This window comes from Citrobacter sp. 506, assembly GCF_050434985.1.
Lineage (GTDB): Bacteria > Pseudomonadota > Gammaproteobacteria > Enterobacterales > Enterobacteriaceae > Citrobacter > Citrobacter braakii.
This window is the reverse complement of sequence record NZ_JBNDJN010000008.1, coordinates 1-115,343: the sequence shown is the minus strand read 5'-3', so window position 1 is coordinate 115,343 and position 115,343 is coordinate 1. Positions and strand designations below refer to the sequence as shown.

General features: G+C 52.7%; 101 protein-coding genes and 1 pseudogene (1 of these 102 running past the window's edge). 49 read left to right on the top strand and 53 right to left on the bottom strand.

Annotated features, from left to right (window positions below):
• The 4 genes from xylE to malE all read right to left on the bottom strand — a co-directional run.
• Window positions 1-563, bottom strand: the 5' end (the start) of a protein-coding gene (gene xylE, locus ABIE10_RS22380; protein WP_047499539.1) for a D-xylose transporter XylE. The gene continues 913 nt to the left of window position 1, outside the view; the window shows 563 of its 1,476 coding nt (coding positions 1-563); the start codon lies at window positions 561-563; its stop codon lies beyond the left edge, outside the window.
• Window positions 564-887: 324 nt separating this feature from the next.
• Entirely contained in the window at window positions 888-1,778 is an 891-nt protein-coding gene (malG, locus tag ABIE10_RS22375; RefSeq protein ID WP_016155340.1) for a maltose ABC transporter permease MalG, read from the bottom strand.
• Window positions 1,779-1,792: 14 nt separating this feature from the next.
• Window positions 1,793-3,337, bottom strand: a complete 1,545-nt coding sequence (gene malF, locus ABIE10_RS22370; protein WP_429157091.1) for a maltose ABC transporter permease MalF — start codon at window positions 3,335-3,337, stop codon at window positions 1,793-1,795.
• 187 nt (window positions 3,338-3,524) lie between these two features.
• Window positions 3,525-4,715: a maltose/maltodextrin ABC transporter substrate-binding protein MalE gene (gene malE, locus ABIE10_RS22365; protein ID WP_016155342.1), complete on the bottom strand. Its 1,191-nt coding sequence runs from the start codon at window positions 4,713-4,715 to the stop codon at window positions 3,525-3,527.
• A gap of 359 nt (window positions 4,716-5,074) precedes the next feature.
• On the opposite strand from malE, the gene malK reads away from it, so the two are divergent.
• From malK to ubiA, 5 genes are all read left to right on the top strand, one after another.
• Window positions 5,075-6,184, top strand: a complete 1,110-nt coding sequence (malK, locus tag ABIE10_RS22360) for a maltose/maltodextrin ABC transporter ATP-binding protein MalK (protein ID WP_016155343.1) — start codon at window positions 5,075-5,077, stop codon at window positions 6,182-6,184.
• A 176-nt stretch (window positions 6,185-6,360) separates the two neighbouring features.
• The gene (locus ABIE10_RS22355; RefSeq protein ID WP_047499541.1) at window positions 6,361-7,719 is read left to right on the top strand and encodes a maltoporin; all 1,359 of its coding nucleotides are present in this window, start codon (window positions 6,361-6,363) and stop codon (window positions 7,717-7,719) included.
• A gap of 113 nt (window positions 7,720-7,832) precedes the next feature.
• Complete coding sequence (malM, locus tag ABIE10_RS22350) at window positions 7,833-8,780, top strand: maltose operon protein MalM (RefSeq protein WP_016155345.1); 948 nt, start codon at window positions 7,833-7,835, stop codon at window positions 8,778-8,780.
• A gap of 180 nt (window positions 8,781-8,960) precedes the next feature.
• Entirely contained in the window at window positions 8,961-9,458 is a 498-nt protein-coding gene (gene ubiC / locus ABIE10_RS22345; RefSeq protein ID WP_016155346.1) for a chorismate lyase, read from the top strand.
• A 13-nt stretch (window positions 9,459-9,471) separates the two neighbouring features.
• Complete coding sequence (ubiA, locus tag ABIE10_RS22340) at window positions 9,472-10,344, top strand: 4-hydroxybenzoate octaprenyltransferase (RefSeq protein WP_003826589.1); 873 nt, start codon at window positions 9,472-9,474, stop codon at window positions 10,342-10,344.
• 60 nt (window positions 10,345-10,404) lie between these two features.
• Here the strand turns inward: ubiA and plsB are convergent, their stop codons facing one another.
• A complete protein-coding gene (plsB, locus tag ABIE10_RS22335) occupies window positions 10,405-12,825 on the bottom strand; it encodes a glycerol-3-phosphate 1-O-acyltransferase PlsB (protein WP_047499542.1) in 2,421 nt (806 codons plus the stop codon).
• A 171-nt stretch (window positions 12,826-12,996) separates the two neighbouring features.
• On the opposite strand from plsB, the gene ABIE10_RS22330 reads away from it, so the two are divergent.
• From ABIE10_RS22330 to ABIE10_RS22315, 4 genes are all read left to right on the top strand, one after another.
• Window positions 12,997-13,365, top strand: coding sequence for a diacylglycerol kinase (locus ABIE10_RS22330; RefSeq protein ID WP_003826594.1), 369 nt, complete (start codon window positions 12,997-12,999; stop codon window positions 13,363-13,365).
• Between the two features lie 109 nt (window positions 13,366-13,474).
• Window positions 13,475-14,083: a transcriptional repressor LexA gene (gene lexA / locus ABIE10_RS22325; RefSeq protein ID WP_279265364.1), complete on the top strand. Its 609-nt coding sequence runs from the start codon at window positions 13,475-13,477 to the stop codon at window positions 14,081-14,083.
• 134 nt (window positions 14,084-14,217) lie between these two features.
• The gene (gene dinF / locus ABIE10_RS22320; protein ID WP_279265363.1) at window positions 14,218-15,537 is read left to right on the top strand and encodes an MATE family efflux transporter DinF; all 1,320 of its coding nucleotides are present in this window, start codon (window positions 14,218-14,220) and stop codon (window positions 15,535-15,537) included.
• Window positions 15,538-15,672: 135 nt separating this feature from the next.
• Window positions 15,673-15,882, top strand: coding sequence for a CsbD family protein (locus ABIE10_RS22315; protein WP_019077869.1), 210 nt, complete (start codon window positions 15,673-15,675; stop codon window positions 15,880-15,882).
• Window positions 15,883-15,930: 48 nt separating this feature from the next.
• Here ABIE10_RS22315 and zur read toward each other — a convergent pair whose 3' ends face one another.
• On the bottom strand, window positions 15,931-16,449 hold the full coding sequence (gene zur / locus ABIE10_RS22310; protein WP_046275041.1) for a zinc uptake transcriptional repressor Zur: 519 nt from the start codon (window positions 16,447-16,449) through the stop codon (window positions 15,931-15,933).
• Between the two features lie 115 nt (window positions 16,450-16,564).
• On the opposite strand from zur, the gene ABIE10_RS22305 reads away from it, so the two are divergent.
• From ABIE10_RS22305 to pspG, 3 genes are all read left to right on the top strand, one after another.
• Window positions 16,565-17,053, top strand: coding sequence for a cupin domain-containing protein (locus ABIE10_RS22305; protein WP_016155350.1), 489 nt, complete (start codon window positions 16,565-16,567; stop codon window positions 17,051-17,053).
• 107 nt (window positions 17,054-17,160) lie between these two features.
• Entirely contained in the window at window positions 17,161-18,159 is a 999-nt protein-coding gene (gene dusA, locus ABIE10_RS22300) for a tRNA dihydrouridine(20/20a) synthase DusA (protein WP_047499544.1), read from the top strand.
• 133 nt (window positions 18,160-18,292) lie between these two features.
• A complete protein-coding gene (gene pspG, locus ABIE10_RS22295) occupies window positions 18,293-18,535 on the top strand; it encodes an envelope stress response protein PspG (protein ID WP_016155352.1) in 243 nt (80 codons plus the stop codon).
• A gap of 232 nt (window positions 18,536-18,767) precedes the next feature.
• On the opposite strand, the gene ABIE10_RS22290 is transcribed toward pspG, so the two are convergent.
• On the bottom strand, window positions 18,768-19,751 hold the full coding sequence (locus ABIE10_RS22290; RefSeq protein WP_016155445.1) for a quinone oxidoreductase: 984 nt from the start codon (window positions 19,749-19,751) through the stop codon (window positions 18,768-18,770).
• 64 nt (window positions 19,752-19,815) lie between these two features.
• Between ABIE10_RS22290 and dnaB the strand changes: the two genes are divergently transcribed.
• The 5 genes from dnaB to ABIE10_RS22265 all read left to right on the top strand — a co-directional run bounded on the left by dnaB (window position 19,816) and on the right by ABIE10_RS22265 (window position 25,127).
• Entirely contained in the window at window positions 19,816-21,231 is a 1,416-nt protein-coding gene (gene dnaB / locus ABIE10_RS22285) for a replicative DNA helicase (protein ID WP_003826610.1), read from the top strand.
• Between the two features lie 47 nt (window positions 21,232-21,278).
• Complete coding sequence (gene alr, locus ABIE10_RS22280; protein WP_047357731.1) at window positions 21,279-22,358, top strand: alanine racemase; 1,080 nt, start codon at window positions 21,279-21,281, stop codon at window positions 22,356-22,358.
• Window positions 22,359-22,487: 129 nt separating this feature from the next.
• Window positions 22,488-23,681: an aromatic amino acid transaminase gene (gene tyrB / locus ABIE10_RS22275; protein WP_410399166.1), complete on the top strand. Its 1,194-nt coding sequence runs from the start codon at window positions 22,488-22,490 to the stop codon at window positions 23,679-23,681.
• 249 nt (window positions 23,682-23,930) lie between these two features.
• Window positions 23,931-24,644 carry an acid phosphatase AphA gene (gene aphA / locus ABIE10_RS22270; protein WP_003826615.1) on the top strand — a complete coding sequence of 238 codons (714 nt, stop codon included), beginning with the start codon at window positions 23,931-23,933 and terminating at the stop codon, window positions 24,642-24,644.
• 126 nt (window positions 24,645-24,770) lie between these two features.
• Entirely contained in the window at window positions 24,771-25,127 is a 357-nt protein-coding gene (locus ABIE10_RS22265; protein WP_016155357.1) for an MmcQ/YjbR family DNA-binding protein, read from the top strand.
• Between the two features lie 94 nt (window positions 25,128-25,221).
• On the opposite strand, the gene uvrA is transcribed toward ABIE10_RS22265, so the two are convergent.
• On the bottom strand, window positions 25,222-28,044 hold the full coding sequence (gene uvrA / locus ABIE10_RS22260; protein ID WP_016155358.1) for an excinuclease ABC subunit UvrA: 2,823 nt from the start codon (window positions 28,042-28,044) through the stop codon (window positions 25,222-25,224).
• Between the two features lie 251 nt (window positions 28,045-28,295).
• Here uvrA and ssb1 point away from each other — a divergent pair, with 251 nt between their 5' ends.
• Complete coding sequence (ssb1, locus tag ABIE10_RS22255) at window positions 28,296-28,820, top strand: single-stranded DNA-binding protein SSB1 (protein ID WP_003826621.1); 525 nt, start codon at window positions 28,296-28,298, stop codon at window positions 28,818-28,820.
• 66 nt (window positions 28,821-28,886) lie between these two features.
• Here ssb1 and ABIE10_RS22250 read toward each other — a convergent pair whose 3' ends face one another.
• Complete coding sequence (locus ABIE10_RS22250; RefSeq protein WP_016155360.1) at window positions 28,887-29,168, bottom strand: YjcB family protein; 282 nt, start codon at window positions 29,166-29,168, stop codon at window positions 28,887-28,889.
• 551 nt (window positions 29,169-29,719) lie between these two features.
• Here ABIE10_RS22250 and ABIE10_RS22245 point away from each other — a divergent pair.
• Window positions 29,720-31,306, top strand: coding sequence for an EAL domain-containing protein (locus ABIE10_RS22245; RefSeq protein ID WP_200084404.1), 1,587 nt, complete (start codon window positions 29,720-29,722; stop codon window positions 31,304-31,306).
• A gap of 2 nt (window positions 31,307-31,308) precedes the next feature.
• On the opposite strand, the gene soxS is transcribed toward ABIE10_RS22245, so the two are convergent.
• Window positions 31,309-31,632, bottom strand: a complete 324-nt coding sequence (soxS, locus tag ABIE10_RS22240; RefSeq protein ID WP_016155362.1) for a superoxide response transcriptional regulator SoxS — start codon at window positions 31,630-31,632, stop codon at window positions 31,309-31,311.
• A gap of 86 nt (window positions 31,633-31,718) precedes the next feature.
• Here soxS and soxR point away from each other — a divergent pair, with 86 nt between their 5' ends.
• The 3 genes from soxR to ABIE10_RS22225 all read left to right on the top strand — a co-directional run bounded on the left by soxR (window position 31,719) and on the right by ABIE10_RS22225 (window position 35,935).
• The gene (gene soxR, locus ABIE10_RS22235) at window positions 31,719-32,177 is read left to right on the top strand and encodes a redox-sensitive transcriptional activator SoxR (RefSeq protein ID WP_016155363.1); all 459 of its coding nucleotides are present in this window, start codon (window positions 31,719-31,721) and stop codon (window positions 32,175-32,177) included.
• A gap of 604 nt (window positions 32,178-32,781) precedes the next feature.
• Window positions 32,782-34,131, top strand: a complete 1,350-nt coding sequence (gene ghxP / locus ABIE10_RS22230) for a guanine/hypoxanthine transporter GhxP (RefSeq protein WP_016155449.1) — start codon at window positions 32,782-32,784, stop codon at window positions 34,129-34,131.
• A gap of 157 nt (window positions 34,132-34,288) precedes the next feature.
• Complete coding sequence (locus tag ABIE10_RS22225) at window positions 34,289-35,935, top strand: Na+/H+ antiporter (RefSeq protein WP_016155450.1); 1,647 nt, start codon at window positions 34,289-34,291, stop codon at window positions 35,933-35,935.
• 84 nt (window positions 35,936-36,019) lie between these two features.
• On the opposite strand, the gene ABIE10_RS22220 is transcribed toward ABIE10_RS22225, so the two are convergent.
• Window positions 36,020-36,910, bottom strand: a complete 891-nt coding sequence (locus tag ABIE10_RS22220; protein WP_016155366.1) for a LysR family transcriptional regulator — start codon at window positions 36,908-36,910, stop codon at window positions 36,020-36,022.
• A gap of 101 nt (window positions 36,911-37,011) precedes the next feature.
• On the opposite strand from ABIE10_RS22220, the gene ABIE10_RS22215 reads away from it, so the two are divergent.
• Window positions 37,012-37,422: a CidA/LrgA family protein gene (locus ABIE10_RS22215; RefSeq protein ID WP_016155367.1), complete on the top strand. Its 411-nt coding sequence runs from the start codon at window positions 37,012-37,014 to the stop codon at window positions 37,420-37,422.
• Window positions 37,415-38,104: an LrgB family protein gene (locus ABIE10_RS22210; RefSeq protein WP_049282883.1), complete on the top strand. Its 690-nt coding sequence runs from the start codon at window positions 37,415-37,417 to the stop codon at window positions 38,102-38,104. Before ABIE10_RS22215 ends, ABIE10_RS22210 begins: the two co-directional genes overlap by 8 nt.
• Before the next feature lie 14 nt (window positions 38,105-38,118).
• Here the strand turns inward: ABIE10_RS22210 and ABIE10_RS22205 are convergent, their stop codons facing one another.
• Complete coding sequence (locus ABIE10_RS22205; protein ID WP_279265360.1) at window positions 38,119-39,408, bottom strand: Gfo/Idh/MocA family protein; 1,290 nt, start codon at window positions 39,406-39,408, stop codon at window positions 38,119-38,121.
• Between the two features lie 243 nt (window positions 39,409-39,651).
• Between ABIE10_RS22205 and ABIE10_RS22200 the strand changes: the two genes are divergently transcribed.
• Window positions 39,652-40,599, top strand: coding sequence for a DUF4431 domain-containing protein (locus tag ABIE10_RS22200; RefSeq protein ID WP_172976633.1), 948 nt, complete (start codon window positions 39,652-39,654; stop codon window positions 40,597-40,599).
• A gap of 244 nt (window positions 40,600-40,843) precedes the next feature.
• Here ABIE10_RS22200 and actP read toward each other — a convergent pair whose 3' ends face one another.
• The 3 genes from actP to acs form a co-directional block, all read right to left on the bottom strand.
• Window positions 40,844-42,493, bottom strand: coding sequence for a cation/acetate symporter ActP (gene actP, locus ABIE10_RS22195; RefSeq protein WP_016155369.1), 1,650 nt, complete (start codon window positions 42,491-42,493; stop codon window positions 40,844-40,846).
• Window positions 42,490-42,804, bottom strand: a complete 315-nt coding sequence (locus tag ABIE10_RS22190; RefSeq protein ID WP_016155370.1) for a DUF485 domain-containing protein — start codon at window positions 42,802-42,804, stop codon at window positions 42,490-42,492. Before ABIE10_RS22190 ends, actP begins: the two co-directional genes overlap by 4 nt.
• Before the next feature lie 236 nt (window positions 42,805-43,040).
• Window positions 43,041-44,999, bottom strand: coding sequence for an acetate--CoA ligase (gene acs, locus ABIE10_RS22185; protein WP_016155371.1), 1,959 nt, complete (start codon window positions 44,997-44,999; stop codon window positions 43,041-43,043).
• 434 nt (window positions 45,000-45,433) lie between these two features.
• Here acs and nrfA point away from each other — a divergent pair, with 434 nt between their 5' ends.
• The 7 genes and pseudogenes from nrfA (at window position 45,434) to gltP (ending at window position 53,597) form a co-directional block, all read left to right on the top strand.
• A complete protein-coding gene (nrfA, locus tag ABIE10_RS22180) occupies window positions 45,434-46,870 on the top strand; it encodes an ammonia-forming nitrite reductase cytochrome c552 subunit (protein WP_131405512.1) in 1,437 nt (478 codons plus the stop codon).
• A gap of 44 nt (window positions 46,871-46,914) precedes the next feature.
• On the top strand, window positions 46,915-47,481 hold the full coding sequence (gene nrfB / locus ABIE10_RS22175) for a cytochrome c nitrite reductase pentaheme subunit (protein ID WP_005132587.1): 567 nt from the start codon (window positions 46,915-46,917) through the stop codon (window positions 47,479-47,481).
• Window positions 47,478-48,149 carry a cytochrome c nitrite reductase Fe-S protein gene (gene nrfC / locus ABIE10_RS22170; protein ID WP_016155373.1) on the top strand — a complete coding sequence of 224 codons (672 nt, stop codon included), beginning with the start codon at window positions 47,478-47,480 and terminating at the stop codon, window positions 48,147-48,149. The genes nrfB and nrfC overlap by 4 nt, the downstream gene beginning before the upstream one ends.
• Window positions 48,146-49,102 (top strand): cytochrome c nitrite reductase subunit NrfD, encoded by a 957-nt coding sequence (nrfD, locus tag ABIE10_RS22165; RefSeq protein WP_047357726.1) that lies wholly within the window; start codon window positions 48,146-48,148, stop codon window positions 49,100-49,102. Before nrfC ends, nrfD begins: the two co-directional genes overlap by 4 nt.
• 8 nt (window positions 49,103-49,110) lie before the next feature.
• Window positions 49,111-51,322, top strand: a pseudogene (nrfF, locus tag ABIE10_RS22160) (heme lyase NrfEFG subunit NrfF).
• Complete coding sequence (nrfG, locus tag ABIE10_RS22155) at window positions 51,319-51,939, top strand: heme lyase NrfEFG subunit NrfG (protein ID WP_131405514.1); 621 nt, start codon at window positions 51,319-51,321, stop codon at window positions 51,937-51,939. Before nrfF ends, nrfG begins: the two are co-directional and overlap by 4 nt.
• A 344-nt stretch (window positions 51,940-52,283) precedes the next feature.
• Window positions 52,284-53,597: a glutamate/aspartate:proton symporter GltP gene (gltP, locus tag ABIE10_RS22150; RefSeq protein ID WP_016155456.1), complete on the top strand. Its 1,314-nt coding sequence runs from the start codon at window positions 52,284-52,286 to the stop codon at window positions 53,595-53,597.
• A gap of 50 nt (window positions 53,598-53,647) precedes the next feature.
• Here gltP and yjcO read toward each other — a convergent pair whose 3' ends face one another.
• Window positions 53,648-54,337: a Sel1 family TPR-like repeat protein YjcO gene (gene yjcO / locus ABIE10_RS22145; protein ID WP_016155379.1), complete on the bottom strand. Its 690-nt coding sequence runs from the start codon at window positions 54,335-54,337 to the stop codon at window positions 53,648-53,650.
• A gap of 103 nt (window positions 54,338-54,440) precedes the next feature.
• A complete protein-coding gene (fdhF, locus tag ABIE10_RS22140; RefSeq protein ID WP_077625710.1) occupies window positions 54,441-56,588 on the bottom strand; it encodes a formate dehydrogenase subunit alpha in 2,148 nt (715 codons plus the stop codon).
• A 288-nt stretch (window positions 56,589-56,876) separates the two neighbouring features.
• On the opposite strand from fdhF, the gene ABIE10_RS22135 reads away from it, so the two are divergent.
• Window positions 56,877-57,608 (top strand): response regulator, encoded by a 732-nt coding sequence (locus tag ABIE10_RS22135; protein ID WP_429157070.1) that lies wholly within the window; start codon window positions 56,877-56,879, stop codon window positions 57,606-57,608.
• Window positions 57,609-57,622: 14 nt separating this feature from the next.
• On the opposite strand, the gene ABIE10_RS22130 is transcribed toward ABIE10_RS22135, so the two are convergent.
• From ABIE10_RS22130 to ABIE10_RS22120, 3 genes are read right to left on the bottom strand one after another with little or no spacing between them, the layout of a single operon-like run.
• Window positions 57,623-58,627 carry a carbohydrate kinase family protein gene (locus ABIE10_RS22130; RefSeq protein WP_153689813.1) on the bottom strand — a complete coding sequence of 335 codons (1,005 nt, stop codon included), beginning with the start codon at window positions 58,625-58,627 and terminating at the stop codon, window positions 57,623-57,625.
• A complete protein-coding gene (locus tag ABIE10_RS22125) occupies window positions 58,624-59,484 on the bottom strand; it encodes a ketose 1,6-bisphosphate aldolase (RefSeq protein WP_016155383.1) in 861 nt (286 codons plus the stop codon). The genes ABIE10_RS22130 and ABIE10_RS22125 overlap by 4 nt, the downstream gene beginning before the upstream one ends.
• 14 nt (window positions 59,485-59,498) lie before the next feature.
• On the bottom strand, window positions 59,499-60,182 hold the full coding sequence (locus tag ABIE10_RS22120; RefSeq protein WP_080860334.1) for a D-lyxose/D-mannose family sugar isomerase: 684 nt from the start codon (window positions 60,180-60,182) through the stop codon (window positions 59,499-59,501).
• Between the two features lie 549 nt (window positions 60,183-60,731).
• Here ABIE10_RS22120 and ABIE10_RS22115 point away from each other — a divergent pair.
• The 7 genes from ABIE10_RS22115 to ABIE10_RS22085 are packed head-to-tail and all read left to right on the top strand — an operon-like array spanning window position 60,732 to window position 69,452.
• A complete protein-coding gene (locus ABIE10_RS22115) occupies window positions 60,732-63,272 on the top strand; it encodes a type VI secretion system Vgr family protein (RefSeq protein WP_235117450.1) in 2,541 nt (846 codons plus the stop codon).
• Window positions 63,265-65,361, top strand: a complete 2,097-nt coding sequence (locus ABIE10_RS22110; RefSeq protein ID WP_137379677.1) for a T6SS effector phospholipase Tle3 domain-containing protein — start codon at window positions 63,265-63,267, stop codon at window positions 65,359-65,361. Before ABIE10_RS22115 ends, ABIE10_RS22110 begins: the two co-directional genes overlap by 8 nt.
• 24 nt (window positions 65,362-65,385) lie before the next feature.
• Window positions 65,386-66,147, top strand: a complete 762-nt coding sequence (locus ABIE10_RS22105) for a T6SS immunity protein Tli3 family protein (protein ID WP_407056505.1) — start codon at window positions 65,386-65,388, stop codon at window positions 66,145-66,147.
• Between the two features lie 46 nt (window positions 66,148-66,193).
• Window positions 66,194-66,970: a T6SS immunity protein Tli3 family protein gene (locus tag ABIE10_RS22100; RefSeq protein ID WP_429157113.1), complete on the top strand. Its 777-nt coding sequence runs from the start codon at window positions 66,194-66,196 to the stop codon at window positions 66,968-66,970.
• Window positions 66,971-67,016: 46 nt separating this feature from the next.
• The gene (locus tag ABIE10_RS22095) at window positions 67,017-67,787 is read left to right on the top strand and encodes a T6SS immunity protein Tli3 family protein (protein ID WP_235117448.1); all 771 of its coding nucleotides are present in this window, start codon (window positions 67,017-67,019) and stop codon (window positions 67,785-67,787) included.
• Window position 67,788: 1 nt separating this feature from the next.
• On the top strand, window positions 67,789-68,049 hold the full coding sequence (locus ABIE10_RS22090; protein WP_016155465.1) for a PAAR domain-containing protein: 261 nt from the start codon (window positions 67,789-67,791) through the stop codon (window positions 68,047-68,049).
• A complete protein-coding gene (locus ABIE10_RS22085) occupies window positions 68,046-69,452 on the top strand; it encodes a hypothetical protein (protein ID WP_429157067.1) in 1,407 nt (468 codons plus the stop codon). The genes ABIE10_RS22090 and ABIE10_RS22085 overlap by 4 nt, the downstream gene beginning before the upstream one ends.
• Window positions 69,453-69,525: 73 nt before the next feature.
• Here the strand turns inward: ABIE10_RS22085 and ABIE10_RS22080 are convergent, their stop codons facing one another.
• From ABIE10_RS22080 to ABIE10_RS22070, 3 genes are read right to left on the bottom strand one after another with little or no spacing between them, the layout of a single operon-like run.
• Window positions 69,526-70,467 carry an ABC transporter substrate-binding protein gene (locus ABIE10_RS22080; RefSeq protein WP_019077849.1) on the bottom strand — a complete coding sequence of 314 codons (942 nt, stop codon included), beginning with the start codon at window positions 70,465-70,467 and terminating at the stop codon, window positions 69,526-69,528.
• A 29-nt stretch (window positions 70,468-70,496) separates the two neighbouring features.
• Window positions 70,497-71,492 carry an ABC transporter permease subunit gene (locus ABIE10_RS22075; protein WP_016155386.1) on the bottom strand — a complete coding sequence of 332 codons (996 nt, stop codon included), beginning with the start codon at window positions 71,490-71,492 and terminating at the stop codon, window positions 70,497-70,499.
• Window positions 71,485-73,008, bottom strand: a complete 1,524-nt coding sequence (locus tag ABIE10_RS22070; protein WP_016155468.1) for a sugar ABC transporter ATP-binding protein — start codon at window positions 73,006-73,008, stop codon at window positions 71,485-71,487. The genes ABIE10_RS22075 and ABIE10_RS22070 overlap by 8 nt, the downstream gene beginning before the upstream one ends.
• Window positions 73,009-73,122: 114 nt before the next feature.
• On the opposite strand from ABIE10_RS22070, the gene ABIE10_RS22065 reads away from it, so the two are divergent.
• Window positions 73,123-75,387, top strand: coding sequence for a hybrid sensor histidine kinase/response regulator (locus ABIE10_RS22065; RefSeq protein ID WP_016155388.1), 2,265 nt, complete (start codon window positions 73,123-73,125; stop codon window positions 75,385-75,387).
• Between the two features lie 69 nt (window positions 75,388-75,456).
• Window positions 75,457-75,786: a DDRRRQL repeat protein YjdP gene (gene yjdP, locus ABIE10_RS22060; protein ID WP_016155470.1), complete on the top strand. Its 330-nt coding sequence runs from the start codon at window positions 75,457-75,459 to the stop codon at window positions 75,784-75,786.
• A 69-nt stretch (window positions 75,787-75,855) separates the two neighbouring features.
• Here yjdP and phnP read toward each other — a convergent pair whose 3' ends face one another.
• The 16 genes from phnP to ABIE10_RS21980 form a co-directional block, all read right to left on the bottom strand.
• The gene (gene phnP, locus ABIE10_RS22055; RefSeq protein WP_109018328.1) at window positions 75,856-76,614 is read right to left on the bottom strand and encodes a phosphonate metabolism protein PhnP; all 759 of its coding nucleotides are present in this window, start codon (window positions 76,612-76,614) and stop codon (window positions 75,856-75,858) included.
• Window positions 76,615-76,622: 8 nt separating this feature from the next.
• Window positions 76,623-77,057: an aminoalkylphosphonate N-acetyltransferase gene (gene phnO / locus ABIE10_RS22050; RefSeq protein ID WP_016155472.1), complete on the bottom strand. Its 435-nt coding sequence runs from the start codon at window positions 77,055-77,057 to the stop codon at window positions 76,623-76,625.
• On the bottom strand, window positions 77,044-77,598 hold the full coding sequence (gene phnN / locus ABIE10_RS22045) for a ribose 1,5-bisphosphokinase (RefSeq protein WP_016155392.1): 555 nt from the start codon (window positions 77,596-77,598) through the stop codon (window positions 77,044-77,046). Before phnN ends, phnO begins: the two co-directional genes overlap by 14 nt.
• Before the next feature lie 2 nt (window positions 77,599-77,600).
• A complete protein-coding gene (gene phnM / locus ABIE10_RS22040; RefSeq protein ID WP_016155393.1) occupies window positions 77,601-78,737 on the bottom strand; it encodes an alpha-D-ribose 1-methylphosphonate 5-triphosphate diphosphatase in 1,137 nt (378 codons plus the stop codon).
• Window positions 78,734-79,420, bottom strand: coding sequence for a phosphonate C-P lyase system protein PhnL (gene phnL / locus ABIE10_RS22035; protein ID WP_047499592.1), 687 nt, complete (start codon window positions 79,418-79,420; stop codon window positions 78,734-78,736). Before phnL ends, phnM begins: the two co-directional genes overlap by 4 nt.
• A 116-nt stretch (window positions 79,421-79,536) precedes the next feature.
• Window positions 79,537-80,295 (bottom strand): phosphonate C-P lyase system protein PhnK, encoded by a 759-nt coding sequence (gene phnK, locus ABIE10_RS22030; RefSeq protein WP_003844769.1) that lies wholly within the window; start codon window positions 80,293-80,295, stop codon window positions 79,537-79,539.
• Window positions 80,292-81,083, bottom strand: coding sequence for an alpha-D-ribose 1-methylphosphonate 5-phosphate C-P-lyase PhnJ (phnJ, locus tag ABIE10_RS22025; RefSeq protein WP_049259807.1), 792 nt, complete (start codon window positions 81,081-81,083; stop codon window positions 80,292-80,294). Before phnJ ends, phnK begins: the two co-directional genes overlap by 4 nt.
• Window positions 81,084-81,129: 46 nt before the next feature.
• A complete protein-coding gene (locus ABIE10_RS22020; RefSeq protein ID WP_047416024.1) occupies window positions 81,130-82,197 on the bottom strand; it encodes a carbon-phosphorus lyase complex subunit PhnI in 1,068 nt (355 codons plus the stop codon).
• Window positions 82,197-82,781, bottom strand: a complete 585-nt coding sequence (phnH, locus tag ABIE10_RS22015; protein WP_003031824.1) for a phosphonate C-P lyase system protein PhnH — start codon at window positions 82,779-82,781, stop codon at window positions 82,197-82,199. The genes ABIE10_RS22020 and phnH overlap by 1 nt, the downstream gene beginning before the upstream one ends.
• Window positions 82,778-83,230, bottom strand: coding sequence for a phosphonate C-P lyase system protein PhnG (gene phnG, locus ABIE10_RS22010; protein WP_326978780.1), 453 nt, complete (start codon window positions 83,228-83,230; stop codon window positions 82,778-82,780). The genes phnH and phnG overlap by 4 nt, the downstream gene beginning before the upstream one ends.
• On the bottom strand, window positions 83,231-83,956 hold the full coding sequence (gene phnF / locus ABIE10_RS22005; protein ID WP_016155397.1) for a phosphonate metabolism transcriptional regulator PhnF: 726 nt from the start codon (window positions 83,954-83,956) through the stop codon (window positions 83,231-83,233).
• Window positions 83,957-83,976: 20 nt separating this feature from the next.
• On the bottom strand, window positions 83,977-84,756 hold the full coding sequence (phnE, locus tag ABIE10_RS22000; protein WP_016155398.1) for a phosphonate ABC transporter, permease protein PhnE: 780 nt from the start codon (window positions 84,754-84,756) through the stop codon (window positions 83,977-83,979).
• Window positions 84,757-84,861: 105 nt separating this feature from the next.
• Window positions 84,862-85,878: a phosphonate ABC transporter substrate-binding protein gene (gene phnD, locus ABIE10_RS21995; RefSeq protein WP_016155399.1), complete on the bottom strand. Its 1,017-nt coding sequence runs from the start codon at window positions 85,876-85,878 to the stop codon at window positions 84,862-84,864.
• An 80-nt stretch (window positions 85,879-85,958) separates the two neighbouring features.
• The gene (phnC, locus tag ABIE10_RS21990) at window positions 85,959-86,747 is read right to left on the bottom strand and encodes a phosphonate ABC transporter ATP-binding protein (protein ID WP_016155400.1); all 789 of its coding nucleotides are present in this window, start codon (window positions 86,745-86,747) and stop codon (window positions 85,959-85,961) included.
• Window positions 86,748-86,879: 132 nt separating this feature from the next.
• Entirely contained in the window at window positions 86,880-87,326 is a 447-nt protein-coding gene (yjdN, locus tag ABIE10_RS21985; RefSeq protein WP_016155401.1) for a VOC family metalloprotein YjdN, read from the bottom strand.
• A 139-nt stretch (window positions 87,327-87,465) separates the two neighbouring features.
• Window positions 87,466-87,801: a zinc ribbon domain-containing protein YjdM gene (locus tag ABIE10_RS21980; protein WP_003031835.1), complete on the bottom strand. Its 336-nt coding sequence runs from the start codon at window positions 87,799-87,801 to the stop codon at window positions 87,466-87,468.
• Window positions 87,802-88,340: 539 nt separating this feature from the next.
• On the opposite strand from ABIE10_RS21980, the gene crfC reads away from it, so the two are divergent.
• Both crfC and ABIE10_RS21970 read left to right on the top strand, forming a co-directional pair.
• A complete protein-coding gene (gene crfC, locus ABIE10_RS21975; protein WP_094169361.1) occupies window positions 88,341-90,698 on the top strand; it encodes a clamp-binding protein CrfC in 2,358 nt (785 codons plus the stop codon).
• On the top strand, window positions 90,695-91,588 hold the full coding sequence (locus ABIE10_RS21970) for a diguanylate cyclase regulator RdcB family protein (protein ID WP_049282262.1): 894 nt from the start codon (window positions 90,695-90,697) through the stop codon (window positions 91,586-91,588). Before crfC ends, ABIE10_RS21970 begins: the two co-directional genes overlap by 4 nt.
• Before the next feature lie 29 nt (window positions 91,589-91,617).
• On the opposite strand, the gene kdgT is transcribed toward ABIE10_RS21970, so the two are convergent.
• Complete coding sequence (gene kdgT, locus ABIE10_RS21965) at window positions 91,618-92,616, bottom strand: 2-keto-3-deoxygluconate transporter (protein ID WP_047357715.1); 999 nt, start codon at window positions 92,614-92,616, stop codon at window positions 91,618-91,620.
• Window positions 92,617-93,315: 699 nt separating this feature from the next.
• Here kdgT and proP point away from each other — a divergent pair.
• Window positions 93,316-94,818: a glycine betaine/L-proline transporter ProP gene (proP, locus tag ABIE10_RS21960; RefSeq protein ID WP_016155405.1), complete on the top strand. Its 1,503-nt coding sequence runs from the start codon at window positions 93,316-93,318 to the stop codon at window positions 94,816-94,818.
• Between the two features lie 82 nt (window positions 94,819-94,900).
• Window positions 94,901-94,990 carry an LpxT activity modulator PmrR gene (pmrR, locus tag ABIE10_RS21955; RefSeq protein ID WP_016155406.1) on the top strand — a complete coding sequence of 30 codons (90 nt, stop codon included), beginning with the start codon at window positions 94,901-94,903 and terminating at the stop codon, window positions 94,988-94,990.
• Here pmrR and pmrB read toward each other — a convergent pair.
• The 7 genes from pmrB to melR all read right to left on the bottom strand — a co-directional run bounded on the left by pmrB (window position 94,984) and on the right by melR (window position 104,543).
• Window positions 94,984-96,066: a two-component system sensor histidine kinase PmrB gene (gene pmrB / locus ABIE10_RS21950; protein ID WP_204552586.1), complete on the bottom strand. Its 1,083-nt coding sequence runs from the start codon at window positions 96,064-96,066 to the stop codon at window positions 94,984-94,986. The genes pmrR and pmrB overlap by 7 nt on opposite strands.
• Window positions 96,067-96,735 (bottom strand): two-component system response regulator PmrA, encoded by a 669-nt coding sequence (gene pmrA / locus ABIE10_RS21945; protein ID WP_016155408.1) that lies wholly within the window; start codon window positions 96,733-96,735, stop codon window positions 96,067-96,069.
• Between the two features lie 4 nt (window positions 96,736-96,739).
• Window positions 96,740-98,377 carry a phosphoethanolamine transferase EptA gene (eptA, locus tag ABIE10_RS21940; RefSeq protein WP_429157057.1) on the bottom strand — a complete coding sequence of 546 codons (1,638 nt, stop codon included), beginning with the start codon at window positions 98,375-98,377 and terminating at the stop codon, window positions 96,740-96,742.
• Between the two features lie 146 nt (window positions 98,378-98,523).
• Window positions 98,524-99,861, bottom strand: coding sequence for an arginine/agmatine antiporter (gene adiC, locus ABIE10_RS21935; protein ID WP_016155410.1), 1,338 nt, complete (start codon window positions 99,859-99,861; stop codon window positions 98,524-98,526).
• 127 nt (window positions 99,862-99,988) lie between these two features.
• Window positions 99,989-100,750, bottom strand: coding sequence for an AraC family transcriptional regulator (locus ABIE10_RS21930; RefSeq protein WP_016155411.1), 762 nt, complete (start codon window positions 100,748-100,750; stop codon window positions 99,989-99,991).
• Between the two features lie 315 nt (window positions 100,751-101,065).
• Window positions 101,066-103,333 carry an arginine decarboxylase gene (adiA, locus tag ABIE10_RS21925; RefSeq protein ID WP_016155412.1) on the bottom strand — a complete coding sequence of 756 codons (2,268 nt, stop codon included), beginning with the start codon at window positions 103,331-103,333 and terminating at the stop codon, window positions 101,066-101,068.
• A gap of 277 nt (window positions 103,334-103,610) precedes the next feature.
• The gene (gene melR, locus ABIE10_RS21920; RefSeq protein ID WP_141876121.1) at window positions 103,611-104,543 is read right to left on the bottom strand and encodes a transcriptional regulator MelR; all 933 of its coding nucleotides are present in this window, start codon (window positions 104,541-104,543) and stop codon (window positions 103,611-103,613) included.
• Window positions 104,544-104,812: 269 nt separating this feature from the next.
• On the opposite strand from melR, the gene melA reads away from it, so the two are divergent.
• The 3 genes from melA to ABIE10_RS21905 all read left to right on the top strand — a co-directional run bounded on the left by melA (window position 104,813) and on the right by ABIE10_RS21905 (window position 107,948).
• Window positions 104,813-106,168: an alpha-galactosidase gene (melA, locus tag ABIE10_RS21915; RefSeq protein ID WP_049259806.1), complete on the top strand. Its 1,356-nt coding sequence runs from the start codon at window positions 104,813-104,815 to the stop codon at window positions 106,166-106,168.
• Window positions 106,169-106,260: 92 nt separating this feature from the next.
• The gene (gene melB, locus ABIE10_RS21910) at window positions 106,261-107,691 is read left to right on the top strand and encodes a melibiose:sodium transporter MelB (RefSeq protein WP_047416009.1); all 1,431 of its coding nucleotides are present in this window, start codon (window positions 106,261-106,263) and stop codon (window positions 107,689-107,691) included.
• A 2-nt stretch (window positions 107,692-107,693) separates the two neighbouring features.
• Window positions 107,694-107,948, top strand: a complete 255-nt coding sequence (locus ABIE10_RS21905; protein ID WP_016155416.1) for a SemiSWEET transporter — start codon at window positions 107,694-107,696, stop codon at window positions 107,946-107,948.
• Between the two features lie 26 nt (window positions 107,949-107,974).
• Here ABIE10_RS21905 and ABIE10_RS21900 read toward each other — a convergent pair whose 3' ends face one another.
• From ABIE10_RS21900 to ABIE10_RS21875, 6 genes are all read right to left on the bottom strand, one after another.
• On the bottom strand, window positions 107,975-108,592 hold the full coding sequence (locus tag ABIE10_RS21900; RefSeq protein ID WP_019077832.1) for a DUF2238 domain-containing protein: 618 nt from the start codon (window positions 108,590-108,592) through the stop codon (window positions 107,975-107,977).
• A 147-nt stretch (window positions 108,593-108,739) separates the two neighbouring features.
• Window positions 108,740-110,386, bottom strand: coding sequence for a class I fumarate hydratase FumA (gene fumA / locus ABIE10_RS21895; protein ID WP_016155418.1), 1,647 nt, complete (start codon window positions 110,384-110,386; stop codon window positions 108,740-108,742).
• Window positions 110,387-110,482: 96 nt separating this feature from the next.
• Entirely contained in the window at window positions 110,483-111,823 is a 1,341-nt protein-coding gene (gene dcuB / locus ABIE10_RS21890) for an anaerobic C4-dicarboxylate transporter DcuB (RefSeq protein ID WP_003031873.1), read from the bottom strand.
• Window positions 111,824-111,941: 118 nt separating this feature from the next.
• Window positions 111,942-112,244 carry a hypothetical protein gene (locus ABIE10_RS21885; RefSeq protein ID WP_429157053.1) on the bottom strand — a complete coding sequence of 101 codons (303 nt, stop codon included), beginning with the start codon at window positions 112,242-112,244 and terminating at the stop codon, window positions 111,942-111,944.
• Between the two features lie 297 nt (window positions 112,245-112,541).
• Entirely contained in the window at window positions 112,542-113,261 is a 720-nt protein-coding gene (gene dcuR / locus ABIE10_RS21880) for a two-component system response regulator DcuR (RefSeq protein ID WP_016155419.1), read from the bottom strand.
• Entirely contained in the window at window positions 113,258-114,889 is a 1,632-nt protein-coding gene (locus ABIE10_RS21875; RefSeq protein WP_016155492.1) for a sensor histidine kinase, read from the bottom strand. The genes dcuR and ABIE10_RS21875 overlap by 4 nt, the downstream gene beginning before the upstream one ends.
• Between the last annotated feature and the right edge of the window lie 454 nt (window positions 114,890-115,343).

Genomic DNA, 115,343 nt, shown 5'->3' with positions numbered 1-115,343 from the left:
GAACGAGCGATAAAATAGTTAACGCAATACACCAATAGTTGACCAAAAATAATGGCGAACTGGTTAAATGACACCAGTTTCCCACGAATATGTGCGGGTGCCAGTTCAGCAATATACATTGGTGAGAGCATTGAGGCTAAACCTACCCCAATACCACCAATGATGCGATAAATAACAAATTCGGGAACGTATCCGGCTAAATAAACAGGTACCGCGTTATCTGGATTAATCGTCGTAAAGCCTAATTCTGGCCAGGCGGATCCAATGCCGGAAATAAAGAACAGCAGGGCGGCGATTTTCAGCGAGTCCCGACGACCAAACCGGTTACTGCAATAGCCGCCCAGCGCGCCGCCGATGATGCAACCAATCAACGCACTGGCGACGCAAAAACCTAACAGCGAGTTGGCGGCGGATTCACTTAAGTGTTGTGGGGCGACAAATACGGTATTTAAGGATTCTACCGTTCCGGAAATGACAGCCGTGTCATAGCCGAATAATAGCCCTCCTAATGTTGCGACTAATGTAATCGAAAAAATATAACTGGAATTATATTGAGTGTTCATTCAGACCTGCCTTAAAGGGTACAGCTCTTTTGATCAGTGCGGTGATGGTGAATTTAACAGGCAGGGAAGACAATTATCATTTTTTACATTGCAATTATGTTTTGTCTTTTCTGTGATCTTAATTCTGTTTAATTTGTCGAGTTTCAGGCGAAAAATTGATTTGCAGTGATGGGGGGCACGAAAGGAAATAATCGTAAGCGTAATGCAAAATAACATAAAAAAAGGGCGCTCCGGAGAGCGCCGAATAACAGTCACAGGTTGGGATAACATAAGTTGAGGGTTGCAGTGGCATTGCCCGTTGCCGGGCAGTTACTTCGGTAAAACTTAACCTTTCACACCACCCGCCGTCAGTCCGTTGACCAACCAGCGCTGTGCCAGCAGGAACACCAGAGTGATCGGAATGGCTGAAAGTACAGCTGCGGCGGCAAAGTCGCCCCACAAATAGTTCTGTGGATTGAGGTACTGCTGCATACCTACCGCAAGGGTATAGCTGTTCACATCACGCAGCAGCAGTGATGCGACCGGTACTTCGGTAATCGCGGCAATGAAAGACAGAATAAACACGACCGCCAGAATCGGAACGGAAAGCGGCAGCAACACCAGGCGGAATGCCTGCCATGGCGTTGCGCCATCCAGCGCGGCTGCTTCTTCCAGCGAACCGTCGATGGTTTCGAAATAGCCCTTAATCGTCCACACATGCAGCGCAATACCGCCGAGATAGGCGAAGATCACGCCACCGTGAGTGTTCAGACCAATAAACGGAATGTACTGGCCCAGGCGGTCAAACAAAGCATACAACGCGACCAGAGACAGCACCGCCGGGAACATCTGGAATATCAGCATCCCTTTCAGCAGGGTTGCTTTGCCCGGGAAGCGCATACGGGCAAAGGCGTAAGCGCAGGTGGTGGAAAGCGTCACGATACCGATCGCGGTAATGGTGGCTACTTTCACCGAGTTCCACAGCCATAACAGCACCGGGAACGGCGGCGGCGTCACGCGGCCATCCGCATGCTCAACGCTAAAGCCCAGCGCCAGTTTCCAGTGTTCCCAGGAGATGTTTTCCGGGATCAGGCTGCCGGTGGCAAAGTTACCTTCACGCAACGAGATAGCGATAACCATCAGCAGCGGGAACATGATCGCTGCAATGAAAATCAGCAGCAGCAAGTGCGTTGTTAAGAGACGCAGTTTCTGAGATTTGGGTTGTACCATAGCCATGTTCGTTGTCTCCCTTAATCAAACTTCATACGCGTGGCTTTCAGGTTCACGATGGCCAGCGCACCGACCAGCAGGAAGATCAGCGTGGCAATCGCCGCCGCCAGACCGAAGTCCTGACCTCCGCCGCCTTCGAAGGCGATACGGTAGGTGTAGCTCACGAGCAGGTCGGTATAGCCTGCTGGCGTGGTGGTACCAAGACGGTCTGGACCACCGTTGGTCAACAGTTGAATCAGCACGAAGTTGTTAAAGTTAAAGGCGAAGCTGGCGATCATCAGCGGCGTCAGCGGCTTAATCAGCAGCGGCAACGTAATCTTAAAGAAGTTCTGGAACGGACCTGCACCATCCATCGCCGACGCTTCATACAGGTCGTCAGGGATCGCTTTAAGCAGACCCATGCACAGGATCATCATGTACGGGTAACCAAGCCAGGTGTTGACGATAATAATCATCGAACGCGCGGTGGTTGGGTCGCTGAACCAGGCCGGTTTGATGCCAAACAGCGCGCTCAGCATCATGTTGATTTCACCGAAGCTCTGGTTGAACAGCCCTTTGAAAATCAGAATCGAAATAAACGACGGTACGGCATACGGCAGAATCAGCAGGACACGGTAAATCGCTTTGCCTTTGAGAGACTCCCACTGTACGAGACAGGCCAGTACCATCCCCACGGCCACGGTGAGGATCACGGTCAGAACGGAGAAGACCACCGTCCAGACAAAGATGGCGAAGAACGGTTTCTGAATGCCTTCGTCGGTAAATACGCGGGCGAAGTTGTCCCAACCGATGGCAACGGTATAGCCTGGGCTGAGTTTTTCGTTACCCCAGCTACCGTCAGCGTTAATTGCCTGATAATAACCAATATCGTTGTTGGCGCGGTATTTTACGCCGCTTTGGCTGTTGGTGAGCGTGCCGTCATCAGCGAGCGTATAGAGTGGCTGCGTGCCGGAAAACTGGCGCAGTGAACTCATAATCACTTTGCTTTCATCTGGCAGGATGGCGGTGAGTTGGGTTAACGCCTGGCGATTTTGCGTGATGACACGCAGCGTCGCACGTTCGCCCGCTGGCAGCGCCTCGGCTTCTTTCAACTGCAGTTTCTGTTCGCCGCCAAATTTAAAGGCGTCGGAGAGATAATTCTTGCCAGTTACACCGTCGGTGAGGGCCAGTTGCCACTCCGTACCCGCCGGATACAGGCCGAAGTTGTAGGTTTTCCCCGCCTGATAAGAACGGTCCATCAGGACTTCCTGAGCACGTTCAAAGGTCAGTTGGTTGGTGCTGCTGTAGTTGGTAAAGGCAATTGCGATAGTACAAATTAGCGGAAACAGGACAAACAGCCCCATCCCTGCAACGCCTGGGTAAACATAGCGCCAGGCGTAGGCTTTACGGTTAGCAAAAATATACAGGCCAGCAGAGCTTAAAATCAGCGTCATGATGGCAAACAGGTACTCCCCCTGAGCATACATCAAAACAACAAGGTAACCGACCAGCAGCCCAAGCAGACCCATCACTGACCATTTCAGCCGGTCGCTTTGCCACCAGTGTTTCTTTTTAATGACATCCATGGGGATCAATCCTCTTTACGCTTTATCCTTCGCACTACCTCTTTGTTGGCTGCGGAAGCTCACCCCAGTCACTTACTTATGTAAGCTCCTGGGGATTTGCCTCCTTGCCGCCTCGATGTAGCGCGAATGATTTCGCGTAACAACGTATTCAATAAACCTGATTCCCTAAGAAATAAGGGAAACCGTATTACTTGGTGATACGACCTTGTGCATCTTTCAGCGCGGCATCGACGGTCTGACGGCCGCTGGCAGCGTTGATCACTGCGGTACGAACGGCATACCAGAATGCGGACATCTGCGGGATGTTCGGCATGATCTCGCCTTTCTGGGCGTTATCCATGGTGGCCGCGATACGCGGGTCTTTCGCTAACTGATCCTGGAAGGATTTCAGCGCAACCGCGCCCAGCGGTTTGTCCTTATTCACTTCATCCAGACCCTGATCGGTCAGCAGGTAGTTTTCGAGGAACTCTTTTGCCAGTTCTTTGTTCGGGCTGGCAGCGTTGATACCTGCGCTCAGAACGCCCACGAACGGTTTGGACGGTTTACCCTTGAAGGTTGGCAGCAGGGCAACGCCGTAATTCACCTTGCTCTTATCGATGTTGGACCACGCCCACGGACCGTTGATGGTCATCGCGGTGTCACCTTTGTTAAAGGCCGCTTCGGCGATGGAGTAATCGGTATCCGCGTTCATGTGTTTGTTCTTGATCAGATCAACCAGGAAGGTCAGACCCGCTTTTGCGCCCGCGTTGTCCACGCCCACGTCTTTCACGTCGTACTTGCCGTTTTCAAACTTGAACGCGTAACCGCCGTCGGCGGCAATCAGCGGCCAGGTGAAGTACGGTTCTTGCAGGTTGAACATCAGCGCGGATTTCCCTTTCGCCTTCAGTTCTTTATCCAGCGCAGGAATTTCTTCCCAGGTTTTTGGCGGGTTCGGAACGAGGTCTTTGTTGTAAATCAGCGACAGCGCTTCAACCGCAATTGGGTAGGCAATCAGTTTGCCGTTATAGCGTACGGCATCCCAGGTGAACGGATAGAGTTTGTCCTGGAACGCTTTATCTGGGGTGATTTCAGCCAGCAGGCCAGACTGAGCGTAGCCGCCAAAACGGTCATGTGCCCAGAAGATGATGTCCGGGCCGTCGCCAGTCGCGGCAACCTGTGGGAACTTCTCTTCCAGTTTGTCCGGGTGCTCAATGGTGACTTTGATACCGGTGTCTTTCTCGAATTTTTTGCCCACTTCAGCGAGGCCGTTATAGCCTTTGTCGCCGTTAATCCAGATAACCAGCTTACCTTCTTCAATCTTGGCGAGAGCCGAGGCGGAAAACATCATCGTCGTTAATGCAGACAATGCGAGGATGCGTGCGCCAGTTTTGATTTTCATAGTTCCCATCCTGTTTGGTGATTTTGCAGAGGTGGCTTAACGGTTACTAGTTTCTTTATACGACAACCTCTTTCCATCCTCCTTACCCCTACGCCCCACCCGCTCTTTATGTGATCTGTGTTACATAAATGTGAGTATTGCGTACTGGCGCACATAAAAACCCACTGATTTTTGCAGGCTGCATCACGAAATTCCTCCGCGGCGTACGGCCCGGGTCTCAGACGCTGTTCTCTCATCCTCCCGCCTCCTCCCCCATAAAAAAGCTGGGGGTGGAGGATTCACGCAGTCAAGGGATCACGCATAGTCAGCCCATCATGAATGTTGCTGTCGATGACAGGTTGTAACGAAGGGAGAAGGGCATGGCGAGCGTACAGCTGCGAAATGTAACGAAAGCCTGGGGTGACGTGGTGGTATCGAAAGATATCAATCTCGACATTCACGAAGGGGAATTCGTGGTGTTTGTCGGACCGTCAGGCTGCGGTAAGTCGACCTTGCTGCGTATGATCGCCGGACTTGAAACCATCACCAGTGGCGACCTGTTTATCGGGGAGACCCGGATGAACGACATTCCCCCCGCCGAACGCGGCGTGGGCATGGTCTTTCAGTCCTACGCGTTGTATCCCCATTTATCCGTCGCAGAAAACATGTCGTTTGGCCTCAAACTGGCTGGCGCAAAAAAAGAGGTGATGAATCAGCGCGTGAATCAGGTCGCGGAAGTTCTGCAACTGGCGCACCTGCTGGAGCGTAAACCGAAAGCGCTTTCCGGCGGACAACGTCAGCGTGTGGCGATTGGCCGAACGCTGGTTGCCGAGCCGCGCGTATTCCTGCTGGATGAACCGCTGTCGAACCTCGACGCCGCTCTGCGTGTGCAAATGCGAATTGAAATCTCCCGTCTGCATAAACGTCTTGGCCGCACGATGATTTACGTCACCCACGATCAGGTCGAAGCGATGACGCTGGCCGACAAAATTGTGGTGCTGGATGCTGGTCGCGTGGCGCAGGTCGGCAAACCGCTGGAGCTATACCACTATCCGGCTGACCGCTTTGTGGCGGGCTTTATTGGGTCGCCGAAGATGAACTTCCTGCCGGTGAAAGTCACCGGGACGGCCATCGATCAGGTGCAGGTTGAACTGCCCAACCGCCAGCAAATATGGCTACCAGTGGACAGCCATGCGGTACAGGTTGGTGCCAACATGTCTTTAGGTATCCGCCCGGAACATCTGCTGCCCAGCGATATCGCCGATGTCACCCTCGAAGGTGAAGTGCAGGTGGTCGAGCAGCTTGGTCACGAAACTCAAATTCATATCCAGATCCCCGCCATCCGTCAAAACCTGGTTTACCGCCAGAACGACGTGGTGTTGGTAGAAGAGGGTGCCACATTCGCCATCGGCCTGCCGCCAGAGCGTTGCCATCTGTTCCGTGAGGATGGCACTGCATGTCGTCGGTTGCATCAAGAGCCGGGCGTTTAAGGTCCCCATAAAAAACGAAACGCAAAGCCATTCGAAGCTACATCGAGGCGGCAAGTAAATGAATCCCCGGGAGTGTACAAAGAGTACGCGACTGGGGTGAAAGAACGCAGCCAACAAAGAGGCAGCCCGAAGGGGGACGCGTTTAAAGAAAAGCAATGATCTCAGGAGATAGAACGATGATTACTCTGCGCAAACTCCCTCTGGCGGTTGCTGTAGCAGCAGGCATTATGTCTGTTCAGGCAATGGCTGTAGATTTCCACGGTTACGCTCGTTCCGGTATTGGCTGGACAGGGAGTGGCGGTGAACAACAGTGTTTCCAGGCAACCGGTGCACAAAGTAAATACCGTCTCGGTAACGAATGTGAAACCTATGCGGAAATCAAATTAGGTCAGGAAGTGTGGAAAGAAGGCGATAAGAGCTTCTACTTCGACACCAACGTTGCTTACTCCGTCGCACAGCAGAATGACTGGGAAGGCACAGACCCGGCATTCCGTGAAGCAAACGTGCAGGGTAAAAACCTAATCGAATGGCTGCCAGGCTCCACTATCTGGGCCGGTAAGCGCTTCTACCAGCGTCATGACGTACACATGATCGACTTCTACTACTGGGATATTTCAGGTCCTGGCGCCGGTATTGAAAACATTGATCTGGGCTTCGGTAAACTGTCTTTGGCAGCGAGCCGTTCACAGGAAGCGGGTGGTTCATACGCTTTCAGCAGCCAGAATATCTATGATCGTACCAAAGACACCGCGAACGATGTATTTGACGTTCGTTTAGCGCAGTTGGCAACTAACCCGGATGGGATGTTGGAACTGGGCGTTGACTATGGTCGCGCGAATACCACCGATGATTACAGGCTGGCGGACGGCGCATCTAAAGATGGTTGGATGTTCACCGCTGAACATACCCAGAGCATGCTGAAGGGCTACAACAAGTTTGTCGTTCAGTACGCCACAGATTCCATGACCACCCAGGGCAAAGGCCTGAACCAGGGTTCTTATGGTTCTTCCACTACGACCATTGAAGATCCCGTTACTGGCGTTAAAACCAACTATGCCAACAACGTTGTGAATAACAACGGTAGCCTGTTCCGCGTGCTGGACCACGGTGCAATCTCCCTGGGCGACAAGTGGGACCTGATGTACGTCGGTATGTACCAGAACCTCGACATGGATAACGACCTGGGGACCGAATGGTACACCGTCGGTATTCGCCCGATGTATAAATGGACGCCAATCATGAGCACCCTGCTGGAAGTCGGTTACGACAACGTCAAATCTCAGCAGACCAGCGATCGCAACAGCCAGTACAAAATCACCCTGGCCCAACAATGGCAGGCGGGTGACAGCATCTGGTCTCGTCCGGCAATCCGCGTCTTCGCAACCTATGCAAAATGGGATGAAGAGTGGGGTTACATCAAAAATGGTAACGACGTAACCAAATTCGCAGCGGCAACGAACTCTGGCCTCAGCACAACCAGCCGTGGCGACAGCGATGAGTGGTCCTTCGGTGCCCAGATGGAAATCTGGTGGTAATTCAGCACTAACCTGACGTAAAGACCGAAAGAGGGGCGCAAGCCCCTCTTGATTACGGTTTAGCGCGCTATTGCCTGGCCACCGCTGAACCCATGCTATCTGAGGTGATAACAATGAAAATGAAGAAAAGTCTCGTTGCCCTTTGTTTATCTGCAGGGTTATTTGCCAGCGCACCTGGCATCAGCCTGGCCGATGTGAATATTGTTCCGCAGAACACCACCGCGGCCCCATCTATTCCCACTGCGGCGCTGCAGCAGTTAACCTGGACGCCTGTTGATCAATCCAAAACCCAGTCTTCGCCGCTTGCGACAGCGGGTCAGCGTCTGGATGTCGCCGGTATTACTGGCCCGGTCGCTGCGTATAGCGTCCCGGCGAATATTGGCGAACTCACCCTGACGCTGTCCAGTGAAGTGAATAAACAAACCAGCGTATTTGCGCCAAACGTATTAATTCTTGACCAAAACATGACGCCATCTGCGTTCTTCCCCAGCAGCTATTTTACCTACCAGGAGCCCGGCGTGATGAGTGCCGATCGTCTGGAAGGAGTAATGCGTCTGACGCCAGCGCTGGGTCAGCAAAAACTCTATGTTTTGGTCTTTACCACTGATAAAGATCTCCAGCAGACCACAACCCTGCTTGACCCGGCAAAAGCCTATGCCAAGGGCGTAGGTAACGCTATTCCGGATATTCCAGACCCGATCGCCCGTCATACCACCGACGGTTTACTGAAACTGAAAGTCAAAACCAGCTCCTCCTCCAGTGTTCTGGTCGGGCCGCTGTTTGGCTCATCCGGCCCTGGTCCTGTCACGGTGGGCAATACCGCCGCGCCTGCGGTGACCTATGCGGCTCCGGCAGCAGCCGTTGCTGCTCCAGCGCCACAACCGGTGAAGAAAAGTGAGCCGATGCTGAACGACACGGAAAGTTATTTTAACCAGGGCATTAAGGATGCCGTTGCGAAAGGCGATGTCGATAAAGCGCTGAAGCTGCTTGATGAAGCTGAGCGTCTGGGATCCAAATCTGCCCGATCCACCTTTATCAGCAGTGTAAAAGGCAAGGGGTAAACATCGCCCCGCATTGTTGATTTTGCAACAACTGGTGCGTCTCCTGGCGCACCTTTTTTTATCCTTCGGTGCTAATTGTTACACTTATGTTGCTCTGGCGATCACTTAATTGTGTTTGCTCACCCCGTAATGCATTTTCTGCGATACAATGCCTTCAAGTTATAAATCGGAGAGTAAGGCATGCCACACCCTGCGTTAACGCAACTGCGTGCGCTGCGTTATTTTGATGCGATCCCGGCGCTGGACGCCCAACTGCTCGACTGGTTGTTACTGGAAGATTCCATGACTAAACGTTTTGAGCAGCAGGGAAAACAGGTCACCGTAACGTTGATTCGCGAAGCATTCGTTGGGCAAAATGAGGTGCCTGAAGAGCTGCCGCTGCTGCCTAAAGAGTCCCGTTATTGGTTACGTGAAATCCTGTTATGCGCGGATGGTGAACCCTGGCTTGCCGGGCGGACCGTGGTGCCTGAATCAACCTTGTGCGGCCCTGAGCTGGCCTTACAAAATCTGGGGAAAACCCCGCTCGGACGTTACCTGTTTACATCATCGACATTGACCCGAGATTTTATTGAGATTGGCCGCGATGCAGCGCTGTGGGGGCGCCGTTCCCGCCTGCGGCTGAGCGGTAAGCCGCTGATGCTTACCGAGCTTTTTCTACCTGCATCGCCGTTGTACTGAGAGGAAGATAAAGATGGAGTGGAGTCTGACGCAGAATAAGCTGCTGGCATTTCACCGCTTGATGCGTACGGATAAGCCAATCGGTGCCTTACTGCTGCTCTGGCCTACGCTGTGGGCATTGTGGGTGGCAACCCCAGGCATGCCGCAATTGTGGATCCTGGCGGTTTTTGTCGCTGGCGTTTGGTTAATGCGCGCCGCCGGCTGCGTGGTGAATGATTATGCCGACAGGAAATTTGACGGACACGTTAAACGCACCGCAAATCGACCGCTGCCGAGCGGGGCCGTCACTGAAAAAGAGGCCCGAACGCTGTTCGTCGTATTGGTACTGCTGGCCTTCCTGCTGGTTTTGACGCTCAACACGATGACCATTTTGTTGTCCGTTGCGGCGTTAGCGCTGGCGTGGGTTTACCCGTTCATGAAACGCTATACGCACCTGCCGCAGGTGGTGCTGGGGGCGGCGTTTGGCTGGTCGATCCCGATGGCGTTCGCCGCCGTGAGCGAGTCCGTACCGCTGAGCTGCTGGCTGATGTTCCTCGCCAATATTCTCTGGGCGGTGGCCTACGACACGCAGTATGCGATGGTTGACCGCGATGATGACCTGAAGATCGGCATTAAATCGACCGCGATTCTGTTCGGTCAAAACGACAAGCTGATCATTGGTATCCTGCAGGTGGGCGTACTGGTGCTGATGGCGCTGGTGGGTTGGCTAAATGGGCTGGGACTGGGTTATTACTGGTCTCTGCTGGTGGCTGGCGCGCTGTTTGTATATCAGCAGAAACTGATCGTCAATCGCGAGCGTGATGCCTGTTTTAAAGCGTTTATGAACAATAACTACGTCGGTCTGGTGCTGTTCTTAGGGCTGGCGATGAGCTACTGGCATTTTTGAGTTTGGCTTAGCCTGCAAAATAAAAAACCGGTCATTTTATTTCGACCGGTTTTTTTATGCTTACTCGCCCTGTGTGGCGCTCTCGATGGTCAGACGCACATCTGACGTGACCAGTTCGGCCAACATCTGATAGATTTTCATCGTCTCTTCCGGTTCGGCATCTCCGGTATCGCTGATGAATCCCTCGTCACGCAGCGTCAGCACCAGAGAGCTGAACACGGCTTTATCGAAGAATTCCGGCGCGTTAATGCCGTGCAGTACGGAGAGGCGTTGCGCCACGGTGCGGCTCTCTTTCTCCAGTGTGCCACGGTTGATAGACGGGTTCGCGCTCAGCAGCCAGAAGGTAATGGCGTAGCGTTGCAACGTCTCGCGAGCACCCGCCGCCAACAGCTGTAGCGTACGAGAGCGGGCCGGATTGATATGCAGTTCGTCATCGTTCAGGGCGATCAGTCCCTGGCGCTGCATTTCGCTGGCCAGTTCGTCAATCACTCCGGTGAGTTCATCACGCTCCCAACGTAAGAACAGCTCTGCTTTCAGCATTGGGTACAGCGCATCAATATGCTGCTGTAGCGCGGCGCGTGAAATACGACGATGCTGAGTCACAATGGCTGCCATTAACGAAGGCAGAACCAGCATATGCGCAATGTTGTTGCGGTAATACGTCATCAATACCGCCTGCTCGCGCGGCAGAATGATGATGTCACCGATGGTGTCTTTCTCGACCTCAAACTTATTCATCTGTAAGGCATGGTCGATCAATTCACTGGCGCTCTGCGCAGGAACCGTACAATCCGCCGCGTACGGCACGTTGCGCAGCAGACTCAGATAGCAGTCGAGCTGTTCGGTCAGTTGCTCACGGGTCAGAGAGCGCTGGCGGGAGGCCAACAGCGCGGTACAGCACAGGTTCATGGCATTGGCCGCGCCTGCGTTGTTAATGCGTACCATCAGATCGGCGGCAATGCTATTCACCGTCGGCGTCAGCCAGGCCGGACGGATGGACTCGATAGGATCGATCGATTCACGCCACTCCGGTACATGCTGGTTGAGGTAAGTCATCAATGGCATCGGTTCGCCAAAGTTGACATACCCCTGACCCAGATTACGCAGCTTGCTCAAGCCACGCAGCATTTGCGGCAAACTCTCTTTCTCTTTCGTCGCGCCACGCAGCTCTTTCGCGTACGTGCCCACTTCCATTACGTGCTCGTAGCCGATGTAGATGGGGACGAGGGTAATCGGACGCGTACCGCCGCGCAGCATCGCCTGAATGGTCATCGACAGCGTGCCGGTTTTCGGGTCGAGCAGGCGCCCGGTACGTGAACGGCCTCCTTCGACAAAGTATTCAACCGAGTAGCCGCGGCTGAACAACTCGCCCAGGTATTCGCGGAAAACGGTGGAATAGAGCTTGTTGCCCTTGAAGGTACGACGAATAAAGAACGCGCCCAGACGACGGAAAATCGGACCTGCTGGCCAGAAGTTCAGGTTGATACCGGCAGCGATGTGCGGCGGAACCAGCCCCTGGTGGTACAGAACGTACGACAGCAGCATATAGTCCATATGGCTGCGGTGACACGGAACATAGACGATTTCGTGCCCATCGTGCGCCAACTGACGTACACGCTCCGCATTGTGAACGTTAATCCCCTGATACAGACGGTTCCAGGTAAAGCCCAGAATACGGTCTGTCAGACGAATCATCTCGTAGGAGAAGTTGGCGGCAATCTCTTCCATCAGCGCAATGGCATTTTGCTGCGCTTTTTCGTGGGAGATTTTTTTACTGCGCGCTTCATCTTCTACCGCGCGAGCGATAGCTTTTGAGGCCAGCAGCTTATTGAACAGGTCCTGGCGGGCAGGGAGGCGCGGGCCGACTGCGGCCAGACGCTGACGAGCAAAGTGCATGCGCGCCACGCGAGCCAGCTTCTGAGCGATGATTTTATCCGTACCGTGTTCGTCCGCCATGCGACGCAGGGAGACCGACGGGGAGAAGCGGACAAAACTGTCGCGACCCAGCCAGGACACAGCAAAGAATTTCTGTACGCCGTTCAGCATGCGCAGCGGCGGATTGACCTCGCCTTTTTCACGCCCAGGCGCACGGCCAAACATCACCGAAACCGGCACCATTTGCACATCCAGGTCTGGATTGCTGCGATGCAAGTCGAGATAGTTATGGAACAGCTTAATGGACTCTTCTTTCGGCGTGTAATAGGTGAACACGCGCGGGCCGCCGTGAATAAACACGTAGCGCGGCAGCAGAGTTCCGTCTATCTCCAGCGGTTCCAGGGGATCCGGGAGATCGTGCACCAGACATTGGGCACGCAGCGTCAGCAAGTCTGCTTTTGAGTTGTACGGTAGGACATACATAATGGGACGCGAAGTATCGAGCCCCAATTCCGGGGCAGGTTCTGCCGGAATAGACTTGCTTTTTACCAGGACGCTTAATGGTAAATTCAGTAATTTGTAGTAAATTCGTGGCCAGCCGGACATAAACGATGTAAAGCCTCTGGTTAATAATGCAAATGCGCTGCAAGGATATCAGAAAGTTTAGTGAATTTCTGGTGTATCCGGTCATACTTCGCGCTGCTTTGCCACACCCTGAAACAAACGGGGTAACGTTACAATGACATTGACGCTAATAATGTAAAAAGGTTCTTTTTGATGGCCAATAATACCACTGGATTCACCCGAATTATCAAAGCTGCAGGCTATTCCTGGAAAGGTTTTCGCGCCGCATGGATCAATGAGGCGGCATTCCGCCAGGAAAGCGTTGCCGTACTTTTGGGCGTAGCCATCGCCTGCTGGCTGGACGTCGACGCCATTACCCGCGTGCTGTTGATTGGTTCCGTGATGCTGGTGATGATCGTTGAAATCCTCAACAGTGCGATTGAGGCGGTGGTTGACCGTATTGGCTCTGAGTATCACGAACTTTCCGGTCGGGCGAAAGATATGGGCTCGGCAGCGGTATTGCTGTCTATTTTTGTCGCTCTGATCACCTGGGGCATCCTGTTGTGGTCGCATTTGCGATAAAGATTCCACAACTGCATAAATCTCCTGTTTTTTGTGCAGTTTGCGGTTCCAAAATCACCTTTAGCTGTATATACTCACAGCATAACTGTATATACACCCAGGGGGCGGAATGAAAGCGTTAACGGCCAGGCAGCAAGAGGTGTTTGATCTCATTAGGGATCACATCAGCCAGACAGGTATGCCACCGACGCGTGCGGAGATCGCGCAGCGTTTGGGGTTCCGTTCCCCAAACGCCGCTGAAGAACACCTGAAAGCGCTTGCGCGTAAAGGCGTCCTTGAAATTGTATCCGGCGCATCGCGCGGTATTCGACTGCTGCAGGAAGAAGAAGAAGGGTTACCGCTTGTCGGACGCGTAGCGGCAGGCGAGCCACTGCTGGCGCAGCAGCACATCGAAGGCCACTATCAGGTCGATCCTTCACTGTTCAAACCGAACGCCGATTTTCTGCTGCGCGTTAGCGGTATGTCGATGAAAGACATCGGTATTATGGACGGTGATTTACTGGCTGTGCATAAAACTCAGGATGTGCGTAACGGTCAGGTCGTTGTTGCCCGTATCGATGACGAAGTCACCGTCAAGCGTCTGAAAAAGCAGGGCAACAAGGTTGAGCTCCTGCCTGAAAACAGCGAATTTAAACCTATTGTTGTCGACCTGCGCGAGCATAACTTCACTATTGAAGGGTTGGCGGTAGGCGTCATTCGTAATGGTGAATGGCTGTAATTTTCTGTTGATTCCCTGTAGCCCGGGTAAGACGTTTACGTCGCTATCCGGCAACTTGCCCGGTGGCGCTACGCTTACCGGGCCTACACAGCATCTTTTTTCAGTATATCTAACTTCTTCTCAGGCTCTCCTGTATGCCTTTCTTTACCTCTTCTGATAAAGCACTCTGGCACCTCGCCTTACCGATGATCTTCTCCAATATCACCGTTCCCCTGTTGGGACTGGTGGACACCGCGGTGATTGGTCATCTGGACAGTCCGGTCTATCTTGGCGGCGTTGCTGTTGGCGCCACGGCGACCAGCTTTCTCTTTATGCTGCTGCTTTTTTTGCGCATGAGTACCACCGGCCTTACCGCACAGGCATTTGGCGCGAAAAATCCGCAGGCGCTGGCGCGCGCGTTGGTGCAGCCGCTATTGCTGGCGCTGGGCGCGGGGTTGCTTATCGCACTGTTTCGTACGCCGATTATCGATCTGGCTCTGCACATTGTCGGCGGAAGTGAGGCGGTACTGGAGCAGGCCCGACGTTTCCTGGAAATCCGCTGGTTAAGCGCACCCGCGTCGCTGGCGAATCTGGTGCTGCTCGGTTGGTTACTTGGCGTTCAGTATGCGCGCGCGCCAGTTATCCTGTTGATTGTCGGCAATATTCTCAACATTGTGCTCGATTTATGGCTGGTAATGGGCCTGCATATGAACGTGCAGGGGGCGGCGTTGGCGACGGTGATTGCCGAATATGCCACGCTGCTGATTGGCCTGATGATGGTACGCAAAGTCCTGCATATGCGTGGAATTTCGCTGGCAATGTTGAAGCTGGCGTGGCGTGGTAACTTCCGTCGTTTGCTGGCGCTCAACCGCGACATCATGCTGCGTTCTCTGCTGCTACAGCTCTGCTTTGGGGCCATTACGGTTCTGGGCGCGCGTTTGGGAGGCGACATCATCGCGGTAAACGCCGTTCTGATGACTCTGCTGACGTTTACCGCCTACGCGCTGGATGGATTTGCCTATGCTGTGGAAGCGCATTCGGGTCAGGCCTATGGGGCGAGGGATGGCAGCCAGTTGCTTGATGTCTGGCGGGCGGCCTGTCGACAGTCCGGTATTGTGGCTATTCTGTTTTCGCTGGTTTACGCCCTGTTTGGCGAGCAGATTGTTGCGCTGCTGACCTCGCTGCCGCAAATCCAACTGTTGGCCGATCGCTATCTTTTCTGGCAGGTGGTTTTGCCGCTAGTGGGAGTGTGGTGTTATCTGCTCGACGGTATGTTTATTGGAGCGACACGGGCTGCAGAAATGCGCAACAGTATGGCCGTTGCCGCAGCAGGATTCGCATTAACGCTACTGGCTTTACCGTTGCTGGGAAATCATGGTTTGTGGCTGGCGTTAACCGTTTTTCTCGCGCTGCGTGGGCTTTCCCTGGCCTTTATCTGGCGACGTCACTGGCGTAATAGAACCTGGTTTGCCTGAACGGATGGTTAAAAATTCCGAATAGTAAATAAAACCCAGAATCCCTGACTACACTTATTCTCACGTCCAGCAAAAACAGCATGTGTCTGGACATGGCACTCTCGCTATTCACAACCTAACGATGAGGACTTGATGATGAATAAAGACGAAGTCGGCGGTAACTGGAAGCAGTTTAAAGGTAAAGTGAAAGAGCAATGGGGCAAACTGACCGATGATGATATGACGGTCATTGAAGGTAAACGTGACCAACTGGTCGGTAAAGTCCAGGAGCGTTACGGTTACGCGAAAGATCAGGCGGAGAAAGAAGTGACCGATTGGGAAAAACGTAATGATTACCGCTGGTAATTAACCCTTCCCTCCTGAGAGTACAAGGATGTACGCTCTCCCACCCGCTTAACGCCCGACTTTCTTCTTCACCTGAATCGTATGGTCATGCTGGCATTCGCCAGGGTGACGACATGACTCAACCTCCACACAGGCCGGGCACAGTCCATGGGCTTCAATAACGTTATGTCGCAGGGCAAAGCCCATTTTTGCTGCCAGCGTATGCATGATGTCTTCCACGCCTTCCGCGCACTCTTCTTTTACCACACCACAGCGGTCGCAAATGAACATTGCGGAACTGTGAGTTGGCTGATCGAACAGATGGCAAAGCACATAGCTGTTGGTGGATTCCACCTTGTGCACAAACCCTTGTTCTAGCAGAAAATCGAGCGCACGATACACGGTCGGCGGCTTGGCCTGCGGCTCGGTTTCTCGCAACAGGTCAAGTAGGTCGTAAGCGCTGATTGCGCCTTCCTGCAGGCTCATCAGGCGCAGCACTTCGAGGCGTTGTGGCGTAAGCCGTACGTTGCGTTGCGCACAGAGTTTTTCAGCTTGAGTCAATAACTCCTGCGTGGTGGTTTTGTCCATTTGGCGCCTCGATTTGCGTGCAAGGTTAATCCCTTACTTTAACATGTTCTGTTTAAAACACCGAGATCCACCACGGTGTGCTATACCTGACCCATCGCAATACTGGAAAATAATCATGAAAAGACCCGATTGTATTCGTCACTGGCGTGAAGTTGAGGGGGCTGATGATTCCACCTATCCCGACAGCGATGAGCTGTTTTCCATAGGTGCGCCGCTTGCCCGCAAGCTGGGGTTAGGGCGACTCGGCATTCATCATGAGCGCCTGCCGCCGGGCCGACGCACCTCGTATCCGCACGCTGAAAGCGATGAGGAAGAGTTTATCTATGTGCTGGAAGGATATCCTGAAGCCTGGATTAACGGTTATTTATGGAAGCTGGAACCGGGTGACAGCGTCGGTTTCCCGGCGGGCACCGGCGTGTGTCACACCTTTATCAATAACACCAGTGAAGAGGTACGTCTGCTGGTCGTGGGTGAGGCGAACAAAAAATACAATCGTATTTATTATCCGCTTAATCCGGTTTATGCCGCCACGCGTGAGGATCGTTGGGTCGACCATCCGCCGCAGTTTTTTGGATCTCACGACGGAAAACCGGGGCGTAAATAGCGCTTGTCGGGGAGCAGGGAGGGGGAACCGCGAGGATGTGGCTCACTATCGTAACGGTCTATGCTATAGTAGCGCCCCTTTTTTAACCGGATGCTTGAATATTCGCCATGCTGCCTGAATCTCAGTCTACCGCTTTTCCCGCTCATCGTTTTTCTATCGCGCCGATGCTTGACTGGACGGACAGACATTGCCGCTACTTTTTGCGCTTACTGTCCAGCCAGACGCTGCTCTACACGGAGATGGTAACCACCGGCGCGATCATTCATGGTAAAGGCGATTATCTGGCGTATAGCGAAGAAGAACATCCGGTCGCTTTGCAACTGGGCGGGAGCGATCCGGCTGCGCTGGCGCAGTGCGCAAAGCTTGCTGAACAACGGGGCTATGACGAAATTAACCTCAACGTGGGTTGCCCTTCCGATCGTGTACAGAATGGAATGTTTGGTGCCTGTCTGATGGGAAATGCGCAACTGGTCGCTGATTGCGTCAAAGCGATGCGCGATGTGGTATCGATTCCGGTAACGGTGAAAACCCGTATTGGTATTGATGACCAGGACAGCTACGAATTCCTGTGCGATTTCATCAACACGGTCACCGGTAACGGTGAATGTGAGATGTTTATCATCCACGCCCGCAAGGCCTGGCTGTCCGGGCTAAGCCCGAAAGAAAACCGCGAAATCCCACCGCTGGATTATGACCGTGTTTATCAGCTAAAGCGCGATTTTCCGCATCTGACGATGTCGATCAACGGTGGCATAAAATCGTTGGAAGAAGCGAAAATCCATCTGCAACATATGGATGGCGTGATGGTGGGGCGCGAAGCTTATCAAAACCCAGGCATTCTGGCGTCCGTTGACCGCGAGATTTTTGCTGTCACCAGCGAAGATGCCGATCCGGTCGCCGTAGTGCGTGCGATGTATCCGTATATTGAGCGTGAACTGAGTAAAGGAACCTATTTGGGGCATGTCACGCGCCATATGTTGGGACTGTTTCAGGGGATTCCAGGGGCACGGCAGTGGCGTCGCTATCTGAGCGAAAATGCGCATAAAGCCGGGGCAGATATTGAGGTTCTGGAACATGCGCTGAAGCTGGTGGCAGACAAACGTTAAGTTTTCGCCAAAAGTTAGTGAATTTCACCACGCCCTGCGCTTCGTCGCGGGGCGTTTGCTTTATAAATCAATATATTAATTTTGGCATGTTTCTTGTAAAGCTGTGGAGAGTATTTCATTTCGGGAGAGAGCCATGCTGGAACTACTTTTTGTGATTGGATTTTTTATCATGCTGATGGTCACCGGCGTATCTTTGCTGGGAGTGCTGGCCGCATTGGTGGTAGCCACTGTTGTGATGTTTTTGGGCGGACTATTTGCGTTGATGATTAAACTGTTGCCCTGGCTGTTATTAGCCGTTGCCGTGGTGTGGGTTATCAAGGCGATAAAAGCGCCAAAAGTCCCACAGTATCAGCGCAATAACCGCCGATTTTACTAAGGTATTGAGCGGTGTGTCACAACCTGCAACATTGCCTTTAGAAGCAAATAGGAATTGATTATCAAATCTGTCACTATTGCCAGGTTAACGAATTCATCGAGCTGTACCCTACATACAGCCGAACTAAAAAAAGAAAGGGCTTCCTATGGGAAGCCCTAATTCTTTCTTCCCTCTTCATAATTCAAACTGCAGGTTTGTTGGCGGCTTGAATTATTTAGCGGAAATGAGGGCGTTACGGGATCAGCAAACTCGACCCCTGTGTGGCCCGGCTTTCCAGCACTTCATGAGCACGCTGCGCGTCGTGCAGTGCGAACGTCTGGCCCGGTGCGACATCCACTTTGATCACTCCGCTGGCAATCAGCGAGAAAAGCTCATTGCTGGCTTCGGTTAATTCATGGTGGTTGGTGATGTAACCCTGGAGTGAAGGGCGAGTCACGTACAGCGAACCTTTCTGATTCAGAATGCCTAAGTTAACGCCAGTCACCGGTCCGGAAGCATTACCAAAGCTGACCATGAGCCCCCGGCGCTGCAGGCAATCCAGTGAGGCTTCCCAGGTATCTTTCCCCACCGAGTCATACACCACCCGCACTTTTTTACCGCCAGTGATCTCTTTTACTCGTTCTACAATGCTCTCTTCACGATAGTTAATGACCTGCCATGCGCCGGCCTGCAGCGCAATTTGCGCTTTTTGCGCATTACCGACGGTGCCAATCAGCTTCGCACCCAATGCTTTTGCCCACTGGCAGGCAATCATACCGACGCCGCCTGCTGCCGCATGGAACAAAAATGGTTCATCGGGCTGAATTTCATAGGTCTTACGCAACAGATAAAAAACGGTGAGCCCTTTAAGAAATGAGGCTGCAGCTTGTTCAAACGAGATAGCGTTGGGCAAAATAGCGGTTTTATCAGCCGGGACGTTATGCACTGAGCTGTAGGCGCCTAGGGGAGACTGCGCGTAAACCACGCGATCGCCGGCTTTAATGTGCGTCACTTTGCTACCGACTTTACTGACCACGCCTGCGGCTTCGGTACCCAGACCGCTGGGCAGAGAAGGCGGCGGATAAAGACCACTGCGGATATAGGTGTCGATATAGTTGATCCCAATCGCTTTGTTCTCGACCTGGATTTCATTTTCCGCCGGGTCTACGGGCGTAAACTCCACTGCCTTGAGTACATCAGGGCCACCATGCTTGTGAAATTCAATACGTGTTGCCATGCTTCCTCCAAAAGAAATGTGGTAATCTTTCGACCCAATCATTATCTCGGTAACTCCATTCACTATGGCAGGAAATAAACCCTTCAACAAACAACAGACTGATGCTCGTGAGCGCGATCCCCAGGTCGCCGGGCTGAAAGTACCGCCGCACTCGATTGAAGCGGAACAGTCGGTGTTGGGCGGTTTAATGCTGGATAACGAACGCTGGGACGATGTGGCCGAGCGTGTGGTGGCGGAAGATTTTTATACCCGACCGCACCGGCACATCTTCACCGAAATGCATCGCCTGCAGGAGATGGGAAAACCCATCGATCTGATCACGCTCGCAGAATCGCTGGAAGTTCAGGGACAACTGGACAGCGTCGGCGGTTTTGCTTACCTGGCTGAGTTATCTAAAAATACGCCAAGTGCAGCGAACATTAGTGCCTATGCGGATATTGTCCGCGAACGTGCCGTTGTTCGTGACATGATTTCGGTGGCGAACGAGATCGCGGAAGCCGGGTTTGATCCGCAAGGCCGTTCCAGTGAAGATCTGCTGGACCTCGCGGAATCCCGCGTCTTTAAAATTGCTGAAAGTCGCGCCAACAAAGACGAAGGTCCGAAAAATATTACCGATGTGCTCGACGCTACCGTCGCGCGTATCGAACAGTTGTTCCAGCAGCCACACGATGGTGTCACCGGGGTCAACACCGGTTATGACGACCTCAATAAAAAGACTGCTGGTTTGCAGCCGTCAGACTTAATTATCGTCGCCGCGCGTCCGTCGATGGGTAAAACGACATTTGCAATGAACCTCGTCGAAAATGCGGCGATGCTGCAAGATAAGCCGGTTCTTATCTTTAGTCTTGAAATGCCCTCAGAACAGATCATGATGCGTTCCCTGGCCTCACTCTCACGTGTAGACCAAACCAAAATCCGTACCGGTCAACTGGATGATGAAGACTGGGCGCGAATTTCCGGAACAATGGGTATTTTGCTGGAGAAACGAAACATCTATATTGATGACTCCTCCGGCCTGACGCCAACGGAAGTGCGCTCACGTGCCCGTCGTATCGCCCGCGAACACGGTGGTATCGGACTTATCATGATCGACTACCTGCAGTTGATGCGCGTGCCGTCGCTCTCCGACAACCGTACGCTGGAAATTGCTGAAATTTCCCGCTCGCTGAAAGCGTTAGCGAAAGAACTGCATGTGCCGGTGGTGGCGCTGTCGCAGCTTAACCGCTCTCTGGAACAACGCGCCGATAAGCGTCCGGTCAACTCGGATCTGCGTGAGTCCGGCTCCATCGAGCAGGATGCCGACTTAATCATGTTTATCTATCGTGATGAGGTTTATCACGAAAACAGCGACTTGAAAGGCATCGCCGAGATCATTATCGGTAAACAGCGTAACGGCCCGATCGGTACGGTACGCCTGACGTTTAACGGTCAGTGGTCGCGCTTCGATAACTATGCTGGCCCGCAGTACGACGACGAATAACAACACTGAATCAGGTTACTCAAGCAAATACTTATCAAGGAATACAAATGCAAGCGGCAACTGTAGTCATTAACCGCCGCGCTCTGCGACACAACCTGCAACGTCTGCGTGAACTGGCTCCAGCCAGTAAACTGGTTGCGGTCGTGAAAGCGAACGCTTACGGCCATGGTCTGTTAGAGACCGCGCGAACGCTCCCCGATGCGGACGCTTTTGGTGTCGCTCGTCTTGAAGAAGCCCTGCGGTTGCGAGCGGGAGGGATCACGCAGCCCATCCTGCTGCTGGAAGGATTTTTTGATGCTTCCGATCTGCCGACTATCTCCGCGCAGCGTCTGCATACTGCCGTCCATAACCAGGAGCAGCTTGAAGCTCTGGAAGCCGCAGTACTGGCTGAACCGGTCACCGTCTGGATGAAGCTCGACACGGGAATGCACCGCCTGGGCGTGCGTCCTGAGCAGGCCCAGGCGTTTTATCAGCGCTTGACGCAATGTGAAAACGTGCGCCAGCCGGTCAATATCGTCAGCCACTTTGCGCGCGCGGACGAGCCTGAGTGCGGTGCGACCGAAAAGCAGCTCGATATCTTCAATAGCTTTTGCGCAGGTAAACCGGGTCAGCGTTCGATCGCCGCGTCGGGTGGTATTCTGCTGTGGCCGCAGTCTCACTTCGACTGGGCGCGTCCGGGGCTGATTCTGTATGGCGTATCGCCGTTGGAAAACCACTCTATCGGTGCCGATTTTGGCTGCCAACCGGTGATGTCGCTCACTTCCAGCCTGATTGCGGTGCGTGAACACAAAGCGGGCGAGCCGGTTGGCTATGGTGGAACCTGGCTGAGCGAGCGCGACACGCGTCTGGGCGTGGTGGCGATGGGCTATGGCGATGGTTATCCGCGCGCTGCACCGTCTGGGACACCGGTACTGGTCAATGGCCGTGAAGTGCCGATCGTCGGTCGCGTCGCGATGGATATGATTTGCGTCGATTTAGGTCCCGAGGCGCAGGATAAAGCCGGCGATTCGGTTATCCTGTGGGGTGAAGGCCTGCCCGTTGAACGCATTGCTGAAATGACGAAAGTAAGTGCTTACGAACTTATCACGCGCCTGACCTCAAGGGTGGCAATGAAGTATATCGATTAAGTTCATGATGTGCCGGATAAGGCGGTTACGCCGCCATCCGGCAATATTCCTCTCAACATCCTCTCGATCTTCTCCCGCTTCCGGTTTATTGTGTTCTTAACCCCTGCCTGTAAACCTGGAGAACCACACGTGTTTCAAAAAGTTGACGCCTACGCTGGCGACCCGATTTTATCGCTCATGGAGCGTTTCAAAGACGATTCACGTAGCGACAAAGTGAACCTCAGCATCGGTCTGTACTACAACGAAGACGGCATTATTCCTCAGCTTAAAGCGGTGGCAGAAGCGGAAGCCCGACTGAATGCCAAACCGCATGGCGCTTCGCTGTATCTGCCGATGGAAGGCCTGAACACTTATCGCCATACTATTGCGCCGCTGCTGTTTGGCGCAGAGCATCCGGTTCTCCAGCAGCAGCGCGTCGCAACGATTCAGACGCTGGGCGGCTCCGGTGCGCTAAAGGTTGGCGCAGACTTCCTGAAACGCTATTTCCCTGATTCTGGCGTGTGGGTCAGCGATCCGACCTGGGAAAACCACATCGCGATTTTTGAAGGTGCTGGGTTCGAAGTAAGTACTTACCCCTGGTATGACGACACCACCAATGGCGTGCGTTTCAACGACCTGTTGGCCACGCTGAACACCTTACCGGCGCGCAGCATTGTACTGCTGCATCCGTGCTGCCATAACCCGACGGGTGCGGATTTAACCCCCGCGCAGTGGGATGGTGTCATTGAGATCCTGAAAGCTCGCGATCTGATCCCGTTCCTGGATATTGCTTACCAGGGTTTCGGCGGCGGAATGGAAGCCGATGCCTATGCGATCCGCGCCATTGCCAGCGCCGGATTGCCTGCACTGGTCAGCAACTCATTCTCGAAGATTTTCTCTTTGTACGGCGAACGTGTCGGCGGACTTTCAGTGGTCTGTGAAGACGCTGATGCCGCCAGCCGCGTTCTGGGGCAGCTAAAAGCGACGGTGCGTCGTAACTATTCCAGCCCGCCAAACTTTGGTGCGCAGGTCGTGGCCGCGGTGTTGGGTGATGACGCGCTGAAAGCCAACTGGCTGGCGGAAGTCGAAGAGATGCGTACCCGTATTCTGGCGATGCGCCAGGCGCTGGTTAACGTATTGAATGCGGAGATCCCTGGTCGTAACTTTGATTACCTGCTGCAACAGCGCGGGATGTTCAGCTATACCGGGCTCAGCGCTGCTCAGGTCGATCGCCTGCGCGATGAGTTCGGTGTGTACCTGATAGCCAGCGGTCGTATGTGCGTGGCCGGGTTGAATCACGGTAACGTGCAGCGGGTGGCGAAGGCATTTGCCGCTGTCATGTAACCGGGTTTTTAGGCCTGATAAGCGTCGCGCCATCAGGCATTGTATTGCCTGATAGCGGTGTAATCACCTTATCCGGCCTACTTTCTTTCACCGTGCTATTGGTCTGTTTTCCAATGTGATCATGCTCTTTTTCCAGGACAAAACCAGAGAAAATCCTTCCTTTCCCTCCCCCTAAGGGGTAAGGTCAGATAGTTTTTTGACCAGTTGTTAATAAAAAAATGATAACTAACTGACTACTTAGGGAAAAATATGCGCAAATTTACGTTGGCACTGAGTGCCGTTTGTTTATTGTTCACGCTAAATCAGCCGGCCCAGGCGTTAGTTTCTTCTCCCTCTCAGCTTAATCCAGGCACCAACGTTGCAAAACTCGCTGAGCAGGCACCCATTCACTGGGTCTCCGTGGCACAAATTGAAAACAGCCTGACCGGACGCCCGCCGATGGCCGTCGGGTTTGATATCGATGACACCGTCCTCTTTTCCAGCCCAGGCTTCTGGCGCGGTAAAAAAACGTATTCTCCGGACAGTGAGGATTACCTGAAAAATCCGGCCTTCTGGGAAAAAATGAACAATGGCTGGGACGAATTCAGCATTCCGAAAGAAGTGGCGCGTCAGTTGATTGATATGCACGTGCGTCGCGGCGACAGCATCTTTTTCGTAACCGGGCGTAGCCAGACGAAGACCGAAACGGTGTCGAAAACGCTGTCCGATAACTTTCACATCCCGGCCGGCAATATGAACCCGGTCATTTTTGCCGGTGATAAGCCGGGCCAGAATACGAAAACGCAGTGGCTGCAGGATAAAAATATCCGTATGTTCTACGGCGACTCTGATAATGACATTACCGCCGCCCGAGACGTGGGTATTCGTGGCATTCGTATTTTACGCGCTTCTAACTCCACTTATAAACCGTTGCCACAGGCCGGCGCGTTTGGTGAAGAGGTGATCGTCAACTCGGAATATTGAGGACATTGCTTGCGGTTGTTGTTTTTTTAAACAAATTTGCGTTACCTGCTTTTACCTTTTGCGGACTTGCTGCACACTGAATAAAAGATGTTCTCATTAGGCAATATGCTGGTAAGGGGAATTAAGATGACGAATTCGGAGTTGCTGCAATACTGCATGGCAAAAATGGGCGCCGAGCAGAGCGTACACAGTGACTGGAAGGCCACACAAATCAAAGTCGAAGATGTGCTTTTTGCCATGGTAAAAGAGGTGGAAGAACGCCCGGCGGTGTCACTGAAAACCAGCCCGGAACTGGCAGAGTTGTTACGTCAGCAGCATAGCGATGTACGGCCAAGCCGGCATCTCAATAAGGCGCACTGGAGTACGGTGTATCTGGACGGCTCGTTGCCGGATTCACAAATCTACTACCTGGTAGACGCCTCTTATCAGCAGGCCGTAAACACGCTGCCGGAAGATAAACGCCGGATACTGGCGCAGTCCTGATCTGTTTTCCGCAATGAGGCGCCAGCGCCTTATCAGGCCTACAAGCAATTATGCATATTTTGTAGGCCTGATAAGCGTAGCGCCATCGGCATGATTACAACAGTGGTTTGAGGAAACGGGCCGTGTGTGAGGCTTCACACTCAGCGACTGTTTCTGGTGTGCCTGAAACCAGAATTTCCCCGCCGCCGCTGCCGCCTTCCGGACCGAGATCGACAATCCAGTCAGCGGTTTTTATCACGTCCAGATTGTGCTCAATCACTACGATGGTGTTGCCCTGATCCCGGAGTTGATGCAGCACGTCCAGCAGTTGCTGAATATCCGCAAAATGCAGACCGGTGGTCGGTTCGTCGAGAATATACAGCGTTTGACCGGTACCGCGTTTGGACAGTTCACGCGCCAGCTTCACGCGCTGCGCTTCACCGCCCGAGAGCGTGGTGGCGGACTGACCCAGTCGGATGTACGTCAGACCCACGTCCATCAGCGTTTGCAGCTTACGCGCCAGCGCCGGAACGGCATCGAAGAACTCACGCGCCTCTTCAATCGTCATATCCAGCACTTCGTGGATAGTCTTGCCCTTGTACTTAATCTCCAGAGTTTCGCGGTTATAGCGCTTGCCCTTACACTGATCGCACGGCACGTAGATATCCGGCAGGAAGTGCATTTCGACTTTGATCACGCCGTCGCCCTGACAGGCTTCACAGCGTCCGCCGCGGACGTTAAAGCTGAAACGACCCGGAGTATAACCGCGCGCACGCGACTCCGGTACGCCGGCAAACAGTTCGCGCACTGGCGTAAACACGCCGGTGTAGGTTGCCGGGTTAGAGCGCGGCGTACGGCCAATCGGGCTTTGGTCAATGTCGATCACTTTGTCGAAATGTTCCAGACCCTGAACATCACGATATGGCGCGGGTTCAGCCAGCGTGGCGCCGTTCAGTGCCGTCTGCGCAATCGGGAACAGCGTGTCGTTAATTAGCGTCGATTTACCCGAACCGGAAACACCGGTAATGCAGGTAAATAAACCAACCGGCAGCGTCAGGGTGACATCTTTCAGGTTGTTACCGCGCGCGCCGGTCAGCTTCAACACTTTTTCCGGGTCTGCCGCCACGCGCTGTTTCGGCACTTCAATCTTGCGCTTACCGCTCATGTACTGGCCGGTCAGCGACTCAGGCACGGCCATGATATCTTTTAGCGTACCTTCGGCAACCACCTGGCCGCCGTGAACGCCCGCGCCGGGGCCGATGTCGATGACGTGGTCAGCGGCGCGAATCGCGTCTTCATCATGCTCAACCACAATGACGGTATTGCCCAGATTACGCAGGTGGATAAGCGTACCCAACAGACGCTCGTTATCGCGCTGATGCAGACCGATAGACGGTTCATCCAACACGTACATTACGCCGACCAGACCTGCGCCGATCTGGCTTGCCAGACGAATACGCTGGGCTTCGCCGCCGGAGAGCGTTTCTGCTGAACGCGACAGCGTCAGATAGTTGAGGCCGACGTTGACCAGGAACTTCAGACGATCGCCAATCTCTTTGAGAATTTTCTCTGCAATCTTCGCTCGCTGACCCGCAAGCTTCAGGTTGTTGAAGAAATCCATGGCGTGACCGATGCTCATGTCGGAAATCGCGGGCAGCGGCGTATTTTCGACAAATACGTGGCGGGCTTCCCGGCGTAAACGCGTCCCCTCACAGCTGGCGCACGGTCGGTTGCTAATGAACTTGGCTAATTCTTCACGTACCGCGCTGGATTCCGTCTCTTTATAACGGCGCTCCATATTGTGCAATACGCCTTCGAACGGATGGCGGCGTACGGACGTATCGCCGCGATCGTTCATGTATTTAAATTCGATATTCTCTTTGCCGGAACCGTACAGCACCACTTTATGCACGGCAGGGTTCAGGCTGGCCCATGGGGCTTCGACGTCGAATTTATAGTGTTCCGCCAGTGACTTAAGCATCTGGAAGTAATAGAAGTTACGGCGATCCCAGCCGCGGATAGCACCACCGGCCAGCGACAGTTCCGGATTTTGGATCACACGGTCAGGATCGAAATACTGCTGCACGCCGAGACCGTCACAGGTCGGGCATGCGCCCGCTGGGTTATTGAACGAGAACAGACGTGGTTCCAGCTCGCGCATGCTGTAGCCGCAGATCGGGCAGGCGAAGTTGGCGGAGAACAGCAACTCTTCCGCTTTCGGATCGTCCATATCAGCGACCACCGCCGTACCACCGGACAGTTCCAGCGCGGTTTCAAAGGATTCAGCCAGTCGCTGGGTGAGATCGTCGCGTACTTTAAAGCGGTCAATCACCACTTCAATAGTGTGTTTCTTTTGCAGTTCAAGCTTGGGCGGATCGGAAAGGTCGCACACTTCACCGTCGATACGGGCGCGGATATAGCCCTGGCCTGCCAGGTTTTCCAGCGTTTTAGTATGCTCGCCTTTACGCTCTTTAATCACCGGCGCCAGCAGCATCAGACGTTTGCCTTCCGGCTGCGACAGAACGTTGTCCACCATCTGGCTAACGGTCTGGGCCGCCAGGGGAACGTCGTGATCCGGGCAGCGCGGTTCGCCAACGCGGGCAAACAACAGGCGCAGATAGTCGTGAATTTCGGTAATCGTACCTACCGTGGATCGCGGGTTGTGGGATGTCGATTTTTGTTCAATTGAGATGGCGGGAGACAGCCCCTCAATGTGGTCGACATCCGGCTTTTCCATCAGCGACAGAAACTGACGCGCGTACGCGGAAAGGGATTCAACGTAACGACGCTGCCCTTCGGCATACAAGGTGTCGAAAGCGAGCGAAGATTTGCCTGAGCCCGAAAGCCCGGTGACGACAATCAGCTTGTCGCGCGGGATGACGAGGTTGATGTTTTTGAGATTATGGGTGCGGGCGCCCCGAACTTCGATCTTATCCATTCATCTTTCCCGGATTAAACGCTTTTTTGCCTGGCTGCATGGTGCTACCGGCGATCACAAACGGTTAATTATGACACAACCTGACCTGAATGGATATACAGTATTGGAATGCAAAACGCAGATGCCTGTGCAACAATGTCTGTCTGGGGTTGTTTACTGGAATCGATCTCGCAACGTAGTAAAAGCGCTATTGGAAATGCTACAATCCCGCGCTTACACTTATTCAGTAACGTTTTTCAGGAGACACGATCATGGCCAGCAGAGGCGTAAACAAGGTGATTCTCGTCGGTAATCTGGGCCAGGACCCGGAAGTACGCTATATGCCGAATGGTGGCGCAGTTGCCAACATTACGCTGGCTACTTCCGAATCCTGGCGTGATAAAGCGACCGGCGAAATGAAAGAGCAGACTGAATGGCACCGTGTGGTGCTGTTCGGCAAACTGGCGGAAGTTGCCAGCGAATATCTGCGTAAAGGTTCCCAGGTCTATATCGAAGGTCAGCTGCGTACCCGCAAATGGACCGATCAATCCGGCGTAGAAAAGTACACCACTGAAGTTGTGGTTAACGTTGGCGGCACCATGCAAATGCTGGGCGGTCGTCAGGGTGGTGGTGCTCCGGCAGGTGGCGGCCAGCAGCAGGGTGGTTGGGGTCAGCCTCAGCAGCCGCAAGGTGGCAATCAGTTCAGCGGCGGCGCGCAGTCTCGCCCGCAGCAGTCGGCTCCGGCAGCGCCGTCTAATGAGCCGCCGATGGATTTCGACGACGATATTCCGTTCTAATCCTTCTGCTTTTCGCTGAAAATTATGGCTACCTCAGGACTGGGGTAGCCATATGCAATTCTGTTATCAGTTCAACACCATCGGCCAGTCTGGCGGTGTATGGCTCATCACTTCAACCATTACGGTTTCAATGTTCTTCCAGATTGCGGACATATCCACCAGGGTTATGCCGAGTAATCCGGTCGCAAACCAGCAGGCAAAAACCAGCCCTAAACCGCTGCTAATGACGGCCAGGCCAATATAATCTGATTTACGAAAACGGATATTGAGCGTACTGGCTAAAAACATCAGCACTGCACTGAGTAATTGCCACCGCAGAAGAACCACGCCAGTTGTTATCGTTGCCATGAAAAACGTCCTCAGAAAGTCTGGATGCCCAGGACAGCGCGGGGGTGTTCACCGAGGGTGTAGTACTCTGGCTATCGACGGGCAATAACATGAATGAAACATCGTTTCTGTTACATGATTTTTGTGAACTATATCACATATGCTCGTTTGCTCACCAGTGTTGGACGTATTTTTTGCAGGATGATAACCATGTTAAATATGTGGTTATATTCAAGGAAGCAATGATACTAAATAATCAACTCTAAAGATGCATTTGCGTTACCTGTTTTATTTATCCTAAATTAATCGTTAAAAAAATCTAATGAATTTCTTAAATAAAGCCAGGATAGTGCTTATAAAAAATTACTCCTTGGGGATAATAACGTTATGAAATAAGCATAACTTTAAGTTTGCCTTACGGAAAAATAATATCATCATCAACTATTATCAGACTTTTACATAGAGAAGTCTGTTGCTAATACTGATAGATTCATGCAACTTAATCAGTCGGTGTTTATAGCATCTTGCCTTAATGGGTTCTGGCATATACGAAACAGGGAAACAGGGCTGACATGAATCACAGTGCGCGACGCAAGATACTAAAGTTCCTCGGAACATTCATGGTGGTATTGCTCCCCGTGGTGCTGGCGTTATGGTTTGCTCAAATCCGGGCAATGTCCGAAACCCGTAATCAACTTCGCTCTTTTGCGCAACTGGTGTTAAATAAAACTGAATTGGTGATCCAACAAGCCGATTTAGCGCGAGATATGGCCCTGTTGTATCAAGGTAAGATGTGTACCCCGGCACATCAGAAAAATATGCTAGATATTATTCGTGGTCGTTTATATATCAGCGAGCTAATTTATGCGCAGGGCGATCATTTTTTGTGCTCTACGTCGATGGCGCCGCCAGTCGCCTATATTATGCCGACCGCCGACTATAAACGTACGCCGGACATCTCCATCTATTACTATCGCGATACCCCCTTTTTCGCTGGCTACAGAATGACGTATATGCAACGTGGAAACTACGTTGTCGTCATCAACCCATTATCTTACAGCGAAGTTATGTCAGATGACCCGGACCTGTCCTGGGGCGTGTATGACACGGTAACGGGTACTTTTTTCTCTGCCAGCGAAGGGGCGCCTATTGCGCAGTTATTGCCGTTGGTGCACGGTGAAGCCTCAACCTTCCAGTTGGACGATCGCTTTTACACCAAAGTGCATTCAGAAAAACGCCCGATTGCGATTATTGTGTCGACCTCGGATAAACGCATACATTCGATTTTCTATCATGAGGCTGCGTTAACGATTCCTTTCGGGATTATCTGCAGCATCCTGATGCTGTTAATGTGGTGGCGCACGCGTCAGGAATACTTATCTCCTCGCCGCTTGTTAAAACGCGCAATCAAAAAACGTCAACTGTGTCTGCACTACCAGCCGATCATTGATATCGAAAACGGTCAGTGCGTAGGGGCTGAGGCTCTGCTGCGCTGGCCGGGCTGTGATGGTGAAGTAATGAGCCCAACCGAGTTTATTCCGCTGGCTGAAAAAGAGGGAATGATTGAGCGGATCACGGATTACGTGATTGAAGAGGTATTCAACGATTTAGGATATTTTCTTTCGGCGCATCCTCAGCTTTATATCTCGATAAACCTCTCTGCTTCTGACTTTCATTCATCCCGACTTATTGCCCTGATTATCGACAAAAACCGTGAGTACTCTGTGGCGGCCCAGCAAATTAAAGTCGAGGTGACAGAGCGCGGGTTTATTGATGTAGATAAAATGACCGCGGTAATCCAGGCGTTTCGTCAGGCGGGTTATGAAGTGGCGTTTGATGATTTTGGGACGGGATATTCCAATCTACACAATTTATCCGCGTTGAATATCGATATCCTGAAGATCGACAAATCATTTATTAGTACGTTGTCCACCAACAGCACCAGTCACCTGATTGCCGAACATATCATCGAAATGGCGCAAAGCTTACACCTGAAGATGATTGCGGAAGGGGTAGAGACGGTTGAGCAAATCGAGTGGCTGCGCGAACGTGGTGTACAGTATTGTCAGGGCTGGTATTTTGCGAAGGCGCTGCCGCCACAGGAGTTCATGCACTGGATACAACGGTCGCCCGCCATACTGACGCAGAGCGGGCAATAATCTTACAGGCGGTGGCGGTAATCGCTGGGGGTACGATCAAACTCGCGGCGAAACACGCGTGAGAAGGTTTGTTGTGATACATAACCAAGATCCATCGCGATATCGAAAATAGGTCGCTCGGTCGTCCGCAGTTCAACAGCAGCCAGCAGGAGTCGACGCTGGCGGATATAGTCACCCAACGTCTGGCGCATCACCGTGCGGAACATTCTCTGTAAATACCACTTCGAGTAACCTGATTTTTTCGCCACCGCCTCAATGTTCAGCGGCTGATCGATATGGTCGTCAATCCATTCAATAAGGGTCTGAATAATCTGCTGATGGGACATAGGGCTGCCTCTTTTTCAGTATTCGATTCGTCGTTTTGTCTGTGGGCGAGTATAATTCCTCAAGTTAACTTGAGGTAAAGCGATTTATGGAAAAGAAATTACCCCGAATAAAAGCGCTGCTCACGCCAGGTGAAGTCGCAAAGCGTAGCGGCGTAGCGGTATCAACCCTGCATTTCTATGAAAGCAAAGGGTTAATCAGCAGTATGCGCAACAGCGGCAATCAGCGCCGATACAGACGTGATGTGTTGCGTTATGTGGCGATTATCAAGATTGCTCAACGCATCGGGATCCCGTTGGCAACGATCGGTGACGCGCTCGGCGTATTACCTGAAGGACATTCGCTCAGTGCTAAAGAGTGGAAGCAGCTCTCTTCGCAATGGCGTGAAGAGCTGGATCGACGCATTCATACTTTAGTGGCGCTACGCGATGAACTGGATGGGTGTATTGGTTGCGGTTGTTTGTCGCGCAGCGATTGCCCGTTGCGTAACCCAGGCGATCAGCTTGGCGAGAAGGGGACCGGGGCGCGTCTGCTGGAAGATGATTGATGTGAAATATCTGATGGATTGACGGATATAAAACTAAAGCGCCACAGAGGGCGCTTTAGTTTGGTTCCGGTCTTTGTCTTTCACTCTATCCCGCTGGTTCACGGGAGGGTTTCCCCCGACATCAACACCCCTCAGTCGAGCACATTAGGTGAGGTTCCGGTCTGTGTTGATAATGTAATTGTAAGCCACCTCTCTCCATTTACCAGTGAAATGGTGATTTTTTAGCCAAAAAATTTTCCGCATCTTCACCGGTTTTCTTGCGCAAGTTTGCGTGAAAAAGGCACACCGATGTTGTAATAACTCCGCAAAATTTGTTGCCAGACTGCGCATTGACGATAACGTTTGCGCATCGACTGATTATTTATTGCGCGTTATAAGAAGAAATGAGTAAAAAGCGGCAAAGTTCAGTTGAAAACCAGCGTATGATCGCTGGATAATCGTTTGCTTTTTTTTACCACCCGTTTTTTATGCGCGGAGCTAAACGTTTGCTTTTTTGCGACACCCCTATTGACGCAAACCTGGCACATGGAGAAAACGTTTAGCAGGCAGTGGATTGTCCAGCACGCATAATGACGAAAAAATAAACTCTCAGGGGATGTTTTCTATGTCTACGCCTTCAGCGCGTACCGGCGGTTCACTCGACGCCTGGTTTAAAATTTCGCTCCGCGGCAGTACCGTTCGTCAGGAAGTCGTTGCCGGATTAACGACGTTCCTGGCCATGGTCTACTCCGTTATCGTGGTTCCGGGGATGCTGGGTAAAGCCGGATTCCCGCCTGCCGCTGTATTTGTGGCAACCTGTCTGGTCGCGGGCGTCGGTTCTATTGTGATGGGCCTGTGGGCAAACCTGCCGCTGGCGATTGGCTGCGCCATTTCTTTGACGGCGTTTACCGCGTTCAGCCTGGTACTGGGACAACATATCAGCGTGCCTGTTGCGTTGGGTGCGGTGTTCCTGATGGGTGTCCTGTTTACCATCATTTCCGCGACCGGTATTCGTAGCTGGATCCTGCGCAATCTACCGCAGGGTGTTGCGCACGGTACGGGGATTGGTATCGGCCTGTTCCTGCTGCTGATTGCGGCAAACGGCGTGGGTCTGGTTATTAAAAACCCGCTGGACGGCCTGCCGGTTGCGCTGGGCGATTTCGATACCTTCCCGGTGATTATGTCGCTGGTAGGTCTGGCGGTGATTATTGGCCTCGAAAAACTGAAAGTACCGGGCGGCATCCTGCTGACTATTATCGGTATTTCCGTAGTGGGTCTGATTTTCGACCCGGCCGTACATTTCTCCGGTATTTTTGCCATGCCGTCTCTGAGCGACGAAAACGGTAACTCGCTGATCGGTAGCCTGGATATTATGGGCGCACTAAACCCGATCGTACTGCCGAGCGTGCTGGCGCTGGTCATGACCGCTGTCTTCGATGCGACCGGAACCATCCGTGCGGTAGCCGGACAGGCGAATCTGCTGGATAAAGACGGACAGATTATTGACGGCGGCAAAGCGCTGACCACCGACTCCCTGAGCAGCGTGTTCTCTGGCCTGGTGGGCGCTGCACCGGCGGCGGTTTATATTGAATCCGCAGCGGGTACGGCGGCAGGCGGCAAAACTGGCCTGACGGCGATCACCGTTGGCGTACTGTTCCTGCTGATCCTGTTCCTCTCTCCGCTCTCTTATCTTGTACCAGTATATGCAACGGCACCTGCGCTGATGTATGTGGGCCTGCTGATGTTGAGCAACGTAGCGAAAATCGACTTTGCTGACTTTGTCGACGCTATGGCGGGGCTGGTAACGGCCGTATTTATCGTGCTGACCTGTAACATCGTGACCGGCATTATGATTGGCTTTGCTACCCTGGTGATTGGCCGTATCGTCTCTGGCGAATGGCGCAAACTGAACATCGGCACAGTGGTCATCGCCATCGCGCTGGTGGCCTTCTACGCTGGTGGTTGGGCTATCTAATCCTCATTTGATGAAGATTCTGAAAACGGGTGGCTTTGGCCGCCCGTTTTTATTTTCACAACACTCTCGTTGTCTTTTGCGTTACTCTCAAGTAGATAGAATTGAGGCACGACGCCTCTCATCACTGATCATAAGAAACATCGCAAACAGGGAACGCATGGAAATCTTTTTCACCATACTCATCATGACCCTTGTGGTCTCGCTGTCGGGGGTTTTTACTCGCGTATTGCCATTCCAACTCCCTTTACCCCTTATGCAGATCGCCATCGGCGCCTTGCTGGCGTGGCCGACGTTTGGTTTGCATGTGGAATTCGATCCTGAGCTTTTTCTGGTTCTGTTCATCCCGCCGCTGCTTTTCGCCGATGGCTGGAAGACGCCAACCCGTGAGTTTCTGGAGCACGGGCGAGAGATCTTCGGCCTTGCGCTGGCGCTGGTTCTGGTCACGGTGGTCGGGATTGGCTTTATGATTTACTGGCTGGTGCCGGGGATCCCTCTCATCCCGGCCTTTGCGCTGGCCGCTGTCCTGTCGCCAACCGATGCCGTTGCGCTTTCCGGCATAGTGGGCGAGGGACGCATACCGAAGAAAATCATGGGTATACTGCAGGGCGAAGCGTTGATGAACGACGCCTCCGGTCTGGTGTCACTGAAATTTGCCGTCGCCGTGGCGATGGGCACGATGGTGTTTACGGTTGGTGGCGCAACGCTTGAATTCTTCAAGGTAGCGATTGGCGGTATCCTGGCCGGTTTTGTCGTCAGTTGGCTGTACGGGCGCTCCCTGCGTTTTCTCAGCCGCTGGGGTGGTGATGAACCGGCAACGCAAATCGTTCTGCTGTTCCTGCTGCCGTTTGCGTCTTACCTGATTGCGGAACACATCGGTGTTTCCGGCATCCTCGCGGCGGTCGCAGCCGGGATGACGATCACCCGTTCCGGGGTAATGCGCCGGGCGCCGCTGGCGATGCGTTTACGTGCTAACAGCACCTGGGCGATGCTGGAGTTTGTGTTTAACGGCATGGTTTTCTTGCTGTTAGGACTGCAGTTGCCGGGGATTCTGGAGTCTTCTTTGGCGGCGGCAGAAGCCGACCCGAATGTTGAAATCTGGATGCTGTTTACCGATATCGTGCTGATTTACGTGGCGCTGATGCTGGTACGTTTTGGCTGGCTGTGGACGATGAAGAAGTTTAGCCTGCGCTTCCTGAAGAAAAAGCCGATGGAGTTTGGTTCCTGGACGACGCGTGAAATCATGATCGCCTCCTTTGCGGGCGTGCGTGGGGCCATTACTCTCGCCGGTGTGCTCTCTATTCCGCTGCTGTTACCGGATGGTAGCGGCTTCCCGGCGCGATATGAGCTGATCTTCCTTGCCGCGGGCGTGATTCTGTTCTCGCTGTTTGTTGGCGTGGTGATGCTGCCGCTTCTGCTGCAACACCTGGAAGTGGCAGACCACTCGCAGCAGCAGAAAGAGGAACGAATTGCCCGCGCTGCCACGGCGGAAGTGGCGATTGTCGCCATCCAGAAAATGGAGGAGCGTCTGGCCGCAGACACCGAAGAGAACATCGACAATCAGTTGCTCACCGAGGTAAGTTCACGCGTCATCGGTAACCTGCGTCGACGCGCCGACGGACGCAACGACGTAGAAAGCTCGATGCAGGAAGAAAACCTCGAGCGGCGTTTCCGTCTGGCGGCCCTGCGTTCCGAGCGCGCGGAACTTTATCACCTGCGCGCCACGCGGGAAATCAGCAATGAAACGTTGCAAAAACTGCTGCACGATCTGGATTTGCTGGAAGCGCTGTTGATCGAGAACGAATAAACGGTTGTGCCTGATGGCGCTACGCTTATCAGGCCTACGGAATCCAATTGTAGGTCTGATAAGCGTTAAGCCGCATCTGGCATGTTACGACTCTTGCGTTAGCCAGAACCCTTCACAGCATTTGAGCCACGCCTGGGCGCTGTGCGACAGATACACACCTTCGCGCCAAATCATGCCCAACTGCCAGCGTAAATCACTCTCCAAAGGGATCCAGCGCAGCGTCTGCTTATCCAAGCGCTGGCAAATCGGCTCCGGTAAAATGGCGATCCCGACTCCGGCTTGCACCATCGCCGCCAGAAAATCCCACTGCCCACTGCGTACCGCGATGCGGGGTTTGACATTGTGCTGGTTAAACAGCTCAAGCAACTGACGGCTCAACGCGAAATCTTCGTTATAGATAAGCAGGGGATGCTCCGCTAACGCCTCGGGGGAAATGGATTCACACGTTGTCCACTGACCGGAGCGGGGGACCAGCACACAGAGCGGATGGCTAAAAAGCGGTAAGGTCGCCAGGCCGCTCTCTTCTTCAACCGGCAGCGCGGTCATCGCGACATCCAGATCGCCGTTCATCACCGCCTGCTGGACGGTTAAGCCTCCAAATTCAGACACCTTCAGTTCAACGCCGGGATAGCGCTGGCGAAACAGGCTGATAGGCCCGGCCATCAACATACCGACCATGGGGGGGATGCCGAGGCGCAGCACTCCCTTGTTGAGGTGATTAATGTCGCTGAGTTCTGCTTCGAGCTGGCGAAACTCGGCGAGGATCGCCAGGCCGCGTTCGAAAACAACCTGTCCAGTGTCGGTTAACAGCAGTCGCCGACCGTCGCGGATTAACAGCGTGCAGTTAAGCTCGTCTTCAAGGTTCTTCAACATCTTGCTGATGGTGGGCTGGGTGACAAAAAGCTTCTCCGCTGCGCGGGTAAAGCTCTGCTGACGAACCACCTCAACAAAATAGCGCAGCGTTCTGATATCCATGATTATTCCTTAAGACTATGCCTGCAATGAGTTTAATTCATTTCAGTCCTGGACGGGGGCTCTCTATACTGGCGCTCTCTATTTTTTAAGGACATACCCTCATGGCTGTGGCGATAAGCCGCGTGACGCCTGCCGTTATTCATCGACTCCAGATCCCCGTTCAGGTTCTGTTGTACGCAGGTCTATTTGTATTTGCTCAATATCTTGTCTCCTGGCTGCATCTGCCGCTTCCTGCCAACCTGGTTGGGATGGTGCTGATGTTGGCGCTGATTGTCTGTCGGGTTATCCCGCTGAACTGGATTCGCGCAGGCGCTCGCTGGTTACTGGCTGAAATGTTGCTGTTTTTTGTTCCGGCGGTGGTGGCTGTCGTCAACTATACGCAGCTGTTGTTGGTCGATGGTTGGCGCATATTTGCCGTCATTGCGCTAAGTACGTTGATGGTGCTTGGCGCAACGGCGTGGGTCGTGGATAAAGTGTATCGCTATGAAATGAGCAGGCTAAACCGTGAGTAATTTCCAGCTAAGCGTGCTGTGTCTGGTGATTACGCTGGGCATCTATTTTGCCAACAAGCGCCTGTATCGCCGTTTTCGTAAATTACCGCTGATGCCGTTAGTGTTCACTCCGGCGCTGCTGGTCCTGATGCTGGTCTTTGGGCATATCTCCTGGCAAAACTATATTGGTGAATCGCACTGGCTGCTGTGGCTGTTAGGCCCAGCGACCATCGCCTTTGCCGTTCCGGTCTATGACAACCTTGCCGTGATTAAGCGGCACTGGATGTCACTGACGGCGGGCGTGGTGACGGCAACGCTGGTGGCCGTTACCAGTTCCGTGTGGCTGGCGCGTCTGTTTATGTTGCCTGATGAAATCCAGCGTAGTCTGGCGGTGCGCTCCGTCACCACGCCGTTTGCGCTGGCGGCAGCAGAGCCGTTGGGCGGGCAACCAGACCTGGTGGCATTGTTCGTGGTAGTGACCGGTGTATTCGGTATGGCGGTTGGCGATGTACTGTTTTTACGGCTTTCTATTCGGGAAGGGATGGCGAAAGGCGCAGGATTTGGCGCAGCATCGCATGGTGCGGGCACGGCGCGCTCTTATGAGCTCGGCCAGCAGGAGGGCGTGGTCGCCAGCCTGGTGATGATGCTTTCCGGCGTGGTGATGGTGCTGGTGGCGCCGCTGGTCGCAAGGCTGATGTTCTGACCAGCGGCTGTGTGCTATTTCAAGCGTGAAATCAGCGCGAAATCTTTAAAATTCACCGGCCGCTGTTGCTGCATTGAAATATTCCCGGCGATACCGGTCAAAATCGACATGGCGCCGGCGCGATGGTCGGCGGCACGCTGCAACGGATCGTGCCGCGGTTCGCCAAACAGATCGGCCAGCATCGCATTATCTCCACCGCCGTGACCGCCTTCGCCGAGGGTAAAATCAGCTTGCCACGGCGCGGAAAACATCGGGAAAACAGTGATGTCACAGGCTTCAAGGCAGCCTTCGTTATCCCGCTCGCCTCCGGCGTTGACGTAGGATTTCTCAACGATTTTCATCTCCAGGCGGCCTTCGCTGCCGTTAAAGACCACGTTCAAGCCTTCCCACGGCAGCCAGGTGTTCAGTGAGTAGGTAAGCTGCACCTGATTCTGATACTTCACCAGCACCGACATGGTGTCTTCAATGGTGATGCCGTCGCTGAATACGCTCTGGTCGCGGAAATAGTTATCTTCATGTTCTGCATCCAGATAGAGCGCTTTAAGCTGAGGGTTTTCGGCCATATGCAGCGCAAACGGATCGTCTTTGGCCTGCGCATAGCCGTGAGCGCGCGGGTAAAATTGCGTCACGCCCCGGCGTTCGGCGTTCTCTTTTCCATAGAAACGCAGGCTGCCTTCGGCATACACCCGCTCGGGATAACTGCCCAGCCAGAAGTTCATTAGATCAAAATGGTGAGTGGATTTATGCACTAATAAGCCGCCGCTATTACGTTTTTCGCGATGCCAGCGACGGAAATAATCGGCACCGTGTTCGGTATTGAGCAACCATTCAAAGTGAACTGAATAAACCTCGCCAATCGTACCGTTCATCAGCAGTTCGCGAACCTTGCTGTGGTGCGGTGCATAGCGATAGTTAAAAGCGACGCGTAACTGACGGCCGGTCTCTTCAATGGCGTCCAGAATCCGCAGGGCGCGTTGCTCATCGATGGTCATCGGTTTTTCGGTGATCACATCGCAGCCTGCGCGTAGCGCACTCACGATATAGTCGTCGTGAGTCCGGTCCATGGTGGTCACAATGATGATATCCGGACGTGTTTCGCGGATCATCTCTTCAAACTGCTGCGCCTTCCATGTAGAGACCGGGGGCGCACCTTCGTTCGCCAAAAGCTGGTTGGCGTAATTCATACGGGTTTGATTGGTGTCGCAAAAGGCGACCAGACGTGCATTTTCTTTCCACTGCCCGCCAATCGCGCTGATGTAAAGTCCCGCGCGCCCGCCAGTTCCTACCAGGGCATATTTCTTCATAACATCCTCATTTCTAAAAAATGAATTAACGTGTTGATGTAATAAAAACAATATTTCAATTTTATTTTTATACAATAACGCTAATGCAGAAGATGGATACAACGCAGAAGGAAAAATGTGATCCCCAGCCAAAATGACCGGAAGAGAGGATGAGATTCTGATTTTCTTAGAGGCTATGTTTAAATTTATGTTTACGCCTTAGAATAATGATAAATGTTACTCGCCATTGTAAGGATGCGCAGCGTGAAATATTTGTGGTTATCTGCTCTTTTGTTTAGTCATGCCGTTTTGGCCTGGTGTCCTGATGAAGACCAACAGGTGACACTTCAGGGAACATTAATACAACAGACATTACCCGGTTCGCCAAATTACGAAAGCATCAAAGATGGCGATGAAGCGGTAACTTATGATTATCTTAAATTGGATCAACCGTTTGAGTGCGATGTTAACGGTGAGCGTGAAAATGTTCCGCTAGTGCAGATTATCTTGATGGGCAAAAATAAGCTTAATTACGCCGATCTTGCTCCTTCTCTGGGAAAAGATGTCATCCTGACCGGGAAAACGATGTATGCCCAAACGGGTCATCACTTTACTTCTGTGCTGCTTATTCTTTATAGCGCCAAAAACGTTACTCCCATCACCACGGCGGAACAAAAGAAAAGCGCGCTGCTGCAGTTTCAACAGTTCCAACAGGCGTTGCGGGAGAAAAACGTTGTCGCGTTGAAAACATATTTTGTCTTTCCTTTGCAGGGGACGCTATTTGACTTTATTGATTATGATGAAAACCGTCAGGAAGATGTACTTACCGAGACAGTGTTTGACCAAAATTCGCAGCAGATTATGGCGCATCTGCAGATGCTTGCCAGCATCGGTGTTGATGCTGAATCCCTGATGATAAACGAGTACAGAATTAACGCGCTTTCGGAACATGAGCAGCAGCGTCGCTATTTTCCTGCGGATGAAGATGGCATGTTTTATTATGAAGAACACGGTAAACGTCATACCGTTAAAGGAACATGCGATACCGTCGCCCAAGGGGAACTTACGGACGGTATTCTTTTTATTTCACAGGGGACCGGTCCTAATACGCAACTTCCCGGCCTTTCAGAGTATTGTGATGGTGCGACGTCATATATGTTCAAGCTGGTTGATGGCAAACTGCGACTGACGGGGAGTTTTACCGCAGGGTAGGGACGTATTACAAAAGGAATGAAATAAAAATAGAAAAGGATGTTAATAAATGCTTAATGATTTATTTCTGAGGTGGCGGGTTGCTGGCTTTTTGGAAGGGCTGGCAGTGGCTAAATCTTGTGTGTGCGATTATTTTCCTGTTGCTTATCGCTGTGCCTGCTCGTCGCTTGATAACGGATGAGAATCCAGGATGATTCGCTGAACGTCTTCCCCGGCCAAAATGACCGGGGAAGAGGAGGAGTGGTTAGTGCGCGCGACCTTGTTCTACGCCGTACCCGGTCTGGGAACGGATGAACTGAGCACGGAACTGCTCGCGTTCGCGATTACCTTCTTCTGAGTTATCGGTAGCAGAGAAGAACCAGATCCCGAGGAACGCTACGCTGATGGAGAACAGCGCCGGATATTCATACGGGAAAATGGCTTTTTCGTGACCAAGGATCTGGACCCAAATCGTCGGGCCAAGCACCATCAGCACCACCGCCGTCAGCAGACCTAACCAGCCGCCCAACATCGCGCCACGCGTGGTCAGTCTTGACCAGTACATGGAGAGCAGAATGATCGGGAAGTTGCAGCTGGCTGCGATAGCAAACGCCAGACCTACCATGAAGGCGATATTCTGGTTCTCAAACAGCACGCCGAGCAGGATGGCAATCACGCCCAGCACCAGTACGGTGATTTTCGACACCTTCAGTTCTTCACGTTCGGTTGCGCCTTTACGGAACACGTTGGCGTACAGGTCGTGAGAAACGGCCGATGCGCCCGCCAGCGTCAGGCCTGCAACCACCGCCAGGATGGTGGCAAACGCCACGGCTGAGATGAAGCCCAGGAACAGGTTGCCGCCCACCGCATTTGCCAGGTGAACCGCCGCCATGTTGTTACCGCCGATCAGCGCGCCAGCAGCGTCTTTATACGCCGGGTTAGCGCCCACCAGCATGATCGCGCCAAAGCCGATGATAAAGGTCAGGATGTAGAAATAACCCATAAAACCTGTGGCATAGAACACGCTCTTACGCGCTTCTCGGGCATCGCTGACCGTGAAGAAGCGCATCAGGATGTGCGGCAAGCCTGCCGTACCAAACATCAGGCCGAGACCTAACGACAGGGCGGAGATCGGATCTTTTACCAGTCCGCCCGGGCTCATAATGGCTGAACCTTTCGGGTGTACCGCCATTGCTTCGGTGAACAGGTTGTTGAAGCTAAAGCCGACGTGCTTCATCACCATAAAGGCCATAAAGCTGGCGCCGAACAGCAGCAGAACGGCTTTGATGATCTGTACCCAGGTGGTCGCCAGCATGCCGCCAAACAGGACGTACATCATCATCAGCACGCCAACCAGTACGACGGCGATGTGATAGTTCAGACCAAACAGCAGCTCAATCAGCTTACCTGCGCCGACCATCTGGGCGATCAGATACAGCGCGACCACCACCAGAGAACCACAGGCCGACAGAATACGGATTGGTCCTTGCTTCAGACGATAAGAAGCAACATCTGCAAAGGTGTAACGACCCAGGTTACGCAGACGCTCAGCAATCAGGAACAGGATAATTGGCCAGCCGACCAGGAAGCCGAGTGAATAGATCAGCCCGTCATAACCGGAGGTAAACACCAGCGCGGAAATCCCGAGAAACGATGCCGCCGACATATAGTCGCCCGCAATCGCCAGCCCGTTCTGGAAACCAGTGATGTTACCGCCGGCGGTGTAGTAGTCATTACGCGAACGTACGCGCTTAGACGCCCAGTAAGTAATACCGAGCGTAAAGATGACGAAAATCAGGAACATGACAATCGCCTGCCAGTTGGTTGGCTGGCGTTGGACTGCACCGCTAATAGCATCCGCCGCGTTTGCGGCGAAGGGCAGCGTGGCGGCAAGCGCCGTCAGGACTCTCTTCATGATGCTTTAACCTCGTGCAGAACCGCATTGTTCAGGCGGTCGAATTCACCGTTTGCCCGCCAGATATAGATCCCGGTCAGGATGAAGGAGATGAGGATCACACCGACCCCAATCGGAATACCCCGGGTGACGCTGGTTCCCGCGTGTAGCGGCGTACCCAGCCAGCCAGGCGCAAAGGCAATCAGTAAAATAAAGCTGATGTAAACTGCCAGCATGATGATGGACAGAATGGTGGCAAACCGTTGCCTTTTTTCAACTAACTCCCTGAAACGCGCACTGTCTTCTATCCGCTGATAAATAGAGTCATTCATCACAGAGTTCTCCAGAGGCCCCCTTCGTCTTTCACGTTGCAAGTGTGTTGGCCGCACTCGCCCACCTCAGTCACATAGTGAACTATGCTCCTGGGGATGCGCTCGCTTGCCGCCTTCCTGCAACGCGAAATCCTTTGGGGTGGGTTATTATATTTTCCCTCCCGGTCAGGGGAGGGGTAGGGGTAGGATTTGTAGGCCCGATAAGCCGCGCACCATCGGGCATTTCACGGTTGTGGTTATGATGGCATCGCGATGGCCTGCTTCTCTTCGAGCAGTTTCTCTACCACGCCAGGATCGGCGAGGGTCGAGGTATCGCCCAGATTGCTGGTATCGCCCGCCGCGATTTTACGCAGAATACGGCGCATGATTTTGCCGGAGCGGGTTTTCGGCAGTGAGTCGGTCCAGTGCAGCACGTCTGGCGTTGCCAGCGGACCAATTTCTTTACGTACCCAGTTGCGCACCTCGGCGTACAGCTCCGGTGACGGCTCTTCGCCGTGATTCAGCGTGACGTAGGCGTAGATCGCCTGGCCTTTAATATTATGCGGAATACCCACCACCGCGGCCTCGGCAATCTTCGGATGTGACACCAGCGCCGATTCGATTTCTGCCGTTCCCAGACGGTGGCCAGAGACGTTCAGCACATCGTCCACACGACCGGTGATCCAGTAATAGCCATCTTCGTCACGACGCGCGCCGTCGCCGCTGAAGTACATATTCTTGAAGGTAGAAAAGTAGGTCTGCTCAAAGCGTTCGTGATCGCCAAACAGCGTTCTCGCCTGGCCCGGCCACGAGTCGGTAATCACCAGGTTGCCTTCGGTCGCGCCTTCCAGCGGATTACCCTCGTTATCGACAATCGCAGGCTGTACGCCAAAGAACGGACGGGTTGCGGAACCCGCTTTCAGCTCGGTGGCGCCCGGCAGCGGGGTGATCATGAATCCACCGGTTTCGGTCTGCCACCAGGTATCGACGACCGGGCATTTTTCGTTGCCGATCTTCTTCCAGTACCACTCCCATGCTTCCGGGTTAATCGGCTCGCCAACGGAACCCAGGATACGCAGCGAGGAGCGGTCAGTGCCTTCAATCGCTTTATCACCTTCTGCCATCAGGGCGCGGATGGCGGTCGGCGCGGTATACAGAATATTGACCTGGTGCTTGTCCACAACCTGCGACATACGCGCCGGGGTTGGCCAGTTTGGCACGCCTTCGAACATCAGCGTGGTTGCGCCGCAGGCCAGCGGACCGTACAGCAGGTAGCTGTGCCCGGTTACCCAACCCACGTCAGCGGTACACCAATAAATATCGCCCTGATGGTAGTCAAACACGTACTTAAAGGTGGTTGCGGCATAGACCAGATATCCGCCGGTGGTATGCAGTACGCCTTTTGGCTTGCCGGTTGAACCGGAGGTATAGAGGATAAACAGCGGATCTTCCGCGTTCATTTCTTCCGGCTGATGTTCCGGGCTGGCTTTCTCGATAAGATCGGACCACCACAGGTCACGGCCTTCCTGCCATTCCGTTTTTCCACCGGTACGTTTGAGGACGACCACATGTTCCACGGTTTTGACGTTCGGATTTTTCAGCGCATCATCGACGTTCTTTTTCAGCGGGATAGCGCGGCCGGCGCGCACGCCTTCGTCGGCGGTGATCACCAGACGTGAATTGGAGTCGATGATACGTCCGGCGACCGCCTCTGGTGAAAAACCACCGAAGATGACCGAATGCACCGCGCCAATGCGGGCGCAAGCCAGCATAGCAACCGCCGCTTCCGGCACCATCGGCATATAAATGGCCACCACGTCGCCTTTTTTAATGCCTAAATCCAGTAGCGTATTGGCGAAACGGCAAACATCGCGATGCAGTTCGCGATAAGTAATGTTTTTGCTTTGGGTGGCGTCATCGCCTTCCCAGATGATGGCGGTGCGATCGCCATTTGCCTGTAAATGACGGTCAAGGCAGTTTGCGGCCAGGTTCAGGGTGCCGTCTTCGTACCATTTAATCGACACGTTGCCTGGTGCGAAGGAGGTGTTCTTCACCTGGCTGTACGGCTTGATCCAATCAAGTATCTTTCCCTGCTCGCCCCAAAATGTGTCGGGTTCGTTAACGGATTGCTGGTATTTCTCTTCGTACTGCTCCGGGTTTATCAGGCAACGATCCGCAATGTTTGCGGGAATAGCGTGTTTATGTATTTGGCTCATGGCTTTTGTTCTCCTTGTAGGATGTTAATAATATGTCTCATAAACGTTAAATGTAGGGGCTTTGAGAGTTTTGTTTAGTATTTGCGCGGCAGATCACGCAATAAACGAATTGTGCAAATTAGCGGCAAACTTAATTTTGAAGGGAACTAGCAAAAATTGATTAAATCTCGCGATAACATGTAGTTATCTAAAGGATTATTGAAAAGGTGATCTGTCTCTGAATTAGACAAAAGAGTGAGGGGTTAGAGGGGGTTTATAACTCTAAAGTGGTATTTTACATACACTTACAATTGATTAAAGACAACATTTTCAGTGTGGTTTCTTGTTACAAATAGGGTGGAGCAATGTCATGACAGTATTCGTGTGGTTGCTGTTATGGAAAACAATAAAAGAACCGCCATTGCAGATAATGGCGTCATCTGGATGAGACCCCTATGGCAAGGATAAAATCACGCGTACGCCGTTTCTTCAGCCTGTTATTACCTTTATTATTTATTTCTGCTGTTCACGCTGAACAAACTCCTGTACCCGCAAAAACCGTCACCGTTGAAGCGAAGAATGAAACCTTCGCTCCTCAGCATCCCGATCAATATCTCTCCTGGAAAGCCACGTCTGAGCAATCAGCCCGTGAAGATGCGCTGGCAGAAGATCCGCGTCTGGTGATCCTGTGGGCGGGATATCCATTCTCGCGCGATTACAACAAACCGCGTGGACACGCCTATGCCGTGACCGATGTACGTGAAACCTTACGTACCGGCGCACCAAAAACGGCTGAAGACGGCCCGCTGCCGATGGCCTGCTGGAGCTGTAAAAGCCCGGACGTAGCGCGTCTGATCCAGAAAGATGGTGAAGATGGCTACTTCCACGGTAAATGGGCGCGCGGCGGTCCGGAAATTGTTAACAACCTCGGCTGTGCAGATTGCCATAACACGGCGTCACCAGACTTCGCCAAAGGCAAGCCAGAGCTGACGCTGTCGCGTCCTTATGCAGAACGTGCGATGGAAGCAATCGGCAAACCGTTTGAGAAAGCCGGTCGCTTTGATCAGCAATCCATGGTCTGCGGTCAGTGCCACGTGGAATACTACTTCGACGGTAAAAACAAAGCCGTTAAGTTCCCGTGGGACGAGGGCATGAAAGTCGAGAACATGGAGAAATACTACGACACCATCGCCTTCTCTGACTGGACCAACTCCCTGTCGAAAACGCCGATGCTGAAAGCGCAGCACCCGGAATATGAAACCTGGAGCGCGGGCATTCACGGCAAGAACAACGTGACCTGTATCGACTGTCACATGCCGAAAGTGCAAAACGCGGAAGGCAAGATCTACACCGACCATAAAATTGGTAACCCGTTCGATAACTTTGCTCAGACCTGTGCGAACTGCCACACCCAGGATAAAGCGTCCCTGCAAAAAGTGGTCGCCGAGCGTAAACAGGCTATTCATGACCTGAAAATCAAGGTGGAAGATCAGCTGGTTCATGCGCACTTCGAAGCGAAAGCCGCATGGGATGCGGGTGCGACTGAAGCGGAAATGAAGCCGATTCTGGATGATATCCGTCACGCACAATGGCGCTGGGACCTGTCTATCGCCTCACACGGTATTCACATGCACGCTCCGGAAGAGGGTCTGCGGATGCTGGGTAGCGCGATGGATAAAGCCGCCGATGCGCGTACCAAACTGGTCCGTCTGCTGGCGACTAAAGGCATCACCCATGAAATCCCGTTACCGGATATCTCTACCAAAGAGAAAGCCCAGGCGGCGATTGGTCTGAACATGCAGCAAATCAATGCTGAGAAGCAGGACTTCATCAAAACGGTGATTCCGCAGTGGGAAGATCAGGCGCGTAAAAACGGTCTGTTAAGCCAATAACCCCATTTCGCCCCGTCAGGGGCGGATAACTCAACGGAGTGAATATGAGCGTATTACGTTCGTTATTAACTGCTGGGGTGCTGGCGTCAGGCTTGTTCTGGAGCCTGAGTGGAATCACTGCCACGCCAACGCCGCAGGAGTCGGATCAACGCTGGACGGTTACCCAACAGCGTAATCCGGATGCCGCCTGTCTGGATTGTCACAAGCCAGATACCGAAGGCATGCATGGTAAGCATGCAGAAGTCATCAACCCGAATAACAAACTGCCGGTCACCTGCACCAACTGTCACGGCCAGCCGTCACCGAACCACCGTGAAGGGGTGAAGGATGTGATGCGCTTTAATGAGCCGATGTACAACGTTGAACAGCAGAACAGCGTCTGTATGTCCTGCCACCTGCCTGAGCAGCTACAAAAAGCGTTCTGGCCACACGATGTTCACGTAACCAAAGTGGCGTGTGCCAGCTGTCACTCACTGCATCCGAAGCAAGACACGATGCAGACGCTAAGTGATAAAGGACGGATCAAGATTTGCGTCGATTGCCACAGCGATCAGCGTAACAATCCGAACTTTAACCCGGCGTCGGTTCCGTTGCTTAAGGAGCATCCATGAGTTGCTCTCGTCGCCAGTTTATCACCCGCGTCGGCGCGCTGGTGGCAGTGAGCGGGACGGCGGGACGCGTTGTGGCGAAGACGCTGAACATCAACGGCGTACGTTACGGTATGGTACATGATGAGTCACTATGCATCGGCTGTACGGCCTGCATGGATGCTTGTCGGGAAGTAAACAACGTGCCGGAAGGGGTATCGCGTCTGACGATTATTCGCAGCGAGCCGCAGGGGACGTTTCCTGATGTGAAGTATCGCTTCTTCCGTCATTCGTGCCAGCATTGCGACCATGCCCCCTGCGTTGACGTCTGCCCGACGGGGGCATCGTATCGCGATGCCGCCAGCGGTATTGTGGATGTGAACCCGGACCTGTGCGTTGGCTGCCAGTACTGTATCGCCGCGTGTCCTTATCGCGTGCGCTTTATCCATCCGGTTAGCAAAACGGCGGATAAATGCGATTTCTGTCGGAAAACCAATCTGAAAGCGGGCAAGCAGCCCGCCTGCGTTGAGTCATGTCCGACGAAGGCGCTGACGTTTGGTAATCTGGACGATCCCAACAGCGATATCTCCCGCTTGTTGCTGCAGAAAACCACCTACCGTTACAAGCTGGCGTTGGGCACAAAACCGAAGGTCTACCGCGTTCCCTTTAAATTTGGGGAGGTGAGCCAATGACATCCGCTTCTGCATTTCATTTTGAATCACTGGTGTGGGACTGGCCCATTGCCATCTATCTGTTCCTGATTGGCATCTCCGCCGGACTGGTCACGCTGGCGATTCTGCTGCGTCGTTTCCATCCGGAGGCGGGCGGTTCTGACAGCACGCTGCTACGCACTACGCTGGTGTTAGGGCCGGGGGCGATTATCTTCGGTCTGCTGATTCTGGTGTTCCACCTGACGCGTCCATGGACCTTCTGGAAACTGATGTTCCACTACAGCTTCACTTCGGTGATGTCGATGGGGGTCATGTTGTTCCAGTTGTATATGGTGGTGTTGGTGCTGTGGCTGGCAAAAATCTTTGAAAAAGAGGTGATTGCTCTGCAACAGCGCTGGTTGCCGCGATTAGGTATCGTACAGAAAATGCTGACGTTGATTGCGCCGTTTCATCGCGCGCTGGAGACGTTAATGCTGGTGCTGGCGGTTCTGCTCGGGGCGTACACCGGTTTTCTGCTGTCGGCGCTGAAATCCTACCCGTTCCTGAATAACCCGATCCTGCCGGTGCTGTTCCTGTTCTCCGGGATCTCCTCCGGCGCGGCGGTGGCGCTGATCGCCATGGCGTTACGTCATCGTAGCAATCCGCACAGTACCGAAGCGCACTTTGTGCATCGCATGGAAATCCCGGTGGTATGGCTGGAGATCTTCCTGCTGGCGGCGTTTTTCGTCGGTCTGGCGCTGGGCGATGACGGCAAAATGCGCGCGCTGGCGGCGGCACTGGGCGGCGGATTCTGGACCTGGTGGTTCTGGCTGGGCGTGGCCGGGCTTGGGCTGATACTGCCGATGCTGCTAAAACCTTGGGCCAACCGCAGTTCGACGTTTCATGGCGTGCTGGCAGTGTGCGGCGCCAGCCTGACCGGCGTACTGCTGCTGCGCTTTTTTATTCTCTATGCGGGTCAGCTAACCGTTGCGTAAGGTGATATCTGGACGTTCTCCTTCCTGAAGCCGGTTTTCTGGCACTGTTGTTAAGCCTCGGGGTCAACGTGTTGACCCCGCTTGCCGTGTTGGTGGGTGCCCGCCAGCGCTGGCAAGGCGTAATGCGCCTGGCAAGCGTGGGCATGTGGACGCAGTTTTCGCTGCTGCTGCTGGCCTTTGCCATTCTGATATTCTGCTTTCTGACCAGCGACTTTTCGGTGGTCTACGTTGCTCAGCATAGCTACAGCCTGCTGCCGTGGGGATTAAAACTGGCGGCGGTGTGGGGCGGGCATGAAGGATCGCTGCTGCTGTGGGTGCTGTTTCTTTCCGGCTGGAGCGCGCTGTTCGCCTTGCGCTATCGGCGTGATTCCGACCTGTTGTTTCCGTTAACGCTCAGCGTCCTCGCTTTGATAACGGCCCTGCTGCTGCTGTTTGTGGTGGTATGGTCCGATCCGTTCGTGCGTATCTTCCCGCCAGCCATTGAAGGGCGCGACCTTAACCCGATGCTGCAACATCTCGGGTTAATCCTCCATCCGCCGCTGCTGTACCTGGGTTACGGTGGCTTGATGGTGGCGGCAGGCGTGGCGCTGGCCTCGCTGCTGCGCGGTGACTTTAATGCGCAGAGCGCCGGGGTGTGCTGGCGCTGGGCGCTGCCTGGCTGGTGTGCGCTGACGCTGGGGATTATCCTCGGCTCCTGGTGGGCCTACTGCGAGCTGGGCTGGGGCGGCTGGTGGTTCTGGGACCCGGTAGAAAATGCCTCCTTATTACCCTGGCTTTCCGCCAGTGCGCTGCTGCATAGTCTGTTCATCACTCGCCAACGTGGGATCTTCCGCCACTGGTCGCTGCTGCTGGCGATCGTCACGCTGATTTTATCGCTGCTGGGGACGCTGATTGTGCGTTCGGGCATTCTCGTTTCCGTGCACGCTTTTGCGCTGGATAACGTCCGCGCCACGCCGCTGTTTGCGCTGTTTACCGTATTGAGCCTGGCATCGCTCGGGCTATACGCCTGGCGGGGACAGCAAGTCCGCCAGAATGCGCGTTTTGGCGGCTGGTCGCGCGAGATGCTGATTCTGGTCGCGCTATTACTTTTTTGCGCGGTGCTGCTGATTGTGCTGATTGGCACCCTTTACCCGATGATTTACGGGTTGTTCGGCTGGGGGCGGCTCTCCGTGGGCGCACCGTACTTTAACCGTGCTACGCTGCCCTTTGGCCTGCTGATGCTGCTGGTTATCGTGCTGGCGACGATCAGAAGCCGCAAAGTGCCTGTGCGTTGCCAGCTTCCGGCACTGCTGGCGCATGCCGGGGTGCTGGTGTTTGCGGCTGGGATCGTCTTTTCCAGCGGTAGTCGTCAGGAGATAAGCCTGAATCTCAGCCCCGGGCAGCAGGTGGAACTGGCGGGCTATATTTTTCGTTTTGAGCGTCTCGACCTGGAAGCAAAAGGTAACTACACCAGTGAAAAAGCGCAGATCACGCTGTGGCAGAATGAGAAACGCATTGGCAGCCTGGAGCCTGAAAGACGCTTCTATGCCGCGCGCCGTCAACAGATGATGGAGCCGGGGATCCGCTGGAATCTGATGCATGACTGGTATGCGGTAATCGGCGAAAAAACCGGACCGGACCGTTATGCCATGCGCTTGTACGTGCAGACCGGCGTGCGCTGGATTTGGGGCGGGGGACTGTTAATGGTCTGTGGTGCGCTGCTGAGCGGATGGCGAGGGAGAAAGCGCGATGCATAAACTAATCAACGCGTTGCCGGATGGCGGCGAACGGGGTGTGAAAACGGTAGGTCGGATAAGCGCAGCGCCATCCGGCAGAACATGTTTACTCTTAGCTATCATTTTGTTTTTCATCGCCTTCGCGACACATGCCCAGGTTGTGGACACATGGACTTTTGCCAACCCACAACAACAGGAAAAAGCGTTGTCTATTGCCAGTCAACTGCGCTGTCCACAGTGTCAAAACCAAAACTTGCTGGAATCCAATGCGCCGGTAGCGGTCAGTATGCGCCACCAGGTTTATAGCATGGTGGCGGAAGGGAAAAGTGAAGCCGAGATAACGACGTGGATGACCGATCGCTACGGTGATTTTGTGCGCTACAACCCGCCGTTGAATGAGCAAACGCTGCTGCTGTGGGCGTTGCCGTGCCTGTTGTTATTGCTGGTGGGCGTGGTGGTCTGGCGGGTGAGAAGGCGTCAGCGCGTAGAGGAGGATGTGCAATGAGCCAGTCCACCCATTCCCCTGCGCCGTTACGCCCACTCCCCGTGAAGTGGCTGACCGCTGCGACGGTGCTGATGGTTGTGGCCTGCATCGGAGGTTACCTGTTGACACCCAAATGGCAGGCGGTGCGTCAGGAACAGACGCGGCTGGCGGACCCATTACATGCGTTCACCGATGAAAATGTTCAGGAAAAACAGCTGCTTTTGCTGCAATCGAAAATTCGTGCTAATCCACAGGACGGTGTGAAATGGGCGCAACTCGGTGAGTACTATCTTTGGCAAAACGCGTATCATAATGCGCTGTTGGCCTACGAGCAGGCGCTGCGTGTAGGGGGTGAAAATGCTGAGATCTATTCAGCGCTGGCAACGGTATTGTATTACCAGGCCGGGCAGCATATGACACCGCCCACTCGCGAGATGATTGATAAGGCTCTGGCGCTGGACCCGACAGAGGTCACTGCGCTGATGCTGTTAGCCTCAGATGCGTTTATGCAGGCAGACTACGCCCAGGCCATTTCAGTGTGGCAAAAAGTTATGGATTTAAACTCGCCGAGGGTGAACCGGGCACAGCTCATTGACTCTATTAATATGGCGAAGTTGTTGCAGAATCGGCAAAAATAAATTTGTTTCTTTTGTGATTTGTATCATTTGGCCTGTTTAAAAAACAGGCGAACGAACAAATGAGCAAAAAAAACTCACGCCATGACTTCTTCATTTTTGAACATATTAAAATTCTTTTATAACAAAAAGTTATTCATCAATACCCCGATAAAATTGCATTTTTATGCATAAATTCAGCTGAAGGCTCTGTTCCTGGAGGGTTGCGCGAGACAGTACGCAAATGATAATGATAATAAGCGTTAAAAAACTCCATAAACGAACGCAACACAATTCATACCCTTTCAGTATGTACTATTACCACACACCGCATGTGGAATAGCGCTCCATCGAGGAAGTCCGTTGTTATGAAAAATTTGAAAGTCAGCCTGGCATGGCAGATTCTGATCGCTATGGTGCTGGGCATTCTGCTGGGGAGTTACCTGCATTACCATAGTGACAGCCGCGAATGGCTGGTTGTAAACCTGCTGTCACCGGCGGGCGATATCTTTATCCATCTGATCAAAATGATCGTGGTGCCCATTGTTATCTCTACGCTGGTTGTCGGTATCGCCGGGGTCGGTGATGCAAAACAGCTGGGCCGTATTGGCGCCAAAACTATTCTCTATTTCGAAGTGATCACCACCGTGGCGATTATCCTTGGTATCACGCTGGCGAATGTGTTCCAGCCAGGTACCGGGGTGGATATGTCGCAACTGGCGACCGTGGATATTTCGAAATATCAAAGCACGACCGCAGAAGTACAGAGCCACGCGCATGGCCTGATGGGGACAATTTTGTCACTGGTGCCAACCAACATCGTCGCATCGATGGCAAAAGGCGATATGCTGCCGATTATCTTCTTCTCGGTGCTGTTCGGTTTAGGTCTGTCTTCCCTGCCGGCAACTCACCGCGAGCCGTTGGTTACCGTATTCCGCTCTATTTCCGAAACCATGTTTAAAGTCACTCACATGGTTATGCGCTACGCGCCAGTCGGCGTTTTCGCGCTGATTGCCGTTACCGTCGCGAACTTCGGTTTTGCCTCCTTGTGGCCGCTGGCGAAGCTGGTGCTGTTGGTGCATTTCGCCATTCTGTTCTTCGCGCTGGTGGTGCTGGGGATCGTGGCGCGCATCTGCGGTCTGAGCATCTGGATCCTGATCCGCATTCTGAAAGACGAGCTGATTCTGGCCTACTCTACCGCCAGCTCCGAGAGCGTGCTGCCGCGCATTATTGAGAAGATGGAAGCCTATGGCGCGCCCGCTTCAATCACCAGCTTTGTGGTGCCGACCGGCTACTCATTCAACCTTGATGGTTCAACTCTGTACCAGAGTATCGCCGCTATCTTTATCGCGCAGCTGTACGGTATCGACCTGTCGCTGTGGCAGGAAATCGTGCTGGTGCTGACGCTGATGGTGACCTCAAAAGGGATTGCGGGTGTGCCGGGCGTATCATTCGTGGTGCTGCTGGCTACGCTGGGCAGCGTGGGGATCCCACTGGAAGGCCTGGCGTTTATCGCCGGTGTTGACCGTATCCTCGACATGGCGCGTACCGCGCTGAACGTGGTGGGTAATGCGCTGGCGGTACTGGTTATCGCCAAGTGGGAACACAAATTTGACCGCAAGAAAGCGCTGGCCTATGAGCGCGACGTGCTGGGTAGATTTGATAAGACCGCTAATCAGTAATTCATGACAGCTTGCCGGATAAGCGTAGCGCCATCCGGCAATGCAAATCATTACCCGTTTGTTAACTTATCAAACTCTTCGCAGCCGGTATCGAATCCTTCCATACAGCTCAGATTCAGCCAGTGCAGCGCCTTCTGTTTATTCTTCACGATAAAACCCTGTTCACCGTTTAAGAACATCATCCCTGCCCAGTATTCGGAATAACCGGTGCGGGAAATGGCTGAGCTTCGTTTGAAATACCACGTCGCTTTCTCATCGTCAGCGGGAATGCCCACGCCGTTGGCGTAAATCAGGCCGAGTAGCATTTGTGCGTCGACGGCGGAGTCATTTTCCAGGTCTTCGGAGGCGTTTTGCAGCAAGGTAATGGCTTTAGGGTAATCGGTACGTCCAGCCTGGGTGTTGACCAGAATCCGCGCCAGGGTAAGTTCTCCCGCTTTACTGCCCGCTTTGGCTGCTTTTTCCGCCAGCGTTTTAGCCTGGGGGTAATCCAGACTGACCGGATTCGTAATTTTGATTTGCGCCAGTAGCGCGCAGGCGTCGGCATCGCCATTGTCGGCGGCTTTTTGCGCCCAATACTCGGCTTTGCTCAAATCGCCCGAACTGAACCAGGTATCGGCAAGAAAGTACTGTGCGCGACGATCCCCTGCCTCAGCGGCCTGTAAGTACTGGCTTCCTGGCTCAGTATCACTGGCATGGGCAAAGAATGTCATAAAGAACATCAATGCAATGAGTTGTTTCATTTTGAGTTTTATTTAGGGTACGGAATGAACAGTATAAAGAGATCGTATGGATAAAAAAACAGCCTCCGGGCGGAGGCTGTTGCAGAACAGTTACGTAAACGGACTAACCCATCGCGCTTTCGCGCAGGCTGGCTTTCAGCTTGGTGTACTCATCAATGACATACTGCTCGGCAGCGCGCTGATCGGCAATGCGTTCAACGTTAACGGCACAGTACTTGTACTCCGGCGTTTTGGTAATCGGGCTTAAGTTCTCGGTTACCAGCTCATTACATGCGCCAATCCACCACTGGTAGGTCATGTAAATCGCGCCTTTGTTTGGACGATCGCTGACTGCTGCACGGGTAATGACCCGGCCTTTACGCGAGTTAACCCATACCAGCTCTTCATCCTGGATGCCCAGGCGTGCTGCGTCGGCGGTGTTGATCTGGGCATAGCCCGGTTCATCCGCCAGCGCGGCCAGCGCCGCACAGTTACCGGTCATCGAACGGCAAGAGTAGTGGCCGACTTCACGCACTGTGGACAGCACCATCGGGTACTCCTCAGTGAGTTTGTCGATTGGCGCTACCCAGTCGCAGGTAAAGAACTGCGCCAGGCCGTTCGGGGTATCGAACTTCTCTTTGAAGAGATAAGACGTACCCTGGTCGGTTTCTGAGGTGTCGCGGCAAGGCCACTGGATATAACCCAGTTCGCCCATTTTCTCGTAAGTGGCACCGTAGAAATCCGGGCACAGATGACGCAACTCATCCCAGATTTCCTGGGTGTTGTTGTAGTGCATCGGGTAGCCCATACGGGTGGCGATTTCACTGATAATCTGCCAGTCCGTTTTCAGATCCCACTTCGGCTCAACGGCTTTAAAGAAGCGCTGGAAGCCACGGTCAGCCGCGGAGAAGACGCCTTCATGCTCGCCCCATGACGTAGACGGTAAAATAACGTCTGCGGCAGCGGCAGTTTTGGTCATGAAGATATCCTGCACGATGACCAGTTCCAGATCCTCAAAGCCTTTGCGCACTGCGGAGAGTTCAGCATCAGTCTGTAATGGATCTTCACCCATAATGTACGCCGCGCGGACTTCGCCATGCGCCGCACGGTGCGGCAGTTCACTGATGCGATAGCCGGTATGTGCAGGCAGACTTTCCACGCCCCAGGCTTTAGCGAACTTCTCGCGGTTAGCCGGATCTTTCACATACTGATAGCCCGGATAGGTATCCGGTAGCGCGCCCATGTCGCATGCGCCCTGAACGTTGTTCTGGCCACGAACCGGGTTAACGCCCACGCTTGGCTTACCGAGGTTGCCGGTCAGCATTGCGAGGCTGGTCAGTGAACGCACGGTTTCCACACCCTGATAGAACTGGGTAACACCCATGCCCCACAGGATGGCCGCGCTTTTTGCCGTGGCGTACATACGAGCAGCCTGACGAATATCCTGTGCGCTAACGCCAGTGACATCTTCGACGGACTCCGGCGTGTAGCCTTCGACAATCTTGCTGTACTCTTCGAATCCTTCTGTACGGGAGGCGACGAACGCCTGGTCGTACAGTTTTTCTTCGATGATGACATGACCCATGGCGTTGAGCAGCGCGATGTTCGAGCCGTTTTTCAACGCGATGTGCATATCGGCAATACGCGCGGTTTCAATTTTGCGCGGATCGCAGACGATAATTTTCGCCCCGTTACGTTTAGCGTTAATCACGTGATTCGCCACGATCGGGTGGGAATCCGCCGGGTTGTACCCGAAGATGAACACTAAATCTGTGTTATCAATTTCATTGATAGCATTACTCATTGCGCCGTTACCGACCGATTGGTGCAGACCTGCAACCGAAGGGCCGTGTCAGACGCGAGCGCAGCAGTCAACGTTATTGGTACCAATAACGGCGCGCGCGAATTTTTGCATTACATAGTTGGTTTCGTTACCCGTACCGCGAGATGAACCGGTCGTCTGAATAGCGTCCGGGCCATACTTCGCTTTGATGGCGCTCAGACGAGTGGCGACGTAATCAAGCGCTTCATCCCAGGAAACGGATTCCAGTTTGCCGCCACGCTGGCGACGGATCATTGGGGTTTTCAGACGAGGGGTCAGGATCTGGGTATCATTGATAAAATCCCAGCCATAGTAGCCCTTCAGACACAAGGTACCCTGGTTGGTTTTCCCCTGCGCCGCTTCAGCCCGGACGATTTTGCCGTTATCGACCACCAGGTTGATTTTGCAACCTGATGCGCAATATGGGCAAACCGTGACGACTTTTTTCATCGGTCTCGCTCCAGTTAATCAAATCACGCATACGCGCTTGTCGCTTGAGTTATGCATCTTTTATGCCATGTTTTTATCAGGGGCATTAGTCGATATTACGGGCGAATTTTGCGCAAAACCCTGACGAAAAACAGGCTGTCGTCATATTTGACGTGACGAATCTCCAATACGTGACGGCCCGGCAGTGTGACCGAGGTTATGTTTCCCACACATCCTTGTGCCTTATCGCTGTCACTCTGTGCAGAATCAATCACACTCATTTAAGTTGGCCAGAAATGGGGAAAAACAATGAAGCCAGCCATACTGGTTGTGGATGATGACATCGCTGTCTGCACGCTTTTACAGGATGTGCTGAGCGAACACGTCTTTGCAGTGACCGCATGTCACACCGGGCAGGGGGCGCTGCGCTGCATTGAGACTCAGCCGGAAATCGCTCTGGTATTGCTGGACATGATGTTGCCTGATATTAACGGTCTGATGGTGCTGCAGCAGGTGCAAAAGATGAGAGCCGGATTACCGGTGGTGATGCTGACCGGGCTTGGCAGCGAGTCGGATGTGGTTGTCGGGTTGGAAATGGGCGCTGACGACTACATCGGTAAACCGTTCAATGCGCGGGTGCTGGTGGCGCGGGTAAAGGCGGTACTCAGACGCGTCGGCGTGTTAACGGCAGAAAGTGGCAGCCCGCAAACCACGGGGCTTTCTTTTAACGGTTGGCATCTCGATACCGCCGGTTGCCAGTTACATAATCCTCAGCAACTGAAGGTGGAGTTGACGCAGGGGGAATACAGCCTGCTGCTGGCGCTGGCCCAAAACGCCCGCCGGGTACTTAGCCGAGAACAGTTGCTGGAACTGACGCGCAGCGACAGCGTTGAGGTGTTTGACCGCACCATTGACGTGCTAATCATGCGGTTACGGCGAAAAATAGAGAACAACCCGCATCAGCCGATGCTGATCAAAACCCTGCGCGGGCTGGGCTATGTGTTTGCCGCCGACGTTCAGCATCATGATAAGGCGGCGTAAACGTCTTATCCGGCTTACAAGGACGCTATATCGGCTTTTAACTCTGCCAACGTTTTCGCGCCGTCTATCGCGTTGGCGCACAGCAAACTGGCCCGTGCGCAGGCGTGTGCCAGCCTGACGCTGTCCGTCAGCGACCAGCGTTCATGACAGCCATACAAAAATCCGGCGCAAAACGCATCTCCCGCCCCGACGCTGCCAACGATCTCCTCCTGCGCCAGATACTGTGACGGGATCCAGACGCCCGGCAGATCCGGCGCTTCACCCCAGGCGCCTTCCGGACAGTGGATAACCACCCGCTGGCGAACGCCCGCATTCAGCAGTTCGCGCGCAGCGGTGGCGATGTGCGCAATATGCAGCTCCCCGTTGGGCTGGCGGATCTCCAGCCCGCTGAATTCCCCGGCTTCCAGCTCGTTAATTACCAGATAGTCGAGATGGCGCAGGGCTGGCATCACCAACGGCTGATAGCGCGGGTCGCCCTTGCGTGAAACCAGATCCAGTGATGTTTCAAAGCCGTTGTCGCGCATTTGCGCCAGCAGCCGTGCGCTACGCGTGCCGTACTCCTCATCCGGCATGTCCAGACTGTCGAGCAGCAGCAGATAGCCAAGATGGAAGATTTTCATCGAGGTATCCAGTTGCTCAAAAGCGGGCAGATCCAGCAGCCGGTTGGCGCCGGGCGAGTGGAAAAAGGTGCGCTGACCGCTGGGATCGGTCATCACCTGTGACATCGACGTGGGGGCGAAAGTCGTGCGCTGCACATGTTGGTGATTAACATGATACTGCTCCAGCATCGCCATGATGTAGTCGCCGTCGCTATCCTGACCGATTAACCCCACTGCCTGCAGTGGCAGTCCGGTGTGCATTTTCGCCAGCGTCAGCAGCACGTTCAGCGGCGCACCGCCCGTGGCGCGTTCGCTACGGATGATTTCCGCCAGCCAGCCGCGTTCCGGCCACTGCACAATTTGATGCACATGATCGACCAGCATGTTGCCTGCGGCGATAACGCCTCTGCGTTCCATCAGACCCGTCCCGCGCTGCCAAAAATACGCATCTGTTCTGAAACGGTATCGGTAATGGCCTCTTCGATGGCGAGCAGCAGTTCGGCAAATTCGTCGTACAGGGGCTGACGATTCGCTATTCTTGTCTCTACTGCCGACAGCGCCGCCTGCGACATGCCGGTATAGAAGTTGATTTTGTGAATGCCGAGTTCAATTGCGCGCTTGAAATCGTCGTTGCTGATGCCGGAACCGCCGTGCAGTACCAGCGGGATCGCCGCCTGCTGGCGAAGGGCGTCCAGACGTGGAAAGTCGAGCACCGGTTCGCCTTTATATTTGCCGTGTGCATTACCAATGGCGACCGCCAGCGCGTCAATCCCGGTTCTGTCGACGAAATCACGCGCCATCATCGGGTCGGTAAATAGCGACTCGTCGGCATGACCATACAACGCGCCGCCCTCATCGCCTCCCACCGCGCCCAGTTCGGCTTCCACCGATACGCCGACGGCGTGACACATCTTCACCACTTCGCGGGTTTGACGAATATTTTCTTCATACTCCAGCGTGGAGCCATCAAACATCACTGAACTGAAACCTAAGCGCAGTGCCCGAACCACCGACTCAAAGTGCAGGCCGTGGTCAAGGTTCAGCACTACCGGAATGTCATGCCGCGCGGCTTCGAACTTGACCGCTTCGACCAGAGAATCCAACGAGATATATTTAAAATGCACCTCGGCGATGTTGATGATAAACGGCGAACGTTCCTGCTTTGCCGCGGCAAACAGCGCGCGCAGGAAGTGTGAGTCCAGAACGTTAAACGCCCCTAAGGCATAGCGGTGCTCGCGGGCATGGGCAAGGCCATCGGCGAGAGATATCAACGGCATAATGCGCTCCTTGGTTAGCGGAACAGGCGATACTCATTACACAGCACCAGCTGCGCCGGTTCGTCTTCTTCAATGTCGTTATAGCGGGCGATCGGTTGCAGAAAGTGGTTATCGTGGTCGTCGTCATTAACAGAAGAAACCTCGCCGACCAGCACGTCGCCAAAACCTTCTTCCGCCCAGAAGCTGTGATACAGGCCCGGCGGCAGGCAGATGCTTTCACCCGGCGTCAGGCGCAGTTGACTGCCTGCCGCATGGGTTTGCCGACAGCCGTCAATCACCACGCTCACGTCGCTGTCCTCCGTTTGTTCTCGGAGCCCCGCATTCCACAGTTCCACAATTAAATTACCGCCGCCGCGATTGATAATGTCTTCGCGTTTACGCCAGTGAAAATGCATCGGCGTGACCTGGGCATCGCGAACATGCATGATTTTCTCGGCGTAGCATTTCTCGTAAGGCATTCCTTTCGGCGAGCCATTACGCAGGGTAAACAGCGTTAACCCTTGCGCGGCGAAATTGTTGCCGCCAAACGCGGTGACATCCCAACCGAGCTTAAGGTCGAAAACTTCGCTCCAGGCGGCGGGATCAAGCTTGCGCCATTGGGTCGGCGGGAAACTGGCGAAAGGGGGGAGATGCACGTCGTGCTGAGAGAAAAACTGGCGCGTGTGGCCAAGGATTTCGTTTATTGCTGAGCGTTTCATTGATTCTCCTGTGGCTGATAAGATGACCTTTATGCGGCCCTCTCTCAAAGAAGAGGGAGAAAATCAAAAGCTTTCCCATGGATAAAATGGACACAATCCGGTTACCTCTCCCTCACAGCAGAATAGGGAATAGTTATATTTTATTGTGTTTTTCTATGTGGTGATGTGATTCATTCAATAAAATGATAAATAAAAAGAGCATTTTCACAAATGTTATTGTAAATCATTATCTTAATATGTTTGTTTTTTTAGTCGAATCTCAGTTTTCTGCAGTCATTGGGATGTGAGCGCTGGCGTGTTGCCTCGCGATTAAAAATGAATAATACAAAATATAAATAATCTTATTAAAATCTGCTGCTATTGAATATAAAATATCGTTAGTTAACCTATCGTTTATATATCATAAGTGTACTACGTACTTTGCTAATAACTATTTGTTTAGTTTTAAAATATTTTTTTAGTAAAAAATAACCTTCTTAGTAGTCTTGTTGGTATGCTGATTAAACTTTATTCTTTATGTATTACTGTCTTTCTGCAAGGGATGCGATAATGAAAAAAGGTTCTGGCTTCTATAATCTTGAAGGTATGATTTCAGATGATAGTATAAATAAATACTTATTAACCATCAGAGGGTCGGTAAATTTAGGTGTACTTGATGTTGAATCAATTGACGGAAAGGAAAGTCTAAGCAAACCATATAGTTATAAAATAACATTCACTTCAAAATGTAAAGATATCCCTCCAGAATCTCTTCTTAATATTGAAGCTATGCTACAAATTAGAGCCCCTAATAATAAATGGAGTAAATATGTTCAGGGTTCTGCAATGTGGATCAATGAGCGGCAAATAGAAGGGGTTATTACATCATGTTCACTTATTAGCACTTCAGCGGATGAATCACTGTACGAAATCAGGCTGGAGCATAAGCTTGCATTACTCTCACGACGCAGGCGATCGGCTATTTACCTGAATATTAACGTTCCGAAACTGGTAACGCAGATCCTCAAAGAGCATTTTTTTGCTGATTATGAAATCGACTTTGATAAGCTTCTTTGTACCTATCCTGACCGGGAAATGATCGTACAGTGGGAGGAATCAGATTTAGCGTTTGTCAGCCGCATCCTGTCAGAAGTTGGGATCTGGTTCAGGATTGAAAATCATCATGCGGTTTCGCACATTATGGTGCTTATCTTTAGTGATTCCCAAAGCCGGTACATCTTCGATCAAAAGATTATGCATGCATCTCATGCGGGTCTGACAGCAAATGATTACGCGATCGATAAGCTGGTATCAAAGCACAACGTTGTCTCCGCAGCCGTTAAAGCAAAGAACTTTGACTACCGGCTTGCCAACTCGCTAATACTCAATGCTGATGCCGATGGGGCTGAACAAACATCGACGACGTATGGAGTGGATTATCGTTATGCGGATATTCACCACCAGCCGGGATCGAAATTTACAGAGGAACAACCGGGCGAATCCAGCTGGTTCTACGCCAAACTGCATCACGAAATTATTCTTAATAATCAATCTGCTTTAAGCGGGGTGACCACCAGCCCGTCGATCGCGCCAGGTATGGTGCTTGAAATCGACGGTACTATTCCGCAAGCGTTTACTTCAGGATTTGTGGTAACGGCAATGCGGGTGACGGGGAGGCGTGATGCCGCCCTTCAATCCCAACTGATCGGTATTCCTTACAGTGAGCGCGTTTGCTTTCGGCCGCAGCCACTACCCCGACCGCGTATCGTGGGTACGGTTCCCGCAATTGTTTCCTCCCGAATAGACAATGACAAATATGCCCATATTGATGTGCAGGGGCGCTATTGGGTGAAGTTTGATTTTGACCTCGACCAACATAAGCAAGGCTATGAAAGTATGCCCGTCCGTCTGGCACGGATTTATGCCGGTGATACTTATGGTCATCACTTCCCGCTCATTCAGGGGGCGGAAGTTGCCATTGCGTTTGAAGGTGGTGATCCGGAAAGGCCTTTCATTGCCCATGCGCTGCATCATGCTCCAAAGCCTGACCTCGTCACCAGCCGTAACAATACCCGCAACGTAATCCGTACTGCGGGCCACAATAAGCTGCGGATGGAGGACCGACGCGGACAGGAACACGTCAAGTTAAGTACCGAATACGCTAAAACCCAGCTGAACATGGGCCACCTTGTTGATGCTGGTGGTAAGCCGCGCGGTGAAGGCGCAGAACTGCGCACCGATGAGCGGGGGGTGTTGAGAGCCGCAAAGGGAATATTGCTGACGACAGAGGCGCAGCCAAAAGCCCAGGGCAAGCAGCTCGATATGAACGCAGTTGTTCAACAGCTACAGGCTGCGCTTGTACTGGCAACCTCTCTTCAGCAGAGCGCCCTGACGGCGCAAGCGTTAAACGTCGAAATGGGGCAACAGCAGCAGCTTAACGGCGCACTTGAACAGTTGACTCAGCCGGGGCTGGTGGCCTATGCCGATCAAGGTATGGCTCTGCTCACACCAGAAACCATGGCGCTGTCGGCAAACAAAGATCTGTCGCTGAATGCGGCCAATAACGGCAGTTTTAATGTTTTTAAGAAACTCTCCATGGCTGTCGGACAGGGTTTATCGCTTTTCAGCAGAGCGATCGGGATCAAAATTATTGCCGCAAAAGATGATATTTCCGTCCAGGCGCAGCGTGGTGAAATGGGCCTGCTTTCCGATCAGCATTTTCATATTCAAAGTATGAACGGCAATGTGACCATCAGCGCCAAAAAGAATATTCAGTTGCTGTGCGGGGGTGGCGGTATCCGAATAAATGAAGATGGCTCAGTAAAAATATTCTCTCCCGCTAAAGTGCAGTTGAAAGGCACCACTCTTGACTGGAGTGGGCCGGAATCCGTTAAAGATAAATCCCCCGTTTTTCAGGAAGACCAGTTTCACCGCCGCATTAAATTACATGGTTATGGGAATACAGACGATGTTCTGAAAAAGACAAAATTCAGACTGACTAAGGCCTCCGGTGAAATCATTGAAGGTGTTACCGACGATGAAGGCATGACGCCGTTACTGGATATGACGGAAATGGATGAAATGAAAATGGAGATTTTGCCAAATGAGTAACAGTCCCTTTAATCCGCGAGTCGTGGCGACGGGGGTACAAGGCGTGCCTAAATCCACCGGTGGAAAAATGGCAGTCTGCGAAGTGGCGGTTAAAAACCCTATGCCCTGTATTGTGATCCTTGTTCATGGTGTTAACGATGTGGGCGAGGCGTATCAAAATCAGGAGCAGGGGATCATTGCCGGCCTGAATGAACGTATGGGCCGTACGGATATGTATCCGCATGAATGGCACCAGTTCAAAATGGATATGGGCGATGGCGAACAGCAGCAGGTGAAAATGCCTGGGCGCAGTCCGGTGATCCCATTTTACTGGGGATATAAACCTGTTGATCATGCAACGTATATCGAGGACCAGCGGCGTTATCGTGATGAGCTGGCTAAATCAGGCAGCGCCGCAAAGCTGCCTTACAATGCCTACCAGGAAGATGACGCCACGAAGCTGGCAAAGTTAGGACACATTCCTCAAACCACGTTGAAATATCAGAATGATAATTTCGGTAATGTTCTCGACGATGTGTATGCCAAAGGCGGTGGTACCTTTGCGAATGCGACAACCACTATTCCGGATATGTTAGGCCCGGGCTCCGGCGGCCTGACGAATGGCGCTGCAGGATTTGCTTCATTTCATATGAATGGTGGGGATTTTACGCATCCTATTTATGATAACCCTCACCGTATTTATCAGTTTTTTGCCGCGCAGAGGCTGGCAGATTTAATCCTGATGATTCGAAATAATAAATCTACTGAAAACGACCCTATTAATATCGTTGCACACTCTCAGGGAACGATCATTACCATGCTTGCCAATATGCTGGTTAAAGAAGCAGGGGCGGACCCCGTTGATTGCGTTATTCTTAATCACTCCCCCTATGCGCTTGAAAATACGTTTGCCGAGAGTGCGACCCCCGGACATCACCAGACGGATCGCGCCCGTCAGCAGACGTTTAAAAATTTCTGTCATTTGATGGCGACAAACGATAAATATGGCAAAGGAGAATACCACACCGGAGCGGAAATTGATGATATAGAAGGCGCAACATGTCTGAGTAAAACCCATTCTCAATGGCGCAAGAATAAGCTCTATACCCGCAATAACTTCGGCAAGGTGTATAACTATTTTTGCCCCAATGACAGTGTTGTCTCATTACTTAACGTGCAGGGTTTTGGCTGGCGAGGCATACCTCACGACATTGCGAGTGGCATAGAGAATTTGCGCCAGCGTGTTTTCTGCGAAAATGGCCCCGATATAGGTTGTAGCCCCCAAAGCGTGCCTTTTGAAATGCCGACGTTAAAAAAGGGAAGTTTTAATCAGGATACGGGTTTTACTAAACAATATACGTTTTCCGATGTTGTGATTAATGGTGAACAACTTCCCGTTACTTTTAAGCATCAACTACAGGGGGTAGAGAGCAAGTATAAATATTCGTTAGAGCCTGATTCTCCCGATCAGGTCATCTCATTTTCTGCAAAAGCCACTACTATTTCCCGTACTGAGACAGATATTAAAAATCTCAGCGGCGCAGGTTTCGATTTTTTACAGCCAGGTCGGGAATTAACACCAGCAGAACTCACAATGTTCAGCAATAAATATGGTAAGCGTTATACCAAAGGCGCTGTCCTTGGAGGGGGATACAATAAAACCGTACAGCTGATTTATGAAAAAACGGCGGATGAACTGAAAAAAGAATGGATGCACTCAGACCCTGTTGGTTACAGCCAGCATTCCTCTATTGTAATGTCAAAAGATGCCCCAGCGAAAGCAATGGCCTTCGATCTGGCGGTGGGGATATGCAGGGCATTTGATTACGAAAATGGTGAGTTCTGGGTAAAACTACTTCGCCGTGGGGACTGGCGTATGAAGAAAAATGGTCTACCAAGTACTGTAGATTATTATAATACTGGTATATTAAATAATTTATATACAAAGCAGTTTATGAATAGACCGGATGATATTTTACCCAAAGGGATGTTTGGTGTGGTTAATGAATACTGTCATTCAACAATAGTTAAACCGGCAAGACATAATGAAATATACAATACGGAGATTTCCAATCTGCAATGGGACATGCCTGAGCCGCTTAACGTATAAGGACATTTTATGAAAAATAAATTGATGCTAAGTTTACTGGCCTTAATCCTCACAACGATGACGCTGACCGTTGAGGCAAAAGTGCCCTCGCAGATTATTTATCGCTATGATAATAACCGCTATCTGGAATTGAAAGGATTCAATTGTGATGGCGCACTTTGGTATCATGATACCACACGAAATATTCACAAAGAGTTAATTGATGGTAGATTTGCTTCCTTCAGGGTTTTCACCGGGGCCTATATCCACCCATCCGATAAATATATATTCATTCCAGACTGGGAACCAACGGCTTATCTGATATCCAAAGACTATGGTCAAACATGGCGGGTCGCAACCTATATGGCTTCTTTCCCGGCGCTGGAAAGAAACTCAGATGGGGTAATGCGTGATTATCCGGAAGGAAAAGAAATCAAAAGAGTGGTGGTGGTCAATAATCAGGCATTTATTACCACTTCGCAGAATCATTTGTATATGAGTTCATACCCTTTTGACGATCCGCGTCTAAAACCCGGCGGGCCGGGTATAGATTATAAATTCTTTGATGACACGTATTATCTCTACAGGCCAGGCAAGCATAAATCCAATGGCGAGTATGTGGATGCCCACATCAGACCTGAATCTCCAGGGTATGCGTGGGGTACGGTTATTTTTATGAAAAAAGGACTGAATAATCTTGTTGAGTCAGAAAAATCGAATTATCAAAACCTGCCCGACAAAGAACCGGAGGTGGTGGGCTATAAGGGATGGACCCGTATGCGCTGTGACCTGGATGCGGGAAAATAATGTGCAATGGGATATGCCTGAGTCGCTTAACGTTTAAGGATAAATGATGAAACTGAGAAGTTCGTTAAAAATAATAATCGGAGCAATCTCGCTATGCGCCGTCTCTGCCTGTACAAAATCACCCTCGCAGATTATTTATCGCTATGATGATAACCGCTATCTGGAATTGAAAGGCTTCAATTGTGATGGCGCACTTTGGTATCATGACAATAAAAGAAGCATACATAAAGAGATCTATGATGGCATATTTGCTTCCTTCAGGATTTTTACAGGTGAATATATTCATCCTTCCGATAAATATATATTTATTCCTGAGTGGGAGCCGGGGGCATACACAATATCCAAAGACTATGGGCAAACATGGGAGGTGGCATCTTATATGTCTCCATTTCAGGGGCAAGAGAGAAATTCAGAGGGGAATGTGGTCGACAGACCGGAGGGAAAAGAAATCAAAAGAGTGGTGGTGGTTAATAATCAGGCATTTATTACCACTTCGCAGAATCATTTGTATATGAGTTCATACCCTTTTGACGATCCGCGTCTAAAACCCGGCGGGCCGGGTATAGATTATAAATACTTTGATGACACGTATTATCTCTATAAACCAGGCAAACATAAATCCAATGGCGAGTATGTGGACGGTCATACCAGTCCTAAGTTTCCTGGACGAGCCTGGGGGACAGTCGTTTTTATGAAAACTGCTTTAGCCCATTTAACGGAGGGTTATAAGGCAAATTATCAAAACCTGCCCGACAAAGAACCAGAGGTGGTGGGCTATAAGGGATGGACCCGGATGCGCTGTGACCTGGATGCGGGAAAATAATCTGCAATGGGATATGCCTGAGTCGCTTAACGTTTAAGGACAAATAATGAAAATGAGTAGTATGTTAAAAATAATAATCGGAGCAATCTCGCTATGCGCCGTCTCTGCCTGTACAAAATCACCCTCACAGATTATTTATCGGTTTGATGATAATCGTTATCTGGAACTGATCGGATATGATTGTGAAGGATATGTTGTTTATCATGATATAAAAAGAAATATTCATAAGTCAATTTATAGCAACCCAATATACATGATATTTACGGGAGAATATATTCATCCTTCAGAACAGTATGTTCTGGTGCCTGAATGGGAACCTGGGGCATATAAAATATCTAAAGACTATGGGCAAACATGGCAGGTCGCATCTTATATGTCCCCATTTCAGGGGCAAGAGAGAAATTCAGAGGGGAATATGGTCGACAGACCGGAAGGAAAAGAAATAAAAAGAGTGGTGGTGGTCAATAATCAGGCATTTATTACCACTTCGCAGAATCATTTGTATATGAGTTCATACCCTTTTGACGATCCGCGTCTAAAACCCGGCGGTCCGGGTATAGATTATAAGTTCTTTGATGACACGTATTATCTCTACAGGCCAGGCAAACATAAATCCAAGGGTAAGTATGTAGATGCTCATATGAGACCTGAATCTCCAGGTGCGGCCTGGGGGACGGTCGTTTTTATGAAAGCTGCTTTAGCCCATTTAACGGAGGGTTATAAGGCAAATTATCAAAACCTGCCCGACAAAGAACCGGAGGTGGTGGGCTATAAGGGATGGACCCAGATGCGCTGTGACCTGGATGCGGGGAAATAATATGAAAGGTGTAATCAGGCTAAATGACCCGCTGGAAAACGGTGGGTATGTGAACAAAGCTTCTGGTAGCAAGTTTATGGGAATTCCTGTCGCTTTAATGGGGGATACTGTTCTTTGTGTTGCGCATAAAGGGACCTTTCCCATACTTGATTTTGAACCAACCTGGACAATGGACGGTAGAGGCGTTGTTGTGGATGGGTGTAGGGCTGCATGCGGTTGTGCAATAAAAACCACACTGCCAATGGCGGGGACAAGCAAATGAGTAAATGGAAGATACCAAACAAGAATCCCTATCAAGACCCAGGAAAATTCCCGCTAAATATTATGCTGGTTATTAGCTGTGCTATATTCTTGTTATGTATGATGTACCATATATTAAACTGGCTTCAGGAAAAGAAAGTTGCTGATAATTTGACATGGAATGCAATAGTAATCCCTTCTCTAATAGTGTTAGTAATCTGGTGTGTGGTGATAATCATTCACGGTATAATATCTTTTCCGTTTTATTATGCGGGTTACCTTGAGCAGTATGGTATGTATAAGTGGAAAAACTGGGCAATACAGGCATTGCCTCTTTTAGACTATTCATCAATTCTCCCGGTGCCTGAACTGGCATTAAAAATTCAGAAACTAGAAGGGGAAGCGCCAGCAGGTTCTGCAACGCCGTTACGAATTGATATCGAAGTTGATTCAATGGATGACGCCAGAGTTGATAAAGTGCTAAGACGGTTGATAGAACCACTCAAGAATTCTCTTGTCAAAGAGTATCGTCCGTTTAATACCTGGTTGTATGTTAAGGGTGCGGATGACACTATCGGCAATAGTTTCAGGGCGGTACTCGCAAGTCTGGGCATCTCCAGCAATAAGGTCGGAGACGTTAATATTCTTCATGATTGTCCGGATTATTCTTTAATCAATGATTGGATTGGCCTAAATATTTCTGAAAACAACTTGGTTATTACAGTTGAATTGCACAATAAAAATAATTCTGATTTTTTCGAAAGTGCTAATGCCTTTATTTTTACCAATGCAAAATTGCTTGAAGATAAAGACACGCCTTTATATTTATTGCGTATGATGGACAGTACTCCATATTATCTTGATGAAATCGTAAGTGCATATTTATCTGCTCAGCAAGTGGATGTGAGTAAAATTAAAAAGATGTGGTTCAACTCACTGGATAAACAGTCAAAATTAGTAATGTTTAGTGGGGTGGAAAACGCAAAAGTGAACATTTTGGCCGATAGTCGATATGAACTGGAAGCCGTTACTGGGCAAAGCACAGAGGTTCAGCGTTGGGTTGTATTGGCGTTGGCTGCGGATGCTGCAAAATATGGTCAAGGACATCAGTTATTCGCCAGTGCATCCGCAGGCACGATTCAAACCGGAATAATAGCTGCTAAATATCCAGGATGTTGGCCTGCACTTGGTAAGCTCGATTTCGGGAATTATTGGAAAATCATAATTGTTTGCGCAATTATTTTATGGGGTATAGGGTTTGTAAGTCTCGTGCCAACGGAAATGTTCAATAATCATCCCTGGTATACGTTTACTCCTTTAGTTATCGGCATTCTGGTTATTTATACGGCAATTATGATTTATTCTTTGATAGTGAGTCAAAAGATAGAGCGGGAAATGGATATTTATTACTCTCAGTTTTTATGAGGTAAGCGCCCTGACGGGCGCTCATACTTCTTTTACTCTCTTTGCGGCAGGAGAGCATCAGTCGGTTAAGGGGTTATTTCACCGTCCAACCCTTATAGCTGCCGACGTTGTTTTTATCGATCATCGTCACCGGGATCAGTACGGGCTCTTTCGGGGCGGGTTTCCCCTGCAATATGTCATAGCCGATTTCGACCGCTTTGGCAGCCATCACCTGCGGATCTTGTGCAGGCGTCGCCACAAATAGTGAGTTTTCCCGCTTCAACGCTTCTTCAGCGTCTGGCGATCCGTCTACGCCGACAATAAAGAATTCGCTACGTTGTGCCTGTTTTGCCGCCAGATCGGCACCGATCGCCGTAGGATCGTTAATGGCGAATACGCCGTCGATCTTCGGATTCGCCGCCAGCAGCGCGGTCATGATCTCCAGTCCGCCTTCGCGACTGCCTTTGGCGTTTTGGTTATACGACAGCACCTTGATATCCGGGTGGCGTTTAAACTCGGTCTGGCAGCCTTCGACGCGGTTCTGGACGGCGGAAACCGGCGGCCCGTTGATAATGACGACGTTGCCTTTCCCTTTCAGACGGTCGGTAATGTATTTACAGGCCATTTCACCCGCCTGGGTGTTATCGGAGGTAATGGTCGCATCTGCGCCTTCCGCCGCTACGTCAACGGCAACCACCACAATCCCTGCGTCTTTCGCGCGTTTTACCGCTGGGCCGATGCCTTTGGAGTCGGCGGCGTTAAGGATAATCATGTCGACCTTAGCGGCAATAAAGTTGTCGATTTGCGACACCTGTTGTCCCAGATCGTAGCCGCTGGAAACCAGCGTCACTTTAACGCTATCACCCGCCAGTTTGCGTGCTTCCAGCTCCGCGCCTTTGGTGATCTGCACGAAGAACGGGTTGGCCAGATCGCCCACCGTAACGCCGATCGATTTCAGTTCTTTTGCCTGCACAAACGGAGCTGCAGCAAGCAGTGCGCCAGCACAGAGCGCGGTGACTAAGGGCTTCAATCTCATGCTGTATTCCTCGAAGTAAGATGTTGTTGTTATGCACTTTGATGGTGTCGGGTACGGTATTTGTCGATCAGTACCGCTATGATGATCACCGCCCCTTTGATCACCAGTTGCCAGAAATAGGAGACGCCCATCAGCGTCATGCCGTTATTGAGCGTGGCGATAATCAACGCCCCTACCAGCGTGCCGGTGATGGTACCGATCCCCCCAACAAAGCTGGTACCGCCCAGGATCACCGCCGCGATGGCGTCCAGCTCGTAACCCATGCCTAAGTTACCGTTGGCGCTGTATAGCCGTGAGGCGCTCATCACCCCGCCAAGACCTGAGAGCACACCGCTCATGCCGTAGACGAACAGCAGCACCAGCCACACTTTGATACCGGTTAAACGAGCGGCCTGCATATTGCCGCCGACCGCATAAATATGAACGCCGAGTGTGGTGCGCCTAAGAATGAACCAGCACATCACCACCACCGCCAGCGCAATGACCACTAGCCACGGAACCGGACCAAGATAGTTGTTACCGATCCACTCAAAGCTGATATTGGAATTGATCACCGTCGTGCCGTCGGCCAGCAGATAGGCCGCGCCGCGCAGCGCCGTATACGTTCCAAGCGTGACGATAAACGGTGGCAGTCCGGCAAAAGCAACCAGCGCGCCGTTAAACAACCCCAGCACCAGACCGAGCATCAGCGCCGCCGGAATCGACAGCATGGCAAATTCAGGGATCAGCGAAACGACCATAGCCGCGACGGCGGTGGTGCCGAGAATCGAGCCAACCGAGAGGTCGATCCCGCCGGTCAAAATAATGAAGGTCATGCCTGCCGCCAGCACGATGTTGATCGACGCCTGGCGGGTTATATTCAACAGGTTGCTTTCGGTAAAAAAGTTTGGCGCGATAAAGCCAAATACCGCCACTATCAGGATGAGAATCGGCAAGATGCCGACCGTTTGCATCAGATCGCTCATCAGCAATTTTTTCGCGGAGGCGGATTTCGCCACCTGCTGGGGAGTGGTTGGATTATTCATGGGACACCGCCTGATGATGGGAGTCGTTCACGCCGGTTGCCAGCGTCATAATATTTTCTTGGGTAATACTTTGCCCGTTCAGCTCACCGGCAATGCTGCCTTCCCGCATGACGTACACGCGATCGCTCATACCGACAACTTCCGGCAATTCGCTGGAGATCATCAGGATCGCCACGCCTTTGCGCGCCATGTCGTTCATGATCCGGTAGATCTCGCTTTTGGCGCCAACGTCTACGCCGCGCGTGGGTTCATCGAGGATCAAAATGCGTGGGCCGATCGCGACCCAGCGTGAAATCAGCAGCTTTTGCTGATTACCGCCGGACAGCCCGCCCGCGCGTACCTGGGCGTGCGGAACGCGGATGTTGAGCAATTGGATGGCGTCATCGGAAATAGCCTGCGCCTTTTTGCGATCGAGCATGCCCCAGTTGGCGTCACGTTCCAGCGTCGCCATGGTGATGTTCTCTGCTGCCGCCAGCTCTAAAAACAATCCCTGCTCTTTGCGGTTTTCCGTCAGAAAGCCAATGCCGTGGTCAATTGCCTCGCGAGGGGAGTGGATCACCACCGGTTCACCGTCTACTTCAATCATGCCGCCGATGGCTTTACGCACGCCAAAAATCAACTGAGCCAGTTCAGAACGCCCGGCGCCGACTAACCCGGCAAGGCCGACGATCTCCCCGGAGCGCACCAGCAAACTGCACGGCTGGACTTTATGGCCGTCGGTCAGGTGGTGGACGTTGAGGCGCGCTTTACCTAAGGGAATATCGCGCTCTTTGTTGAACAAATCGCTTAACGGTCGGCCCACCATCATGCGCACCAGCTCAGAGGCGTTGAGTTTGTCTCGGGTCAGGCTGCCTACATATTGCCCGTCGCGCAGGACGCTGACGCGGTCCGAGAGTTCATACACCTCCGCCATGCGGTGGCTAATGTAGATAATCGCCATCCCCTCATCGCGCAGGCGCATGATCAGTTCAAACAAGCGGTGGGTTTCACGTGAGGAAAGGGCGGCTGTGGGTTCATCCATCACCAGAATGCGGCTGTTACGGTGCAGGGCGCGGGCGATTTCCACCTGCTGCTGTTCGGCGATGGTCAACGTCATCACGCGATCGCTGGCCTTAAACTGGGCGCCGAGTCGGTCGATGACTTTCTGCGACTGCATCACCATCTCTTTACGCTGGACCAGACCGCCGCGCGACAGCTCGCTGCCAAGAAAGATATTTTCCGCCACCGTCAGGTTCGGCGCGAGCTGCATCTCCTGGTAAATCAGCGTGATGCCTGCGCTGAGCGCGTCTTTTGGCCCGCGAATGTGAAACGGCTGACCGTCGATCAGGATCTCACCGCTGGTGGCGGTATACGCGCCCGCGAGGATCTTCATCAGGGTGCTTTTCCCCGCGCCGTTCTCACCCATCAGGGCATGAATCTCACCCGGCCAGACCGTTAAATCGACCCCTTTCAGCGCGTAAAATTTACCAAACGCTTTGGCAATGTTGCGCATCTCCAGAACCGGTGTCCTGCTCATAGCGGATCTCCTGTGGGGTGGCCGATATCAGCAGTCCATCACAGGAATGTAAATGCAAAATGTCAGAAGCCGTTCATATTTGTCATATTGCGATTTTTCTTCACGGAGCGTGATATGCCGCAACCAGGACGTCACTTTTTCGCCAGTGCGCGCGGACGATTGCTGTTCTTCAATCTGCTGGTGGTGACGGTCACGCTGATGGTAAGCGGTGTGGCGGTGCTGGGGTTTCAGCATGCCAGTCAAATCCAGGAACAGGTGCAGCAGCAAACCGTTGACGACATGACCGGCAGCATGAACCTGGCGCGGGATACGGCGAACGTGGCGACGGCGGCGGTGCGGCTGTCGCAGGTGGTCGGCGCGCTGGAATACAAAGGTGAAGCGGAGCGGCTGCAGGAGACGCAACGGGCGCTGAAGCATTCGCTGGAACAGTTGGCCACCGCGCCGTTGGCGCAGCAGGAGCCGGCGCTGGTCGAGCGTATTATCCAGCGCAGCCAGGAGCTACAAAGCAGCGTGGAAGGTATGCTGCAGCGCGGGCAACGGCGACATCTGGAACGTAACGCCCTGCTCAGTTCGCTGTATCAGAATCAAAGTTATTTACGTCATCTGCAAAAGCTGACCGGCGCGCAGGATGACGTGCTGCTGGGGCAGATAGACCGCTTAATTGTTGCCGCCATTGAAACACCCACGCCGCGTTCGGTGGTGAAACAACTGGACGGCGTGATGCCCGCGCTGCCTGTGCAAAATAGCAATCCGCTGATTACCAACATCCTCACCGACTTCAACCAGGAGTTGCATAAGCTGGAGCCGCTCTCTTCCGCGCTTGAGCAGAGCGATTTGGCGATCAACTGGTATATGTTTCATATCAAAGCGCTGGTGGCGATCCTCAACAGCGATATCAACCGGTATGCTTCGCAGGTGGCGCTGATCTCCGAACAGCGGGTGGCGCAAAGCCATCAGGAACTGCAATCTGGCGCGTTGTTTATTTTGGTGTTTGCGCTGTTGGCGGTGGTGATCACCGGTTTTGCCGGCTGGTATATCTACCGTAACCTCGGTTCTAACCTGACGGCCATTTCGCGGGCGATGACCCGACTGGCGCATGGTGAATCGGACGTTAGCGTCCCGGCCCTGCAGCGGCGCGATGAGCTGGGCGAGCTGGCCCGCGCCTTTAGCGTCTTCGCCCGTAATACGGCATCGCTGGAGCACACCACCCGACTGCTAAAAGAAAAAACCAGCCAGATGGAAATCGACCGCACCGAGCGCCAGGGGCTGGAGGAAGCGCTGTTGCACAGTCAGAAACTGAAGGCGGTAGGGCAACTGACAGGCGGATTAGCGCACGATTTCAATAACCTGCTGGCAGTCATTATTGGCAGCCTGGATCTGGTGAACCCAGACTCTCCCGATGCGCCACGGGTCAATCGGGCGCTAAAAGCCGCCGAGCGCGGGGCGCTCCTTACCCAGCGGCTGCTGGCCTTTTCGCGCAAACAGTCGTTGCATCCCCATGCGGTGGAGCTGAAAACGCTGCTGGAAAATTTGGGCGAACTGATGCGCCACTCTCTTCCGGCTACGTTGACGCTGGAGATTGAAGCCCAGTCTCCCGCCTGGCCCGCGTGGATTGATGTCAGCCAACTGGAGAACGCCATTATTAATCTGGTGATGAATGCCCGTGACGCTATGGACGGGCAGGCGGGCACGATTAAAATCCGTACCTGGAATCAGCGGGTCACGCGCAGCGATGGGCGTAAGCAGGATATGGTGATGCTGGAAGTTGCCGACCAGGGAAGCGGGATGTCGCAGGAGGTGAAAGCTCAGGTCTTCGAGCCGTTTTTCACCACCAAACAGACCGGCAGCGGCAGCGGGCTGGGGCTGTCTATGGTCTACGGTTTTGTGCGCCAGTCCGGTGGCCGCGTGGAGATTGAAAGCGCCCCTGGGCAGGGAACGACGGTCAGATTGCAGCTTCCTCGCGCGGTTGTGCCGGTGCAGACACCGGTGGAGACAATCGCACAGCACACCCCGACTCGCGGTGAAAAACTGGTGCTGGTTCTCGAAGATGAAGCCGATGTGCGCCAGACGTTATGTGAGCAATTACACCTGCTGGGCTACCTGACGTTAGAGGCCGCCAACGGCGAACAGGCTATGCATATGCTGGCGGCTTCATCCGAGATTGATATTTTTATCAGCGACTTAATGCTGCCCGGTGGTTTAAGCGGTGTGGATGTGGTTAATCATGCGCTGGCACATTATCCACAACTGAACATCCTGCTGATTAGCGGCCAGGATTTACGTCCGGCGCATAATCCGGCGCTGCCAGATGTGGCGTTATTGCGTAAGCCCTTCACTCGGGGAGAACTGGCGCAGGCGCTGCGGCATTCGCGTAATTGAGATTCCTCCGCTACCCGCGCAAATACGCTTTGATTACCGTGGGGCGAGTTTCTTGATGAGGCTGGTTTTATGCAACGCTCCGCGACATTCTTACTTTTCACTCTGCTGATGATGACCACCGTATCGGCGCAGGCCGATATTATCGATGACGCCATCGGCAATATTCAGCAGGCGATTAACGATGCCTACAAACCGGACAGCGGGCGGGATTATGACGACTCTCGTGATGAAAGCTGGCAGCGACAGATGAGTGACGATCGTCGCAGGCAGTATGATAATCGCCGCCGCCAGTTTGAAGACCGACGCCGCCAACTAGATGACCGCCAGCGCCAGCTCGATCAGGAACGGCGTCAGTTAGAAGACGAAGAGCGCAGAATGGAAGAAGATTACGATCGTTAGCGCAATCTTTCGCTGGCAAGGTTATAGGGGGCAGAGACCTGTTAACAAGCCTTTAAGTGCGATGTAAACCTACCTCAGCACAATCTCCATTCCGTCATACCCGGCTTCGAGCCCTGTCGGTAGCGGATTCTCCATCATCCACAAATCAAACTGATGACTGATATGCGTCAGGATCACCCGTGGGCAGCGGATAACCTCGTTCAAGGCGATAACGGTATTTACATCGCTGTGATTGCGTGGCGGCTCGGCGCGCGGGGCGTGGCTGCAGTCGATGATAATCACCTGAGGCTGGTTATTGTGGAGAAACTTCAGCGTCTTGTCGGGAAGTCCGGAGGTATCGGAGAGCCACGCCACGCGGCTGTGCGCGGTCTCCAGCAGATAGCCAAACGTCAGCTTTGAATGGTTGAGCGGGAGTGGCGTCACCTGCAACCCTTGCAGGTTAAACACCACGAATGGCGCGACGGTATGGCTAAAATCGAGGATGCCAGGGTGCTTAAACAGATCGTCGCATCCCTGTTCATCCGGCGGACCGTACACCGGGATAGTCGCCCCCACGCCCCAGCGCAGCGGAAACAGCCCCTGCACGTGATCCATATGGTAGTGGGTGAGCAGAAACTGCTGGAAGCTGCCTGCTGGCCAGTCGTCCATCAGATGCGGGATCCCCGCGTCCAGCAGCGTCACCGCATTGTTAAATTTGACCACCCCGCTACAAGGGCGTCGACGGTATTGCGCCTGTAAGCGTGCTCGTTGGCAAGCCGCACAGTCACAGCCAAATGCCGGCACCAGTTGCGCGCCGCCGGTTCCCGTCAGCGTAATGGTCAGACTCATGGCTCCCCCTACAACGGTTTGGTGAAGCGAAAATGGCTCATGGTATAGCCTTCGCGCTGGTAAAAGCGGTGCGCGTCAAGGCGTTGGGTACTTGTCGAAAGCTCGGTTATTTCTGCGCCCGCTTCGCGCGCGGTGGCTTCGGCCCAGGTCAGTAACTGACTACCCACTTTTAGTCCTCGTGCCTGTGGCATCACCACCAGTTCCTGGATCTCGCCAATCCAGTTGGCGTGGTGCAGATGAAACTGCAGGTGCAGACCGATCAAGCCGACGACCTGTCCGTCGAGCAGCGCCAGTTGGTAGTGCATATTGGGATCTTGCAGATTTGCGGCGTAGCCGGCGCTAAAAGCCTGCAGGTCGAATTGGCCCTGTTTCAACTCACAGATAAGCGCGTAAACCGCATCGGTATCGTATAGCGTGGCGCGGCGTAATTCACAGACAGACATGTTTCTTCTCCTTGCGTCCCATCAGTGTGAGCAGTGTATCGACAGACTGTAGCAAACTTCCATCATTGTTCAGGACGTGGCAGTCATACGGCGTGTAGCGCGCCGCGCGTTCAAGGCGGGCAGCGATTTCCGTTTCGCTCTCCCGTCCACGTGCCTGCAGGCGCTGGCGTAAAATGGCCGGGGAAACCTGTAAGCAAATGGGAAGTAAAGAAGCACCATAACGGGCCTGCGCCTGGGGCAGATGCGCGCGCGAGCCGTTGACCACCACATCAAAACCGGCGTGCAGCCAGAGGTCAATCTCTACGCCGACGCCGTAATAGAAGCCGTTGGCGTGCCAGCTCAGCGCCAGCAGGTTCTGCCCGGCGCGGGTAAAAAACTCTGGTTCGCTGAGGGCAATATGGTTTTCATTCCCGGCGTTGGCGGCGCGGGTGATGTAACGGTGCGCCACCAGCAGTTGCGCAGGTTCCTGCTGGCGAAGTTCTGCCAGTAGACTGTCCTTACCGGAGCCGGACGGCCCCATCAGCCAGATCAGTTTCCCCATAGTCAGAATACCCTTTTGCCCTGACGCCAGACGTGGTCGATATGGATGTGATCGCCTTTGCGATGCGCCAGCACCAGATCCGCGCGTTTACCTTCGGCTACAACGCCACGATCGTCGAGATTTAATGCCCGCGCCGGATTGCGGGTCACCAGACGAATGGCCTGCGGCAGCGTAAAGCGGTTGGCGTCATCGTCCGCCACGCGGAATGCCGCATCGAGCAGGCTGGCGGGGTAGTAGTCGGAGGAGAGAATATCCAGCAGCCCCAGCTCAGCCAGCTTATGCGCCGCCACGTTGCCGGAGTGAGAACCGCCGCGCACGATGTTGGGCGCGCCCATCAGCACGTTCATGCCATGCTGGCGCGAGGCCTCTGCGGCGGCAAAGGTAGTAGGAAATTCGGCAATCACGCTGCCAAGTTGATGCGATTCCAGCACATGATCGCAGGTGGCATCGTCATGGCTCGCCAGCGCTATCTGGCGCTCACGACACATCTGAGCAATCGCTGTGCGGTTGGGTTGCGACCAACGTGCAGCCAGAGCTAACTGTTCTTCTTCGTAGCGGGCCATTTGCTCGTCGGTAAGTGAATACTTGCCCTGATAGTACTCGCGGTACTTCTCGCGATTGGCAAACTGACGCTGGCCGGGGGAGTGGTCCATCAGCGATACCAGCGTCACCGGCTCACGACTGACCAGTTTTTCAAACAGCGGTAGGGTGGTGTGATGCGGCAGCTCGCAGCGCAAATGCAGGCGGTGCTCGGCGCGATTGACCCCGCGCTTTTGCGTCTCTTCCACCGCGTTGATCATCTTCTCCAGATTTTCCAGACGGTCGCCACCGTCGCGCACATCGCCAATCGCCACCGCGTCCAGCACGGTGGTAATGCCGCTGGCGACCATCAGCGCGTCGTGGCTGCTCATCGCCGAGTGGGCGGGCCAGTCTACCTTCGGGCGCGGGGTGAAAAACTTGTCGAGATTGTCGGTATGCAGCTCGATAAGCCCTGGCAGCAGCCAGCCGCCTTCTCCGTCCATCGCTTGGGCCAGTTGGCTCTGACTTTCGGCAAAGGCGCGGATCGTTCCGCCCTCAATTTCCAGCGATCCTTGCACCACTTCATCTTCCAGCACCAGCTTTACATTATTGATAATCATGCTGTTGTTCCCATCAGGTGCAGGCGATCCGCGACGCGATCGCGCACGGTTTGATCGTGAAAAATGCCGACAATTGCCGCGCCGCGGGCTTTCGCTTCTTCAATCAGTGCGACGACGGCGGCGCTGTTTTTGGCGTCCAGCGAGGCGGTGGGCTCATCGAGGAGTAGAATCGGGTAATCGACGATAAACCCTCGGGCGATATTGACGCGCTGCTGTTCGCCCCCGGAAAACGTCGACGGCGCCAGATGCCACAGCCGCTCCGGCACGTTCAGGCGGGTAAGCAGGTTAGCCGCTTTGGCTGCGCACTCCTCGCGTGACACGCCGAGATCCAGCAGCGGCTGCATCACCACATCCAGCGCAGAAATCCTTGGGATCACGCGCAGGAACTGGCTGACCCAGCCGATGGTTGAACGGCGAACTTCCAGCACTTTACGCGCCGGAGCCTGCACCAGATCGACCCATTCGCCGCTGTGGCGGATGTGGATGTGTCCTTCATCCGGCAGGTAGTTGGCGTACAGCGAACGCAGCAACGTGGATTTGCCGCTGCCAGAGTGACCGTGCAGCACCACGCATTCGCCGTTTTTAACTTCCAGCGTGGCGTCTTGCAGCACCGGCAGACGCACGCCGTTTTGCTGATGCAGTACAAAGGTTTTACTGACGTTTTCAACGCGGATCGCGTTCATTTTTAGCCTCTTTAAGCATTTTTGCGTTCGATTGCCTGATGGCGCTTCGCTTATCAGGCCTACAACCGATGCCGATCCGTAGGCCGGGTCGCGAAGCGCCACCCGGCAAGACAAAATCAGTTTTGCAAAACAGATGACACCAGCAACTGGGTATACGGATGATGCGGATCGTCGAGTACGCGGTCGGTTAACCCACTTTCCACCACCTGACCCTGCTTCATCACCAGCAAACGGTCGGCCAGCAGGCGCGCTACGCCCAGATCGTGGGTGACAATAACCACTGCCAGATCCAGTTCCACCACCAGGCCGCGCAGCAGGTCCAGCAGTTTGGCCTGTACGGAAACGTCCAGACCGCCGGTGGGCTCGTCCATAAACACCAGTTTGGGATGGGTGACGAGGTTGCGGGCGATCTGCAGGCGCTGCTGCATGCCGCCGGAAAAGGTGGTTGGCAGGTCGTCGATACGCGAGGCCGGGATCTCCACTTCCTCCAGCCAACGCTGCGCGGTGGCACGGATGTCGCCGTAGTGGCGCGCCCCGGTGGCCATCAGGCGTTCGCCGATATTGCCGCCAGCGGAGACCTGACGGCGCAGGCCATCCAGCGGATGCTGATGCACCACACCCCATTCGGTGCGCAGCAGACGGCGACGGTCGGCCTCGTTCATGCCGTACAGCGAACGGTTCTGATACAAAATCTCACCGCTCTGCGGCGTCAGCCGTGAAGAGATCGATTTCAGCAGCGTGGTTTTGCCGGAACCGGACTCGCCGACGATACCCAGCACTTCGCCAGGCCACAGGTCAAAAGAGACATCGCTGAAGCCCTTGCCCGGCGCGTAGAGATGGGTCAGGTTGTTGACTGAAAGCAGCGGTTGCGTCATTTGCTGAGGGCCTCACTCTGTTGGCGGCAGTAGTCGGTGTCGGAGCAGACAAACATGCGTTTGCCGGTGTCATCGAGCACCACTTCATCGAGATAGCTGTGGGTTGAGCCACAGATGGCGCAAGGCTCATCCCAGCTCTGCACGGTAAACGGGTGATCGTCGAAATCGAGGCTTTCCACGCGGGTGTAAGGTGGAACGGCATAGATGCGTTTTTCGCGGCCTGCGCCAAACAGTTGCAGGGCCGGCATCATGTCCATCTTCGGATTGTCGAATTTTGGAATTGGCGACGGGTCCATGACGTAGCGGTCGTTAACCTTCACCGGATAGGCGTAAGTGGTGGCGATATGGCCGAAGCGGGCGATATCTTCATACAGTTTCACCTGCATGATGCCGTACTCTTCCAGCGCGTGCATGGTGCGGGTTTCCGTTTCGCGCGGCTCGATAAAGCGCAACGGCTCGGGGATCGGGACCTGAAAGATAATGATCTGGTCTTCCACCAGCGGCGTTTCCGGGATGCGGTGGCGGGTCTGGATCAGCGTCGCGTCTTCCGTGCGCTCGGTGGTGTTCACCCCAGTCACGCGTTTAAAGAAGTTGCGAATCGACACGGCGTTAGTGGTGTCATCCGCGCCCTGGTCAATTACCTTCAGCACGTCCGGCTCGCCAATCACGCTGGCGGTGAGCTGAATACCGCCGGTTCCCCAACCGTAGGGCATCGGCATTTCACGTCCGCCAAACGGCACCTGGTAACCGGGGATCGCCACCGCTTTCAGAATCGCGCGGCGAATCATGCGTTTGGTCTGCTCATCAAGATACGCAAAGTTGTAGCCGGAGAGGTTAGTGGTCACGGGTGGCCTCCTGTTGCAGGCGTTTGAGCAGTTCCAGCTCGGCCTGGAAATCGACGTAATGGGGAAGTTTGAGGTGCGAAACAAAACCCGCCGCCTCGACGTTATCCGCATGCGCCAACACGAACTCTTCGTCCTGCGCCGGTCCCGTGACCGATTCATCGTATTCGGCTGCCTGTAGGGCGCGGTCCACCAGCGCCATCGCCATCGCTTTACGTTCGCTCATGCCGAACACCAGCCCGTAGCCGCGGGTAAAATGGGGGGATTCGTTTTCTGGCGCGACAAAACCGTTGACCATTTCACATTCGGTCATCAGCAATTCACCGACGTTCACCGCAAATCCCAGCTCTTCCGGTACGGTTTCCAGTGCCACATAGCCGCTGCGAATTTCGGCGGCAAACGGGTGATTACGCCCGTAGCCGCGTTGGGTGGAGTAGGCCAGCGCCAGCAGATATCCCTCATCGCCGCGCATCAGCTGTTGCAGACGTGAGGCTCTTGAACAGGGGTAAACCGGTGGCGTGCGGGTAATATCATCCGGCTGCGCGCCGTTATCCTCTTCACGCTTTGCCAGTCCCTGGTTGGCCAGCAGGGAAAAGACGTGCGGAGAGGCGTCCTGCGCGTCGTCTGCGCTGCGCAGGGGTGGCGTTTCGCCATTGGCCAGCAGGGTAAAATCCAGCAGGCGATGGGTGTAGTCATAAGTGGGACCTAACAACTGCCCGCCGGGAATATCCTTGTAGACCGCAGAGATTCGGCGCTCAAGGCGCATTTCTGCACTGTTAACCGGTTCGCTGACCGCCACCTTTGCCAGCGTAGTGCGGTAGGCGCGAAGCAAAAAGATGGCTTCGACGTTATCGCCGCTGGCCTGCTTCAGCGCCAGCGCGGCCAGTTCGCGGTCGGCGATGCCGCCTTCGGTCATCACCCGGTCGACGGCCAGGTTCATCTGTTGTTCGATTTGCGCCACGCTCAGTTCAGCAATGGTCTCATCGCCCCGGCGTCGGTTTTCTTGCAGGGCGTGGGCGTTGGCTATCGCCTTTTCGCCCCCTTTGACGGCGACGTACATCAGCACACCTCCACATGGGTGGTTCGCGGAATAGCCAGCAGGCGTTCGCCGCAGGTGAGGATCAGGTCGACCCCCAGCGGGAACGGATGCGGGCGTTCGGTGAGTTCGTGAATCAGGCATTCCGGTAGCTGTGGCGCGATCATGCGCTCTTCAGCGATACCGGCGCCGGTTAGACGCAGCATGCGTCCACCGCTTAAGCCAGAGACCTGCACAATCAGCGTGGCGCTGGTTTCTGGCGCGACGGCGGAACCGGCGGAGAGGGCGTTAAGCTGTTCGCTGCTGATGCGTTCGTCGGCGACGGCAAAGGCCGCCAACTGCGGCTGATCCACCAGCGGCGCGTTGGTGTGAAAACGCAGATTCTGCCGGGCGATATCGTTATCCATCGACGGCGCAAGCCAGACCGGCGTGTCGCCATCGACCAGGGTCAGTAGCACGCTGGTGGTTGCCAGGCCCAGTGGCTGCCAGCCGTGTTTCAGTTGATGCAGGGCGACGATCACGCCCGGCTCACTCATGGCCTTCAGCAGGCGACGGAAGCTCTGCTGAGCATCCTGAACGGGTAAATTAAAAGCGGTTTGTAAGGTCATGCGTTATCTCCGCGTACCAGCGTGAAGAAGTCGACCCGGCTGGCGTTGACTTCGGCACGGCGTGCGCTAATCAGCGCATCGCGTTCCGCTTCCAGCGGGGCAATTAAGGTTTCCATTAGGCTCTGGAAATGCGTTTGTTCCTGCAGCAGCGCGTCAATGACCGCGCACTGCTCGGCGTGTTGTTTGTTGCGTCCCAGCAGGTAGCTGTAGCCCAGTGTGCCGCTCTTCAGGCGTACCACTGCGCGGGTAAGCGTGGTATCACCAGCAAAGAAGCGGTTGCCGGTGCCGCCCATGCGAGCCTGGAGCTGCATCAGTCCGCTTTCCGGTGCGCGGATAAGTTCATAGTCTGGCGTCAGTTTGAGCTCGTTGATGCGGGCGTTCAGGGCATCGGCATTGCTGTAAGCCAGCGCGCGCATCCAGCGCTGGCGGGTAGCGGTATCGAAATGCATTCAGTGCTCCATAGTGAATTCGATCATGTCGGCGCGGGTCAGGCTGACGGAGTATTCCGCCGCGTGTTCTTCGCCTTCACGGTGGTTCAGGGTGCGCACGCACAGCAGCGGCGCCATATTAGGGATTTCCAGCACTTTGCTCTCTTTAGCCTGTGCGCGGCGGGCGCTGATGCGCGTTTGTGTGCGCAGGAGCGTCAGACCGGACTGTTCGCGCAGGTAGTCGTGCAGTGAGCCGTTGTTAAAGCCCTGCAGCAGCGGCCATAGCGTGAGGTCGGAAAAATAGTGGTCGATCTGGCACAATGCGATACCGTTTACCCGGCGCAGGGTGCGCAGATGAATCACGTTATCGCCCTCGTTAATGCTGAGCGCATCGGCAATGTGGCTGGAGGCCGGGCGCAGCACCGCCAGCAGTTTTTCGCTGGTGGGGTGGCTACCCTGGTCCAGCAGGTTCTGGCTAAAGCGCGCCTGGGCATTAAGCGGGTAATCGAATGGGCGCATCAGCACCAGTACGCCGATGCCCTGGCGACGCTGGACCCAACCACGCTCAACCAACTGGTCAATAGCGCGGCGCAGGGTGTGGCGGTTTACCTCGTAGCGCGCGGCAAGCTGATGCTCGGCGGGCAGATAATCACCGCAGCGATAATGATGACGAAGCTCCTGCTCAAGTCTCGCGGCAATTTCCTGATAACGCGTTGGATAACTGGTCGGATGTGTAGACAAGTGCATAGCAATCAATGCCTCGCTAATCAGATAAAGTGCTTACGCAAACGCTGGGAAAGGAAATCCAGCAGGCTGACGGTGACGATGATTAACACCATCAGGGCGCAGGTTTGCTGGAACTGAAAGCCGCGAATCGCCTCCCATAAGGTCACGCCAATACCGCCCGCACCCACCATTCCGACCACCGTGGCCGAGCGGACGTTGGATTCAAAGCGATATAGCGAGTAGGAGATAAGCAGCGGCATAACCTGTGGCAGAACGCCGTACAGAATCTCTTCAATTTTGTTGGCCCCGGTGGCGCGAATGCCTTCTACTGGACCTGGCTCAATGGCTTCTACCGCTTCCGAAAGCAGCTTGGACAGCACCCCGGTGGTGTGGATAAACAGTGCCATTACCCCGGCGAACGGACCTAAGCCCACGGCGACCACGAACAGCATGGCGAAGACCATTTCATTGATGGCGCGGCAGGCGTCCATCAGGCGACGCATCGGCTGGTAAATCCACCATGGTACGAGGTTATCGGCGCACATCAGGCCAAAGGGAATCGACAGCACAACGGCGAGGGCGGTACCCCAGACGGCAATTTGCAGGGTGACGGCCATTTCACCGAGATAGTCCTGCCACTGACTGAAGTCTGGCGGAAAGAAGTCGGCGGCGAAGGTCGCCATATTGCCGGAATCCTGGATCAGCGTGAGCGGAGCCATTTCGGCACCTTTCCACGAGACCACCAGCACGGCGAGAAGAATGGCCCAGCTCAGCAGTGAGAACCAGCTACGTTTGGGCGGGGCGACGGTGATGGTTTGCATGTTTAGCTCCGTGCGTAGGTTTATCGCCGGATGGCAGCGCTTGCGCCTTATCCGGCCTACAGAACATCGTCTGCCCGGTAAGCGAAACGCCACCGGGCATCAGGTTTACTGCACCGCTTTAGTCACGCTGGTCATGGCGCCCAGGGCGGCGGTCAAACGGTCAAGGTCGTCGAGCTGCGCTTTCAGCGCCGAGGTTTTGCTGGTTTTCTCTTCCTCGTTCAACCCTTTGTTGCCCTTCACGCCCTGCATCTCTTTAAACAGCGCCAGTTGGCGAATCGGTACCAGTTGCAGGTCGCTGGAGGCACGGAACGGTGCCCATCCCAGGCGTTCCAGTACGGTTTTCTGTTCCGGCGTTTTGCCGTAATTCATAAAGAAGTCGTACACCTTGTCCTTGGTGGTTTCGGAGAGGTTTTTGCGCCAGACGATCGGATCGCCCGGGATCAGCGGTGACTTCCAGATAACCTTCAGCTCTTTCAGTTTTTCCGGCGCGGAGGTTTTCAGCTTGTCGAGGTTTTCGGTGTTGTTGGTGGCGACATCGACCTGTTTGTTGGCGACGGCCAGCGCGTTGGTTTCGTGTCCGGCGTTAACGGTGCGTTTGAAGTCGCTGGCGGAGATGTTGTTTTTGGCGAAGACGTAGTAACCGGGGACGAGGAAGCCTGACGTTGAGTTGGGATCGCCGTTGCCGAATGTCAGATCCTTACGTTTGGCGATCAGATCGTTCAGGTTGTTGATCGGACTGTCTTTGTTAACGATCAACACGCTCCAGTATCCCGGGGAGCCGTCGGCAGCGACGGTTTGGGCAAACACTTGTCCGTTAGCGCGATCCACTGCTTCCATTGCTGAGAGGTTGCCGTACCAGGCGATATCAACTTTGTTAAAACGCATTCCCTGAATGATCCCGGCGTAGTCCGGGGCGAAGAAGGCGTTCACTTTCACGCCCAACGATTTTTCCATGTCCTTCAGGAACGGTTCCCACTGTGGCTTCAGGTTTTGCTGTGATTCGGTCGAAATAATGCCAAAGTTCAGCGCTTTTTCTTGCTCTTCGGCCTGCGCCGGGCTGAACAAGGTGCTGATGCTGAACATGCTGGTAAAGGCCAGCGCGGCAACGGTCTTATAGCTCATGTTGTTTCCTTAATTAGTCTTTGTTCCAGGCTATTTCACTTGCCAGCCTGGCTGCGCCAATAACGCCTGGTTTTTTAGAACTATGCAGCCTGCGCGTTCTGTTCGACGCGGTTCATGCTGCGGTAGAGATGGTCAAAACGATCGTTATCAAAATGCTGGCTGCTGCCATCAAAGAAGACGTTGCCCTGACGAAGCGCGACAATGCGTTCGCAGTAGCGCAGGGCGTAATCCACCTGATGCAGCGTGACGACCACGGTGATGCCGTCGGTCTGGTTAATGTCGCGTAGGGTGTCCATCACGATGCGTGCGGATTCCGGGTCCAGCGAGGCTATCGGCTCGTCGGCAAGGATCACTTTGGCTTGCTGCATCAGCGCGCGGGCAATCGCCACGCGCTGCTGTTGCCCGCCCGAAAGCGTGGAAACGCGCTGGTATGCAAAGTGCGCCATGCCAACGCGGGTCAGCGCCTGTAATGCACGCTGTTTCTGTTCCTGGCTAAACCAGCTAAAACAGGTGCGCCAAAACGGCGTGCTGCCGAGTGCGCCAATCAGGACGTTTTCCAGTACCGTCAGGCGGTTAACCAGATTGAACTGCTGGAAGATGTAGCCGGTGTGGGCGCGGCTTTTGCGGATATCGCGCGCCAGGCGGCCTTCATGTTGAACGGTGCGACCCAGCAGTTCGACGTGGCTACCCGGGGATTTATCACCGACGATCAAACCGCTTAAATGACGTAAAAGGGTGGATTTGCCGGAGCCAGACGGCCCAAGCAGAGCCACCATCTCACCGGAACAGATGTTCAGATCAACCGCATTGAGCGCCTGATGTTGATTGAAGGACTTGGAGAGTTTTTCGACGCGAATAATCGTTTGCATGATGCGGCCTCCCTTAAAAAGTGGCCCTATCGTGGCGGATTAATGTGACGTTTTCGTTAAAGGATGGTTACTTGGTGATGAAGAGTTGAGCGATTTTTGATGACAGTACGGGAGGGCTGGCCTCCCGTTGGATTACTCTGTAGGTTGCTGCTGTTTGACGACGTTGATCATCCACGGTACGCCATACCGATCGCTCACTTTACCGAAACCATGAGCCCAGAAGGTTTCCTGCCAGTCCATTTCGATTTTTCCGTTTGCTGCCAGGTTATCAAACCAGCGTTTGCCTTCGTCGACGTTTTGCGTATCGAGTACCAGCGTAAAGCCAGAGTAGTGGGCATTTCCGTCGGGGGCGCTATCGCTCATCATGATGTCGCTGCCCGCAACGCGCAGGTTGGCGTGGGCAATGGCGGTATCGGGGAATTTCATGCCTGAAGGGCAACCCTCTTCGCTGTTCTGCGCCGGTTTGGGCATTTCACCGAAGTTGATTTTGTAGAGTAGCTCAGCGCCTAATGTTTTTTGGTAGTAGGCGATAGCATCAGCGCAGTTACCTGCGAAGGAGATATAGGGACTTAACGGCATAATCTTTACCTCAGGTAAAAGAAACCAGTTAAGTGTAGTTATCGTCTGCAAAAATAAGCCAGGCGGGAAGTATGAGCTTCCCGCCTGGCAGATGAGCTGGCGTCGGCCTGATTGACGTAGCGCCATCAGGCAATTTGCATCAGTTCTTTTTCACAAATTCAGATTTCAGCTTCATTGGGCCAAAGCCATCGATTTTGCAATCGATGTTGTGGTCGCCTTCAACCAGACGGATGTTCTTCACTTTGGTCCCGATCTTCAACATGGAAGAGCTACCTTTTACCTTCAGGTCTTTCACTACGGTAACGCTGTCGCCGTCAGCCAGCAGGTTGCCGTTGGCATCTTTAACGATCAGTTCGTCGCTGTCCTGAGCCGGTTCAGCATCGTTCCATTCGTGAGCGCATTCCGGGCAGATGAACATGCCGTTATCTTCGTAAGTGTATTCGGAGTTGCATTGTGGGCAGTGTGGTAATGACATGTGGATTTCCTCAAAAGTCAGCAGGGGCAAATGCGCCCAAAAATGGCAGATTGCCGAAAAAGGCCGCAATTATACATAAAATCCCTGCTTTTGTCGGGACTACTGCGCGATTATGCAAAATGATCTGCTGTAAAGACCCTTTGCTTTTACCTCAATGAAAGTATGGCGGAATATTTTTTAAGGGAAATTGCTACGCTTAGGTATTTAAGATAAGGTGAGGCGAAATATCTGATATTCATAGGTAACGTTGCTTACGGATGCCTAAGCCATTGTGATTGAATATCATTGACCCCCTTAATTTTAGTAGGGGGATTACGCGGGTATTTTTTAAAACTGAACTACGCTGTTTATCTTTCTTACTTATTACATAAGTGAGAGGCATCCGGCCAGCGGTTATACGCCAAATTTATTTTAATAATATCAGTTGGTTGTTTTGATTTTAATTATTTCTACACGTAATTATAAAAGCCAAAAAATCTATAAATAAAACGATTGGGCTAAATAAAAGTAATGCCATTTGCGTTAAGGAAGAATTTTCCATGCACACACAGACAATATATGAATTAAGTCAGGAAGCGGAACGCTTGCTGATGCTCTCGCTTGAACATCTCAGGCAATTGCAAAAATTGCCTATGACGTCGTTGGATGATGTCGCGCTAAAACAAGGAGAGCATAGCAGACAGGTGGTTCAGCCCCTGCATTTCAGCGCGCGTGGCATGGATGTCCAGCAGGCAACGCTCAATAATGAACTGCGTAAGATTACGCGTCTGGAAATGGTGCTGGCGATTGTCGGTACCATGAAAGCGGGAAAATCGACGACGATTAACGCGATTGTAGGGACCGAAGTTTTACCTAATCGTAATCGTCCCATGACGGCGCTACCAACGTTAATTCGCCATACGCCGGGGCAGAAAGAGCCGGTGTTGCATTTTTCACATGTCACGCCTATCGATGCCTTAATGAAGGTTTTACAGCAGCGCGTGCGCGAGTGCGATCGCCAGCGTCTTACGCAGACCCTGGAAATTGATAAGGATATGAATGTCCTGCTGCAGCATATTGAAAACGGCGTGGCATTTGAGCGGTATTATCTTGGCGCACAGCCTATTTTCCATTGCCTTAAAAGTCTGAATGACCTGGTGCGTTTGTCAAAAGCACTGGAAGTGGATTTTCCTTTTGCCGCCTATGCCGCGATTGAGCATATTCCGGTTATCGAGGTTGAATTTGTCCATTTGGCCGGTCAGGCGAGCTATCCTGGGCAATTAACCCTGCTGGATACGCCGGGGCCGAATGAGGCCGGGCAACCGCATCTACAAAAGATGCTGAATGAACAGCTGGCGCGGGCTTCTGCGGTACTGGTGGTGATGGATTACACCCAACTGAAATCGATTTCCGATGAAGAAGTGCGCCACGCTGTCATGGCGGTCGGCAAGTCAGTGCCGCTGTATGCGCTGGTGAACAAATTCGATCAGAAAGACCGCAACAGTGACGATGAAGAGCAGGTGCGGGCGTTAATTTCCGGCACGCTGATGCAAGGCGGGATTGCCCCGGAGCGAATCTATCCGGTTTCTTCGATGTGGGGGTATCTGGCGAACAGGGCGCGTCATGAGCTGATGGCTCGCGGGCGGCTGCCGGATCACCAGGTGCAACGTTGGGTACAGGATTTTGCCGAAGCGGCGCTTGGCCGGCGCTGGTGCACCAACGATCTTGAGGATACGGAGCACATTCGCCATGCAGCCGATCTGTTGTGGGAGGATTCGCTGTTTGAGCAGCCGATCCAGAAAGTGATTCATGCCGCTTACGCCAATGCTTCGCTGTATGCGCTACGCTCAGCGTCGCATAAGTTATTGAACTATGCGCAAAGCGCGCACGAATATCTGGAGTTTCGCGCCCATGGGTTAACGGTTGCCTATGAAAAACTGCGGCTGAACATCACGCATATTGAAGAGGATATGCAGCAGTTAGAAGTGAGTCAGGGGCGGGTGAGTGATGAAGTCAGTCATGAGGTCGAGCTGGCGCTGGAGGCTGCCGTGGCCTATCTCAATGAGCAACAGACTGAGATTCTGTGCGGCATCAACACGTTCTTTATCAAAGAAAATGTCCTGATGATGTCACAACATGGCCAGGGGGCTGGCGTTTCCTCGGCAGAAATGGCCGGAGAAATGCTGGTGTTGCACGATGAAGGGCAGGCGAAAATCGTGCTGGATAAAATGCGCTCGTCCTGTGAAGTTGTCTTGCTGGCAGCGCAGGAAAGTATTAGCCGGGATTTAGCTCTGCGCTTTGAACAGCTTGAGTCGACGCTGTCCCGGGCGCTAAATGACGCCATGCGCCCCATTGAGCAGCGGGTGAAAGAGGAGCTGAACCACGCTGGTTTTCGTGCGCGGATCCGTTTTCCGGCGTTTCATGCGGCGATGTTTAACTTCAACACCCGCCAGTTGTTTAACGAGGCCATTGAGCAGGATATTCCGGCGGAAAATGCGCCGTCAACTGGCGGTGTGGTGCGTGATACCTTCTCTCGCTGGTTGAATCAGCCCAACTGGGGATGGAATGAGTACGTCGAAACAAAAACGCGTTATCTCATTGATATGGGTGCACTGCATAAGAACCTTGTGCACTATGTCACCCAGTTTTGCCAACAAATTCGTAAAGCTTTAGCTGCGCAGGTCGATATTTCCGTTACGGCAGGCATGGCCACGTTTTTTGCTGATTTTTCACTGTGTTTGACGCAATTACAGGCGAGCCTGCGTGAGAGTTTGACCCTGCGCCAGCAAAATGAATCTGCGGTGAATGCCTTGAATGAACAACTGCAGCATCGCATTACGACTGCGGCATGGCTTTATGAAGATTCCCGCTTGCTGCGCGACGATATCAATACCCTTTTTGCAACCGAGCACACATGACTAACGTGTTACTGGAAGGCCCCGGGCGGACGCTGGAGTGTGTCTACCCGAAGTTTATGGTCGATCTGGTTCAGGGAGATGAAACCAAACGTTCCGGCGGTTTTCTGCAACAGCAGCAGCGGCTGCGTGCGCGTCTGACGCAGGAGGTGCTATCCCAGACGCAACTGCGAGCATGGGTGTTGGCAGGCGTGTCCAGCGAGCATCTGGTGATGCGTCTAAAACTGGTGGAAAAACTGGCGGGCATGATCGATCCGGGCCATCTGGCGCTGGTACGGATCGCCGAAGGGTTGATGTTTTTACAACAAACCGAAGACCCGCGTGGACTCTCCACGCCCGGTCTTCTGCAGCAGATAAATTCACTCGCTGACTGGTTTACCCAGCGCGGCGCTTATAAAGAGAAGGCAGTAACGCAACGCGGCCTGACGGTGCAAGCGGGCGAACATAGCGAGCAAATTTTTACCCGCTGGCGGGCTGGCGCGTATGACGGCTGGTCGTTACCTGGACGCTGTTTTGTGGCGTTAGAGGAGCTGCGTTGGGGAGCCTTTGGTGACGCCTGCCGGTTAGCAAATGCCGATGTGGTGTCAATGCTAAAAGACAACCTGCGAACGATGGCTGCTCAGGCGCTGGCAGACAGCGTGAATGCGGCCCCCGCCACGCGTCATTACTATCATCATTGGCTCAGCACGCCGGTGGTTGGCGGCTCGGGTGAGCACAACGATATGTTGAGCTGGCTCGGGGACTGGTGCGATGCGCAGCGTCATCCGGTGAGCTGGTCGGTGACGCAGCGTTGGCAAAATGTGGCGTTGGGCATGCCGAGATTGTGTTCGGCGAAGCGGCTGGTTGATGCGATGGTTGAGGAGATTTTTGCACCGTCCCCGCTCATCAATTGAGCAGGAACGGTGAGTGGGATAAAGGCAGTTTAGTGGTGCAGTGAGTCTGCCGGGGTAGCCACCGTCTCATTGACGACCGGGTTTTTATTAAAACGTTTGGCATACAGCGCGGTGATAATCGGCACCAGAATCGCGGTGACTATCACGCTGGCGGCAACCAGCGCCGTAGCGGATGCGGCAACCGGTTCAAATGCCGGGTTAATCTGGGCGATAATCACCGGGTTTGCCACTGCAGCGCCGGCCGCAGAAGAGGCTGCTACGCCTGCCGTACCGTTCCCGCCACCAATAACGCGGTCAGCAATAATCAGCGGAATACCGGTGATGACGATAACCGCGACGCCCAGCAGGATGCCCAGCAGACCCGTATCAACGATGACGCTCAGGTTAATCGTGTTGCCCAGCGCGAAGCCGAAGAACGGGATCAGCACCGGCGTGGCTTTGCTGAAGAAGGAACGCAGATCGTGATCCAGGTTACCCAACGCAAAACCAATCAGGAACGGTAATACCGCGCCGACAAAATGGTGTGGTTCGAAGGAAGCCAGACCCGCGGAGCCGAGGATCACCATGGTCATTAACGGACCGGATTCCAGAGACATCAACACAAATGCGCCAGACTCTTCTTTGGTTCCGTACTGGTTCATCAGGCTGGCGTACAAACCGCCGTTGGTCATGTCCATCGCTGAAACAATTGCCAGTACCGAAAGACCGGCAAAGAACCCGGTTTGAATACCGGTATCAGGAATAAATGAAGCAGCAATCATTGCCACTACCCATGCCACGGCTATTTTAGTTAATACCAGTGTGCCGGATTTGCGTAATACCGTGCCGGTTGCTCGTAAATCAATAGATGCACCGATACAAAAAAACCACACTGCCAGAATCGGCACCGTTCCGCTGATCATTCCTTTGGTAAACGAACCGAAATACGCGCCGGTATCCGGAGCTAACGTATTTAACACTGCGCCTAATAACAGAGGAATCAACATCATTCCGCCAGGGATGCGTTCAATCGTAGCTTTAATTTTCATAAGCGTCCTCATCTCTTGTCGCAGGCAATACACGCGCAAGGAAATAAAAATTAATAAATTCAAGTGGTTACTGATGTTTCTTAACAAAGAAAACAGCTATCTCTTTGTTTTATAAAATCTAACGCGGCATACGTTGAGCGTGTTGCTGCTCCCAGGGATATTGCGTCTGGAATTAGTTTGCATTCATGGGAACATTGATTCAATCAAAATAAAACGATGTTTTAGTTATCTTCATCACATATTCCGAGCAAAAGTTCCTGAGTGCTCTGATTATTAAAAAAGCTGTGATCTTTTTGTGAAGAGATTAGGTGGGTTTTTGCCTAGCAGAATAATAGTGACTGTTGTGATTGTTGGTGCAACAAAGTGATTTATTCTTGTATTTAATTGCCAGAAAATCGCAAGCATTACATGTAAAAAAGTTGACTAAGAATGACCTGATTTACGCATGTTGACGAAATGGAAATCTATATGTGAAGTTGATCACAAATTTAAACACTGTTAGGGTAAAGAGGTCATTAACCGCCCAATCAGGCGTCAACAGGTTCGGTTGTACTGCTCGTTTCTCGTCAGTGTAAGTAAACCTGCTACGCTTGTTACAGGGAATGCGTCTGTGCATTCCCCGCTCGGTGATGACCTTGACGCAGGGGCGTTGAGGGACTCGATCTGTAGCGTGACAGGGCTAAGTCTATGAGGACGAGTATGCTAAAAAGGAAAAAAATAAAACCAATTACGCTGCGCGACGTTACCATCATTGATGACGGTAAACTGCGAAAAGCCATTACTGCGGCGTCGTTAGGTAATGCGATGGAGTGGTTTGATTTTGGTGTTTATGGGTTTGTTGCTTACGCATTAGGTAAAGTGTTCTTCCCGGGGGCTGACCCCAGCGTACAGATGGTTGCTGCACTTGCCACCTTCTCTGTTCCCTTTCTGATTCGACCGCTTGGCGGATTGTTCTTCGGTATGCTTGGCGATAAATACGGTCGTCAGAAGATCCTCGCTATCACCATTGTGATTATGTCGATAAGTACCTTCTGTATCGGTCTTATTCCCTCGTATGCCTCGATTGGTATCTGGGCGCCGATTCTGCTGTTGCTGTGTAAAATGGCGCAGGGGTTCTCGGTCGGCGGAGAGTATACCGGGGCGTCGATTTTTGTCGCAGAGTACTCGCCAGACCGTAAGCGCGGATTTATGGGCAGCTGGCTGGACTTCGGCTCGATTGCCGGGTTTGTGCTGGGTGCGGGCGTGGTAGTCCTGATCTCAACTATCGTCGGCGAAGAAAACTTCCTTGAGTGGGGCTGGCGTATTCCGTTCTTCCTGGCGCTACCGTTAGGGCTTATTGGCCTGTACCTGCGTCATGCACTGGAAGAGACTCCGGCGTTCCAGCAGCACGTGGATAAACTGGAGCAGGGCGATCGTCAGGGACTGCAGGACGGTCCGAAGGTGTCGTTTAAAGAGATTGCGACCAGGCACTGGCGCAGCCTGCTGGCATGTATTGGTCTGGTGATTGCCACCAACGTCACCTACTACATGCTGCTCACCTATATGCCGAGCTACCTGTCGCATAACCTGCATTACTCTGAAGACCACGGCGTGCTGATTATTATCGCCATCATGATTGGTATGCTGTTTGTGCAGCCGGTGATGGGTCTGCTCAGCGACCGCTTCGGACGCCGTCCGTTTGTGATTATGGGCAGTATTGCGCTGTTTGTGCTGGCTATTCCGGCATTTATTCTGATTAACAGTAACGTCATCGGCCTGATTTTCGCCGGGTTGCTGATGCTGGCGGTGATCCTCAACTGCTTTACCGGGGTGATGGCGTCAACGTTACCAGCGATGTTCCCGACGCATATTCGCTACAGTGCCCTGGCCGCAGCGTTTAATATCTCGGTATTGGTCGCCGGTCTGACACCGACGTTGGCCGCATGGCTGGTGGAAAGCTCGCAGAATCTGATGATGCCTGCTTATTATCTGATGGTGATTGCGGTGATAGGTTTAATTACCGGCGTGACCATGAAAGAGACGGCTAATCAGCCGCTGAAGGGGGCTACGCCTGCCGCTTCGGATATTCATGAAGCGAAAGAGCTCCTCGGCGAGCACTACGATAATATTGAGCATAAAATCGAAGATATCGATCAGGAAATTGCTGAGCTGCAGCTTAAGCGTACGCGCCTGGTGCAGCAGCATCCGCGGATTGATGAGTAATCATGTGATTTATCATATCAACTTAAGGTTGGCTTAATCTGTGTCAGGTAAACTCTCCTCCAGAGTATTGGAGGAGAGTGTCATGAAAAACCGCATTTATGAAAGTTTGACCACCGTGTGCAGCGTGCTGATCGTCAGCAGCTTTTTGTACGTTTGGGTGAGTTCTTACTGACCTTTCGCTAATTCCACCCAAGCGCGAGTGCCGGTGGTTCCCTGACGATTTTGCAAATAGAAATGCCCGTGATGTAACTGGGTGATACGACTGACAATGCTCAGCCCCAGCCCAATCCCGCCAAAACGGCTGTCCATACGCACAAACGCTTTACTCAGCTCCCCGCATTTACTCTCATCAATGCCAGGGCCTTCATCTTCGACGGCGATAACGGCATCATGCTCTGTATTCAGGCTAATCGTAATATGGGTGCCTTCCGGGCTGTAACGATGCGCGTTCTCCACCAGATTTCGCAGCAGCATTCGTAATAGCGTCGCATCGCCACGTACGACAACGTCCGCCGTGCTTTGCGGTAGGAGCAGCGTCTGCTGACGCTGGTCCAGCATGGTGCTGAGTTCATCGTAGGAGGGCAAAATCACGTCCTCCAGCAGTTTGACGTGCTGGTAGCTCCCGGCCGAGAACGACTGTCCAACGCGGGCGAGTTGCAGCAGTTGCGACACGCTGTCCATCATTTGGTCAAGGCGGGCAATTAACGGTGAAACGTCGACCTTATGGGTTTTGGACAGTAATTCCAGATGCAGGCGAACGCCTGACAGTGGGGTGCGCAGTTCGTGGGCGACATCGGCGGTAAATAAGCGTTCGTTTTCAATGGTGCTCGTCAGCCGCGTCACCAGCTCGTTGAGCGCTGAGACGACCGCCTGGATCTCAATGGTTGAACTGTGAACTTCAATTGGAGTCAGGTTATCGGCTGCCCGCGTTTCTAACTCTTTTTGCAGATCCGCCAGCGGGCGAGTAATACGCCGTACTGCCTGGTAGCAAATCAGCAGCGTCAGGCTGACCATAAAAATACCGGGGACGATCAGACTGGCGATGGCTTCGCGGATTTCATGCAGGATGTGGCGATCGTTGTTACGATTTTCGCGTAACGCCTGTTCAAATAGCTGTATTTGTTCGGTGCTTTCGTGCCACAACCAGAAGGTGCTAATCAACTGGAAGACCAGCAGAATAAGACCGATGGTCAGCATCAGGCGATGACGCAGCGGGAGCGGTTTTTTTAGATATTGCAGTAGCTTCACTTAGCTTTCCTCAGTGGCAACCAGCATATAGCCAAATCCCCTGACTGTGCGGATACGTGATTTACCCACTTTGTCCCGCAGGTTGTGAATGTGCACTTCCAGCGTATTGGTCGACGGTTCGTTATCCCAGCTGTAGATGTCGTTATACAGGATCTCCCGGTGTACAGGGCTGCCCGCTTTAAGCATCAGGCGCGACAGGAGTGCGTATTCTTTCGGCGTTAAGATAACTTCTTGTCCATCCATCCACACCTGGCGACGACCGATATTCAGCGTCAGGTTACTGACAATGAGTTCGCTTTCACCCTGATTGTTATGACGACGCAGCAGCGCCCGGATGCGGGCATGCAGTTCTTCCAGTGCGAACGGTTTGACCAGATAGTCATCGGCGCCAACGTCCAGCCCGCTGACCCGGTCTTTCACCGTATCGCGGGCGGTGAGGATAAGCACCGGCACGGTGTATTTTTTCTGTCTGATGCGGTTCAGGAAGTGCAGGCCGTCTTCATCCGGTAAGCCCAGGTCCAGAACCACCAGACTGTAATGGCCGGTCTCCAGACACTGCTCCGCGGCACGGGCCGTTGATACGCCGTCGCAGGCATAGCCTTCTGTTTGCGCGGCGAGTATCAGTCCCTGTAATAACAACGTATCGTCTTCAACAATCAGAATTTTCATTCGTTTAGCCTCCCCGGCAGGGTTGCAGAATATCATCTGCCGCCTGATATTTCTGTGTTTGCACGCCTGTTAATCCCAGCAGGGTTGAGAAGAGATTATCCTGTGAGAAGTCCTCTGAGCCTGCCCGTTTTTGCAAACATGTCTGAGAGACTTGATAGCGTTGCTGATAATCTTCTGAGAGCCACAGCAGCATCGGCACATGTTTTTGCGTATCTGGCGCAATCGAATATGGCAGGCCGTGTAAATAGATGCCATTTTCCCCTAAGGATTCACCGTGATCGGAAAGGTAGACCAGGCTGGTGGTGAAATTATCCTGATGCTCTTTCAGTATATTGATTGCTTTATCAACAATATAGTCGACGTAAAGAATGGTGTTGTCATAGGTATTGACCAACTGTTGCTGTGAACAAGTCTGGATTTCGTTGGTGTCACAGGTTGGCGTAAATTTCTTGAACTGCGCAGGATAGCGGTTGTAATAGGTCGGACCGTGGCTGCCGATGGTGTGCAGCACAATCACGCCGTCGCCTTGCAGGTTATTAATGTACTCTTCCAGCCCGTGGAACAGCACGTCATCGTAGCATTCCCCGTCAATACACTGCCCTGGCAGGTTCAGCTTAGTCATATTCTGGTGCGGTACCCGGTCGCATGCCCCTTTGCAGCCGCCGTCGTTATCGTTCCACAGAACGTTAATTCCCGCCCGCTGAATAATGTCGAGCACGCCTTCCTGATGCTGCGCCAGTTCTTCATCGTAGTGCGCGCGTGGCATACCCGAGAACATGCAGGGGACAGATACTGCCGTTGCCGTTCCGCAGGATGTGGTGCGGGGGAAATAGACCACATCATCTTTTTCCAGCAACGGGTTGGTCTGGCGCGAATAGCCTGACAGCGAGAAGTTATCGCCGCGTGAGGTCTCGCCGAGAACCACAATCGTCAGGTTCTTACGCTTTTCTTTCACCATCAACGGATTGCGATGGGCGTCTTCACCAATGCGTACCAGCGGCAGGTGGGTCAGCCTCTGGTGTGAATACCAGGAAGAGGTCGCCACAATGCTGTTGGATGGGCTGAGGGATTTCACCAGTTCTTTATTGTTGCGAAACAGTGAGGCGTAATCTTTGTAGAAGAACGCGGCGACCAGCACGATCAGCAGCGCGGAGATCAGAATATTCGCGCCACGGAACAGTACGCTGCGCATGGCCGGGGCGATCGGTTTGATTCTTACCCAGCAGGCAATGAGCGCGGCGAGAATGCCGCTTACTCCGAGCGTGATGAGCATTTGCGGCGTCAGCAAAGCAAAGGTTTCGGCGGGTGTGGTGTCCATCATATTGGCGATCATCGAGCGGTCAATGATGATGCCGTAGGTCATGATGAAATATTGGGCCGATGCGCCAACCAGAATGAAAACACAGGCCACCAGGCGATTAAGCCACAGGAATGAGGCCAGCGTCAGCACAATGTTCATGACGCTGAAAGCGACGACCGGCATCGACAAAAACACCAGCACGTTACGCACGGAATCCAGGGGCAGTTCTTGCAGCACTTGTTTATAGAACGCAATGTTCAGGAAAGTCGCAAGATAAAATGAGATCAGGAGAAGCCAGCTGATTAGCCCGAGAGTGGGTCTTTTAAACAGGTGCTTTAACATTAAGGGGGGGTCCATCGACTAAGTGCTACAAATCCTCTCAAAGTAAAATTAAGCCAACCTTAAGTTCTTAATGTTGATTTCAGGAATCGCGGGGGGCGGCGTTGGCCCGATGAACTTACGCCATCGGGCAACGACGACTGTTTGCGTTAGTTATTGTTTACCGGAGCATCCAATGGATATGGGTTTTTATGGATCCGATTGTAGTTCAGTGCATACAGCGCGGTGATGATCATCAGTGTGACGAATGACCACATCACCTCTTTGGCACCGGAACCGACAACCGCCCAAATGCAGTAAACAAAAGCGATAAAGGTCACCAGTAAGTACATCGGACGCGCTTTACCAAAGTGACCATGGCCGAGCAGCAGCAGCGCGGCGCAGGTGTACAGATACGGCACCAGCGTGAAGATAACGGAGACCGAAGAGACCAGACCAAACTCTTTCGCAGCGTTTGGCGACATGCTGCTGAACTGGAAGATGGTCATCAGAACGCCGACGATAATTAACCCGGCTACCGGCGTACCGGCTTTGTTAACACGGGCAAAAATCGGTGGGAACAAGCCGTCATCGGCTGCCGCTTTGGCGGTTTGCCCGGCAAGCAGCGTCCAGCCGCCCAAGGAACCAAGGCACCCGGCCGCGGCACAGAAGGAGACAATCGCCCCAGCGGTGTCACCCAGCGCCATGCGTGCGGCATCACCGAACGGGGAGGCTGAAACACGCAGCGCCGCGTTAGGGATCATACCCATAATCGCCGTGGTGGAGAGCACATAGCAAACGGCGGCAATCAGCACGCCGCCCATGGTGGCGATAGGCACGTTACGTTTGGGATTTTTAACCACACCTGCCGCGACGGAGGCGCTTTCCACGCCGATAAATGACCACAAGGTTACGTTCAGAGTGCTTTGAATCGCACCGAAGGTGTTCATACCGCTGACGTTCCATGCCGCCATATAGGTTTCACCCCGGAACCAGAACCAGCCGAAGACGGCAATACCGACAATTGGCACCAGCGCCAGTACCGTTGCGACGGCCTGTACACGGGTGATCATTTTTGGTCCGACAATGTTCAGCAATACGAAGATCCACAGTACCACGACGCAGGTCAGCGTCAGGACCAGCGGATCTTTTAAGATGGGGAAGAAGTAGCTCAGGTAACCGACGCCAATAACCACCATGGCGATGTTACCAATCCAGCAAGCCAGCCAGTACAGGACGTTGGTCTGGTAGCCCAAAAAAGGACCGAAACAGCGGCGGGCATAAGCGTAAGAACCACCGGGACTGGAGTCTAAGGACGACATTTTCGCGTACACCATCGACAGCGCCAAAGCACCGATAATAGTGACCAACCATCCGTAGATTGCAATCCCGCCAGTTGACGCAAGGTTTGCGGGTAGCAGGAATACACCGGAACCCATAATATTCCCCGACACCATAAGGGTGACGGGGATTAAGCCCACTTTGTGAGCATCAGCATCCGTCGACATATTTAGTAACTCCTGATAAGGATAAATGACGTCTTATCATACCTCTTCAGAAGACTATTTTATGATGGCGGACTGGGGGTATCGCTAATGCTGATATTATTATGGCTTATCGCTAACTGATTAAAAATCAGGCAGCGGATGGCTCCCTATGTTGACTGACATAATGCAGAGGCGTCATCCCATAGAACTCTTTGAATACGGAAATAAAGTACGAGGTACTGTTATATCCGCACAGTTGAGAGACCTGGGAAATGTTTTTGCCATCCATCAATAATTGATTGACGGCATAACGCATGCGACACGTGGTAATTATTTGGCTGTAACTTGTATTTTCACTTTTGAGCTTTTTCTTTAACAAACTGGGGCTCAGGCATAAGCAACTGGCAACCATGCTTAAATTCCAGTCTTTATGTATATCGCTCTCAATAATGTGATAAACGCTGTCGCTGATACGACTGCGTAGTATATGCATGAGCAGAGAAATAAACTTTTTGCTGCCGAGAAAGCGTGATAACACCGTGAACAGTAGCGAGCGCGTGCGCACACTTTCACCTTCGTCCATTGTGTCCATTACGCTATACTGGGCAGCCACCCGGAAGACATCCGGCGTCAGACAGACGGCGGTCATCACTGGGTTGGCACTGCGTTGCCAGAGTGGGATCTGTGAAAGGTCTTTATTTAAAAAACGTAGATAGTCTTTAATGATATCACGGCTGATATGTACGACCAGTGCGTTATTAAGTGATGAGAAATCGATAATATTATTATCGCATGCTACCAGCGCCATATGATTAGCTTTTAAGCTGATGGCTTCTTTACCGTTAATCCTTAACCAAACATCCTTCTCCGTTAATACAACAACACAAGCTGCTCTGCTGCAAACCCTCATACCCAAACTCCAGGAATATGAACATAAAACACCGTAGCTCACCATCAGATGAACCATATCGGCTAAATTGAAATTGTATGATGAATCCAGGACCGCATTAAAATAACGTGTCTGGAATTAATTACAATGTTTGGTGGGATTTTTCTTATGTACACTTTTTTTTACGCAAGTGGAAACGTGATATTTGCGTATAAAAAAAGCGCGGGGTGGTCCCGCGCAAAAAGGTATGACAATGTTATTGTTTTGCAGCAATACTCAGGAATTACTCAAGCATGACATGTCTACCTTAAAAATCGGACTATCTATAAAGTGACATTATGCTTTCACGCACATGACGTGATATACACCGTCAATAATTTCCGTTCCTTCGGTTTCATGTTCAAATCCAGGGAAGTGGTGGTCCCAGGACTGCAACGAACGTAGATAACTAATCTGCGGGCTATTGGCGTCGCCAAAGTTTTCCCCGGACAGCAGCATTGGAATTCCCGGTGGGTAAGGAATCACGGAATTCGCAGCTATACGACCCGGCAGATTTTCAATGGCCACCATCTCAACGTTATCGCTGACTATCGCGTTATAGGCTTCACGCGGGGTGATTTCAGCAACGGGCAGGCCGGAGTAGGCCGCGTTGAGTCGGCTGCCAGGGTTGTTCTCTTTCAGCCAGGCAAACATGGTGTCGCCCAGATCGTGAATGCCCATGTTGGCGTATGTGTCAGGATGTTCCTCAACCAGTTCTGGCATCACCTGCGCCAGCGGTGTATTGGCATCGTAATGGTGTTTGAATGAGCACAGGGTATTGATCAGCGTGCCCCATTTCCCACGGGTAATCCCCATTGAGAACAGGAACATAATCTGGAAATCGGTGGTACGGGTCGGCACGATACCGTGGCGGCCAAGCCAGGCGGTGACCAGCGCTGCCGGTACGCCGCTCTCTTCCAGTTCGCCATCATCGCCCATCCCCGGCGCCAGAATACTGACTTTGATTGGGTCCAGCATGCTCCAGTTATCCGGCAGGTCTTTAAACCCGTGCCAGGATTCACCCGGACGCATCACCCAGCAGTTCTGGTCAGTGGTCAGGAGTTGGGTTGGTGCGTCGGCAAAGTCATAAGTTTTGCCGGTCTGCGGGTCAGTCACCACTTCTTTGTTCCACGGTTTGAAGAACCAGTCGCCTTCGGCGGAAAATTCTTTGTACAAACGCGCCATGGCCTGACGGAAATCGACCGCTTCGTCGATCACTTCCTGGGTGAGCGACAGACCGCTGTTGCCGTCCATCATGGAGACCGCCACGTCGTTTGATGCGCAGATGGCATACAGCGGAGAGGTGGTGGCGTGCATCATGTACGCCTGGTTAAAGCGGGAGAAGTTCACGGCCCCACGACCTTCACGGACGTGAATGTAAGACGCCTGAGAGAGCGCGTTCAGCAGTTTGTGGGTCGAGTGGGTCGCAAAAACGGTAGGACCGTTATGATCGCCCGGCGCGCCACGCATAGCGTAGTGATCGGCATAAATTGGGTTAAAGCGGGCATAGCCGTACCAGGCCTCATCGAAGTGGATGCGATCGCTGGTTTGCGCGAGCAGGTCCTGGGCCTCTTTGGCGTTGTAGCAAACACCGTCATAAGTACAGTTGGTCACAACGCTGTAAGACGGTTTTTGCCCGGCCTTGCCCTTGGTCAGCGGGCTTTCGCTGATTTTTTTCTGCAATGTTTCAGGTTGCATTTCTTGCGGGTAGATAGGGCCGATAATGCCGTACCGGTTGCGACTTGGCACCATGTACACCGGTTTTGCGCCGGTGAGGATCAACCCCTGCTCGATAGATTTGTGGCAGTTACGATCCAGCACCACGACGTCGTTGTCGGTCATACAAGCCTGCATGATGGTGCGGTTAGAGCCGGATGTCCCAACCACTACAGACCAGGAGCGGTCAGCGCCAAACACGCGGGCGGCATATTTTTCGCTCTCGCCAAATGCGCCGGTATGATCCAGCAGTGAGCCGAGCGATGCGCGTTCAATACCCATGTCGCTACGGAATAAGTTTTCACCGTAGTAATCATGGTAAAAACGACCCGCCGGCGTTTTGGTAAATCCGACACCGCCCTGGTGACCAGGCGCCGCCCAGGAGTATTCATGGATGTCGCCGTACTTCATCAGCGCGCTGAACAGTGGCGGCAGAAGCTGCTGGCGGTAACGGGTCATCGCCGCAACGGCACGTCCGGCGATAAAGTCTGCGGTATCTTCCATAATCCAGGCGAATTCATCGACAAGCTCCAGCAGGTCGCGATCCAGCGATGCGGTGGCTTTTTCGCGATCGCCCAGCAGGAAAACGGGAACGTTTTGCTGGCGCTCGTGGAGCTTGCCGATCAATTGCCTGACGTTCAGGTGCTCGTCTTGTTGTTCCATTTGATAGCTAAACATCAGGCAATCAATGGCTTCATTAGCGGCGAGGATTGCGTAACCATCGTCGAATGAGGTGGACTTAATGACGGTAACATTTTGGCGGCTTAATGCGTCAGCCAGACGTTCGACAGCGCTACCGACCCAGGTGTCCTGATGCAGAAACTCACTTTCAACAATTAATACTTTCATCATCTTTTACCCGGTTGTGGAAAGGTTGCAATTTATGGATTGCAGACACACCGTATGAATGTGACGCAGGCAAGTATTATCCTGACAAAATGGGCTGTAAAGCGGGTGATAAATAGTCTGATTTGTGTTTAATTTGTTTTTAAACAAATAGTTATGTTTACTTATTGGCGATTTTTCATCGCTGTTTATCGACAGGGGGAATATTTTTTTGGCTGATACTGATATCGGCGAACGATAGGGATCGTAGGCTGGGGTAACGCCGGTGGTTTCTGGCTGCTCAGCCAGCCATTGTTTGCCGGCGCTGCTGGCTCAGTTTGCGGTACTGCTGCGGCGACATGCCGACAAACTTGCTGAAAGTGTCATAAAAACGGCTGCTGGATCGGAATCCCGCGGTCAACGCGACGTCAAGAATGGTTTTATCGGTATCGCTAAGCAATGCACGGACGTGATTGATCCGCATTGCGGTAATGTACTGCTTCATGGTGAGTTGCATCACGCGCTGGAAAATCCCCATCGCGTAGTTGGCGTTGAGCTTCACGTGTTCCGCGACGTCGTTGATAGTGAGCACCTGATCGTAGTTATCGGCAATAAAACTCAGCATCTGGCTTACGTAAAACTGGGCGTGCCGCGAAACGCTGTTTTTGTGCGTCCGTGAAGTTTTATTGACCAGGATTGGCTGCCAGCCGGAAAGGCTAAACCGCTTGAGCATCAGACCAATTTCATCAATGGCGAGCTGGCGAATTTGCTCGTTCGGGTTGCTCAGCTCCTGTTGCCAGCGCTGAACTTCAAAGGTGCTTAGCTGCTGCGATGCCAGCGATTTGATGACCATGCCATGGGTAACGTGGTTGATCAGTTCGCGATCCAGCGGCCAGGAAAGGAAAAGGTGCATCGGTAAATTGAAGATAGCCATGCTTTGGCAGTTGCCCGGACGCGTGAGCTGATGCGGCGTACAGGCCCAGAAAAGCGTAATGTGTCCCTGTTTTATCTGCACCACTTCGTTGTTGATGAGGTACTCAACGTCGCCATCAAACGGCACATTAATCTCCACCTGCCCATGCCAGTGGCTGGCAGGCATAGCATGCGGTGAGCGCAGCTCAATATCCATCCGTTGATATTCTGAGTACAGCGACAATGGGCTGCGGGTTTGCTCTTCATCGCTGCTGCACATGTGCGGATCGGGGGGAAGAGGCGATGTCGGTAATGTACTCATGGTTGCTCCATTTCCTGAATTATCAGAATCATGTCATTTGCTGCGCATTAAGGCTGAGAATCAGGACACAAATCGGACCGATATCATTGAGCATAGCGAGATTTTGGGGCCGCATACTCTGCTTTTTGTGCAATTTTGTCCCATAAACTCAGATCCAGTATGGGGCAAAGAGGCGATCTGAGTTTATGGGAATGCTCGCCAGGGAAGTCGGAAGTTTTCATCAATGCGCTGTGCCACCATGACTGTGTTCACTAATGTTCTGGAGAGTCATGATGTCTGCACCCAAAATTACCTTTATCGGCGCCGGTTCCACGATTTTCGTCAAAAATATCCTCGGGGACGTCTTTCATCGCGATGCGCTGAAATCTGCGCATATCGCCTTGATGGACGTCAATCCTACTCGGCTGGAAGAGTCACACATTGTGGTGCGTAAGTTGATGGACTCAGCGGGCGCGTCCGGGCGTATCACCTGCTATACCGATCAAAAAGCGGCATTGCAGGATGCTGATTTTGTGGTGGTCGCTTTCCAGATTGGTGGCTATGAACCTTGTACCGTTACCGATTTTGCGGTGTGTAAACGTCATGGTCTGGAGCAGACGATTGCCGATACGTTGGGGCCAGGCGGCATTATGCGCGCGCTGCGCACTATCCCGCATTTATGGCAGATTTGTGAGGATATGACCGAAGTCTGCCCGCAGGCCACCATGCTTAACTACGTTAACCCGATGGCGATGAACACCTGGGCAATGTATGCGCGCTATCCGCATATTAAGCAGGTTGGATTGTGTCACTCGGTGCAAGGGACAGCGGAGGAGCTGGCCCGCGATTTGAACATCGACCCGGCCTCTTTGCGCTATCGCTGCGCCGGGATCAACCATATGGCGTTTTATCTGGAACTTGAGCGTAAAACGGCTGACGGTGCTTATGTGAATCTCTATCCGGAGCTGCTGGCGGCCTATGAATCTGGTCAGGCGCCGAAACCGAATCTTCACGGTAATACCCGTTGTCAGAACATTGTGCGCTATGAAATGTTCAAAAAGCTGGGCTATTTCGTCACTGAGTCGTCGGAGCATTTCGCGGAATATACGCCGTGGTTTATCAAACCAGGGCGTGAGGATCTGATTGAGCGCTATAAGGTTCCACTGGATGAGTATCCAAAACGCTGTGTGGAACAGTTGGCGAACTGGAACAAAGAGCTGGAAGAGTACAAAACGGCGGCGCGGATCGAGATTAAACCGTCACGTGAATATGCCAGCACTATCATGAACGCTATCTGGACCGGTGAACCGAGCGTGGTGTATGGCAACGTTCGCAATGACCATCTGATCGATAACCTGCCGCAAGGCTGTTGCGTGGAGGTGGCTTGCCTGGTCGATGCGAATGGTATCCAGCCAACGAAGGTGGGTACTCTCCCGTCACATTTGGCGGCCATGATGCAAACCAATATCAATGTTCAGACCCTGCTAACGGAAGCCATTCTGACGGAAAATCGCGATCGCGTTTATCACGCGGCGATGATGGATCCGCATACCGCTGCGGTATTGGGGATTGAGGAGATTTATGCGCTGGTGGACGACCTGATCGCGTCTCATGGCGACTGGTTGCCGGCCTGGTTACACCGTTAACACACCATTACGCCGGGCAGAGCATCCGGCGTTTAACCTCTGACGTTTCCTCTAACAGAAGGCGGGCGCTGGTAACGGCGACCCGATACCCTATGAGCATCTCTCTGAAAACAAAACTCAGTTACGGATTTGGAGCGTTTGGTAAGGATTTCGCCATCGGTATTGTGTACATGTACCTGATGTATTACTACACCGACGTGGTGGGATTATCGGTGGGGCTGGTCGGAACGTTGTTCCTGGCGGCAAGGGTCTGGGATGCGGTAAACGATCCCATCATGGGCTGGATTGTGAACGCCACCCGGTCGCGGTGGGGAAAATTTAAACCCTGGATCTTACTCGGTACGCTGGCGAACTCATTGGTGCTGTTTTTGCTTTTTAGCGCACATTTGTTTGAGGGCACTGCGCAAGTCGTATTTGTCTGCGTGACGTATATATTATGGGGAATGACCTACACCATTATGGATATTCCATTCTGGTCGCTGGTGCCAACTATTACGCTGGATAAACGCGAGCGTGAACAACTGGTGCCGTTCCCTCGTTTCTTCGCAAGCCTGGCTGGGTTTGTCACCGCGGGGGTGACGTTGCCCTTTGTGAGCTATGTCGGCGGTGCCGATCGTGGCTTTGGTTTCCAGATGTTTACGCTGGTGCTGATTGCATTCTTTATCGTTTCTACCGTTGTTACGCTGCGTAATGTGCATGAGGTTTATTCGTCAGATAGCGAGGCAACGACGGACAGCAGTCGTCTTGGGCTGAAAGCGATCGTTGGGCTCATCTATAAAAACGACCAGTTATCCTGCCTGCTAGGCATGGCGCTGGCTTACAATATTGCCGCCAATATCATTGCTGGCTTTGCCATTTACTATTTTACTTATGTGATTGGCGATGCAAGCCTCTTCCCGTACTACATGTCTTACGCAGGAGCGGCAAACCTGCTGACGCTGATTTTCTTTCCTCGATTGGTAAAAGCGTTGTCACGACGGATCTTGTGGGCTGGGGCATCAGTGCTGCCGGTGCTCAGCTGTATCGTGCTGCTGGTGATGGCGTTAGCCGGTTTCCATAATATCTTACTCATTGTTATTGCTGGTATTTTACTGAATATTGGTTCAGCGCTTTTCTGGGTGTTGCAGGTCATTATGGTGGCGGATACCGTTGATTACGGTGAATACAAACTTAACGTACGTTGTGAAAGTATCGCTTATTCAGTGCAGACGATGGTGGTAAAAGGAGGGTCAGCGTTTGCCGCTTTCTTTATCGCAGTGATACTTGGGGTGATTAATTACGCGCCGAATGTCGCGCAGTCTGCAGAAACCATTGTTGGTATGCAATTCATTATGATCGCGCTACCAGCACTCTTTTTTGTGGTGACCTTAGTCCTTTACTTCCGCTTTTACCGACTGAACGGCGACACGCTGCGCAGGGTCCAGATTCATTTGTTGGATAAGTACCGTAAGGTGCCGCAGCAGCATGAGCAACCGGATATCCCGGCTATTGCGATAGTCACCCCAGGTGATGTGAAGGCGTAGCTATGGAATGGCATTCGTGGATTGGGTATTTGGCGGCTAGCCTGACGACGCTCTCATTCTTACCGCAAGCGATTAAGGTCATTACCACCCGCAACACGCAGGGTATCTCCGGTTTAATGTATGTAATGTTTGTGTGTGGGCTGGTGTTGTGGCTGATTTATGGATTATTGATTGAAGATACTGCCGTCAGCATGGCGAACTTTCTGACACTCCTGTTCGCCTTGCCGATTCTGGTTATCAAGTCTCGCAATGGGTAAGGCTGATTGCCGGATAAGCGTCAGCGCTATCCGGCAGTTTTTAACTGTCTGTTGTGCCAGCCCGCCAGCACGAGCACCGTGGTGAGCGCACCGAGCAGGGCGCAGAACATATCCGACTGGGTATCCCACGGGTCGCCCTGCGTCCCGAGAAAATCATCTGCCCCCTGACCCATCGCCAGCGCTGCCCACCATTCGATCAGCTCATACATCGCGCTAATCGCCAGCGCCACGCAGCAGACCAAAAATGCCAGCATTTTGCGGCCACGAACAATATTACCGCGCACTAAAATCTCTCTTGCCGTCAGGGCGGGCACCAGACCCTGGAAGAAGTGACCCAGCTTGTCATAGGGGTTACGACTGAGATCCAGCCACTCCTGAACCTGAAAACCGACAGGGACTTTAGCGTAGGTATACATACCGCCGACCATCAGAATGATGGCGTGCAAGAAAATGAGCGTGTAGAGCAATGGCGTCAGCGGGTAGCGCTTCACGGTCGCCAGCAACAGTGGGACGACAATAATGACCGGCGTAACTTCCATTAGCCAGGTGATTTTCTCCGTGGCAGAGATACCGGTGTAGATAAGTATTAGCGCCAGAAGCAACGCGCCAGAGTGCAAGATTGTGGAGTTCAGTGTGCGGAGCATGGCGAATTCACAAGTAATGGAAAAGGTTACTATTCCCTGTGAGCGGCAAAAATTCAACGCCAGTAAATGGGGGGATAAAGTTGGCCCGGGGGGATCACTGGACTGACGCCAAAAATCTGTTGTCAGTCCAGTGCCGGGCCGAATGGGTTACTTCGCGCAGTTAGCGCATTGTTTGCTGACGATTTGCTGGAAGAAATCGTTGCCTTTGTCATCGACCAGAATGAAAGCCGGGAAATCTTCGACTTCGATTTTCCAGATAGCTTCCATACCCAGCTCCGGGTATTCCACGCATTCCAGATGTTTAATACTCTGCTGCGCAAGTACCGCTGCCGGGCCACCAATGCTGCCTAAATAGAAGCCGCCGTGTTTGTGGCAGGCGTCTGTCACCTGCTGGCTACGGTTACCTTTTGCCAGCATGATCATGCTGCCGCCGTGAGACTGTAACAGGTCAACATAGGAGTCCATACGACCCGCAGTGGTTGGCCCTAAAGAGCCGGACGGATAACCCGCAGGTGTTTTGGCCGGGCCCGCGTAGTAGATAGGGTGATCTTTCACGTACTGCGGCAGACCTTCGCCGGACTCAATACGTTCTTTTAGCTTCGCGTGGGCAATATCGCGACCGACAATGATGGTGCCGCTCAGCGACAGACGGGTAGAAACCGGATACTGAGAGAGCTGAGCGAGGATCTCTTTCATTGGGCGGTTAAGGTCAACTTTAACCACTTCACCTTCGCCTGCCTGGCGCAGCGACTCCGGAATGTACTGGGCTGGGTTATGTTCCAGTTTTTCGATCCAGATCCCTTCGCGGTTAATCTTGGCCTTGATGTTACGGTCTGCGGAGCAAGACACACCCATACCAACCGGGCAGGATGCGCCGTGGCGAGGCAGGCGGATCACGCGGATATCGTGCGCGAAGTATTTCCCGCCAAACTGGGCGCCGAGGCCGAGTTTCTGCGCTTCTTCCAGTAGTTCCTGTTCCAGTTGCAGATCGCGGAACGCCTGGCCGTGCGCATTACCTTCAGTCGGCAGTGCGTCATAGTAGTGTGTGCTGGCCAGCTTCACCGTTTTCAGGGTGCTTTCCGCTGACGTGCCGCCAATGACGAATGCAATGTGGTACGGCGGGCATGCTGCGGTACCCAGCGTGCGCATTTTCTCAACCAGGAAGTTTTTCAGTTTGCCGGGCGTTAGCAGCGCTTTGGTTTCCTGATACAGATAGGTTTTGTTCGCTGAACCGCCGCCTTTGGCCACGCACAGGAATTTGTATTCGTCACCGTCCACGCTGTACAGGTCGATTTGTGCGGGCAGGTTGGTGCCGGTATTCACTTCTTTGTACATATCCAGCGCCGCGTTTTGCGAGTAGCGCAGGTTATCTTCAATATAGGTATTAAATACGCCCTTGGAGAGTGCCGCTTCGTCGCCGCCACCGGTCCAGACGCGCTGACCTTTTTTACCCATGATAATTGCCGTACCGGTGTCCTGGCAGGTTGGCAATACGCCTTTAGCAGCGATTTCGGAGTTTCTCAGGAACTGCAGCGCTACGTATTTATCGTTTTCGCTGGCTTCGGGATCATGGAGAATTGAGGCGACTTGCTGTTGGTGTTCAGGGCGGAGCATGAAGGAGGCATCGTGGAAGGCTTGTTGGGCCAGTAGCGTAAGTGCTTCAGGGGCTACTTTCAGGATTGTTTCGCCTTCAAACTCGCCGACGCTGACGTGATCGGAGGTCAGCAGGTAGTACTCAGTTTTGTCTTCCCCCAGTGGGAAAGCCGCCTGATAAGTGAATTCAACTTTTGACATTTGCTTCCAGCCTTTTCATTTTTCTCAGGAATTTTAAAATTCTCTGTGTCTTGACGGTGGCGTGCCGTTCCAAAGCGGACGGCACGCGCACTGTAATTACAGGAAACCGTACATTGCAGCGAAGATCCAACCAAAGACACAGGATACGCTCACGCCGATCAACCCAGGTAGAATGAAGCTGTGGTTGATAACGAAACGGCCAATGTGGGTGGTGCCGGAACGGTCAAACTGAATAGCCGCCAGATCGCTCGGGTAAGTCGGCAGAATGTAGTAACCGTAACATGCCGGAGCGGAAGCAACGATGTACGCTGGATCAACCCCAATTGCCAGTGCGACCGGAACAATCGCCGCCAGCGCCGCAGCCTGGGAGTTTACAAATTTGGAAACCAACAGCAGAACAATTGCATAGGCCCACGGATACTCTTTCACCATATTGCCCAGCACACCTTCGATTTCCGTCATGTGCGCGCCGAACATTGTTTCGGCCATCCAGGCAATACCGTACACCGCCACAATCGCGATCATACCGGAACGGAAGACTTCGTTTTTAGATATTGAAGCGGGATTGGTCTTCGTCAGGATAATAATCAGCGCACCGGTCAGCAGCATGAACATTTGGATAACCAGTACCATTGACAGCGGTTTTCCGCTGAAGGTAGGGCGCAGCTCAGAGAACGCGCCGAGCACGGCAACAACGGCGATAGCGGCAAGGAAGATCCACATGGCCAGCCAGTTGCTTTTCGGCAGCTTTTTGTCTAACAGTGTGGCGGTATCGCCATAAACGTAGTTGTGGTTTTCAGGGACGGAAATAAACTTCTGGAACTCTTCATCTTTATCCAGATCTTTACCGCGGAACCAACTGAAGATACCGATCGCCAGGATACCCAACAGGGTAGACGGGATAGTGATGCTAAGCAGGTCGAGGAATTCAAGATGCTTGCCTTCAAACGTTACGTTACCCAGCATTGCGACCAGTGATACAACGGCCACGGACACCGGGCTGGCGATAATCCCCATCTGCGCACCGATAGAACTCGCTGCCATCGGACGTTCCGGGCGAATATTGTTCTTAATGGCAACGTCATAAATGATTGGCAGGATGGTGTATACCACGTGGCCTGTACCGCAGAGAATCGTCAGGGTGCAGGTAACGAACGGGGCGACGATGGAAACGTATTTTGGGTTACGGCGCAGCAGCTTTTCAGCGATTTGCAGCATAACGTCAAGGCCGCCGGAGGCTTGCAAGGTTGCCGATGCGGCCACCACGGCAATAATAACCAGCATTACATCTACAGGTGGTTTACCCGGCTGGAGATGGAAAACGAAAACCAGAATGACCAGGCCGATACCGCCTAATAAACCCAGCGCGATACCGCCCTTTCTGGCACCATAAAACAAACATATTAATATTATAAGAAGTTGTATACTAAATAACATTTTATTTACCCTCGCGAAAAAACCAGTCAATTTTTTGAAAAATGGATCTGTGCCACATTCTTTTTTGCCGAAATAGGCATCAAAAAATGGTCAGTATTCGATATGTCCGTATTTGCGATTAATGTTCAAATGTCTTGCTAGAATGTTTTTTTAACGTTATGGCGATATTTAGCTTTTTTCTGTGGCTTTGATCAGAGGAGAGAATCCTCAGGCGATGGGAGGCAGAGCTGGACATGGAGAGCTGCGGTTGACGCTGTAATTTATCTGTTTTGCGTTTTCCGCTATTACGTGAACCACCGACAGAATTGGTGAGTAGGTTATTTGTGTGATCACGATCACGCCATTTCATAATGTGATGAGGTTGGCGTGCGGATACTTTTATTTGCTCACAAAAATGTACGGTGTCCATGGTACGTAGCATGGTCTCCATTGCTACCAGTCTAGATTTTGTATGTCTGGTTAATTTCAGACTAATCCTTTATGGGTAAAAATACACACTCTGCGAGCTAGATAATACTTAATTAACTTTTGTTAGCGATTTTGAAATTAAAAACAGTGTGACGTTAATCAATATTAAAATAATACATTTAACATGCTGGATACAAATATATTTGATCTAACGCAAATTTATAATTCTGCAGCATGATTCAGAAAAGAAGGGATTTTTCATTATTTTAATAATTGTTACTTTCAAATAACAAATAATCCCAAATTGTTTTTATTGGCAATATTGTTTTAGTAATGAGTAATGTTCAGCCTGAACGCGGTAACGATAAACCGGTCTACCGGTTACGCCATAATGGATGCTGGTAAATAGGATGTGACAATTGACGAGCCAGATAAGATATTTACGGCAAGAAACGCGCGAGATATTGACCTCGTTGGCCAGTTCATCGGTGGAGAATTCCTGATCCTGATGCTCATCAATCCACTGGCACAGCGTGCGTAACGTTTGTGGCGTTAATCCTTTAGGTAAGCGCCGCGCTTCCTGTTCATTGGAGGAGCTGCCGTGAATCAACTGGTCAAGCTCAGACTGTTCATAGTACTGATGCTTTTCCATCTCGGTTTTCTTCTGTAGCCAGCCGGTCAGCGCCTCTTCAAAACGGGACGCCTGGAACGGTTTGATCAGGTAGTCAACGACACCATAGTGGAGAGAGTCTTTGATGGTGGTCGCGTCAGCGGCGGAAGAGATGACAATGACATCACACTTGCAACCTTCGCTGTGCAATACAGGCAACAGATCCAGACCGTTTTCTTTTTGCATATAAATATCAAGCAAAATCAAATCGATATGATTACCGCTATGAAAGATTATCTCTTTTGCTTTCTCCAGCGTGGAGGCTGTGCCGCAGCAATGAAAACCGGAGAGTTGCGCGACATAACGGCGGTTTAATTCCGCTACCATTGCATCGTCATCGACAATTAAGACATTGATCATCTGCTGGCCCTCTCACCATTCCACGGTAACTGTACAAAAAATTGGGTGAAGATCCCAGGTTCAGACTCGACGGAAATATTGCCGCCAACGTTTTCAACCTGTTGTTTAACAAGCGCTAAACCAACGCCCCGTTCGGTTCCTTTTGACGAAACGCCCTTCTCAAAGATGTGCTCAATGTGTTCGGGGGCAATCCCCGGACCATCGTCATTCACTTCGCAATGCAACCAGCCGTGTCGATAATGCAAGGATACGCTGATCTCGCCACCAGGTTCTTGACCTAGCGCCTCCAGGGCGTTTTCAATTAAATTCCCCAGAACGGTAATCAGCACAGCCACCTGATCTTCGTTGCTGTTTTCCGGCAACTGGCTTTCATTGCTGATCACCAGGCTATGGCCTAAATCAGATGTGCGATTAATCTTACTGAGTAAAAATCCTGCGATCACCGGGGATTTTATTTTTCCTAATAGTGAGCCAATCTCTTCCTGATAACTGTTCGCGGTCTTCAGGATGTAATTTTCAAGCTGCTTATAACTTTTCAGATGCAATAATCCCAGAATCACGTGCAATTTATTCATGAATTCGTGGGATCGTTCACGAAGTGCGTCGGCATAGTTGACCATGCCGTCCAGTCGTTGCATTAATTTTCGGACTTCAGTCTTATCTCTGAATGTTGAAATGGCCCCGATGATTTTACCGTTGCTGAGTACCGGAACCGTGTTAATTAAGAGTAGCCGATCCTTCACCATGATCTCTTCATCGCGACGCGGCGTTCCGTCATGCAGTACCTGTGAAAAATCGACCACTTTTGACCATGCGTGGCTGAGCGTGGAGAGCTGGGCATCGTCTTGCGATTTGTGGTAATCCAGCAATTCTTGTGCTGCCTGGTTTATCAGCGTCACTTCACCGCACTCGTCAACGGCAATGACGCCTTCCTTTATAGAGTGCAGCATCGCCTGGCGTTGTTCGAACAGATTGGAGATTTCATAAGGCTCCAGACCAAACAGAATACGCTTGAGGACTTTGACAAATACCCATGTGCCAAGCAGCCCAACCAGCACGCCAAATAAGATGGACCAAAAGATGCTGCCACGGCTGTTATTGATCTGCTCAGTCACCCTGCTTAGCTCAAGGCCGATCGACACGACACCTATCTGCCGGTGATGCTCGTCATAAATAGGGGTAAATACGCGCAGGGCTTGCGCCAGAAATCCGCGATTAATGGCGACATTCTCTTTCCCTTGCAGGGCCAGCAAAATGTCATCGCCCTTAAACGGCTGACCGATTCGCTGCGCTTCGGGATGGGAGTAACGAATGCTTTGCATATCGGTGACGACGATGAACAAAAAATCGTTGCTCTTATTCACCGCCTGGGCAATCGCCTGAATACCGCTTTCCTCGGGCTTTTTCATTAGTCCCTGGCGGATCTCCGGGGAGTTTGCCAGCGTTCGTGCGACCGCAAGCGCTTTACCCGCTAATGCATCGCGCGTCATGTTGCTGATTTGCGAGAAATAAATCAGATGAACGACAAGCAGCACGGAGAAGAGTACCGCACTGACCATGAGGATCACGGTAGTGCCGAGCTTCATCGGGCGTTTGCGTATAGCAGTACGTTGCAGAGAGTGTCTCATCACGGTCCTGGAATTACGGTTTGTATGGGTATTATCGCCTGATGGAATGCGTAATTCAAAGGTGGTAGGGATGATGGGGCATGGGCTGCTTGGGCTTTTCTTCTATATATAATGTAGAGCGAGTCTCTTTTTATATAGAGATTTCCTTATCTGCTTTCACTTCTTTCAGGGAGGCTGACCACTATTTTGCTTACGATTGTGGATAACTCTGTGTGTAAATGGGTATAAGGCGGGGTTTTGCTGTGGAATGCAGCGGTCAGTCATTTTTCTGCAATTTAAGGGTTGCGGGCCGCGGGAAACTCCCTATAATGCGCCTCCATCGACACGGCGGATGTGAATCACTTCACACAAACAGCCGTTTCGGTTGAAGAGAAAAACCTGAAAATGAGGGTTGACTCTGAAAGAGGAAAGCGTAATATACGCCACCTCGCGACAGAGCGCTAAAGCGCGTCGC

Excerpts from the sequence above, each read along its gene's own strand:
- malG (WP_016155340.1), bottom strand. The coding sequence starts at position 1,778 with ATGGCTATGGTACAACCCAAATCTCAGAAACTGCGTCTCTTAACAACG.
- malF (WP_429157091.1), bottom strand. The coding sequence starts at position 3,337 with ATGGATGTCATTAAAAAGAAACACTGGTGGCAAAGCGACCGGCTGAAA.
- malE (WP_016155342.1), bottom strand. The coding sequence starts at position 4,715 with ATGAAAATCAAAACTGGCGCACGCATCCTCGCATTGTCTGCATTAACG.
- malK (WP_016155343.1), top strand. The coding sequence starts at position 5,075 with ATGGCGAGCGTACAGCTGCGAAATGTAACGAAAGCCTGGGGTGACGTG.
- ABIE10_RS22355 (WP_047499541.1), top strand. The coding sequence starts at position 6,361 with ATGATTACTCTGCGCAAACTCCCTCTGGCGGTTGCTGTAGCAGCAGGC.
- malM (WP_016155345.1), top strand. The coding sequence starts at position 7,833 with ATGAAAATGAAGAAAAGTCTCGTTGCCCTTTGTTTATCTGCAGGGTTA.
- ubiC (WP_016155346.1), top strand. The coding sequence starts at position 8,961 with ATGCCACACCCTGCGTTAACGCAACTGCGTGCGCTGCGTTATTTTGAT.
- ubiA (WP_003826589.1), top strand. The coding sequence starts at position 9,472 with ATGGAGTGGAGTCTGACGCAGAATAAGCTGCTGGCATTTCACCGCTTG.
- plsB (WP_047499542.1), bottom strand. The coding sequence starts at position 12,825 with ATGTCCGGCTGGCCACGAATTTACTACAAATTACTGAATTTACCATTA.
- ABIE10_RS22330 (WP_003826594.1), top strand. The coding sequence starts at position 12,997 with ATGGCCAATAATACCACTGGATTCACCCGAATTATCAAAGCTGCAGGC.
- lexA (WP_279265364.1), top strand. The coding sequence starts at position 13,475 with ATGAAAGCGTTAACGGCCAGGCAGCAAGAGGTGTTTGATCTCATTAGG.
- dinF (WP_279265363.1), top strand. The coding sequence starts at position 14,218 with ATGCCTTTCTTTACCTCTTCTGATAAAGCACTCTGGCACCTCGCCTTA.
- ABIE10_RS22315 (WP_019077869.1), top strand. The coding sequence starts at position 15,673 with ATGAATAAAGACGAAGTCGGCGGTAACTGGAAGCAGTTTAAAGGTAAA.
- zur (WP_046275041.1), bottom strand. The coding sequence starts at position 16,449 with ATGGACAAAACCACCACGCAGGAGTTATTGACTCAAGCTGAAAAACTC.
- ABIE10_RS22305 (WP_016155350.1), top strand. The coding sequence starts at position 16,565 with ATGAAAAGACCCGATTGTATTCGTCACTGGCGTGAAGTTGAGGGGGCT.
- dusA (WP_047499544.1), top strand. The coding sequence starts at position 17,161 with ATGCTGCCTGAATCTCAGTCTACCGCTTTTCCCGCTCATCGTTTTTCT.
- pspG (WP_016155352.1), top strand. The coding sequence starts at position 18,293 with ATGCTGGAACTACTTTTTGTGATTGGATTTTTTATCATGCTGATGGTC.
- ABIE10_RS22290 (WP_016155445.1), bottom strand. The coding sequence starts at position 19,751 with ATGGCAACACGTATTGAATTTCACAAGCATGGTGGCCCTGATGTACTC.
- dnaB (WP_003826610.1), top strand. The coding sequence starts at position 19,816 with ATGGCAGGAAATAAACCCTTCAACAAACAACAGACTGATGCTCGTGAG.
- alr (WP_047357731.1), top strand. The coding sequence starts at position 21,279 with ATGCAAGCGGCAACTGTAGTCATTAACCGCCGCGCTCTGCGACACAAC.
- aphA (WP_003826615.1), top strand. The coding sequence starts at position 23,931 with ATGCGCAAATTTACGTTGGCACTGAGTGCCGTTTGTTTATTGTTCACG.
- ABIE10_RS22265 (WP_016155357.1), top strand. The coding sequence starts at position 24,771 with ATGACGAATTCGGAGTTGCTGCAATACTGCATGGCAAAAATGGGCGCC.
- uvrA (WP_016155358.1), bottom strand. The coding sequence starts at position 28,044 with ATGGATAAGATCGAAGTTCGGGGCGCCCGCACCCATAATCTCAAAAAC.
- ssb1 (WP_003826621.1), top strand. The coding sequence starts at position 28,296 with ATGGCCAGCAGAGGCGTAAACAAGGTGATTCTCGTCGGTAATCTGGGC.
- ABIE10_RS22250 (WP_016155360.1), bottom strand. The coding sequence starts at position 29,168 with ATGGCAACGATAACAACTGGCGTGGTTCTTCTGCGGTGGCAATTACTC.
- ABIE10_RS22245 (WP_200084404.1), top strand. The coding sequence starts at position 29,720 with ATGAATCACAGTGCGCGACGCAAGATACTAAAGTTCCTCGGAACATTC.
- soxS (WP_016155362.1), bottom strand. The coding sequence starts at position 31,632 with ATGTCCCATCAGCAGATTATTCAGACCCTTATTGAATGGATTGACGAC.
- soxR (WP_016155363.1), top strand. The coding sequence starts at position 31,719 with ATGGAAAAGAAATTACCCCGAATAAAAGCGCTGCTCACGCCAGGTGAA.
- ghxP (WP_016155449.1), top strand. The coding sequence starts at position 32,782 with ATGTCTACGCCTTCAGCGCGTACCGGCGGTTCACTCGACGCCTGGTTT.
- ABIE10_RS22225 (WP_016155450.1), top strand. The coding sequence starts at position 34,289 with ATGGAAATCTTTTTCACCATACTCATCATGACCCTTGTGGTCTCGCTG.
- ABIE10_RS22220 (WP_016155366.1), bottom strand. The coding sequence starts at position 36,910 with ATGGATATCAGAACGCTGCGCTATTTTGTTGAGGTGGTTCGTCAGCAG.
- ABIE10_RS22215 (WP_016155367.1), top strand. The coding sequence starts at position 37,012 with ATGGCTGTGGCGATAAGCCGCGTGACGCCTGCCGTTATTCATCGACTC.
- ABIE10_RS22205 (WP_279265360.1), bottom strand. The coding sequence starts at position 39,408 with ATGAAGAAATATGCCCTGGTAGGAACTGGCGGGCGCGCGGGACTTTAC.
- actP (WP_016155369.1), bottom strand. The coding sequence starts at position 42,493 with ATGAAGAGAGTCCTGACGGCGCTTGCCGCCACGCTGCCCTTCGCCGCA.
- ABIE10_RS22190 (WP_016155370.1), bottom strand. The coding sequence starts at position 42,804 with ATGAATGACTCTATTTATCAGCGGATAGAAGACAGTGCGCGTTTCAGG.
- acs (WP_016155371.1), bottom strand. The coding sequence starts at position 44,999 with ATGAGCCAAATACATAAACACGCTATTCCCGCAAACATTGCGGATCGT.
- nrfA (WP_131405512.1), top strand. The coding sequence starts at position 45,434 with ATGGCAAGGATAAAATCACGCGTACGCCGTTTCTTCAGCCTGTTATTA.
- nrfB (WP_005132587.1), top strand. The coding sequence starts at position 46,915 with ATGAGCGTATTACGTTCGTTATTAACTGCTGGGGTGCTGGCGTCAGGC.
- nrfC (WP_016155373.1), top strand. The coding sequence starts at position 47,478 with ATGAGTTGCTCTCGTCGCCAGTTTATCACCCGCGTCGGCGCGCTGGTG.
- nrfD (WP_047357726.1), top strand. The coding sequence starts at position 48,146 with ATGACATCCGCTTCTGCATTTCATTTTGAATCACTGGTGTGGGACTGG.
- nrfG (WP_131405514.1), top strand. The coding sequence starts at position 51,319 with ATGAGCCAGTCCACCCATTCCCCTGCGCCGTTACGCCCACTCCCCGTG.
- gltP (WP_016155456.1), top strand. The coding sequence starts at position 52,284 with ATGAAAAATTTGAAAGTCAGCCTGGCATGGCAGATTCTGATCGCTATG.
- yjcO (WP_016155379.1), bottom strand. The coding sequence starts at position 54,337 with ATGAAACAACTCATTGCATTGATGTTCTTTATGACATTCTTTGCCCAT.
- ABIE10_RS22135 (WP_429157070.1), top strand. The coding sequence starts at position 56,877 with ATGAAGCCAGCCATACTGGTTGTGGATGATGACATCGCTGTCTGCACG.
- ABIE10_RS22125 (WP_016155383.1), bottom strand. The coding sequence starts at position 59,484 with ATGCCGTTGATATCTCTCGCCGATGGCCTTGCCCATGCCCGCGAGCAC.
- ABIE10_RS22120 (WP_080860334.1), bottom strand. The coding sequence starts at position 60,182 with ATGAAACGCTCAGCAATAAACGAAATCCTTGGCCACACGCGCCAGTTT.
- ABIE10_RS22115 (WP_235117450.1), top strand. The coding sequence starts at position 60,732 with ATGAAAAAAGGTTCTGGCTTCTATAATCTTGAAGGTATGATTTCAGAT.
- ABIE10_RS22110 (WP_137379677.1), top strand. The coding sequence starts at position 63,265 with ATGAGTAACAGTCCCTTTAATCCGCGAGTCGTGGCGACGGGGGTACAA.
- ABIE10_RS22105 (WP_407056505.1), top strand. The coding sequence starts at position 65,386 with ATGCTAAGTTTACTGGCCTTAATCCTCACAACGATGACGCTGACCGTT.
- ABIE10_RS22100 (WP_429157113.1), top strand. The coding sequence starts at position 66,194 with ATGAAACTGAGAAGTTCGTTAAAAATAATAATCGGAGCAATCTCGCTA.
- ABIE10_RS22095 (WP_235117448.1), top strand. The coding sequence starts at position 67,017 with ATGAAAATGAGTAGTATGTTAAAAATAATAATCGGAGCAATCTCGCTA.
- ABIE10_RS22090 (WP_016155465.1), top strand. The coding sequence starts at position 67,789 with ATGAAAGGTGTAATCAGGCTAAATGACCCGCTGGAAAACGGTGGGTAT.
- ABIE10_RS22085 (WP_429157067.1), top strand. The coding sequence starts at position 68,046 with ATGAGTAAATGGAAGATACCAAACAAGAATCCCTATCAAGACCCAGGA.
- ABIE10_RS22080 (WP_019077849.1), bottom strand. The coding sequence starts at position 70,467 with ATGAGATTGAAGCCCTTAGTCACCGCGCTCTGTGCTGGCGCACTGCTT.
- ABIE10_RS22075 (WP_016155386.1), bottom strand. The coding sequence starts at position 71,492 with ATGAATAATCCAACCACTCCCCAGCAGGTGGCGAAATCCGCCTCCGCG.
- ABIE10_RS22070 (WP_016155468.1), bottom strand. The coding sequence starts at position 73,008 with ATGAGCAGGACACCGGTTCTGGAGATGCGCAACATTGCCAAAGCGTTT.
- ABIE10_RS22065 (WP_016155388.1), top strand. The coding sequence starts at position 73,123 with ATGCCGCAACCAGGACGTCACTTTTTCGCCAGTGCGCGCGGACGATTG.
- yjdP (WP_016155470.1), top strand. The coding sequence starts at position 75,457 with ATGCAACGCTCCGCGACATTCTTACTTTTCACTCTGCTGATGATGACC.
- phnP (WP_109018328.1), bottom strand. The coding sequence starts at position 76,614 with ATGAGTCTGACCATTACGCTGACGGGAACCGGCGGCGCGCAACTGGTG.
- phnO (WP_016155472.1), bottom strand. The coding sequence starts at position 77,057 with ATGTCTGTCTGTGAATTACGCCGCGCCACGCTATACGATACCGATGCG.
- phnN (WP_016155392.1), bottom strand. The coding sequence starts at position 77,598 with ATGGGGAAACTGATCTGGCTGATGGGGCCGTCCGGCTCCGGTAAGGAC.
- phnM (WP_016155393.1), bottom strand. The coding sequence starts at position 78,737 with ATGATTATCAATAATGTAAAGCTGGTGCTGGAAGATGAAGTGGTGCAA.
- phnL (WP_047499592.1), bottom strand. The coding sequence starts at position 79,420 with ATGAACGCGATCCGCGTTGAAAACGTCAGTAAAACCTTTGTACTGCAT.
- phnK (WP_003844769.1), bottom strand. The coding sequence starts at position 80,295 with ATGACGCAACCGCTGCTTTCAGTCAACAACCTGACCCATCTCTACGCG.
- phnJ (WP_049259807.1), bottom strand. The coding sequence starts at position 81,083 with ATGATTCGCCGCGCGATTCTGAAAGCGGTGGCGATCCCCGGTTACCAG.
- ABIE10_RS22020 (WP_047416024.1), bottom strand. The coding sequence starts at position 82,197 with ATGTACGTCGCCGTCAAAGGGGGCGAAAAGGCGATAGCCAACGCCCAC.
- phnH (WP_003031824.1), bottom strand. The coding sequence starts at position 82,781 with ATGACCTTACAAACCGCTTTTAATTTACCCGTTCAGGATGCTCAGCAG.
- phnG (WP_326978780.1), bottom strand. The coding sequence starts at position 83,230 with ATGCATTTCGATACCGCTACCCGCCAGCGCTGGATGCGCGCGCTGGCT.
- phnF (WP_016155397.1), bottom strand. The coding sequence starts at position 83,956 with ATGCACTTGTCTACACATCCGACCAGTTATCCAACGCGTTATCAGGAA.
- phnE (WP_016155398.1), bottom strand. The coding sequence starts at position 84,756 with ATGCAAACCATCACCGTCGCCCCGCCCAAACGTAGCTGGTTCTCACTG.
- phnD (WP_016155399.1), bottom strand. The coding sequence starts at position 85,878 with ATGAGCTATAAGACCGTTGCCGCGCTGGCCTTTACCAGCATGTTCAGC.
- phnC (WP_016155400.1), bottom strand. The coding sequence starts at position 86,747 with ATGCAAACGATTATTCGCGTCGAAAAACTCTCCAAGTCCTTCAATCAA.
- yjdN (WP_016155401.1), bottom strand. The coding sequence starts at position 87,326 with ATGCCGTTAAGTCCCTATATCTCCTTCGCAGGTAACTGCGCTGATGCT.
- ABIE10_RS21980 (WP_003031835.1), bottom strand. The coding sequence starts at position 87,801 with ATGTCATTACCACACTGCCCACAATGCAACTCCGAATACACTTACGAA.
- crfC (WP_094169361.1), top strand. The coding sequence starts at position 88,341 with ATGCACACACAGACAATATATGAATTAAGTCAGGAAGCGGAACGCTTG.
- ABIE10_RS21970 (WP_049282262.1), top strand. The coding sequence starts at position 90,695 with ATGACTAACGTGTTACTGGAAGGCCCCGGGCGGACGCTGGAGTGTGTC.
- kdgT (WP_047357715.1), bottom strand. The coding sequence starts at position 92,616 with ATGAAAATTAAAGCTACGATTGAACGCATCCCTGGCGGAATGATGTTG.
- proP (WP_016155405.1), top strand. The coding sequence starts at position 93,316 with ATGCTAAAAAGGAAAAAAATAAAACCAATTACGCTGCGCGACGTTACC.
- pmrR (WP_016155406.1), top strand. The coding sequence starts at position 94,901 with ATGAAAAACCGCATTTATGAAAGTTTGACCACCGTGTGCAGCGTGCTG.
- pmrA (WP_016155408.1), bottom strand. The coding sequence starts at position 96,735 with ATGAAAATTCTGATTGTTGAAGACGATACGTTGTTATTACAGGGACTG.
- eptA (WP_429157057.1), bottom strand. The coding sequence starts at position 98,377 with ATGTTAAAGCACCTGTTTAAAAGACCCACTCTCGGGCTAATCAGCTGG.
- adiC (WP_016155410.1), bottom strand. The coding sequence starts at position 99,861 with ATGTCGACGGATGCTGATGCTCACAAAGTGGGCTTAATCCCCGTCACC.
- ABIE10_RS21930 (WP_016155411.1), bottom strand. The coding sequence starts at position 100,750 with ATGAGGGTTTGCAGCAGAGCAGCTTGTGTTGTTGTATTAACGGAGAAG.
- adiA (WP_016155412.1), bottom strand. The coding sequence starts at position 103,333 with ATGAAAGTATTAATTGTTGAAAGTGAGTTTCTGCATCAGGACACCTGG.
- melR (WP_141876121.1), bottom strand. The coding sequence starts at position 104,543 with ATGAGTACATTACCGACATCGCCTCTTCCCCCCGATCCGCACATGTGC.
- melA (WP_049259806.1), top strand. The coding sequence starts at position 104,813 with ATGATGTCTGCACCCAAAATTACCTTTATCGGCGCCGGTTCCACGATT.
- melB (WP_047416009.1), top strand. The coding sequence starts at position 106,261 with ATGAGCATCTCTCTGAAAACAAAACTCAGTTACGGATTTGGAGCGTTT.
- ABIE10_RS21905 (WP_016155416.1), top strand. The coding sequence starts at position 107,694 with ATGGAATGGCATTCGTGGATTGGGTATTTGGCGGCTAGCCTGACGACG.
- ABIE10_RS21900 (WP_019077832.1), bottom strand. The coding sequence starts at position 108,592 with ATGCTCCGCACACTGAACTCCACAATCTTGCACTCTGGCGCGTTGCTT.
- fumA (WP_016155418.1), bottom strand. The coding sequence starts at position 110,386 with ATGTCAAAAGTTGAATTCACTTATCAGGCGGCTTTCCCACTGGGGGAA.
- dcuB (WP_003031873.1), bottom strand. The coding sequence starts at position 111,823 with ATGTTATTTAGTATACAACTTCTTATAATATTAATATGTTTGTTTTAT.
- ABIE10_RS21885 (WP_429157053.1), bottom strand. The coding sequence starts at position 112,244 with ATGCTACGTACCATGGACACCGTACATTTTTGTGAGCAAATAAAAGTA.
- dcuR (WP_016155419.1), bottom strand. The coding sequence starts at position 113,261 with ATGATCAATGTCTTAATTGTCGATGACGATGCAATGGTAGCGGAATTA.
- ABIE10_RS21875 (WP_016155492.1), bottom strand. The coding sequence starts at position 114,889 with ATGAGACACTCTCTGCAACGTACTGCTATACGCAAACGCCCGATGAAG.